General features: G+C 63.5%; 107 protein-coding genes and 2 tRNA genes (2 of these 109 cut by a window edge). 49 read left to right on the top strand and 60 right to left on the bottom strand.

The features are described from left to right. Both lipA and ASS64_RS02145 read left to right on the top strand, forming a co-directional pair. Nucleotides 1-321, top strand: partial view of a lipoyl synthase gene (gene lipA, locus ASS64_RS02150; RefSeq protein ID WP_067690310.1) — the 3' end only. 621 nt of this gene lie to the left of the window's left edge; only the last 321 of its 942 coding nucleotides appear in the window; the start codon falls outside the window, past its left edge; its stop codon occupies nt 319-321. Continuing rightward, on the top strand, nt 321-776 hold the full coding sequence (locus tag ASS64_RS02145; protein ID WP_067689106.1) for a type II toxin-antitoxin system RatA family toxin: 456 nt from the start codon (nt 321-323) through the stop codon (nt 774-776). The genes lipA and ASS64_RS02145 overlap by 1 nt, the downstream gene beginning before the upstream one ends. On the opposite strand, the gene ASS64_RS02140 is transcribed toward ASS64_RS02145, so the two are convergent. Next, complete coding sequence (locus ASS64_RS02140; protein WP_067689103.1) at nt 773-1276, bottom strand: CinA family protein; 504 nt, start codon at nt 1274-1276, stop codon at nt 773-775. The genes ASS64_RS02145 and ASS64_RS02140 overlap by 4 nt on opposite strands. A gap of 8 nt (nt 1277-1284) precedes the next feature. Further along, entirely contained in the window at nt 1285-2427 is a 1143-nt protein-coding gene (locus ASS64_RS02135) for a bifunctional 2-C-methyl-D-erythritol 4-phosphate cytidylyltransferase/2-C-methyl-D-erythritol 2,4-cyclodiphosphate synthase (protein WP_067689093.1), read from the bottom strand. Between the two features lie 82 nt (nt 2428-2509). Here ASS64_RS02135 and dusB point away from each other — a divergent pair, with 82 nt between their 5' ends. The 7 genes from dusB to hflX all read left to right on the top strand — a co-directional run bounded on the left by dusB (nt 2510) and on the right by hflX (nt 11737). After that, nucleotides 2510-3529 (top strand): tRNA dihydrouridine synthase DusB, encoded by a 1020-nt coding sequence (gene dusB, locus ASS64_RS02130; RefSeq protein WP_067690307.1) that lies wholly within the window; start codon nt 2510-2512, stop codon nt 3527-3529. Beyond that, the gene (locus ASS64_RS02125) at nt 3526-4584 is read left to right on the top strand and encodes a nitrogen regulation protein NR(II) (RefSeq protein WP_067689090.1); all 1059 of its coding nucleotides are present in this window, start codon (nt 3526-3528) and stop codon (nt 4582-4584) included. The genes dusB and ASS64_RS02125 overlap by 4 nt, the downstream gene beginning before the upstream one ends. Before the next feature lie 9 nt (nt 4585-4593). After that, on the top strand, nt 4594-6006 hold the full coding sequence (gene ntrC, locus ASS64_RS02120) for a nitrogen regulation protein NR(I) (protein WP_067689087.1): 1413 nt from the start codon (nt 4594-4596) through the stop codon (nt 6004-6006). 84 nt (nt 6007-6090) lie between these two features. Then, nucleotides 6091-8322, top strand: coding sequence for an ATP-binding protein (locus ASS64_RS02115; RefSeq protein WP_067689085.1), 2232 nt, complete (start codon nt 6091-6093; stop codon nt 8320-8322). A gap of 6 nt (nt 8323-8328) precedes the next feature. Beyond that, nucleotides 8329-9714 carry a sigma-54 dependent transcriptional regulator gene (locus ASS64_RS02110; RefSeq protein ID WP_067689082.1) on the top strand — a complete coding sequence of 462 codons (1386 nt, stop codon included), beginning with the start codon at nt 8329-8331 and terminating at the stop codon, nt 9712-9714. 167 nt (nt 9715-9881) lie between these two features. Continuing rightward, on the top strand, nt 9882-10421 hold the full coding sequence (gene hfq / locus ASS64_RS02105; protein WP_067689079.1) for an RNA chaperone Hfq: 540 nt from the start codon (nt 9882-9884) through the stop codon (nt 10419-10421). 17 nt (nt 10422-10438) lie between these two features. Further along, the gene (gene hflX, locus ASS64_RS02100) at nt 10439-11737 is read left to right on the top strand and encodes a GTPase HflX (protein ID WP_067689072.1); all 1299 of its coding nucleotides are present in this window, start codon (nt 10439-10441) and stop codon (nt 11735-11737) included. Here the strand turns inward: hflX and mazG are convergent. Then, entirely contained in the window at nt 11734-12498 is a 765-nt protein-coding gene (gene mazG, locus ASS64_RS02095) for a nucleoside triphosphate pyrophosphohydrolase (protein ID WP_067689067.1), read from the bottom strand. The genes hflX and mazG overlap by 4 nt on opposite strands. Nucleotides 12499-12810: 312 nt before the next feature. Here mazG and ASS64_RS02090 point away from each other — a divergent pair, with 312 nt between their 5' ends. Next, nucleotides 12811-14493 (top strand): BCCT family transporter, encoded by a 1683-nt coding sequence (locus tag ASS64_RS02090; protein ID WP_067689065.1) that lies wholly within the window; start codon nt 12811-12813, stop codon nt 14491-14493. A 70-nt stretch (nt 14494-14563) separates the two neighbouring features. On the opposite strand, the gene ASS64_RS16585 is transcribed toward ASS64_RS02090, so the two are convergent. Genes ASS64_RS16585 through ASS64_RS02050 form a run of 9 tightly spaced genes read right to left on the bottom strand, consistent with a single transcriptional unit; the run spans nt 14564 to nt 22601 of the window. Continuing rightward, nucleotides 14564-14731 (bottom strand): hypothetical protein, encoded by a 168-nt coding sequence (locus ASS64_RS16585; protein WP_157075049.1) that lies wholly within the window; start codon nt 14729-14731, stop codon nt 14564-14566. Then, nucleotides 14728-15495, bottom strand: a complete 768-nt coding sequence (locus tag ASS64_RS02085) for an MBL fold metallo-hydrolase (RefSeq protein WP_067689063.1) — start codon at nt 15493-15495, stop codon at nt 14728-14730. The genes ASS64_RS16585 and ASS64_RS02085 overlap by 4 nt, the downstream gene beginning before the upstream one ends. Continuing rightward, nucleotides 15492-16268 carry a TatD family hydrolase gene (locus ASS64_RS02080; RefSeq protein WP_067689061.1) on the bottom strand — a complete coding sequence of 259 codons (777 nt, stop codon included), beginning with the start codon at nt 16266-16268 and terminating at the stop codon, nt 15492-15494. The genes ASS64_RS02085 and ASS64_RS02080 overlap by 4 nt, the downstream gene beginning before the upstream one ends. After that, nucleotides 16268-17827, bottom strand: a complete 1560-nt coding sequence (metG, locus tag ASS64_RS02075) for a methionine--tRNA ligase (protein ID WP_067689059.1) — start codon at nt 17825-17827, stop codon at nt 16268-16270. The genes ASS64_RS02080 and metG overlap by 1 nt, the downstream gene beginning before the upstream one ends. Then, entirely contained in the window at nt 17820-18770 is a 951-nt protein-coding gene (locus ASS64_RS02070; protein WP_067689057.1) for a DNA polymerase III subunit delta', read from the bottom strand. Before ASS64_RS02070 ends, metG begins: the two co-directional genes overlap by 8 nt. Next, nucleotides 18770-19408 (bottom strand): dTMP kinase, encoded by a 639-nt coding sequence (gene tmk / locus ASS64_RS02065; RefSeq protein ID WP_067689048.1) that lies wholly within the window; start codon nt 19406-19408, stop codon nt 18770-18772. Before tmk ends, ASS64_RS02070 begins: the two co-directional genes overlap by 1 nt. Further along, the gene (locus ASS64_RS02060; protein ID WP_369815334.1) at nt 19405-20553 is read right to left on the bottom strand and encodes a D-alanyl-D-alanine carboxypeptidase family protein; all 1149 of its coding nucleotides are present in this window, start codon (nt 20551-20553) and stop codon (nt 19405-19407) included. Before ASS64_RS02060 ends, tmk begins: the two co-directional genes overlap by 4 nt. 46 nt (nt 20554-20599) lie before the next feature. Beyond that, nucleotides 20600-21595 (bottom strand): SPOR domain-containing protein, encoded by a 996-nt coding sequence (locus ASS64_RS02055; RefSeq protein ID WP_083508115.1) that lies wholly within the window; start codon nt 21593-21595, stop codon nt 20600-20602. Continuing rightward, on the bottom strand, nt 21579-22601 hold the full coding sequence (locus tag ASS64_RS02050) for a lytic transglycosylase domain-containing protein (RefSeq protein ID WP_067689034.1): 1023 nt from the start codon (nt 22599-22601) through the stop codon (nt 21579-21581). The genes ASS64_RS02055 and ASS64_RS02050 overlap by 17 nt, the downstream gene beginning before the upstream one ends. 125 nt (nt 22602-22726) lie before the next feature. On the opposite strand from ASS64_RS02050, the gene ASS64_RS02045 reads away from it, so the two are divergent. Next, nucleotides 22727-22816, top strand: a tRNA-Ser gene (locus ASS64_RS02045). A gap of 1 nt (nt 22817) precedes the next feature. On the opposite strand, the gene ASS64_RS02040 is transcribed toward ASS64_RS02045, so the two are convergent. The 6 genes from ASS64_RS02040 to ASS64_RS02015 all read right to left on the bottom strand — a co-directional run bounded on the left by ASS64_RS02040 (nt 22818) and on the right by ASS64_RS02015 (nt 28688). Next, complete coding sequence (locus tag ASS64_RS02040) at nt 22818-23003, bottom strand: hypothetical protein (RefSeq protein WP_067689031.1); 186 nt, start codon at nt 23001-23003, stop codon at nt 22818-22820. Nucleotides 23004-23051: 48 nt separating this feature from the next. Then, complete coding sequence (locus tag ASS64_RS02035; RefSeq protein ID WP_067689023.1) at nt 23052-24911, bottom strand: cation:proton antiporter; 1860 nt, start codon at nt 24909-24911, stop codon at nt 23052-23054. Between the two features lie 33 nt (nt 24912-24944). Continuing rightward, entirely contained in the window at nt 24945-26360 is a 1416-nt protein-coding gene (lpdA, locus tag ASS64_RS02030) for a dihydrolipoyl dehydrogenase (protein WP_067689021.1), read from the bottom strand. Nucleotides 26361-26531: 171 nt separating this feature from the next. Continuing rightward, nucleotides 26532-26909, bottom strand: coding sequence for an acyl-CoA thioesterase (locus ASS64_RS02025; RefSeq protein ID WP_067689018.1), 378 nt, complete (start codon nt 26907-26909; stop codon nt 26532-26534). After that, nucleotides 26902-27258: an endonuclease domain-containing protein gene (locus ASS64_RS02020; protein ID WP_255356011.1), complete on the bottom strand. Its 357-nt coding sequence runs from the start codon at nt 27256-27258 to the stop codon at nt 26902-26904. The genes ASS64_RS02025 and ASS64_RS02020 overlap by 8 nt, the downstream gene beginning before the upstream one ends. Nucleotides 27259-27380: 122 nt before the next feature. After that, a complete protein-coding gene (locus ASS64_RS02015; RefSeq protein WP_067689010.1) occupies nt 27381-28688 on the bottom strand; it encodes a pyruvate dehydrogenase complex dihydrolipoamide acetyltransferase in 1308 nt (435 codons plus the stop codon). A gap of 132 nt (nt 28689-28820) precedes the next feature. Here ASS64_RS02015 and ASS64_RS02010 point away from each other — a divergent pair, with 132 nt between their 5' ends. Beyond that, a complete protein-coding gene (locus ASS64_RS02010) occupies nt 28821-29273 on the top strand; it encodes a universal stress protein (RefSeq protein ID WP_067689007.1) in 453 nt (150 codons plus the stop codon). A 4-nt stretch (nt 29274-29277) separates the two neighbouring features. On the opposite strand, the gene ASS64_RS02005 is transcribed toward ASS64_RS02010, so the two are convergent. From ASS64_RS02005 to radA, 9 genes are all read right to left on the bottom strand, one after another. After that, entirely contained in the window at nt 29278-29799 is a 522-nt protein-coding gene (locus ASS64_RS02005) for a peroxiredoxin-like family protein (RefSeq protein WP_067689004.1), read from the bottom strand. Nucleotides 29800-29846: 47 nt separating this feature from the next. After that, nucleotides 29847-32165 (bottom strand): ribonuclease R, encoded by a 2319-nt coding sequence (rnr, locus tag ASS64_RS02000; protein WP_067688999.1) that lies wholly within the window; start codon nt 32163-32165, stop codon nt 29847-29849. Between the two features lie 146 nt (nt 32166-32311). After that, nucleotides 32312-33853: a proline--tRNA ligase gene (gene proS / locus ASS64_RS01995; RefSeq protein ID WP_067688996.1), complete on the bottom strand. Its 1542-nt coding sequence runs from the start codon at nt 33851-33853 to the stop codon at nt 32312-32314. Nucleotides 33854-33985: 132 nt separating this feature from the next. Continuing rightward, nucleotides 33986-34540 (bottom strand): polyhydroxyalkanoate synthesis repressor PhaR, encoded by a 555-nt coding sequence (gene phaR, locus ASS64_RS01990; protein WP_067688993.1) that lies wholly within the window; start codon nt 34538-34540, stop codon nt 33986-33988. Between the two features lie 75 nt (nt 34541-34615). Next, complete coding sequence (gene alr / locus ASS64_RS01985; protein ID WP_067688990.1) at nt 34616-35650, bottom strand: alanine racemase; 1035 nt, start codon at nt 35648-35650, stop codon at nt 34616-34618. 7 nt (nt 35651-35657) lie between these two features. Next, nucleotides 35658-37304 (bottom strand): MFS transporter, encoded by a 1647-nt coding sequence (locus ASS64_RS01980; RefSeq protein ID WP_067688984.1) that lies wholly within the window; start codon nt 37302-37304, stop codon nt 35658-35660. Nucleotides 37305-37349: 45 nt separating this feature from the next. Next, nucleotides 37350-37784 (bottom strand): iron-sulfur cluster assembly scaffold protein, encoded by a 435-nt coding sequence (locus ASS64_RS01975; RefSeq protein WP_083508114.1) that lies wholly within the window; start codon nt 37782-37784, stop codon nt 37350-37352. Further along, nucleotides 37784-38305 carry a CvpA family protein gene (locus ASS64_RS01970; RefSeq protein ID WP_067688973.1) on the bottom strand — a complete coding sequence of 174 codons (522 nt, stop codon included), beginning with the start codon at nt 38303-38305 and terminating at the stop codon, nt 37784-37786. Before ASS64_RS01970 ends, ASS64_RS01975 begins: the two co-directional genes overlap by 1 nt. A gap of 21 nt (nt 38306-38326) precedes the next feature. Continuing rightward, the gene (gene radA, locus ASS64_RS01965) at nt 38327-39694 is read right to left on the bottom strand and encodes a DNA repair protein RadA (RefSeq protein ID WP_067688970.1); all 1368 of its coding nucleotides are present in this window, start codon (nt 39692-39694) and stop codon (nt 38327-38329) included. A gap of 72 nt (nt 39695-39766) precedes the next feature. Here radA and ASS64_RS01960 point away from each other — a divergent pair, with 72 nt between their 5' ends. Further along, nucleotides 39767-42082 (top strand): patatin-like protein, encoded by a 2316-nt coding sequence (locus tag ASS64_RS01960; protein WP_067688968.1) that lies wholly within the window; start codon nt 39767-39769, stop codon nt 42080-42082. On the opposite strand, the gene ASS64_RS01955 is transcribed toward ASS64_RS01960, so the two are convergent. The 3 genes from ASS64_RS01955 to dnaK form a co-directional block, all read right to left on the bottom strand. Then, nucleotides 42079-42702, bottom strand: coding sequence for a DUF6445 family protein (locus ASS64_RS01955; RefSeq protein ID WP_067690304.1), 624 nt, complete (start codon nt 42700-42702; stop codon nt 42079-42081). The genes ASS64_RS01960 and ASS64_RS01955 overlap by 4 nt on opposite strands. Before the next feature lie 38 nt (nt 42703-42740). Then, the gene (gene dnaJ, locus ASS64_RS01950) at nt 42741-43859 is read right to left on the bottom strand and encodes a molecular chaperone DnaJ (protein ID WP_067688966.1); all 1119 of its coding nucleotides are present in this window, start codon (nt 43857-43859) and stop codon (nt 42741-42743) included. Between the two features lie 68 nt (nt 43860-43927). Then, nucleotides 43928-45859 (bottom strand): molecular chaperone DnaK, encoded by a 1932-nt coding sequence (dnaK, locus tag ASS64_RS01945; RefSeq protein ID WP_067688964.1) that lies wholly within the window; start codon nt 45857-45859, stop codon nt 43928-43930. A 177-nt stretch (nt 45860-46036) separates the two neighbouring features. Between dnaK and ASS64_RS01940 the strand changes: the two genes are divergently transcribed. The 3 genes from ASS64_RS01940 (at nt 46037) to ASS64_RS01930 (ending at nt 48333) form a co-directional block, all read left to right on the top strand. Next, nucleotides 46037-46516, top strand: a complete 480-nt coding sequence (locus ASS64_RS01940) for a copper chaperone PCu(A)C (RefSeq protein WP_067688961.1) — start codon at nt 46037-46039, stop codon at nt 46514-46516. Between the two features lie 80 nt (nt 46517-46596). Beyond that, nucleotides 46597-47052 (top strand): vgr related protein, encoded by a 456-nt coding sequence (locus ASS64_RS01935; RefSeq protein WP_067688958.1) that lies wholly within the window; start codon nt 46597-46599, stop codon nt 47050-47052. Between the two features lie 114 nt (nt 47053-47166). Further along, nucleotides 47167-48333, top strand: a complete 1167-nt coding sequence (locus ASS64_RS01930; RefSeq protein ID WP_067688955.1) for an indoleamine 2,3-dioxygenase — start codon at nt 47167-47169, stop codon at nt 48331-48333. Nucleotides 48334-48385: 52 nt separating this feature from the next. Here the strand turns inward: ASS64_RS01930 and ASS64_RS01925 are convergent, their stop codons facing one another. From ASS64_RS01925 to hrcA, 5 genes are all read right to left on the bottom strand, one after another. Further along, nucleotides 48386-48676 carry a glycine zipper domain-containing protein gene (locus tag ASS64_RS01925; protein ID WP_067688952.1) on the bottom strand — a complete coding sequence of 97 codons (291 nt, stop codon included), beginning with the start codon at nt 48674-48676 and terminating at the stop codon, nt 48386-48388. Between the two features lie 67 nt (nt 48677-48743). Then, nucleotides 48744-49970, bottom strand: coding sequence for a threonine synthase (locus ASS64_RS01920; protein WP_067688950.1), 1227 nt, complete (start codon nt 49968-49970; stop codon nt 48744-48746). Continuing rightward, complete coding sequence (locus ASS64_RS01915; RefSeq protein ID WP_067688947.1) at nt 49970-51721, bottom strand: DUF885 family protein; 1752 nt, start codon at nt 51719-51721, stop codon at nt 49970-49972. The genes ASS64_RS01920 and ASS64_RS01915 overlap by 1 nt, the downstream gene beginning before the upstream one ends. Nucleotides 51722-51744: 23 nt before the next feature. Continuing rightward, nucleotides 51745-52338, bottom strand: coding sequence for a nucleotide exchange factor GrpE (gene grpE / locus ASS64_RS01910; protein ID WP_083508113.1), 594 nt, complete (start codon nt 52336-52338; stop codon nt 51745-51747). A gap of 12 nt (nt 52339-52350) precedes the next feature. After that, nucleotides 52351-53394 (bottom strand): heat-inducible transcriptional repressor HrcA, encoded by a 1044-nt coding sequence (gene hrcA / locus ASS64_RS01905; RefSeq protein WP_067688944.1) that lies wholly within the window; start codon nt 53392-53394, stop codon nt 52351-52353. Between the two features lie 85 nt (nt 53395-53479). Here hrcA and rph point away from each other — a divergent pair, with 85 nt between their 5' ends. Both rph and rdgB read left to right on the top strand, forming a co-directional pair. Further along, complete coding sequence (gene rph / locus ASS64_RS01900; RefSeq protein ID WP_067688941.1) at nt 53480-54196, top strand: ribonuclease PH; 717 nt, start codon at nt 53480-53482, stop codon at nt 54194-54196. Next, on the top strand, nt 54193-54819 hold the full coding sequence (gene rdgB / locus ASS64_RS01895) for an RdgB/HAM1 family non-canonical purine NTP pyrophosphatase (RefSeq protein WP_067688938.1): 627 nt from the start codon (nt 54193-54195) through the stop codon (nt 54817-54819). The genes rph and rdgB overlap by 4 nt, the downstream gene beginning before the upstream one ends. A 3-nt stretch (nt 54820-54822) precedes the next feature. Here rdgB and ASS64_RS01890 read toward each other — a convergent pair whose 3' ends face one another. Then, complete coding sequence (locus tag ASS64_RS01890; RefSeq protein WP_067688936.1) at nt 54823-55419, bottom strand: CAP domain-containing protein; 597 nt, start codon at nt 55417-55419, stop codon at nt 54823-54825. 47 nt (nt 55420-55466) lie between these two features. On the opposite strand from ASS64_RS01890, the gene hemW reads away from it, so the two are divergent. Both hemW and ASS64_RS01880 read left to right on the top strand, forming a co-directional pair. Further along, nucleotides 55467-56621, top strand: coding sequence for a radical SAM family heme chaperone HemW (gene hemW / locus ASS64_RS01885; RefSeq protein WP_067688934.1), 1155 nt, complete (start codon nt 55467-55469; stop codon nt 56619-56621). Continuing rightward, entirely contained in the window at nt 56618-57514 is an 897-nt protein-coding gene (locus ASS64_RS01880) for a tyrosine recombinase XerC (RefSeq protein WP_067688931.1), read from the top strand. Before hemW ends, ASS64_RS01880 begins: the two co-directional genes overlap by 4 nt. Here the strand turns inward: ASS64_RS01880 and ASS64_RS01875 are convergent. Genes ASS64_RS01875 through rsmI form a run of 4 tightly spaced genes read right to left on the bottom strand, consistent with a single transcriptional unit; the run spans nt 57511 to nt 60342 of the window. Beyond that, nucleotides 57511-58104: a DedA family protein gene (locus ASS64_RS01875; protein ID WP_067688929.1), complete on the bottom strand. Its 594-nt coding sequence runs from the start codon at nt 58102-58104 to the stop codon at nt 57511-57513. The genes ASS64_RS01880 and ASS64_RS01875 overlap by 4 nt on opposite strands. Nucleotides 58105-58123: 19 nt before the next feature. Next, the gene (gshB, locus tag ASS64_RS01870) at nt 58124-59092 is read right to left on the bottom strand and encodes a glutathione synthase (protein WP_067688926.1); all 969 of its coding nucleotides are present in this window, start codon (nt 59090-59092) and stop codon (nt 58124-58126) included. Nucleotides 59093-59125: 33 nt separating this feature from the next. After that, nucleotides 59126-59476 carry a YraN family protein gene (locus ASS64_RS01865; protein ID WP_067688923.1) on the bottom strand — a complete coding sequence of 117 codons (351 nt, stop codon included), beginning with the start codon at nt 59474-59476 and terminating at the stop codon, nt 59126-59128. Continuing rightward, nucleotides 59473-60342 (bottom strand): 16S rRNA (cytidine(1402)-2'-O)-methyltransferase, encoded by an 870-nt coding sequence (rsmI, locus tag ASS64_RS01860; protein WP_067688919.1) that lies wholly within the window; start codon nt 60340-60342, stop codon nt 59473-59475. Before rsmI ends, ASS64_RS01865 begins: the two co-directional genes overlap by 4 nt. A gap of 19 nt (nt 60343-60361) precedes the next feature. Here rsmI and ASS64_RS01855 point away from each other — a divergent pair, with 19 nt between their 5' ends. Next, complete coding sequence (locus tag ASS64_RS01855; RefSeq protein ID WP_067688915.1) at nt 60362-61519, top strand: penicillin-binding protein activator; 1158 nt, start codon at nt 60362-60364, stop codon at nt 61517-61519. 63 nt (nt 61520-61582) lie between these two features. After that, entirely contained in the window at nt 61583-63559 is a 1977-nt protein-coding gene (gene parE, locus ASS64_RS01850) for a DNA topoisomerase IV subunit B (RefSeq protein ID WP_067688912.1), read from the top strand. 41 nt (nt 63560-63600) lie between these two features. On the opposite strand, the gene ASS64_RS01845 is transcribed toward parE, so the two are convergent. Together ASS64_RS01845 and ASS64_RS01840 are read right to left on the bottom strand one after the other, a co-directional pair. Then, nucleotides 63601-64497, bottom strand: a complete 897-nt coding sequence (locus tag ASS64_RS01845) for a hypothetical protein (protein ID WP_157075048.1) — start codon at nt 64495-64497, stop codon at nt 63601-63603. A 158-nt stretch (nt 64498-64655) separates the two neighbouring features. Continuing rightward, nucleotides 64656-65885, bottom strand: a complete 1230-nt coding sequence (locus tag ASS64_RS01840; protein ID WP_067688905.1) for a bifunctional alpha/beta hydrolase/OsmC family protein — start codon at nt 65883-65885, stop codon at nt 64656-64658. Nucleotides 65886-65987: 102 nt separating this feature from the next. Between ASS64_RS01840 and ASS64_RS01835 the strand changes: the two genes are divergently transcribed. After that, the gene (locus tag ASS64_RS01835; RefSeq protein WP_067688902.1) at nt 65988-66854 is read left to right on the top strand and encodes a MoxR family ATPase; all 867 of its coding nucleotides are present in this window, start codon (nt 65988-65990) and stop codon (nt 66852-66854) included. A 76-nt stretch (nt 66855-66930) separates the two neighbouring features. Here ASS64_RS01835 and ASS64_RS01830 read toward each other — a convergent pair whose 3' ends face one another. Then, on the bottom strand, nt 66931-68328 hold the full coding sequence (locus tag ASS64_RS01830) for a methyl-accepting chemotaxis protein (RefSeq protein ID WP_067688899.1): 1398 nt from the start codon (nt 68326-68328) through the stop codon (nt 66931-66933). Between the two features lie 126 nt (nt 68329-68454). Here ASS64_RS01830 and ASS64_RS01825 point away from each other — a divergent pair, with 126 nt between their 5' ends. Both ASS64_RS01825 and ASS64_RS01820 read left to right on the top strand, forming a co-directional pair. Further along, nucleotides 68455-69639 carry a VWA domain-containing protein gene (locus ASS64_RS01825; RefSeq protein WP_067688896.1) on the top strand — a complete coding sequence of 395 codons (1185 nt, stop codon included), beginning with the start codon at nt 68455-68457 and terminating at the stop codon, nt 69637-69639. Nucleotide 69640: 1 nt separating this feature from the next. Continuing rightward, complete coding sequence (locus tag ASS64_RS01820; RefSeq protein ID WP_067688893.1) at nt 69641-70474, top strand: DUF817 domain-containing protein; 834 nt, start codon at nt 69641-69643, stop codon at nt 70472-70474. Here ASS64_RS01820 and ASS64_RS01815 read toward each other — a convergent pair. The 3 genes from ASS64_RS01815 to ASS64_RS01805 all read right to left on the bottom strand — a co-directional run bounded on the left by ASS64_RS01815 (nt 70471) and on the right by ASS64_RS01805 (nt 73655). Next, nucleotides 70471-71757: an MFS transporter gene (locus ASS64_RS01815; RefSeq protein ID WP_067688890.1), complete on the bottom strand. Its 1287-nt coding sequence runs from the start codon at nt 71755-71757 to the stop codon at nt 70471-70473. The two genes, ASS64_RS01820 and ASS64_RS01815, sit on opposite strands and share 4 nt — an antisense overlap. A gap of 156 nt (nt 71758-71913) precedes the next feature. Then, entirely contained in the window at nt 71914-73116 is a 1203-nt protein-coding gene (locus ASS64_RS01810) for an exo-beta-N-acetylmuramidase NamZ domain-containing protein (RefSeq protein WP_067688887.1), read from the bottom strand. Further along, nucleotides 73113-73655 carry a DOMON-like domain-containing protein gene (locus ASS64_RS01805; protein WP_067688884.1) on the bottom strand — a complete coding sequence of 181 codons (543 nt, stop codon included), beginning with the start codon at nt 73653-73655 and terminating at the stop codon, nt 73113-73115. The genes ASS64_RS01810 and ASS64_RS01805 overlap by 4 nt, the downstream gene beginning before the upstream one ends. Before the next feature lie 32 nt (nt 73656-73687). Between ASS64_RS01805 and tyrS the strand changes: the two genes are divergently transcribed. The 5 genes from tyrS (at nt 73688) to ASS64_RS01780 (ending at nt 78363) form a co-directional block, all read left to right on the top strand. Continuing rightward, nucleotides 73688-74917, top strand: coding sequence for a tyrosine--tRNA ligase (tyrS, locus tag ASS64_RS01800; protein ID WP_067688881.1), 1230 nt, complete (start codon nt 73688-73690; stop codon nt 74915-74917). A gap of 113 nt (nt 74918-75030) precedes the next feature. Further along, complete coding sequence (locus ASS64_RS01795) at nt 75031-75369, top strand: PilZ domain-containing protein (protein ID WP_067688878.1); 339 nt, start codon at nt 75031-75033, stop codon at nt 75367-75369. A gap of 75 nt (nt 75370-75444) precedes the next feature. After that, on the top strand, nt 75445-76737 hold the full coding sequence (locus ASS64_RS01790) for an MFS transporter (protein ID WP_067688875.1): 1293 nt from the start codon (nt 75445-75447) through the stop codon (nt 76735-76737). A 13-nt stretch (nt 76738-76750) separates the two neighbouring features. After that, nucleotides 76751-77668, top strand: coding sequence for a cysteine synthase A (gene cysK / locus ASS64_RS01785; protein ID WP_067688872.1), 918 nt, complete (start codon nt 76751-76753; stop codon nt 77666-77668). Then, on the top strand, nt 77668-78363 hold the full coding sequence (locus ASS64_RS01780; RefSeq protein WP_067688869.1) for a dienelactone hydrolase family protein: 696 nt from the start codon (nt 77668-77670) through the stop codon (nt 78361-78363). The genes cysK and ASS64_RS01780 overlap by 1 nt, the downstream gene beginning before the upstream one ends. 57 nt (nt 78364-78420) lie before the next feature. Here ASS64_RS01780 and ASS64_RS01775 read toward each other — a convergent pair whose 3' ends face one another. The 4 genes from ASS64_RS01775 to ASS64_RS01760 form a co-directional block, all read right to left on the bottom strand. Further along, on the bottom strand, nt 78421-80226 hold the full coding sequence (locus tag ASS64_RS01775) for an acyl-CoA dehydrogenase C-terminal domain-containing protein (RefSeq protein ID WP_067688866.1): 1806 nt from the start codon (nt 80224-80226) through the stop codon (nt 78421-78423). Between the two features lie 51 nt (nt 80227-80277). Continuing rightward, the gene (locus tag ASS64_RS01770; RefSeq protein ID WP_067688863.1) at nt 80278-80736 is read right to left on the bottom strand and encodes a MerR family DNA-binding transcriptional regulator; all 459 of its coding nucleotides are present in this window, start codon (nt 80734-80736) and stop codon (nt 80278-80280) included. A gap of 32 nt (nt 80737-80768) precedes the next feature. Continuing rightward, complete coding sequence (hisI, locus tag ASS64_RS01765; RefSeq protein ID WP_067690298.1) at nt 80769-81110, bottom strand: phosphoribosyl-AMP cyclohydrolase; 342 nt, start codon at nt 81108-81110, stop codon at nt 80769-80771. Between the two features lie 387 nt (nt 81111-81497). Further along, a complete protein-coding gene (locus tag ASS64_RS01760; protein ID WP_067688860.1) occupies nt 81498-82250 on the bottom strand; it encodes a ComF family protein in 753 nt (250 codons plus the stop codon). 55 nt (nt 82251-82305) lie between these two features. Between ASS64_RS01760 and ASS64_RS01755 the strand changes: the two genes are divergently transcribed. Beyond that, on the top strand, nt 82306-83064 hold the full coding sequence (locus ASS64_RS01755) for a methyltransferase (protein WP_067688857.1): 759 nt from the start codon (nt 82306-82308) through the stop codon (nt 83062-83064). A gap of 41 nt (nt 83065-83105) precedes the next feature. Here ASS64_RS01755 and ppdK read toward each other — a convergent pair whose 3' ends face one another. The 3 genes from ppdK to ASS64_RS01740 form a co-directional block, all read right to left on the bottom strand. Further along, on the bottom strand, nt 83106-85772 hold the full coding sequence (gene ppdK / locus ASS64_RS01750; protein WP_067688855.1) for a pyruvate, phosphate dikinase: 2667 nt from the start codon (nt 85770-85772) through the stop codon (nt 83106-83108). Between the two features lie 59 nt (nt 85773-85831). Next, nucleotides 85832-88366 (bottom strand): glycine--tRNA ligase subunit beta, encoded by a 2535-nt coding sequence (locus ASS64_RS01745; protein ID WP_067688852.1) that lies wholly within the window; start codon nt 88364-88366, stop codon nt 85832-85834. Nucleotides 88367-88477: 111 nt separating this feature from the next. Beyond that, nucleotides 88478-89389 (bottom strand): glycine--tRNA ligase subunit alpha, encoded by a 912-nt coding sequence (locus ASS64_RS01740; RefSeq protein WP_067688849.1) that lies wholly within the window; start codon nt 89387-89389, stop codon nt 88478-88480. Nucleotides 89390-89528: 139 nt separating this feature from the next. Here ASS64_RS01740 and ASS64_RS01735 point away from each other — a divergent pair, with 139 nt between their 5' ends. The 4 genes from ASS64_RS01735 (at nt 89529) to pth (ending at nt 92894) form a co-directional block, all read left to right on the top strand. Beyond that, nucleotides 89529-90458 carry a TraB/GumN family protein gene (locus ASS64_RS01735; protein ID WP_067690296.1) on the top strand — a complete coding sequence of 310 codons (930 nt, stop codon included), beginning with the start codon at nt 89529-89531 and terminating at the stop codon, nt 90456-90458. 67 nt (nt 90459-90525) lie between these two features. After that, nucleotides 90526-91413 (top strand): TraB/GumN family protein, encoded by an 888-nt coding sequence (locus ASS64_RS01730; RefSeq protein ID WP_198147614.1) that lies wholly within the window; start codon nt 90526-90528, stop codon nt 91411-91413. Between the two features lie 133 nt (nt 91414-91546). Beyond that, on the top strand, nt 91547-92239 hold the full coding sequence (locus tag ASS64_RS01725) for a 50S ribosomal protein L25/general stress protein Ctc (RefSeq protein ID WP_067688843.1): 693 nt from the start codon (nt 91547-91549) through the stop codon (nt 92237-92239). A gap of 85 nt (nt 92240-92324) precedes the next feature. Next, complete coding sequence (pth, locus tag ASS64_RS01720; protein ID WP_067688840.1) at nt 92325-92894, top strand: aminoacyl-tRNA hydrolase; 570 nt, start codon at nt 92325-92327, stop codon at nt 92892-92894. Here the strand turns inward: pth and ASS64_RS01715 are convergent. Next, the gene (locus ASS64_RS01715) at nt 92891-93922 is read right to left on the bottom strand and encodes a magnesium transporter (RefSeq protein WP_067688837.1); all 1032 of its coding nucleotides are present in this window, start codon (nt 93920-93922) and stop codon (nt 92891-92893) included. The genes pth and ASS64_RS01715 overlap by 4 nt on opposite strands. Before the next feature lie 150 nt (nt 93923-94072). Here ASS64_RS01715 and ASS64_RS01710 point away from each other — a divergent pair, with 150 nt between their 5' ends. The 6 genes from ASS64_RS01710 (at nt 94073) to ASS64_RS01685 (ending at nt 99625) form a co-directional block, all read left to right on the top strand. Then, nucleotides 94073-95068, top strand: a complete 996-nt coding sequence (locus ASS64_RS01710; protein WP_067688834.1) for an SDR family oxidoreductase — start codon at nt 94073-94075, stop codon at nt 95066-95068. Between the two features lie 64 nt (nt 95069-95132). Beyond that, entirely contained in the window at nt 95133-96233 is a 1101-nt protein-coding gene (ychF, locus tag ASS64_RS01705) for a redox-regulated ATPase YchF (RefSeq protein WP_067688831.1), read from the top strand. Between the two features lie 10 nt (nt 96234-96243). Beyond that, complete coding sequence (locus ASS64_RS01700; RefSeq protein WP_067688828.1) at nt 96244-97512, top strand: ectonucleotide pyrophosphatase/phosphodiesterase; 1269 nt, start codon at nt 96244-96246, stop codon at nt 97510-97512. Between the two features lie 63 nt (nt 97513-97575). Next, a complete protein-coding gene (locus tag ASS64_RS01695; RefSeq protein WP_067688825.1) occupies nt 97576-98373 on the top strand; it encodes a DUF1206 domain-containing protein in 798 nt (265 codons plus the stop codon). A 36-nt stretch (nt 98374-98409) separates the two neighbouring features. Then, nucleotides 98410-99150 carry a MauE/DoxX family redox-associated membrane protein gene (locus ASS64_RS01690; protein ID WP_067688822.1) on the top strand — a complete coding sequence of 247 codons (741 nt, stop codon included), beginning with the start codon at nt 98410-98412 and terminating at the stop codon, nt 99148-99150. A gap of 16 nt (nt 99151-99166) precedes the next feature. Further along, entirely contained in the window at nt 99167-99625 is a 459-nt protein-coding gene (locus ASS64_RS01685) for a MaoC family dehydratase (RefSeq protein WP_067688820.1), read from the top strand. 1 nt (nt 99626) lies between these two features. On the opposite strand, the gene ASS64_RS01680 is transcribed toward ASS64_RS01685, so the two are convergent. Beyond that, nucleotides 99627-100112 (bottom strand): hypothetical protein, encoded by a 486-nt coding sequence (locus ASS64_RS01680; protein ID WP_067688816.1) that lies wholly within the window; start codon nt 100110-100112, stop codon nt 99627-99629. Nucleotides 100113-100393: 281 nt separating this feature from the next. After that, complete coding sequence (locus ASS64_RS01675) at nt 100394-101272, bottom strand: SDR family NAD(P)-dependent oxidoreductase (protein WP_067688813.1); 879 nt, start codon at nt 101270-101272, stop codon at nt 100394-100396. Nucleotides 101273-101329: 57 nt separating this feature from the next. Between ASS64_RS01675 and ASS64_RS01670 the strand changes: the two genes are divergently transcribed. Continuing rightward, a complete protein-coding gene (locus ASS64_RS01670; protein WP_067688810.1) occupies nt 101330-101932 on the top strand; it encodes a TetR/AcrR family transcriptional regulator in 603 nt (200 codons plus the stop codon). Nucleotides 101933-102075: 143 nt separating this feature from the next. On the opposite strand, the gene mutL is transcribed toward ASS64_RS01670, so the two are convergent. Continuing rightward, nucleotides 102076-103878: a DNA mismatch repair endonuclease MutL gene (gene mutL / locus ASS64_RS01665; protein WP_067688807.1), complete on the bottom strand. Its 1803-nt coding sequence runs from the start codon at nt 103876-103878 to the stop codon at nt 102076-102078. Nucleotides 103879-104073: 195 nt separating this feature from the next. Here mutL and ASS64_RS01660 point away from each other — a divergent pair, with 195 nt between their 5' ends. The 5 genes from ASS64_RS01660 to rodA are packed head-to-tail and all read left to right on the top strand — an operon-like array spanning nt 104074 to nt 109768. After that, nucleotides 104074-105117, top strand: a complete 1044-nt coding sequence (locus ASS64_RS01660) for a rod shape-determining protein (RefSeq protein ID WP_067688804.1) — start codon at nt 104074-104076, stop codon at nt 105115-105117. Nucleotides 105118-105130: 13 nt separating this feature from the next. Continuing rightward, nucleotides 105131-106021 (top strand): rod shape-determining protein MreC, encoded by an 891-nt coding sequence (gene mreC, locus ASS64_RS01655; protein ID WP_067688801.1) that lies wholly within the window; start codon nt 105131-105133, stop codon nt 106019-106021. Beyond that, nucleotides 106021-106572 carry a rod shape-determining protein MreD gene (locus tag ASS64_RS01650; RefSeq protein WP_067688798.1) on the top strand — a complete coding sequence of 184 codons (552 nt, stop codon included), beginning with the start codon at nt 106021-106023 and terminating at the stop codon, nt 106570-106572. The genes mreC and ASS64_RS01650 overlap by 1 nt, the downstream gene beginning before the upstream one ends. Next, on the top strand, nt 106572-108653 hold the full coding sequence (gene mrdA / locus ASS64_RS01645) for a penicillin-binding protein 2 (RefSeq protein WP_067690293.1): 2082 nt from the start codon (nt 106572-106574) through the stop codon (nt 108651-108653). The genes ASS64_RS01650 and mrdA overlap by 1 nt, the downstream gene beginning before the upstream one ends. Before the next feature lie 41 nt (nt 108654-108694). Further along, the gene (rodA, locus tag ASS64_RS01640; protein ID WP_067688795.1) at nt 108695-109768 is read left to right on the top strand and encodes a rod shape-determining protein RodA; all 1074 of its coding nucleotides are present in this window, start codon (nt 108695-108697) and stop codon (nt 109766-109768) included. On the opposite strand, the gene ASS64_RS01635 is transcribed toward rodA, so the two are convergent. After that, on the bottom strand, nt 109765-110445 hold the full coding sequence (locus ASS64_RS01635) for a LuxR family transcriptional regulator (protein WP_067688792.1): 681 nt from the start codon (nt 110443-110445) through the stop codon (nt 109765-109767). The genes rodA and ASS64_RS01635 overlap by 4 nt on opposite strands. A 164-nt stretch (nt 110446-110609) precedes the next feature. On the opposite strand from ASS64_RS01635, the gene ASS64_RS01630 reads away from it, so the two are divergent. Both ASS64_RS01630 and ASS64_RS01625 read left to right on the top strand, forming a co-directional pair. Then, nucleotides 110610-110930: a hypothetical protein gene (locus ASS64_RS01630; RefSeq protein WP_067688789.1), complete on the top strand. Its 321-nt coding sequence runs from the start codon at nt 110610-110612 to the stop codon at nt 110928-110930. Nucleotides 110931-111029: 99 nt separating this feature from the next. Further along, nucleotides 111030-111105 (top strand) — tRNA-Lys (locus ASS64_RS01625). 55 nt (nt 111106-111160) lie between these two features. On the opposite strand, the gene ASS64_RS01620 is transcribed toward ASS64_RS01625, so the two are convergent. Next, nucleotides 111161-112135: a DNA adenine methylase gene (locus tag ASS64_RS01620; RefSeq protein ID WP_083508109.1), complete on the bottom strand. Its 975-nt coding sequence runs from the start codon at nt 112133-112135 to the stop codon at nt 111161-111163. After that, nucleotides 112132-112273: the final stretch of a hypothetical protein gene (locus tag ASS64_RS01615; RefSeq protein ID WP_067688786.1), read on the bottom strand. The gene runs 1265 nt beyond the window's last position; the window shows 142 of its 1407 coding nt (coding positions 1266-1407); its start codon lies off the right edge, out of view; its stop codon occupies nt 112132-112134. Before ASS64_RS01615 ends, ASS64_RS01620 begins: the two co-directional genes overlap by 4 nt.

The raw sequence follows: 112273 nt of genomic DNA, 5'->3' as shown, positions 1-112273 counted from the left end.
CCGCTAATCTTCACCAAGTCGGGCATCATGCTCGGCCTTGGGGAAGGCCGGCTCGAAGTGCATCAGGTAATGGACGACATGCGCAGCGCCGACATCGATTTCATCACCATGGGCCAGTATCTCCAGCCGACCCCCAGGCATGCCAAGGTCGAGGAATTTGTCACGCCGAAACAGTTCGCCGCCTATGGGTCGATCGCCCGGGCCAAGGGGTTCCTGCAGGTCGCTTCGAGCCCGCTGACGCGTTCGAGCTACCATGCCGGCGACGACTTCGCCGAAATGCGTGCCGCCCGAGAAGCGAAGCTGGCCAAGCAAGGCGCCTGATGCCGGGAATTCGCGAGAAGCGCCGCCTACCCTATAGCCAGGAGCAGATGTTCGACCTGGTTGCCGATGTTGGCAACTATTCAAAATTCCTTCCCTGGGTGATCGCCACGCGGGTCAAAACCGATAGCGAGACGGAAATGATCGCCGACATGCTGGTGGGCTTCAAGGCGATTCGCGAGAAATTCACCTCGCGCGTTCTCAAGAACCGTCCCGAGCATATCGAGGTGATCTATGTCGACGGGCCGCTTAAGGACCTCGACAACAACTGGACCTTTTCTCCGACCGAAGACGGCGGATGCGAAGTCGATTTCTGCGTCGACTTCACCTTCCGCAATGCGGTGTTCGAAGCGCTGGCGGGGCAATATTTCGACCGCGCCTTCCGCAAGATGGTCCAGGCCTTCGAGGACCGCGCGGACGAGCTTTACGGGCGCGAGAACGCGGCTGCCAACCTCTAGGGCAGCAATAGCTCCAGCGCGCAAATCGTCGCCTTGCGGCGAATGTCGGCGCGCGTAGTCGGGTCGAAGAGTTTGAGTTCACCCTCCGGTTCGCCGTCTTCACCCCGCACCACGCGCGCAAAGACAACCGTTCCGACAGGCTTGAGGTCGGTTCCTCCTCCCGGGCCGGCTACCCCGCTGATCGCTACTGCGACATCGGCGTTGCTCTTTTCGAGGGCGCCCTTCGCCATGGCCCAGGCGCAGGCAATCGATACCGCGCCGAAGGTTTCGATGATCTCCAGCGAAACATCGAGGCATTCCATTTTGGATTCGTTCGAATAGGTCACGAAGCCGCGGTCCAGCACCGCAGAAGACCCTGCAATCTCGGTCAGTGCGGCGGCTACCAGACCGCCGGTGCAGCTTTCGGCCAGCACGAACTTGCGCCCGGCGGCGGTGTTCTCTTCGACCACGCGTTTCGCCAGCGCATCGATATCTTCGGGGAGGAGGGCTTCGAGGGGCATGGTGTTCCTCAATTGCTCAGGACGGTAGCGATCGCCTGCGCCGCGATCCCCTCGCCGCGCCCGGTGAAACCAAGGCGCTCGGTAGTGGTGGCCTTTACCGATATCGCGCCGATGTCAACGGCGAGCAGTTCGGCGATACGCTTGCGCATGGCGTCGCGGTGCGGGCCGATCTTCGGTGCCTCGCAAATGATCGTGAGGTCGATATTGCCGACACGATAGCCAGCGTCGCGGACCAGACTGGCGGCGTGGCGCACGAACCGGTCGCTGCTCGCACCCTTCCATTGCGGTTCGCTGGGCGGGAAATGGCTGCCGATGTCACCATCGGCAATCGAACCGAGAAGGGCATCGACGATGGCGTGGAGCGCAACATCCGCATCGCTGTGCCCGGCTAGGCCGCGATCGTGTTCGATACGCACGCCGCCCAACCACAGCTCCTCTCCTTCGGTCAGCCGGTGGACATCGAAGCCCGTTCCGGTCCGCACGGCGGGCAATTCGGTCATGAAATCCTCCGCATATGTCAGTTTGGCGAGGCGTTCGTCGCCGGGGACATGCACGACAGCGCCACCCGCCGCGCGCAGCACCTGCGCATCGTCGCCCGCGTCGGCGTCGCCCTGCCAGGCGGCGTGGGCGGCGAAAATGTCGTCAAACCGGAACGCCTGCGGTGTTTGGACCCGGCGCAGGCTCTCGCGTTCGGCAGAGCCCGTCATCACGCCGTCGGTGTCGATCGACAGGCTGTCGACGACCGGCAGGACGGGTATGGCTCCGGAATGATCGGAAAGAGCGGCAAGCAGACGCGCGATCACCTCACGCGGCAGGTCCGGCCGGGCGGCATCGTGAATGAGGACCCGCTCTGCCATCCCAACGGCTTCGAGCGCGCGGGCCACGGATTGCTGCCTGGTCGTTCCACCGATCACGAGATCATAGCCGTCGAGGCCCGCCAAGGCTTGCTGGGCGGCCTCTTCACTGTTTTCGGGAATGGCGACGACCAGTGGGCTGGCGCCCGCCGCCAGCAGGGTTTCGACCGAATGCCGCACGACCGGTTTCCCGCGCCATGGCGCGAACTGCTTGGGCAGCGGCTGCCCGGCGCGCAGGCCTTGGCCGGCAGCGACCACGATGGCGGCGAAGGAGGGGAGGGGACTCGTGTCCTGCATACGAAAGCTGCGCGCTAGCCGCTTGCCGTTTTCGCTGCAACGCACTATGTGCCTGCCCAATATTTAGGCAATGAAACCCGGCATGACCACGCATCCCCTTCCTCCGGCGCCGCCGAAGCCGATCCTCGTCGGCGACGTGTCGATCGACACGCCGGTCGTGCTCGCGCCCATGACGGGTGTGACCGACCTGCCGTTCCGCAAGCTCGTGCGCCGCTACGGCTCGGGGCTCAACGTCACCGAGATGATTGCCAGCGAGGCCGCTATCCGCGAAACGCGGCAGAGCATCCAGAAGGCGGCGTGGGATGCGACCGAAGAACCGGTCTCGATGCAGCTCGTCGGCTGCGATCCCGCAAGCATGGCCGAGGCGGCCAAGCTGCAGGAAGGCAATGGCGCCGCGATCATCGACATCAATTTCGGCTGCCCGGTCCGCAAAGTCGTCGGCCAGCTCGCCGGTTCCGCGCTGATGCGCGAGGTGCCGCTGGCGACCAAACTCATGGAAGCGACCGTCAAATCAGTCGACGTGCCCGTCACGGTCAAGATGCGTATGGGCTGGGACCATGCCGATCTCAATGCCCCCGAACTCGCGCGAATTGCCGAGGACCTCGGGGTCAAGATGATCACGGTCCACGGCCGCACGCGCAACCAGATGTACAAGGGGCATGCCGACTGGGCCTTCATCCGCAAGGTCAAGGAAGCGGTATCGATACCGGTCATTGCCAACGGCGATATCTGCACGATCGACGATGCCGCAAAGGCGCTCGATCAATCCGGTGCCGACGGCATCATGATCGGCCGCGGCGCCTATGGAAAACCGTGGCTCTTGGGTCAGGTCATGCATTGGTGGCGCACGGGCGAAGTGCTCGAAAGCCCGAGCTTCGACGAGCAATACGAGACGCTGGTCGAGCATTACACAATGATGCTCGACCATTATGGCGAGGGAGTGGGAGCCAAGATCGCGCGCAAGCATCTGGGCTGGTACACCAAGGGAATGCACGGTTCCGCCGAGTTCCGAAACTTTGTCAATTTCATCGACGATCCTGCCAAGGTTCTTGAGGAAATCGAACGCTTCTACGAACCGTTCCTCCGGCGCCGGGCCGCGTGAGCACGCCTGTCGGCGCACCCGACGCGCGTGCCCAGATCGCCGCGCTGATCTTCGCCGTCCTGCTGCTCGACGAGGACGACCGGATCGTCGAAGCGAACCACGCGGCGGAAGAAATGCTAGGCCGCAGCGCGCGCAAGTTGTGCGAAAAGCGGATCTGGGACGTGGTGGGGATTTCCGACCAGCGTCTGAGCGACAAGCTTTCGACCTCCGACTCGCAAGTCATAGCGCGCGGTGTCACGATAGCGACGTCGATCGGAGACCGCCGGGTGAACATCAGCAGTTCGCCGATGCACGGGGCTGCGGGATGGCGGGTCGTCACGCTCTCCGATGCCGGCCAGCAGGACAATGACGAGGACGAGACCGAGCGGGTCGAGCTCCGCGCGCCTGCCGTCCTGGCGCACGAAATCAAGAACCCCCTATCCGCCATTCGTGGGGCCAGCCAGCTACTGACCCGCCGGGCGGCCGGCAAGGACAAGCCGCTCGCACGGATGATTTCGGCCGAAGTGGACCGCATCGCAGGGCTGATCGATCGCATGCAGCAGCTGGGAGCAAAGCCGGTCGAGATCACCGGCCCCTGCAACCTCCACCAAGCGATCCGCAACGCCATGGCCACTGTGAGGGCAGGGCGCAGCGAGCCCTGCGAGCTGGTCGAGGAGTTCGACCCCTCGCTCCCGCCCGTGGCCGCCGACCAGGGTGCGCTCGAGCAGGTACTCATCAACCTGATCGCCAATGCTTGCGATGCGAGCAAGGATCGGGACCAGCCCGTCATCGTTCGAACTCGCTTCGTCAGCGGTCTGGTGTTCAACACCATCCGCCTGGGAAAGGCGACGCGCCTGCCTATAGAAATCACTGTTACCGATAGCGGTCCGGGGATCGATCCGGCGTTGCGCGACCATGTCTTCGAACCCTTCGTTTCGAGCAAGCCGCACGGCCAGGGTCTGGGCCTCGCCCTCGTCCGCAAGCTCTTGCGCGACATGGGTGGTCGCATCTCGCACGAGCGCGACGATCGTGCGGAGCTAACGCATTTCCGCATTAACCTGCCGGTCGTGGGTTAGGGGATAACGATGACGCACTCAGTTCTGCTGGTCGAGGACGACAAGGGCATTGCCACGGTCATTACCGAGGCCCTGCGCGAGGAAGGCTTCGACGTAACGACTTGCGAAAGCCTCGCCAAACGCGACGCCTTGCTCGCCGAACACCAATTCGACGTCATTCTCACCGATGTTATGCTCGAGGATGGTGACGGACTTGCCTCGATCCATACCGTCCGCGCTCTCGCGCCCGATGTCCCGGTAATCGTCCTGTCCGCGCAGAACACACTCGATACGGCGGTCCGCGCCAGCGACAGCGATGCCTTCGAATACTTCCCCAAGCCGTTCGATCTCGATGAATTGACACAGGCGGTTGCGCAGGCGGTCGCCAGCCGACCTGCCCCGGAGAATGTGGGCGAGGGTGAGGACAGCGCCTTGCCCCTGATCGGGCGGAGCCCGGCGATGCAGGGCGTATTCCGCATGATCACCCGTGTGCTGCGCAACGACCTTACGGTGTTGATTACCGGGGAAAGCGGCACCGGCAAGGAACTCGTCGCCGAAGCGATCCACGAGCTCGGCGCACGCAAGACCGGTCCGTTCGTCGCAGTCAATATGGCGGCCATCCCGCACGACTTGCTCGAAAGCGAATTGTTCGGACACGAGCGCGGTGCCTTCACCGGCGCTATCGGCCAGCAGATTGGCAAGTTCGAACAGGCCAATGGCGGGACACTGTTTCTGGACGAGATCGGCGACATGCCGGCCGAGGCGCAAACTCGGCTTCTGCGCGCTCTGCAATCGGGCACCATCCGCCGGGTCGGCGGGCGACAGGAAATCGGGGTCGACGTCCGCATCGTCGCAGCAACCAATCGCGACCTTGCACCGATGATTGCGGATGGCCGGTTCCGCGAAGACCTCTATTATCGCCTCAATGTGGTGCCGATCCACCTGCCTCCCCTGCGCGAGCGCCGCGAGGATATCGCCGCGCTGGTGCGGCATTTCCTCGGCCAGGCGTCGGATGAGGGCTTGCCTGCCCGGGTGGCGAGTGCCGATGCCATTGCAGCGCTCACCGCGCGCGAATGGCGGGGAAATGTGCGGGAATTGCGCAATGCTGTGTTCCGTCTCGCATTGATGGCACGCGAAGACACGATCGACAAAGGCGCGGTCGACGATATCCTTCCGCCTACCAAACCCCGCGACGAAGGGGACGACAGGGTCGGCCTCGAATCAGCCGTGGAAGCGTGGATCGAGAGCGCCCGCCCGGCCGATGGCGCATTGTATCACGCCGCACTGGCAGCCTTCGAAAAGCCGCTCTTCGAACTCGCTCTCGAACGCACCGAGGGCAATCAGCTGCGTGCAGCGCGGCTTCTGGGCATAAATCGCAACACGCTGCGCAAGAGGCTCTCGGAACTGGACATCGCGCCGGAAGCATTCGCGCGTAGGCGTTAGTCGCAGCACTGCGGCTGGTGCGGACCTCCGTTTGTCGATTTTGTACTTGCAAATGTGCAACAGGGCAGTTGTAAGCGCGCCACGATGGCGACGAGCGTAGCAGGAACGAGGCGGCAGACGCCGCGCTGGTGGCGCAGGTTCGTCGTGACGGCACGGCGGCAGAACATCTTCGCCTATATCGAAGCGCTGGCCGCCGTCGCCTTCCTCGTGATGGTGGCGAGCACCTGGGCTACCTTCACCAACGCCCCACCCAACGGCGCTCTGCTGCCTTCGCGACAAGTCGCGGGCCTGCTCATCGGCACGCTCGTCCCGGCGATGGCACTGCTCGTCCTCGCAGGTCGCCGCATAGCATTACGCCGCGCTGCGGGGAGCACGGCGCGGCTGCATGTCAGGCTGGTGTTTTTCTTCTCGATGATCGCGGCCGTGCCGACGCTCTTGGTGGCGGGATTCGCGGCTTTCCTGTTCCAGTCCGGCGTCGATTTCTGGTTCTCCGACGATTCGCGAGGGCTGATGGAGAATGCAAATCAGCTTGCCGAGGGCTATTACGAGGAGAACCAGCTCGATCTGGCCAACGAGACCATATCGATGGCGATGGACATGCGCGCGATTCTCGGTCGGGTACAAGTGACCGATCCGAATTTCGCGCTCGTCTACCAGTACCAGGCCGAACCGCGCGATGTCATCGAGAGCGCCATCCTGCAGGCAATGCCCGACGCGACGATGCGCACCGCTGTCGTTTATGGCCTCAACGAGGAGAGCGACCCCCGAGCCTTCGCGCAGGATTCGCTGGCGCAGCTTTCGGGCGGGGCGCAAGTAGCGGTACGTGGCAGTCCCGAGCGGATCGAGGCGGTCGCGCCGATCGACCGCGAGGCCGGGATATACCTCTACACCGCGCGCAATGCCGAGGCGGGCACCTTTCGCAGCTGGCAATCGGCGCGTTCTATCTCGACCGCCTATGATGAATTGACCAAGCGCGCTCGCGCGCTGCAGCTACGCTTCAATCTCGCGCTATTCTTCGTATCGCTGGCCCTGGTCGGACTGGCTGTATGGTTCGCGCTGCGGTTTGCCGACCGTCAGGTGGAACCCCTGACAGACCTCGTCGCAGCCGCAGACAAGGTGGGCGCGGGTAACTTTGCGCTACGGGTCGAGGGGCGCACTGGTGCGGATGAAATCGGCCTGCTCAACCGGGCCTTCAACCGGATGACCGCACAGCTCGAAAAGCAGACCGATGCGCTTCTGTCCGCGAATACGGAGCTAGAGGAGCGCCGCAGCTTCATCGAAGCGGTGCTGGAATCGGTCAGTGCGGGCGTGATCTCGGTCGACAGCGATCTCAACATCCTTTTGATGAACGCCCCGGCGCAATCCATGCTCGGCCAGGACACGGGTGTGAGAAGCCCGCCGGGAACGCTCGACGAATTGGCGCCTCAGATCGGTGCCATGGTGAAGGCGGGGCTGACGCAGGGAGTCGTATCGCATAACCGTAACGGCGAATTGCTGACACTTGCGGTGAAGATCGGCCGCGAAAGTGACGGGCACGTGATCACTTTCGAGGATATCACGCGCCAGTTGCTCGACCAGCGACAGGCCGCCTGGTCCGATGTCGCGCGGCGTATCGCACACGAAATCAAGAACCCGCTGACTCCGATCCAGCTCGCCACAGAACGTCTCAAGCGCCGCTATCGCAAGCAGATCGAAAGCGATGGCGAACTGTTCGACGAATTGACGAGCACGATCGTGCGACAGGTTGGCGATCTGCGTAAAATGGTGGACGAGTTTTCCAGCTTCGCACGGCTTCCGAAGCCAAGCTTTCGGCCCGAGGATGCGCTCGACCTGGTGCGCCAGTCGCTGTTCCTCCAAGAGGTTGCACATCCGGAAATCGACTACCGGCTCATCGCGCCCGATGGCGGCCCCATTCGCATCCAATGCGACCGGCATCAACTCGGCCAGGCACTAACCAATACATTGAAAAACGCCTACGAGGCGATCGAAACTAAGGCGCAGTCCGCGGATGTTGACTATCGCGGGAAGATTCTGGTCGAGGTCCAATCCGACGATGAGGCACTGGCCGTATCGGTCCAGGACAACGGAATCGGCTTGCCACAGGACCGAGAAAACATCCTCGATCCCTATGTCACCACGCGCGAGAAGGGCACGGGACTGGGCCTCGCGATCGTCAACAAGATCGTCGAGGAACATGGCGGCGAAATGACATTCACCTCGGTCGATACCGGGGGCACGCGCGTGACGATGCGGTTTGCGCGCGACCCGCTCGCCAGCGTTGGCGATGCGCAGGCAAGTATGAGAAGAGAAGGATAGGGACGCATGGCGCTGGATATTCTGATCGTCGACGACGAACGTGACATCCGCGAACTGGTCGCCGGAGTGCTGAGCGACGAAGGCTATGAATGCCGCACCGCCGGTGACAGTACGTCGGCCCTCGATGCGGTCGACGAAAAGCGGCCGAGCCTCGTCTTGCTCGACGTCTGGTTGCACGGCAGCCCGATGGACGGGCTGGAGGTGCTCGACGCGATCAAGGTACGCGAACCGGACCTGCCGGTGATCATATTTTCCGGTCATGGCAATATCGATACCGCGGTCAGCGCAGTCAGCCGCGGCGCTGTCGACTTCATCGAGAAGCCGTTCGAAGCCGAGCGCTTGCTCCACCTCGTGGAACGCGCGACGGAGACCGAGCGCCTGCGCCGCGAGAACACGCGTCTGCGCGAAAACCTTGTTCAGGGAGACGAGTTCACGGGGAATTCCGCGGTCATCAACGCGGTTAGGGCGACGCTCAAGAGGGTTGCCGGCACTGGCAGTCGGGTTCTCGTAACCGGCCCGGCGGGGGCCGGTAAGGAAGTCGCCGCGCGCCTGCTGCACAGCTGGAGCCATCGGGCGGATAAGGCCTTCGTGATCGTGAATTCTGCCCGCATCACGCCCGAACGTTTCGAAGAGGAGCTGTTCGGAGAAGAAGCCGAAGGAAAGCTGGTTCGGCCGGGCCTGCTTGAGACGGCGGATGGGGGCACCCTTTTTCTCGATGAAGTGGCGGACATGCCGCTTTCCACCCAGGCGCGCATCCTGCGGGTGTTGACCGAACAGAGCTTCGTCCGTGTTGGCGGCACGCGTCAGATCGGCGTCGATGTTCGGGTCGTTTCGTCCACGTCGCGCGACCTTGCGACGGAGATGGAGGAAAAGCGCTTTCGCGAGGATCTCTTCTATCGCCTCAACGTGGTCCCGGTGGAGGTTCCATCACTCGCCGAGCGACGCGACGATATACCCTCGCTCGCCGACAGCTTTTTCGCCCGCTATGCGACCGAGCAGGGTTTGCGTCCGCCCACGATCAGCGAGGAGGCGATGGCGGCGCTTCAAGCCTATGACTGGCCGGGTAATGTGCGCCAACTGCGCAATGTGGTCGAACGCACCATCATCCTGACGCCGCGCGAAAACCTCGAGCAGATCGAGGTCGACATGCTGCCCGAAGAGGTGCTGGGCGGGAAGGCCGGAGGAAACGGCGGTGTCGGAGCGATGATGGGCGCCCCGCTACGCGAAGCGCGCGAGAATTTCGAGCGCGAGTATCTTACCGTGCAGATCCGCAGGTTCTCCGGAAACATTTCCAAAACCGCGAATTTCATCGGCATGGAACGATCGGCGCTGCATCGCAAACTCAAGCTGCTCGGCATGGTCGAACGCAAAGGTGCCGATCGCAAGAACTGATGCGCACGGCCCAAGTTGCGCGTTCTCTGACACAATCAGGAATACGTTGCGCCATTTGAGATTATCTTCCACGATACCTATGTTCCTACCGATTGGCGAACACACTCGGGCGTGGTGGGCGCCCAGATTGCGGTCTTTCGAAAGGCCGCCAAGAAACGGGAAAAGACATGTCCGGCGATCGAACACTCTCGGCACGACCGCGTTCAAAACCGCCCGAAAGCGGGCAGGGTAACCGTCCTCCGAACCTGCAGGACGCGTTTCTGAATTTGTTGCGCAAGAACAAGGCCCCGGTGACGATGTTTCTCGTCAAGGGCGTCAAGCTGCAGGGCATCGTAACCTGGTTCGACAATTTCTCGATCCTGCTGCGCCGCGACGGCCAGTCGCAACTGGTCTACAAGCACGCGATCAGCACCATCATGCCCGCGCAGCCGATCGATACCAGCCAGTTCGTCAGCCAGGGCTCGGGTGCCAAGCAGCGCCTGCTGCAGGACGTTTTCCTCAGTCGCGTACGGCAGGCCGAAGCACAGGTGACGATGTTTCTCGTCAACGGCGTGATGCTGCAGGGCAAAATCGCTGCTTACGACCTGTTCTGCATGCTCCTGGAACGCGACGGCTATGTGCAACTGGCCTATAAGCACGCCGTATCGACGGTCCAGCCAGCCACTCCGGTCGATCTGACCGAGGATTGGGAAGAGGACGACAGCTGAGTTTCGACGATGATTTGATGGGCGAGGTCTCCCGCGGGGCGCGGGCCCTCGTGGTGTGTCCGGATATCCGTGGCATGGCCTACGACCTCGATGCCCAGTCGCGCCTCGCGGAAGCGGAGGGACTTGCTCTCGCGATCGGGATAGTGATCGCCGAAAGCTTCGTCCTGCCGGTGCGTGACGTGCGTCCCAATCTCCTGTTCGGCGCCGGGCAGGTCGACAATATCCGGACCTCCTGCGAGCAGAACGAGGCCGAACTGGTCGTCGTCGATGGGGCACTCAGCCCGATTCAGCAACGCAATCTCGAGGAAAAACTCGGGCGCAAGGTGATCGACCGAACCGGGCTGATCCTGGAAATCTTCGGCGAACGCGCTGCCACCGCGGAAGGGCGCCTGCAGGTCGAACTGGCGCATCTCGATTACCAGCAAAGCCGCCTGGTGCGCAGTTGGACCCACCTCGAACGCCAACGCGGCGGTTTCGGCTTCCTCGGCGGGCCGGGCGAAACGCAGATCGAAGCCGACCGGCGAATGATCCGCCAGCGCATGGGCCGCCTGCGCAAGGAATTGGAGCAGGTCCGCAAGACGCGTGGCCTGCACCGCGAGCGGCGTGAGCGTGCGCCGTGGCCGGTAGTCGCGCTGGTCGGCTATACCAATGCGGGCAAATCGACGCTGTTCAATCGCCTGACAGGGGCAGGCGTGATGGCGGAGGATCTGCTTTTCGCCACTCTCGACCCGACGATGCGCGCGATTGCCTTGCCGGGGGTCGAGAAGGCGATCCTCTCGGATACGGTCGGGTTCATTTCAGACCTGCCCACACAGCTCGTCGCGGCCTTTCGCGCGACATTGGAGGAAGTGACGTCGGCGGATGTCATCTGTCACGTGCGCGACATTTCGAACCCTTCAACTGCTGCGCAGAAGGCGCAAGTGCTGCAGGTCCTGCGCGACCTCGACGTCGTCGGGGGGGAGGGGGAGGATGCCTCGATACCGATCCTCGAAGTCTGGAACAAATGGGACCGCCTAACCCCCGAAGCCGCAGACGATCTGGCTGCGCAGGTAGAGGCCGATGAGCATATCGTCGCCACATCTGCCGTAACGGGCGAGGGCCTCGACCTCCTGCTCGAACGGCTTGGGGAAATGCTGACCCGCAATGCCTCGCTTCAAACCTTCGAGGTTCCGGCCAGCGACGGTCGCAGGATCGCTTGGCTGCATGCCCATGGGGAAGTGATCGAGGATGTCGCGGACGATGAGGGCGGCGCTGTGCGGCGTATTACGGTGCGGCTCAATCCCAAGGAGCTGGGCCAGTTCGAGGCGATCGGCTAGCCTATCTCGCGCTTGGCGCGCTGCCAGTATTCTTCCTGCGAATCCAGATCGAGACGAGAGAAATCCTCTTGCTCACTTGCAGCTATCTTCTCCATCTCCCTGAAGCGCCTTTCGAATTTTGCATTGGAGGCGCGCAAAGCCTGTTCGGGATCGACGCCGTAACGGCGCACAATGTTGACCGCGGCGAATAGGACGTCGCCGGCCTCCATCAGGCGATCTTCGTCCGTCTTCGCCTGGTCGAGTTCTTCGATTTCTTCCTGAAGCTTCGCGATTGGTCCTTCGACATCGGGCCATTCGAAACCGACGCGTGCCGCTCGTTTTTGGAGTTTGTGCGAGCGAAGCAGCGCCGGGAGCGCCTTGGCCACGCCATCCATGGAGCTCGTCGCGCCGGAAGCCGCGCGCTCGGCCGCCTTGAGGTCTTCCCAGCGCCGATCTTCCATAACGCCGCCTTCGTCGCCGAAGATATGCGGATGGCGAGCAACCATCTTGTCCGAAATGTCCCGAGCGACGTCCTCGTAACGAAAAGCTCCGCTTTCTTCGGCCATCCGGGCGTGGAAGACGACCTGGAAGAGCAAATCGCCCAATTCGCCGCGCAGTTCGTCCATGTCGGCGCGCTCGATGGCGTCGGCGACTTCGTAGGCTTCCTCGATCGTGTAAGGCGCGATTGTCGCGAAGCTCTGGGCGGTATCCCATTCGCATCCCGTTTCCGGGTCGCGCAGCCGCGCCATGATCTTCAGCAGTCTGTCGGTCTGGTCGGACATCGGGCCAATCTAGCCAGTGGGGCAGGAGCGCGATAGAGCACGCGCGACACCATCCCCATCCTGACTACTGCGACGATAACATATATTATGTTAAATGCACGATGTCGGGAAACGTTGGCTGGGGCGAACGATAGAACGTCGCAGGATGCCGGCTGATTGGCGTCAGCCCCATAAAATTTCAGCCGTGAACCGCGTCATTTGCATTGCCAATCTCGCTTTCTATGCTGACTAGCTATCGCAAAACTCGCGCCGCCATGCGAATTGCGACAGCGCCAAAGACGGCACCCACAATCCAAGAGGAAATTCTGACCGATGACAGCCCGAAGCGACACTCCGGTTGCGCCACCCCTGGTCGAGCTTCCGATCGAAACGCATGACCGCGGTTTCTACGATGGCTTCAGTCGGGCGGTTACGATCCCTTCCAAGGTGATCGTTTCGCTGCTGATTATGTGGGCGATATTTTTCCCGGTCAGTGCAAGCGAGACTCTGACCGCCGCCAATTCGAACATCATCGCCTCCTTCGCGGGCTGGTACGTCTATCTCGTCGCTTTCCTCATGTTCACCTGTTTCATGCTGGCCCTTGTTCCCCAGTCTGGTAACCTGCCCATCGGCAATCCGGGCGAGAAGCCGGAGTTCGGGCGTTTTTCCTGGTTCGCGATGCTGTTCGGAGCCGGCATAGGTATTGGATTGCTAACCTATTCGACCGGCGAACCGCTGGCGCATTTCACGGACAATCCAGAGATCATCCGCGGCTCGATCGAGACGCGATCGGCCGAGGCGGTACGCTCTGCCTATACCTTCACATTCCTGCACTGGGGGTTCGCCGCTTGGGCAACCTACGCGCTGGTCGGCCTGGCGATTGGCTATGTCGCCTATCGTCGCAACCTGCCGCTCACGGTTCGCTCGGCGCTTGCACCGCTGTTCGGGCTGCATCTGTCGGGCAGATGGGGTCACCTGATCGATATCGTCGCGGTCGTCGCGACCATTCTCGGAGTGGCCGTAACCATGGGTCTCGGCGTAGAGCAATTCGTGGCCGGCCTCTCTCGCCTCGGGCTTGGCGACTGGCTGCTCGAGCCCGACGGTTCATCTTCGGCCATGGCGATCATCGTGGCCCTGGTAATCCTCATCGGTGCCTCGACCCTCAGCGCTCTGTCGGGCGTGGGCCGAGGAATCAAATGGCTGTCGAACCTCAATATGGGCCTGTCATTCGCGCTCTTGGCCCTGTTCGTCATCGCAGGTTCGGGCTTCTTCGGCCTCCGGCTGCTGGGTGTAGGCCTGTGGGATTATTTGCGCACGCTCGTGCCGAATTCGCTCACATTGTTCGAGCCCGGCGGCGCATTCGGCGCTGCACTGGTGCAATGGCAGCTCGACTGGACGGTCTTTTATTGGGCGTGGTGGATCGCTTTTGCACCCTTTGTCGGGATGTTCATCGCGCGCATCTCGCGTGGCCGGACGATCCGTGAATATGTTCTGGGCGTGATCCTAGTACCCTCGCTCATGTGTTTCGTGTGGATGACCATCGTCGGCGGTACCGCGATCGATCTCGAACTCAGCGGAGCCGCGCAAGGCAGAATCGTCGATACCGTCATTTCCGACCAGCTCTACGCCACGCTTGCCGTGCTACTCGATCCTGCGATCGCCGCGATCGTTTCGGGCCTCGTCGTTGTCCTGCTGATGACCTACCTCATCACTTCGACCGACAGCGCAATCCTGATCGTCAACACGATCAACGGGGCGGGAGATACCGAAGGCGCTCGCCGCTTTCACATCCTATTCTGGGGCGCAGCGCTGGCCTTCATCGTGGGGAGCATGCTGATCCTGGGCGGGATCGAGGCGATCCGCATCACCATGATCATCGGAGCATTGCCGTTCAGTTTCGTCGTGGCCCTGATGGGCGTCTCGATCTTGAAGGCGGTTGCGTTCGACATTCGCCGCAAGCGTCATGGCGTTCCCACTACTGCGGATGGCTGCGCGGATATGGAAGTCCAGAAATAGCGGAATTCTCGGCGTATTCTCTACGCCAGTGCTCCATCGCCACGCGACCCAATCGATGCCCAAAGTGCGATTAGCGCACCATATCGATGAACAGGATCACGATTGCGAAGATCCCTGCCCACGCGCCCGCCATGAAGAAGCCTTTCTTCCATCCCACATTGTGCGAACGAAAGCCCGACGCGATGAAGATCAGGAAGCCGACCAGCGAGACCAGGGAAACGATCTGATATTCGTTCATGCCACCATCTCCAGTCCGTCATACCCGACCGTGACGTGATCGGGGACCTCGGCGCATAGGCTGCGATAGTCCATGCTTTTGTCCATATGCGTTAGCACCGTCCTGCGAACCTTGGCCTTGCGCGCCAGCTCAAGGGCCATGTCGAGATTGGCATGCGTGGGATGCGGTCGCCTGCGAAGGCAGTCCACAACGAGGATGTCGGCGCGTTCGAAGCAGCGGACCATGGCGGGCGTTATCTCGCTGAAGTCGGTAGCGTATACAATCGACTTGCCATCCGCTTCGAAGCGGAAACCGGTGCTGGTGACCGGCCCGTGCGGCATCTCGACATGGTCGAAGGAGAAACCCGCAACCAATTGAACACTCGTGATATCCTTGAGCCCGATCACTGTAGGATAGCCGAACTGACCCTCGAAGACGTAGTCGAAACGCCGGCGCAGCCGCTCGCAGGTGACCTTGCTGGCAAATCCGGGCAATGGGTTGCTGCGATCGTAGCGCATCACGCGCAGATCATCGATGCCGTGGCAATGATCCGCATGGTCGTGCGTCCAGAAGACCGCGTCGACTTTTGCGATTCCATTGGCCAACAATTGAGCGCGCAGATCGGTCGAGGTGTCGACCAGTATCTTCTGGCCCGTGTCGTTCTCGACAATGATCGACACACGCGAGCGGCGGTTGCGCGGTTCGCGGGGATCGCATTCGCCCCAGTCATTGCCGATCCGCGGCACCCCGGTCGAGGTGCCCGAGCCGAGCATCAGCAGCTTCATGCGGACGCCTTATTGAACAGCGTGTAGAAGTTTCGTGTGGTGTAGCCTGCCAATTCGTCGAGGCTTTCGGACCGCAGATCGGCGAGGAACTGCGCCGTGTCACGCACGTAACCTGGCTCACACGTCTTGCCGCGATGCGGGACGGGGGCGAGGAACGGGCTGTCGGTTTCGACCAGCAGCCGGCCTTGGGGAATGCCCTTGGCGAAATGCTGCAAGTCCTTCGCGTTCTTGAAGGTGACGATGCCCGAGATAGAAACCGATAGGCCGAGGTCGAGCACACGCTCGCCGAACTCGGCCGAGGCGGTGAAACAGTGGATCAGCGCGGGGAAGGCCCCCTTCCCCAATTCATCCTCCAAGATTGCCAGCGTGTCCTCTTCCGCATCGCGCGTGTGGATGATCACTGGTAGCTGAACCTCACGCGCCACATCGATGTGGAGGCGGAAAAGCCTCTGCTGCGCCTCGCGGTCCGAATGGTCGTAAAAATAGTCGAGACCGGTTTCGCCGATACCGACGACCTTGTTATCGCGGGTCGCCTCGAGCAATTCTTCGCGGGTCAGGTCGAGATGCTGGTCCGCATGGTGCGGGTGGATCCCGACGCTGGCGAAGACATCGGGCTTGGCCTGCGCCGTGCCGACGACCTGACCCCACTCCGCTCGCTTGGTCGAGATATTGAGGAAAGCCTGAACACCCGCGTCCCGTGCGCGATCGAGCACACCGGCTTGGTCATCGACCAGACCTTCGTATTCGAGGTGGCAATGGCTGTCGACCAGCATCAGGCCGGCTCCTCGGCCAGTAACTCGAGACGCGGGAATACCGGGGTGGGTTTGGCGATCGCGTGCCCGGCGGAGACAAGAGCGTGGAACCACCCGGCATCGGCGAGATCGGCATAGCTGCGACGATGTGCATCGACACCGAGTTGGTCGAGTACCGCAGCGGCCTTTTCCGGCACCACGGGCTGGATCGCGATGGCGAGGTCGCGAATGGCGATGAACAGCGTCTGCAGCACGGCCTTCATGCGTTCCGGATCGGTTTTCTTGAGCGCCCAGGGCGCCTGCTCGTCGACATAGGCATTGCAGGCATAAACGGCCTTGAGCCAGGCATCGATCCCGACAGAAAAGGCGAGCCGATCGAATTGGCGCGGCAAGGTTTCGGCGCACGCTTCGCCTACCTTGGCGAGCAGCGCCTTGTCGTCACCCTCCGGCTCGAAGGTCTCGAGCTTGCCGTCCATGTTCTTGGCGATCATCGAAAGCGTGCGTTGCGCGAGGTTTCCGAAGCTGTTGGCCAGCTCGGCATTCACCTTGTTTACAAGCGCTTCCGCAGAATAGCTTCCATCTTGTCCGAAGGTAACCTCGGCCATCAGGAAATAGCGCAACGCATCGACGCCGAATTTGTCGGCCAGTTCCATCGGATCGGTCACATTGCCGGCCGATTTCGATTCCTTGACTCCGCGGTTGAGCAGGAAGCCGTGTCCGAAGACCTTTTTCGGCAAGGGCAGGTCCGCACTCATCAGGAATGCGGGCCAGTAGATCGTGTGGAAGCGGACGATGTCTTTGCCGATCAGGTGGAGATCGGCGGGCCAGAATTTGTCCCACAACTCGCCGCCATCGGGGTAGCCTACGCCGGTGATGTAGTTGGTCAGCGCATCGACCCAGACGTACATTACGTGGTCGTCGCTATTGGGCACCTTCACGCCCCAGTCGAAACTTGTGCGGCTGACGGAGAGGTCCTGCAGGCCGCGCTCGACAAAGGCGATCATCTCGTTGCGGCGGCTTGCCGGTTCGAGGAAGCCCGGTGTGTTGAGCAATTCGAGCAGCGGTTCGGCATATTTCGAAAGGCGGAAGAACCATGTTTCTTCCTCGGTCCATTCGACCGGCGTGCCCTGGGGCGAGAGTTTTTCGCCCCCCTCCCCTTCGACGAGTTCTTTCTCGTCATAATAGGCTTCGTCCCGGACCGAGTACCAGCCTTCGTAGCGGTCGAGATAGAGGTCGCCTTTCGCCTCCATCGCCTGCCAGATGGCCTGGCTGGCGCGATGGTGGTCGGCATCGGTAGTACGGATGAACCGATCGTAGGAGATGTTCAAAACATCGAACAGCTCCCTGAAATGGCCGGACATTTCATCCGCCAGCTCACGCGGGGTCTTGCCCAGTTCGCGCGCCTTCTGGGCCATTTTCAAACCATGCTCGTCGGTGCCGGTCTGGAAACGCACTTCACGTCCACGCAGGCGCTGGAAGCGTGCGATTACGTCGGCCGCGATCGTCTCATAGGCATGGCCGATATGCGGCTTGCCATTTGGATAATGGATCGCGGTGGTAAGGTAATAGGGTTCAGCCATCGGCCCGCTCGCTAGCCGCAGCCGCCTTCGCGAGCAAGGTACCGATTTCCATCGCGAGCAGTCCGGCATCGAAATTATAGGTCGGCTGCTCGCCCGTGAGCCGGACGAGCTCACCATGCGTGTCGATAATCGGCCCTGGGTCGGCCATCGCGCCGTCGAGACGTTGAGCGACCACCGAACGCGCGAGTTCGAGTACCGCGCGGATGCGATCGCGATCGGGCCGCGCGCCGATCAGTCCGGCAAGCGTGCCGCGCAACCGAAAATCCGCGTCGCCGCGCTCGAGGATATCGCGCATCGCCTGCGCGACCTTGCCCAGCTCCATGTCGACGAATTGCAGTGCGGCGCCCGGCGATCCGGCAGCTGCGGCAATCGCGGCCGCGCGGGTTGGATCGTCGGCCTGGGGCGAAAGGTCGCGCAGCAGCCGGTCCATCTCGGAATCGGGAACGGTCGGGAACCGCAGCACGCGGCAGCGCGAACGGATCGTCGGCAGGAGCCGTGCGGGACTGTGCGCGACCAGCAGGAAATAGGTCCCGACCGGCGGTTCCTCGAGGCTCTTGAGCAGGGCATTGGCCGCGTTGCGTTCGAGGTCGTCTGCCGGATCGATGATGATCGCGCGCCGCTCTCCCATTGTCGGACGCGTGCCGAGGCGGGACTGCATCGCGCGGATTTGCGCGATGCGGATGCTGCGCGCCAGCTCGAAGGGTTTGCCGTCGGCGCGCTTACGCTCTTCCTTGTCGTCCTTGGGCGCATAGGTGAGCGTGTGGATATCGGGATGGTGCGCCCCCTCCCCATCCGCCGCGCCCACGAGTTCGCGTGCCGCGGCGAGCGCGAAGCTGCCCTTGCCCACGCCGCGCCGCCCGGCGAGCAGCCATGCATGGTGCATCCGCTCGCCGGCCATCGCCTTGCGCCATTCACGCCAGGCTTCATCGTGCCCGAGCAGCATCACCCGGTCCCCGCCAGGCGGTAGCCAACCGTTTCGAGAACCCGTTGGTGCACCTCTTCGACCGAGCCGCTGCCATCGACAACCGCGAACTGATCCGGTTCCGCACGCGCAAAGTCGAGGAAAGCCGCATTGACCGCGGCATGATAGTCGGCTGTCCGCCCGCCGATGGCATCGCTGGTGGCGCCATCCCGCGCGGCGAGGCGGTCGGCGACATCGGCGGTCGGCACGTCGATCACGATGGTAAGGTCGGGCAGCAGACCGGCGCTTCCGAATTCATGCAGTGCTCTTACCGCGTCATCGCCGAGACCGCCCGCAACGCCCTGGTAGGCGCGGCTCGAATCGAGGAAACGGTCGCAAATCACCCAGGTCCCGCGATCGAGCGCCGGACGGATCTTGCGCGCCACGTGGTCGGCGCGCGCTGCGGCGAAGAGCAATGCCTCTGCCTCCAATGTCCATCCCTCGCCCGGCGGTGCCAAGAGAAGCTCGCGGATTGCCTCGGCACCCGGCGTGCCGCCCGGCTCGCGCGTCTGTTCGACCGTCAGGCCGCGCTGGCGCAGGTGTTCGGCAAGCAGGCGGGCCTGTGTCGATTTGCCCATGCCCTCGCCGCCCTCGAACGCGATGAAACGACCGCGGCTCACGTAATCCAACTCCGGAAAGCGTTGAACACGCGCTGGAGCATCGTCGCATCGAGCACTTCCTCGCTTGCCACCAGCGGTACGCGGTGTTCGGGCATCCCGGCGATCGCGACGACCAGCTCGGCCACCTGCTCACCCTGGGCGATGGGCGCCCGCAAGGGGCCTTCGTACCGCAGCGAAAGGGCGACCTCGGGATTGGTCCCTTTGGGTATGGAAATCCGCACGCCGCTCGGCGCCTCGAGCCCCACCTCGGGAGCGCCGCCGCCCTGCACGCGGGCGCTCGCGATCCGTGCCTCGGGGGCGAAGAGGGTCTTGCCCTCGAACTCCTGGAAACCCCATTCGATCAAGGATCGCGAGGCACGCGCGCGTTCGCGACTTCCGGGGCTTCCGGCAACAACCATGATCAGTCGCCTGCCGTCGCGTTGCGCCGATCCCAGGAAACCGAAGCCAGCCTGGTTGGTGTAACCGGTCTTGATGCCGTCGGCGCCGCGCACCACGCCCGAAATCGGATCGTGGTTGCGCTGCGCGATTCCGTTGTATTTCAGTTCGCTGGCGCCGACGAAATGGCGATATTTTGACGGATGACGCGTCACCATGGCCTGAGCCAGAGTGCCCAGGTCGCGCGCGGTCACGAAGGTCCTGCCCTCGTCCATCCAGCCATTGGGATTGCCGAAATGGCTGTTCGCCATCCCGATTTCACTGGCCTTCGCATTCATTGCCGCGACCCAGTCCTCGACCGATCCGGCCGCCCCTTCGGCTAGGACGATTGCGCCGTCATTGGCCGATACTGTCGTTACACCGTGTATCAGGTCATCCACCGTGACCCGCGCATCGGCAGGGAGGAACATGGTCGATCCCTTGCGGCTCCATTGCCGGAAGGTTTCCGGCCTGATGCCGTAGACCTGTTCGGGAAAAATCCTCCCCTCCTCCATCCATTCGAAAGCGAGGAATGTCGTCATCACCTTGGTGATCGAGGCGGGCATGAAACGCCGGTCGATATCGCGTTCGAACAGGACTTGTCCGCTCGATGCATCGAGCAGGTAGGCGATCGGTGCATCGTTTTCGTTCGGAACCGCTGGTGCAGGCGGTTTCTGGGCACCCACCGGCGCCGCGAGCATTGCCGTTGCGAGGGCAGCCAACGATTTCACGCAGTAACGCAAGTGTGCTCCCGTGCCGGGCGAGAGCCGCGGCGTATCAGTCGATAAATCGGATCAGGGCGTCGCTATAACCGCGCTCGCGGAGCTTGGCGAGCGCCTGCTCGGCCTGTCCACGGGTTGCGAATGGTCCGACTCTCACCAGCGCAAGACTGCCGCTGATTTCGACATAGCCCTGAACTTCGCGGGCCAGGCGATCGGCATTCCCACGTATGGCGAAGGCTCCAAGCTGGACGGCAAACCGGCCGTCCGGGTCGGTCGGAACCATCACGGGTGCACGCGCCGGACCGCCATCGACCGCCATCGGCAATTGCGGGCGTAAGACCTCAGGCGCGGGGGCGACAGGTTGCTCGTTCACATCGTCTGGTGCGGCAGCAGTCACGGCGGCCTCCTCGTCGGAATCGAGCGTGGCGATGGTGCCGGGCGTTGGCACGACCCCGCTGACCTGTGTCTGGCGTGGATCGCCCAGCGGAGCCGAACCGCGTGCGGGGAGGCGCCGTTTGAGGACTTCGAGCAGGCCCGTAGGCGTATCCATGCGCAACGGCGCCTCTCGCCCCGCGCGCAGGTCTGCCCGGTGTTCCTCGGGCGGATTGACCCGGCGCATTCGGATGGGGGCGCCCTCGCGCACGCCAAGCTGAGTCAGCGCCGCGCTCGACAGGGCCAGCAGCCGGTCGTTGGTCATCGGACCGCGCCGTTCGAGCCGCACGAGGATGGTCCGCCCCGTATCGAGCGCGGTAACCTCGACATAGCTCGGCAAGGGGAGCGTGCGATGCGCGCCGGTCACGCCCATCGCTCCGGGGTCGTCTCCCGTCACGTAGCCGACCTGGTCGTAATTGAGCGTATCGACCGGCGTGTAGGTCACGCCATCGATGGTAAACGGATCGCCGAGGACGATCGGGTAATCCGCTGCCGGACCGTTCTCGATCGAGCGTGTCGCCGGTGCCGGCGCCGTCTGCGCAGTGCTCGCGCATGCGCCGAGACCGATCGCGCCAAGCCCCGTCAATGCAGCGAAAACGATCCTATTCGGCAATCTCATCGGCCAGCAGCCCCACACTCATCGCGTAATAATTCGAGCAGTTGTATTCGAGGATGACCCGATAATTCGAGGTTAACAACCACGCCGCTGTCCCCGGCCCATCGGGCTGGAAGAGAGTCACCAACACATCGTCGTCGATCGCGCGCTGGGGCTGCACGCCCAGATCGCGCCATTCGCGCACGGTCTTGTAGACGCTGTGGCGCCCGTGGACGCGCGAACAGACCGGCGCGACCAGCCGGGTTCGATAGGCCGAGACGTCGAAGCCGGAGGGGACATAGGCACCCACACCCCACGGCTGCCCGGACCGCCAACCCGAGTCGCGAAAATAGTTGGCGATCGATGCCAGGGCGTCGGCCCCGTTGTTCATGATATCGGCGCGGCCATCGCCATTGCCATCGGCTGCGAGGCGCAGATAGACGGAGGGAAGGAATTGCGGATTGCCAAAGGCGCCCGCCCAGCTGCCTTTCAACTCGCTTCTGGAATAGCCTTTGTCGGCAACCTTCATCAGCGCCACCCATTCGCCCGCGAACAGATCGCGCCGCCGCCCCTCCCAGGCCAGCGTGGCCAGCGCCTGAGACAGGTCGAACCCGCCCTTCACCGCGCCATAGGCGGTCTCGTGCCCCCAGATCGCGACGAGGATTTCGCTCGGCACGCCATATTCGCGCTCGATCGCGCGAAGGGTGCGCGACCAGCTTGCATGCGCATCGCGCCCTCCCCGAATACGCGCCGCATCTACATGCCGCGCGATATAGGGGGCAAGCGCGGGATAGCCCGCGCGCGTCGGGGCTCCGGGCTGGCCGCGGTCGAGTTCGATCACGCGATAATTCGGCTCGAGCCCGGCGGTCATGCGCTGCAACGTGGTCTCGCTGACGCCCTCGGCGCGTGCCCGGGCAATGAGCAACTGGAGATAGGCATCGAAACTCAGGCTGCCCTGCGCCTGTGCCGGCATTGCGGGGAGAGAGAGGGCGAGCGCCCCGAGGGCGGCGAGCAAGCGGCGTGAAATCATACGGCGATTGTCGCAGAGCGAAGCTTAACGGCAAGTGTCATTTACCGAATACCAAGAACCTCTTGTCGATGTTCCCGCTAGGGCGTGACAATCTTCGCCGATGTGACTAGCGAGGGCGCGCTCGCGGACAGGTGGCAGAGCGGTTGAATGCACCGGTCTTGAAAACCGGCAAGGGTGCAAGCCCTTCGTGGGTTCGAATCCCACCCTGTCCGCCAGCTATTCCTTCTCTTCCCCGGATTTGCGAATCAGCGACTGCGCCTGACGGTCCTTCTTCGGATAGTCCGCGGGATCGACCGCCGACTGGTTCTTCAGCGCCCGGTGATCCTTGATGATCGCGCTGTCGCCGGATTCTGCGGCGGCGTCCTTGTCGTCCTGCTGCCGGGCCCTGTTGGGGTTCGTCATTGGTATCTCCTTTCAGCCCCAACGCCCGAGCCGGCAAGCGGTTGCGCATCAGCGGCCGCGCTGCGCGATCTCGTCCATTGCATCGCGCAGCTTGGGGTCCCACTCGGCCTTCAATTCCCTGATCTTGGCGAGCAGTTCCTCGTTCTCATAGGGCGGGATGTCGAGCCGATAGGCATCGGCGACTTCGCGCATCGATGTGCGGTCCATCTCCTCGAAGGCGTCGGCCATTGCGATCGCCGCCTGCCGGTCGTGCCCCAATGCCTCGTAGACCGAACGGCCCATGCGCAAGGCGCTGTCGTAGGTCTCGCGGATGATGTCGCGGCAGCCCATCGCCCACAGGTGGTAGACGTGGTCGCGATCCTTGGCGCGGGCGACGACGTGGAGCTTGGGGAAGTTGTCGCAAGCATAGCGCACGAGCTTGTCGATCTGCTCGCGCTCGTCGAGCGCGACGACGAGGATCCGCGCACGCTCGATCCCGGCGCTCGCAAGCAGGTCGGGCCGCGTTGCATCGCCGTAATAGGTGGTGATGCCGAACTTCTTGAGGTTTTCCAGATGCTGGCTGTTGTAGTCGATCACGGTCGCGCGGTGCCCTGCAGCGTCGAGCATGCGATCGACGATCCCGCCGACCCGCCCACGCCCGGCGATGATGATCGGGTTCTCCTCGTCGATCGGGTCGGGCTCGTCGGGTGCCTGGCCGGTGCAGTAGGCATGCGCGATCAGCTTGTCGTATAGGATGAACAACAGCGGGGTGACGAGCATGGTCAGCGCCACGACCAGCAGCAACTGGTCGGCAAAGGCCTGGTCGAACACGGCATTGGCGACGCCGAAGGCGATCAGCACGAAGGCGAATTCGCCGGCCTGCGGCAGGCTCAGGCAGAACAGCCACAGTGCCTGGCGGCGCAGGCCGTAGAGCCAGCCGACGACCAGCAGCACCGCCATCTTGGCCGCGATGGTCACTGCCGCCCAGAAGACCACCGATTGCCAGATCGTGCTCGCCAGTACGAAGTCGATCCCCGCGCCCACGGTGATGAAGAACAGCCCGAGCAGCAGGCCCTTGAACGGGTTGATGTCGCTTTCGAGTTCGTGGCGGTATTCGCTGGTTGCGAGCACCACGCCCGCCACGAAGGCGCCGAGCGCGGGCGATAGCCCCACGAGCGACATCAGCAGCGCGATCCCGATCACCACCAACAGCGCCGCGGCGGTGAACAGCTCGCGCAAATTCACCTTGGCGATATAGCGAAACAGCGGACGGATTGCGTAGATGCCGATGGCGATCACTGCGGCCACCGCGCCGATCCGCGTCACGCCGGCCAGCCATCCCGGCATATGCGCGGTGAGGTCGATACCGCCATGCGCGCCGCCCCCGCCATGCGCCGCAGCAGCGCCGGCAAGCTCCGGCACGGCAAGCAGCGGCAGCAGCGCGAGGATCGGGATGACCGCCACATCCTGCACCAGCAGCACCGAGAAGCTGGCTTCTCCGCCCTCGGTCCTCAGCAGCCCTTTCTCGGTGAGCGTTTGGACGATGATCGCGGTCGAGCTGAGCGCCAGCACCATCCCGATCGCCAGCGCGGTCTGCCAGGGCTGGCTGTCGATCAGCGCAATCCCGGTGATGATCAGCGTGGTCAGCAGCACCTGTCCGCCGCCCAGCCCGGCCAGCTTGCCGCGCATCGCCCATAACCGCCTGGGTTCCATCTCGAGACCGATGATGAACAGCATCATCACCACGCCGAACTCGGCGAAGACCTGCAGCGCCTCGACATCGACATCGAACCGCGCAAGCAGCGGGCTGATCGCCATGCCTGCCAGCAGGTAGCCGAGCACCGAACCGAGCCCGAACCGGCTCGCCAGCGGCACCGCCAGCACGCCGGCGACGAGGATCATGAAGGCGAGGATCAGGAAGCTCGTCACTCTTGTCGCACCCTCCCCCTAGACCTCGCCTCGTCAAATATGCAGCGCGCGCCCGTAGCTCGCAAGCACGCTTTCGTGCATCGATTCGCTGATCGTCGGGTGCGGGAAGATGGATTGCATCAGCTCCGCCTCGGTCGTCTCCAGCGTCTTGCCGACGACGAAGCCCTGGATCATCTCGGTCACTTCCGCGCCCACCATATGCGCGCCGAGCAGTTCGCCGGTCTTCGCATCGAACACGGTCTTGCACAGGCCTTCCGCCTCGCCCAGCGCGATGGCCTTGCCATTGCCGATGAAGGGGAAACTGCCCGCCTTGACCTCGTAGCCCGCTTCCTTCGCCTTGGCTTCGGTCATGCCGACGCTGGCGATCTGCGGGTGGCAATAGGTGCATCCGGGGATGTTGTTGCGGTCGAGCGGGTGCGGGTGAACGTCCTTGTTGCCCAGCTCCTGCGCGATGGCTTCGGCGCAGGTGACGCCCTCGTGGCTGGCCTTGTGCGCCAGCCAGGGGCCGGGCGTGCAATCGCCGATGGCCCACAACCCCTTCGACTTGGTGCGGCCGTAATCGTCGATCTGGATGAAGCCGCGATCCATCTCGGCCAGCTTGTCGAGCCCGATGTTCTCGGTGTTGGGCACGATGCCGATGGCCACGATGCAGTGCGTGAACTCGGTTTCGCTAGTCTTGCCGTCCTTGTTCTTGATCTTGGCCTTCACGCCCTTGTCGGAAACCTTGAGGTCCTCGACCCCGGCGCCGGTCATGATCGACATGCCCTGCTTGGTCAGGCTCTTCTCGAGGAAGGCGGAGACGTCCTTGTCTTCCACCGGCACGATCCGGTCGAGCATTTCGACCACGGTCGCCTCGCAGCCCATGTCGTTGTAGAAGCTGGCGAACTCGATCCCGATCGCGCCCGATCCGATCACCAGCAGCTTCTTGGGCATTTCGGGCGGGGTCATGGCGTGACGATAGGTCCACACGCGCTTGCCGTCGGCAGGGGCAAACGGCAGGTCGCGCGCGCGTGCGCCGGTGGCGACGATCACGTGCTTGGCGCTGAGCTTCTCTTCGCCCTTCTCGCCCTTCACGGTGAGGCTGGTGGGGCCGGTCAACGTGCCCTCGCCCATATGCACCGCGATCTTGTTCTTCTTCATCAGCCCGGTGACGCCGCGATTCAGCTGCTTGGCCACCCCGCGGCTGCGCTTCACCACGGCTTCGAGGTCGGCCTCGATCTTGCCCGCAATCTTGAGGCCATAGTCGCTCGCATGCTGCGCGTAGTGCAGGATCTCGGCCGAGCGCAGCAGCGCCTTGGTCGGGATGCAGCCCCAGTTGAGGCAGATGCCGCCGAGCAGCTCGCGCTCGACGATGGCGGTCTTCAGGCCCAGCTGCGCGCAGCGGATCGCCGCAACGTAGCCGCCGGGTCCGGAGCCGAGAACGATGACGTCGTATTGAGTATCAGCCATTCAGATTAAGCCTTTCAAGCCTGAATGATGTTACACCTGTTACACGGTCCAAGCGCAAAAAAGCCTCGGGTCACAGATGCGGAATCTGGGGTTCGATGGGTGCAGGGTTCAAGGCGCGGCCGACGGATCATGCAGACACCCTGGCACGATCGGCGCACTGTAGGACAGCGATCATGCCCACCGCTCCGAAATCGCTCGCGGACGGTCGTTCTCGTCGAGCAGGACGAATTTGAACGTGCCCTCCGCCACCTTGGTCTCGGCCTCGCCATTGCGCTCGCGGGCGATGGCCTCGACGGTGATGGTGAGCGAGGTGTTGCCCGTCGCGGCGATCTCACAATAGACCGAGAGTTCGTCGCCCACCTGCATCGCGCCGGGGAAGGCGAAATCGGTTGCCGAGACGACCACCGCCTTGCCCTGCCCTTCGCGGCTCGCGAGCGAGCCCGCGCCGAGCGCCATCTGGCTCATCAGCCACCCGCCGAACACCCCGCCATAGGGGTTGAGGTCGGTCGGCATGGCCGTGACGCGGATCTGGGGGGCGCGGTCAGGCATTGGATCTTACCGCTTCCAGAATCGCAGCAGCGACCGCGTCGCTATCCTGCAATATGTCATTGTTCCAAAACCGAAGGATTCGAAATCCTTGCGAGGTGAGCCAGGCATCGCGGGCCTTGTCCGCGTCGCTATCGATGTGGTGTGAGCCATCCGCTTCGACGATCAGCCGCGCCTTGAAGCAGACGAAATCCACAATGTAATCGCCCAGCTGCTCTTGCCGCTTGAATTTCGCACCAGCCATTCGACCTCCACGGAGGATCGACCATAGACGACGTTCGGCTTCGGTCGGCTCGCGGCGCATTCGTTTTGCCAATGGCAGGAGATTGCGCTTTCCCCCTCTCCTTCCCACCGCTGCGCGGCGGGCCCCTTCCTCTCCCGCAAGGGGAGAGGAGGGAGGTGCCTGATTCCTCTCCGCTTGTCGGAGAGGATACGCAGACTTGCGAGCATGCTCGCTAGTCGGAGTTGGAGAGGTCAAACCACCAGCCCCATCGGGTTTTCGACCAGCTGCTGGAAAGCTTCCATCAATTGCGCGCCGTCGGCGCCGTCGATGGCGCGGTGATCGAAGCTGCCCGTTGCGCTCATCACGGTGGCGACGCCCAGCGCGCCGTCGATCACATGCGCACGCTGCTCGCCTGCGCCGACCGCGAGGATCATCGCCTGCGGCGGGTTGATCACCGCGTCGAATTGCTTGGTGCCGAACATGCCGAGGTTGGAGAGCGAGGCGGTACCGCCCTGGAATTCATGCGGCTGCAGCTTCCCGTCGCGCGCCTTGCCCGCCAGTTCCTTCATCTCGGTGCTGATCTGCGCGAGGCCCTTCCTGCCCGCATCGCGGATGATCGGGGTGATGAGGCCCGAGGGCGCGGCCACCGCGACCGAAATGTCCTCGCGGGCATACTGGAACAGCTCGTCGCCCTGGAAGCTGACATTGCAGGCGGGGACGCGCTGGAGCGCGCGGGCCAGCGCCTTGATGAGCAGATCGTTGACCGACAGCTTAACGCCGTCCGCCTCCAACGAGGCGTTCAATTGCTTGCGCAGGTCGAGCAGCGCATCGAGCCGCACGTCCACGGTAAGGTAGATGTGCGGGATGGTCTGCTTGGCTTCTGTAAGGCGCTTCGCGATGACCTTGCGGACATTGTTGAGCTTGGTCGCTTCGTAAGGCGCGTCGAGATCGCTTTGGACCCGATCCCCTGCGGAGGCAGGGGCCTCGGTCGGTTTCGCCTGGCTGCTGGAGGCCCCAGCCTTCGCTGGGGTTCCGGCGCCCTCGACATCCGCCTTGACGATGCGGCCGTTGGGACCGCTGCCCTCGATCGAGGACAGGTCGATACCCTTCTGCTCGGCAATGCGTTTGGCCAGTGGCGAGGCGATGATGCGGTCGCCCGAGGGTTTGGGAGCCGTCTCTTTCCGAGCCCCTGCGGAGGCAGGGGCCTCCTTCGGTTGCGCGTCATCGTTTGAGGCCCCAGCCTCCGCTGGGGACCGGTCGGCATCGGATTGCGCATCCTTGGAAGGCGCCGCCGCGGCCGCCTCCTCCAGATCCTCACCCTCTTCGGCGAGCATGGCGATGACTGTGCCGACCTTCACGCCCTCGGTGCCTTCCTCGACCTGGATTGCGGCGATCGTGCCTTCGTCCACGGCTTCGAATTCCATCGTCGCCTTGTCGGTCTCGATCTCGGCCATGATGTCGCCGGCTTCGACCGTGTCGCCCGGCTTCACCAGCCATTTGGCGAGCGTGCCCTCCTCCATGGTGGGCGACAGGGCGGGCATCTTGATCGGCGTGGGCATGGTTGTGACGTTACGTCCTCGCTGGGGAGTGAGTTCGAAGGCACCTCTGGCGAAAAGGTCGGTGCGCCGCAAGGTCCTTGCGCAGAATACGAATTACCGGATAGGTCGCGCGCAAGGGAGCCGGGGAGCACTATGCGTACATACCTTGTCGTGATGGACGAGACCGAGGAGGCGAGGATCGCGCTGCGTTTCGCCTCGCTGCGCGCGCAGAAGACCGGCGGATCGGTACATATCCTCGCGCTGGTGCCGCAGCAGACCTTCAACGCGTTCGGCGGCGTGCAGGCGACGATCGAACAGGAAGCGCGGGAACGCGCCGAGGTCATGGCCAATAGCGCGGCGGGGAATATCTTCGGCGAAATGGGCAAGATGCCCACCATCGCGGTGCGCCCCGGTCCGCCCGCCGACGTGATCCGCAAATATATCGAGGAACACGGAAATATCGCCGCGCTGGTGCTGGCGACGAGCGCCGAGGGCGGCTCGGGCCCGCTGGTGACGCATTTCGCGGGCCATGCCGGGCATCTGCCCTGCCCGCTCTACCTCGTCCCCGGCGGTCTCAGCCGCGAACAGATCGACGCGCTCGCCTGACCGCTCAGCTCAGCGTTCCGCGCGTCGGATAGTCGTTTTCCAGCGTGAAGGTCAGACCGCTGAGCAAGTCGTCGAGATCGGGGCGCGTGAAGGGCGCGTTCTGGACCACCGCGAAATGCAGCGTGCCATCGGGTTTGACCAGGAACAGGCCCGGCTCTGAGAAGACGTCGGGTTCCTCGCTACCCTCGCGCTTTTCACTGATGTAAAGGCCCCATTCGCGGGCCGCCTCCTCGCTCAGCGAATGCGCGATTGGCAGGTCACCAGTGTCCCATTCCTCGTGGCTGACGGCGGCGCGCTCGGGGCTGTCCATCGACACGGCGAAAACGTTGATGCCCTTCTCGGTAAATTTGTCGAGCTTGCTGCCGAGTTCGTTCAAATATTTCTTGCAGATCGGGCAGTGCTTGCCGCGATAGAACACCAGCATGGTGAAGGCGTCGGGCGCCTGCTTGGACAGTTCGAAACGCGCATCGATGGTGAGCGGCAGGTCGAGATCGGGGACGGGCTGGCCGGGAACGAGTTGGGGCATGGTATCTCCTTTGTCCCTCCAATGACCAGCCAGCCCGGTGCGTTCCGTTACTTCTTCTTGCGGCCCTGATGGCGGATGTTACCCGGTCGGCCGCGCCTGCCTTGCGCATGCGCCTGACGCGGGGCGCCGGTGCCTTTCTTGGGGCCACGCTTCTGATGCGTGCGCTTCTTCGCGCGAACGCGATTGCCGCGCGGTTCGATGCCCGAACCATCGCTGTCGGGCACTTCGAATTTCAGGGCACCGGTCAGCGCATTGGCCTCGGCCAGCTTCAGTTTCAGCCGGTCGCCCACGGCATATTCGGTCCCGCTGCTTTCGCCGATCAGCTTCTGCGCTTTCTCGTCGTAGCTGAAATATTCGCGGCCCAGCGTGCTGACCGGGACCAGCCCGTCGCCGCCCAGCTTCTCGATCGTGGCGAAAAAGCCGAAGCCCTGAACGCCGGTGATGCGCGTATCGAACGTCTCGCCCACGCGGCCCGAGAGCCATGCCGCGACATAGCGATCGATCGTGTCGCGTTCCGCCTCCATCGCGCGGCGTTCGGTCTGGCTGATCGCATCGGTGATCTGGTGCAGCGCGGTCCTGTCGCGGTCGGACAGGCCCGAGGTATCGGGCAGGTCCAGCTTGGGCTTGGGCTGCTCCAATTTGTAGGCATCGACTAGTGCGCGGTGGACCAGCAGATCGGCATAGCGGCGGATCGGCGAGGTGAAGTGAGCGTAGCTGCCGAGCGAGAGGCCGAAGTGCCCCGCGTTCTGCGGCCCGTAAAAAGCCTGCGTCTGGCTCCGCAGCACCGCTTCCATGATAAGCGCCTTTTCGGCCGGGTCTGCGATGTCCTTGAGCATGCGGTTGAACAGCCCCGGCGTGATCACCTGCCCCAGCGCGAACTTCTTGCCCTGCGTGGCGAGATACTCGCGGAAGGCGAGCAGCTTTTCGCGGCTTGGCTGTTCGTGCACACGGTAGACGACGGGCGCGGCCTTGGCCTCGAGCGCCTTCGCCGCGGCGACATTGGCGGCGATCATGAAATCCTCGACCACGCGGTGCGCATCGAGCCGTTCGCGTACGGCGATCTCCTCGATCACACCCTCGTCGTTGAGCCGGACCTGCCGTTCGGGCAGTTCGAGATCGAGCGGATCGCGCGCCTGCCGCGCCTTGAACAGCAGCTTCCACGCACCCCACAAGTTTTGGAGGTATTCGGGCGCGTCGCCGGCATCGATGGCGGCCTGCGCATCCTCATAGGCGATGTTCTTTGCGAGCCGCACGATCGCGCGAGTGAAGCGCCAGTCGCTGACCTTGCCGTCCTTGTCGATATGGATGTGGCAGGCCATCGCCGCGCGGTCGACGTCCTGCTTGAGGCTGCAGACGTCGGCGCTCAGCACTTCGGGCAGCATCGGCACGACGCGATCGGGGAAATAGACCGAATTGCCGCGCTTCCTCGCCTCGCGGTCGAGCGCGCCACCGGGGCGGACGTAATAGCTGACGTCGGCGATGGCGATGATCGCGCAGTAGCCGCCCTTGCCGTCGGGCTCGGCCCAGATCGCATCGTCATGGTCGCGGGCATCGGCGGGGTCGATCGCAACGATGGGTATGTCGCGCAGGTCCTCGCGATGGTCGGGCGAAAGCGGCAGGTCGACCGCACGCTCCGCCTCGGCGATAGTTTCCTGCGAGAAGATGTGCGGGATGCCGTGCTTGGCGATGGCGATCAGGCTGAAGGCCTTGGGCGCAAGCGGGTCGCCGATGACCTCGACGACCTTGACCTTGGAGCGGGCGGATTTGCCCATGCGCTCGGCCAGCACCAGCTCGCCTTCCTTGGCCTCGCCCACATCGCCGATGGGCGCACTGTCGCGCACGCGCTTGTCGACGGGGGCGAGCCAGTAATTGCCGCTGCCATCCTTTTCGACGACGCCCATCAGACCTTCGGTGCGCGCGGGCAGCTTTTTCATCGGCGTCGCGCGCCACCCGCGCTCGGTTTCTTCATTGCGCGCAAGAATCCGGTCGCCACGCTTGAGCGCAGCCATCTTCTTGCTTTCCTTCACCATCAGGCGCGGCGGCTTTTCCTTGTTGTCCGGAGCCCAGTTCTCGGGCTCGGCGACAGGTTCGCCATCTTCGATCGCAACGATCTTGAGGACGGTCACCTTGGGCACGCCGCCCATCCGGTGATAGGCAGTGCGTTTGCCGTCGATCAGGCCTTCTTCGGCCATGTCCTTGAGGCGCTTTTTCAGCGCAATCTTTTCCTGCCCCTTCAGCCCGAATGCCTTGGCGATCTCGCGCTTGCCGGCAGGTGTGTCGGAGGTCTGGATGAATTCGAGAATTTGTTCTTTGCTCGGCAGTCCCTTGGGCCGCCGATGTTTGTTCTTTTTTGTCATGCGCGCCATATGGGGATGGGCAGGCGACATGTCACCTCTTCCGCCTCACTGCGTCAGCCTCCCCATTCGTGTCGAGCGAAGTCGAGACACTCTGGCACAGCGCAGCAGTATCTCGCCTACACGCTCCGCGCTCCGCTCGATACGAACGGTCGGTGTCAGTAGGCCTTGGCCAGCAGGATGCGCTCGACCGCCGCATCGCCGGTGAAGATGCAAGTGCCGTCGGCCGGTGCGGTGTCCATCGGCACGTTGCGGATGGTGAGCTTGTGTTCCTTCAGGCGCTCGACGACCTTGTCAAGCGCGTCTCCCGTGGGCTTCGACCACTGGACCTCGACCCAGCCCGGATAGCGCGAGGCGGCGAAATGTGTCTCGACCTCGGCGAAATCGGTGACGCCGCGGGTGATGTTCGCATCGCGGCGTTCGGCGGCCTGCGTCAGCAGGGCGTTCTGCATGTCGGCAAGGATATCGGGGATGGTCTGCCCGGCAACCTCGCGCGTGGGGTTCTGGAAGGCGGGCTTGCCGGTTTCCGCGTTCCATAGCTGATCGCGGCGCAGCAGGCTAACGACGCCGTTCTCCATGTCGCGGCCGCCGACCTCGACAATAACCGGCGCACCCTTGCGCACATAGTCCCAGCGCTTCTGCGCGGCCTTGCCGGGGCGCGTGTCGAGCAGCACGCGCAGCGGCTCGCCGAGCACGTTCTGGCTCGCCAGCGTCGCGCGCAGCGCCTCGCAATAGTCGATCAGGGCTTTGTCCTCGGGCTTGTCGCGCAGCATCGGCAGGATCACGACCTGCTGCGGTGCGATCTTAGGGGGTAAGCGCAGGCCGTCGTCGTCCCCATGGGTCATGATAACGCCGCCGACCATCCGGGTGGAGACGCCCCAGCTCGTCGTATGGGCAAGACTTTCGCTGCCTTCGCGGTTCTGAAACTTGATCCCGCTCGCCTGCGCGAAATTGGTGCCGAGATAGTGGCTGGTGCCGGCCTGCAGCGCCTTTCCGTCCTGCATCATGGCTTCGATCGACCAGGTTTCGAGAGCGCCGGGAAAACGCTCGTTCTCGGGCTTCTCGCCGGGAATGACGGCCAGCGCCAGATCCTCGTCCGCAAAGGCGCGATAGACCTCGAGCATGGTGAGCGTGTGCTCCTTCGCCTCGGCCTCGTCGGCGTGGGCGGTGTGGCCTTCCTGCCAGAGAAACTCGCTGGTGCGCAGGAACATGCGCGTGCGCATTTCCCAGCGCACGACATTGGCCCACTGGTTGAGTTTCAAGGGAAGGTCGCGCCAGGACTGGATCCAGCGAGCCATCGCATCGCCGATGATGGTCTCGGAAGTCGGGCGGACGACCAGCGGTTCCTCCAGCTTGGCTTCCGGATCGGGTATCAGCCCACCATCCTTATCCGCGATAAGGCGATGATGCGTGACGACCGCCATTTCCTTGGCGAAACCTTCGACGTGTTTCGCTTCACGCTCGAAGTTCGATAGCGGAATGAAGATCGGGAAATAGGCGTTCTCGTGACCTGTCGCCTTGATCCGGTCGTCCAGCAAACGCTGCATGCGCTCCCATATGCCGAATCCCCACGGCCGAATGACCATGCAGCCGCGCACCCCCGATTCCTCGGCCATCTCGGCAGCGCTGATGACTTCCTGGTACCATGCGGCGAAATCTTCTTCGCGGCGTGCATTCAAGGCATGGCGGATCTGGGCCACGGTGCGGTCTCACTTCAAAGTTGAATTCGCATCGCCCCTAGCCGCTCGTGTCGAGCGAAGTCGAGACACCAATTTGCTCTGCCAGCCAGTCTCTCGACTACGCCGGAGACGAACCGAGCTGGCAGGCTTGGCCTACTTGCTCATCTCGTCGAGCTTCTTCTGCATTTCCGCCATTTGCTTGCGCATCTGCGCCAGCTCGTCCGACTGGTCCGCGCCACGATCTTTCCGGGGCGTGGCGCGATTGCCCGGAATGAACGCTTCGGCCGCGTTCTGCATCATCTTGAAGTTGGCCTCCGCCATCTTGGCGAGCGGATTGCTTTCGATCCCCTTGGCGAAGGCCGCCTGGAGCTGCTCGCGGTTCTTGCGCAAGTTCGCCATGCTCGCTTCGAGATAGCTCGGCATCATCGCCTGCATCGAATTGCCGTACATGCTGATCAGATCGCGCAGGAAGCTGACCGGCAGCATTTGCGTGCCGTGGCTTTCCTCCTCGACGATGATCTGCGTCAGGATGGTATGCGTGATATCGTCGCCCGTCTTGGCATCGAGCACATGGAAATCGACATTTTCGCGGACCATTTTCGCCAGATCGTCCAGCGTGATGTAGCTGCTGGTATCCGTGTTGTAGAGCCGCCGGTTGGCGTATTTCTTGATGATGATCGGTTCGCCTTCGGCGGTCCGCTTGGCCATGTGCGCCTGCTCCCAATTGTGCGTTGCGACGAGGCTTAGCACGTGCACAAACTGCGGCGCAACATGACGCAAAGGTCAACCGAAGCGATTGCCCAGCAAGGTCAGCAGTTCGTATTGCGAAACAGCGGTTTGCTGCGCAGCATCGGGAAGGTGATAGGGCAGTTCGACCCAGTCGCCTTCGGTGAGCTCGGGCGCCTCTGAAAGATCGAGGACGATCATGTCCATAGACACCTTGCCGAGGATCGGAAGGCGGCGATCGCCCGCGATGAAATGCGCACCGCCCCAACTGCGCAGGATGCCGTCGGCATAGCCGAGCGAGACGACACCCACCCGCATCCGCTGCCTTGCAGTGAAGGTGGCATTGTACCCGACCGTCTCCCCCGCATCGATCTCGCGGGTCTGGATCAGCGCGGCTTGTGGGTGGACCACCTGCCCGATCTTGTCTTCCAGCTCCGCGCGCTGGATCCCGCCGTATAGCGACAAGCCCGGCCGGGTGAGGTCGAAACCATAGTCGCTACCCAGCGCAATGCCCGCGCTGTTCGCGAGGCTGGCCTCCTCATGTGACACTATCGGAAGGCAGGCCCGGAATGCGTTCAGCTGGCGCGCGTTCATTGCGCTGTCCTCGTCGGCACAGGCAAGGTGGCTCATCACCACGTCGACATCGAGCGCCTGAATCGCGGGATCGCTCGCTTCTGCAGGGGCAATGCCAAGCCGGTTGATGCCCGTGTCGATCATCAAATGGCAGGGTCCGCCCCCGCCCTCGTTCCAGAGTTTCGCCTGCCGCAGGCTGTCGATGACGGGACGCACACCCGTAGCGCGCGCATAGCCGACCTCATCCGCAGTGAGGGGCCCGTGAAGCACCGCAATCCGATCCGCCGGGACATGCGCGAGGACAGCGGGCACCTCGCTCCAATGCGCGACGAAGAAATCACGACAACCCGCGTCGCGCAGGACCGGCACGCACCGGTCCCCGCCCAGACCATAGCAATCGGCCTTTACAGCCGCCCCCGCGCGAGCCTTTCCGGACAGCGTGTGGAGTGCGCGCCAGTTGCTGGCCAACGCGCCGCTGTCGATACGCAGCCGCAGGGTCGGCGGCGGGAGGTCGGTCATCGGAAGCTCACGGAAGGACCGGCGATGCGGGCGGATCCTGCCCGCTATCCTTGAAATCGCGCGGCGGACCATCGGGGAGGCCCCACCAGGCGACTATCAGGCCGAAACCGACGACGGCGATGGTGTACCAGAGCCCTGAATAGGCATTGCCGGTCATCGCCACGATATAGCCGGCGATCAGCGGCAGGAAGCCGCCGAGATACCCCGCTCCGATGTGGTAGGGGATCGACATCGAACTGTAGCGGATCTTGGCCGGGAACATCTCCGACAGTAGCGCCGCAACAGAACCATAGGTCAGCGCGGACAACACGCCGAGTACCAGCAGCAGACCGATGATCCCGAGGATGCTCGTCAAAGGCGGTGTCTGGCGCGCGAAGTCGTAGCCATTGGTCTTGAGCCAGGCCTGGATGATCGCCCGGCGCGTTTCGTCGGGCAGGTCTTCGTAGCTGTAGCTTTCGCTGCCGATCGTGACTTCGGCGGCATCCGCCTCGCCGATCGAATAGGGTACGCCCAGCGCGGTCAAATCCTGCAGCGCGCGGCCGCAGGGACTGGCCTGGACCTCGGCGAAGGGATCGTACTCGCAAGCGGCACCGCTGACGGTGACAGGCGCAGCGCGCGCGCTTTGCTCCAGCCCCGGATTGGCGAGCGATCCGATGCCCCAGAAGATCGGAAACAGCAGCGCGAGCGAGGCGATCGCACCGATGATGATCGGCTTCTTGCGCCCGACCCTGTCGGACCACTTGCCGACGACGATGTAGAAGCTCATCGAGATCGTGCCCGCGATCAGCAGCATCCATTCGACCACACTCTCATCCACGCGCATCGGTCCGCGCAGGAAGGACAGGCCCGAAAAGAACGCGGTGTACCAGATCGTCGTCAGGATTCCGGTGATCCCGAACAGCGCGACGAAAATGCGCTTGGGATTGCCCGGATAGGTCAGGCTCTCCTTGAACGGATTGGCGCTGGTTTCGCCCGCGGCCTTCATTGCCTGGAAGACCGGGCTTTCGGACAGTTTGAGGCGCATCCACAGCGAGATGAACAGCAGGATAATCGACAGCAGAAAGGGAATGCGCCAGCCCCAGTCGAGGAAATCCTGTTCGGGGATCAGTGCGCGGCAGGCGATCACCACCGCGATCGACAGCACGAACCCGCCGACCACGCTCGCCTGGATGAAGCTGGTGTAGAATCCGCGCTTTTCGGGCGGTGCATGCTCGGCGACATAGATCGCCGCGCCGCCATATTCGCCGCCCAGCGCCAGCCCCTGCAGGATGCGCAGGCAGATGACGATGATCGGTGCGGCGAGACCGATGCTCGCCGCGCTGGGGATCAGGCCGACACCCGCCGTGGCGATCCCCATCAGCGTGACGGTAACGAGGAAGGTGTATTTCCGCCCCAGCCTGTCACCGAGGAAACCGAACAGGATCGCACCCAGCGGACGGAAGCCGAAACCGACCGCGAAGCCGGCCCATACCAGCAGGATCTCGAGCGTTTCGTTGTCGCTCGGGAAGAAGGCCGCGCCGATCAGCCCGGCCAGCGTGCCGTAGATGAAGAAATCGTACCATTCGAAGACCGTCCCCGCGCTGCTCGCGGCGATGACGAGACGGATTTCCTTTTCGGTCGGCTCCCTCTGCAATGTGGCGGCACCCTCGGCCATGTCGCGCTCCCTCCCTCGCGATTGTTTTCGTTGTGGGAAGCGGGTCTAGCGGGGGGCGGAGGGCTTGGAAAGCGCGTCCAGCGCGGCTCTCCACGGCAGGAGGATCGCCTCGTGCCGTCCACGATGGGGCCGGGCGGGTTCGAGCAATTCGAGGCGCGGGAGAATCGTGCTTGGCATGTCGCCTTCGAGCCAGCTGGCGAGCGCGGAGACCATCTCGCTCACTGCAGCCGCATCCATCCCCTGTGCCTCGCGCGCGAAGATGGCTCCCGAGGCCTGGCCGACGGCGCAGGCAGTGACCTTGAGGCCGACCTCGGCCAGATAGTCGTCATGCGCAGAAGAGAGTTCGATCACGCTGCCACAGCTGCGCGATCGGGCATTGCCCTGCGCAATCGCCTCGCGATCGAGCGGATGATCGGCCAGCTCCACGGCTAGCGCCAGCAATTCGGGCGAATAGAGGACGGGTGCGCGCGTGGCCGCCATCATTCTTCGCCAGCGGCCTGTTCGCGCAGCCGCGCCCGCCGCTCGGCCAGCACCTCGACCAACGCCCGCGAGCTTGCATCGACCAGTTCGTAACTCCGCGCGGTGGTGATCCAGCTCGGCCGCCCCTTGTAGCTCCACACGCTGTCGTAGCCGAGCACCAGCAGCGAGAAGGCGATGACTACGATCACCGTGCCCTTCAAGGCCCCGAAACCGAAGCCGAGAACCCGGTCTACCGGACCCAGCACCGACCCGCGCGATACGCTGCCGACATTATTGGCGATGACCTTCATCGCGGCATAGGGGATGAGCAGCAGAAGCGCGAAGGCCAACAGCGAGGTGGTGATATCCTCGCCCAGATGATCCTGCAGCGCCAGCGTAAGCGGCGTGTGCAGGAAGCGGATGGCGAAACCGGCCAGCACCCAGGCGGCGAGCGACAGCACTTCCTGCATGAATCCGCGCATGAAGCCGCCCGCCGCGGCAATGCCGACGATCAGCAGGACCAAATAGTCGAAACCCGTCATTACCCTTCCTTGGGCCGGGACTTATGAATTCCCGATTATCCGGTCAACGAGATTGGCCAGTTGTCCCAATCCGTCAAAGGTCAGCTTGGACGAGCCGCCCTTCACGTCCGACGGCCCGAAACCGCGATCGAAGCCGAGCTTGGCCGCTTCACGCAACCGCAGTCCGCCATGCGCGACGGGCCTGATCTCTCCGGCGAGCGAGACCTCGCCCAGCCATACGCTGCGCGGCGGCAGCGGTTTGTCGGCCATTGCACTGACCAGCGCCGCAGCCACGGCAAGATCGGCTGCCGGATCGGATAGTCGGTACCCGCCCGCTACGTTGAGATAGACTTCCGCAGAGGAAAAATTCAGCCCGCAGCGCGATTCCAGAACCGCCAGCAACATGGCGAGGCGACCGTTGTCCCAACCCACGACCGCGCGGCGCGGCGTCGCCCCCGATTGCAGCCGCACGATCAGGGCCTGGATCTCGACCAGCACCGGGCGTGTACCCTCGATAGCGGGGAAGACGGCGCTGCCCGCCATCGGCTCGTCACGGCCCGAGAGGAACAGCATCGAAGGATTGTCGACCTCTTCCAGCCCCTCCCCCGCCATGGCGAAGACGCCGATCTCGTCGACCGCGCCGAATCGGTTCTTGAGCGCGCGCAGGATACGGTACTGGTGGCTGCGCTCGCCCTCGAAGCTCATCACCACATCGACCATATGTTCGAGCACGCGCGGGCCGGCAATGTTGCCGTCCTTTGTGACGTGACCGACCAGCACCAGCGCAACGCCGTTTTCCTTGGCGTAGCGGATCAGTTCGAAGGCGCAGCCGCGCACCTGGCTGACCGTGCCGGGCGCACCCTCGATCGTGTCCGAGTGCATGGTCTGGATCGAGTCGATAACCAGCAGCTTGGGCGCATCCATCGTGCCGAGCGTGGTGAGGATATCGCGCACGCCGGTGGCCGCCGCCAGCTTGACCGGAGCATCCGACAATCCGAGCCGCGCCGCACGCATGCGCACCTGTCCCGATGCTTCTTCGCCGCTGACATAGATGACTCCATGCCCCTCACGCGCAATCTTTGCAGCGGCCTGCAGCAAAAGCGTGGATTTGCCGATGCCAGGATCGCCGCCCAGCAGGATCGCCGATCCGGGCACCAGCCCACCGCCCAGCGCGCGGTCGAATTCGGCAAGGCCGGTGGGCTGGCGTGTGGGTAAGGCACCCGGCTTGTCGAGCTCGACGAATTGGACCGCCCTGCCCCCGCTCGACAGATCGTGCTTCATCGAAAACACGGTGGCGGGCGCATCTTCGACCAGCGTGTTCCATTCCGCGCAATCGGCGCATTGCCCCTGCCAGCGATGCGACACACTGCCACAGGCTTGGCAGACATAGCGTTTCTTGGGCTTGGCCATGGCCCACCGCTAAACGGAACATTTACAGAACGCAATTGCCTAAAGCGATTTATCCCTTCATGACGGTGAACGATGCGCCAGAAGGAATTGAGGATCGCACTGGTCTGCTACGGCGGGGTAAGCCTGGCGGTCTATATGCATGGCGTCACGCGCGAGCTTTGGCAACTCGCCCGGGCGAGCAGGGACTTCCATACCGGAGCCACTCCGCGTCTCGGTGTCGACGCCGTCTATCGCGCCCTGCTCGAGACGGTCGCCGAGGAGAGGGACCTTCGTTTGCGCGTGCTGCCCGACATCATGAGCGGCGCTAGCGCGGGTGGGATCAACACCGTATTTCTCGCACAGGCAATCTATTCCGGACAATCGCTCGAGCCGCTGACCAACCTGTGGCTGGAAGTGGCGGATGTCGACGAGCTGGTCGATCCCGCCGCACGGCTGAAATGGCGCTTCTCGAAAATCTGGGCGCAGCCGTTTGCGACCTGGCTGCTCAGCCGTCCCGGCACCGATCTGGCCGACGAGGTCGCTCCCGAGACGCAGGCGGAGGTCGAGCGCAAGGTTTCGCATCTGATCCGCGGGCGCTGGTTCGAACCGCCGTTTTCGGGACTCGGCTTTTCACGACTGCTCGAACGCGCCTTCTCGGCGATGGCCGACAGCGAAATCGAGGACCCCTTGCTGCCGCCGGGCCATCCGCTCGATCTCTATGTGACCGCGACCGATTTTCATGGGTATCTGGAGCTGCTGCGACTGCACAGCCCGCCGGTGGTCGAGGATACCGAGCACCGCATGCCGATCACCTTCCGCGCGCGGACACCGCAGAAGGGCGGAACCGACCTGGCGAACCCGCTCGAACTCGTTTTCGCTGCCCGCTCGACGGCGAGCTTTCCGGGTGCCTTCCCGCCGCTGCGGATAGGGGAAATCGACCGGCTTTCCGATCTGACCGAACGCGCCTGGTCCGGTCGCGAAGATTTTCTCGAGCGCATCATGCCGGTCCATGTTGCGCGGGAAACGCTTGATAACGTATCGCTTATCGACGGGTCGGTGCTGGTCAACAAGCCGTTTGCCGGGGCCATATCGGCCTTGCAGGGAAGACCGGCGCAGCGCGAGGTCGACCGGCGCTTCATCTATGTCGATCCCCGGCCCGACCGGACTACCGGGAGCGGCAAGGAGAGAAGCGAGCCCGTCGGCTTCTTCTCGGCCATCTTCGGCTCGCTTTCGACACTTCCGCGCGAACAGCCCATCCGCGACAATCTCGAACAGCTGGAAGAACAAAGCCGCGAGGCCGAGCGGCTCAGCCGCATGGTGTCGGCGCTGCGGCCGGAAGTCGACGGTGCGGTTGAAAAACTGTTCGGACGCACGCTGTTCCTCGACCGGCCGACACCGCCCAGGCTCAAGAACTGGCGGCAAAAGGCGCAGCAGGCGGCTGCGGAACGGGCCGGCTATGCCTTCCATGCCTATGCCCAGGCGAAATTTGCGGGAATAGTCTCTCGGCTCGCGCGCCTGACGCTGACTGCCGCTCCCAAGCTGGGTTTCGACGAGCCGTCGCCGATCGAGGCGGTACTCCGCGAAGAGCTCGTGCGGCGCGGTCTCGATACGCTTGCCGCCCCCGCCGGCGGCGCATCTCCCAAGGCGATCGCCTTCTTCCGCGAACACGATATCGGCTTTCGCATCCGCCGATTGAGGCTGCTCGCGCGCCGGCTTGCGCGCGATTGGGAAATCGATCCCGAGATTCCCGACGATGCGCTCGAGACGGGCCGCGATGCGGTCTATCGCATTCTCGCCCTCTATTTCGAGAAGGAAGGAACCGCTCCGCTGGGCGCGGCCTTCGAGCCCCTGGCGGAAGGCGTCATGCGCGATCCCGGCACGCTGCTCGACATGATCGAGGCGAAGCGGCTGTTGCCCGACCTCGACGACCGTGCCGAGGAACTGCTTGCCGCCGCGCTCGAGCAGATGCCCAAGAACCTGCGTCGGCGGATGCTGCTGACCTATCTCGGTTTCCCCTATTACGACGTCGCCACCCTGCCCCTGCTGCGCAACGAAGGCCTGACCGAATTCGATCCGGTCAAGGTCGACCGCATCAGCCCCGACGATGCGCGCAGCATTCGCGAAGGGGGGACCGCAGCGACGCTGCGAGGCATCGAATTCTATAATTTCGGCGCCTTTTTCAGCCGCGCCTATCGCGAGAACGATTATTTGTGGGGTCGATTGCATGGAGCTGAGCGGATGGTCGATCTGATCTGTTCGACACTCGTCAAACCCTTCGACGACAACACCTGCCGTCACTTCAAGCGCGAGGCCTTCCACGCAATCCTCGACGAGGAGCAGGCGGCGGGCCGGTGTTCTCAGCGGCTCATCGATGCCATCCGCGCGGAAGTGGTCGAACGGCTGCCCTAGCCTCTCGTGCGGGCGAAGAAGAGCAGCATGACCAGGCGCGCGCTTTCGGCATCGGTGCCGAAACCCGGCGCGGCATTGTGGAATTGCCAGGGCGAGAACAGCACCAACCGGTTGAAGCGCATCGGAACGCGCATCACGCGTTCCCATCTCGATGGCTGGGTCGTGTCCTTGTTGACCACGTCGCCGACGAGCTCGTCGAGACCGTCATATCCGGTAGCAGCCAGTTCGGCGCCATTCGCAGGGACGCGCTCCAGCCCGGTGCGCTTGTGGCGGTAGAAATCGGTCCCGCCCGCCCCCGGCTTGACGCAGTCCTCGGGTCGCGAGAGATAGAGAATGCCGGAATAGAAGGCAGGGTCGATATGAACTCCGCTGCGCCCCTTGTCCGATTTCAGCGTGATGCGGCAGTGACCATGCTCGGTCCCCTTCGCGCCCGTCAGTTCGACGCCGACATGACGTGAGACCGAGGCGTTGATCCCTTCCACCGGAAGCGCGCTCGTAGAATCGCGACCCGGGTAGTTACCGCCGCTACCCGGCCGGGCATATTCCAGCGCCAGCGCGGCGCGGCGCGCCGCCCAGGGGTCGGTGAGAAAATCGTCGATAATCGTCAGCGAGGGCAGCATGGGACGCGCTTTATCGCCGGCTCCACGCAGCTTGGCAATCACCCGCCGAAGGCGTCCTTCAACTTGTTGAAAAAGCCGCGGCTTTCGGGACACTCGTCCCCCGTCTCGAGTTCGCGAAACTGTTCGAGCAAGGCGCGCTGCTCCTTGCTGAGCCTCGTCGGCGTTTCGACCGCGATCTCGACCACGAGATCACCGCGACCACGCCCCTGCAATACCGGCATGCCCGCGCCACGCTGGCGCAGCTGCTTGCCCGACTGGATGCCGGCCGGAATCTCGATCGTCACGTACTCGCCATCGAGGTTGGGAATGTCGATCGACCCGCCGAGTGCAGCGGCGGTGAAACTGATCGGGACCCGAGTGGCAAGCGTAGTACCCTCGCGTTCGAAAATGTCGTGCGGCTTGACGTGGATGAAGATGTAGAGATCGCCCGGAGGCGCACCGCGCGGGCCCGCCTCGCCCTTGCCCGACAGGCGGATGCGCGTGCCGGTATCGACGCCGGGAGGAATCTCCACCTCGAGCGCCTGCGCCTTGTCGATCCGTCCTTCCCCGCGACAGTCGCGGCAGGGCGACGTGATTACTTCGCCGCTGCCGTGGCAATTGGGGCATGGCCGTTCGACCACGAAGAACCCTTGCTTGGCACGGACCTGGCCCTGGCCATGACACAGGTTGCAAGTGCGTGCACGGGTTCCGGGCGTTGCCCCAGACCCGTGGCAGGTGTCGCAATTCTGCGAGACTTCGATCTCGATTTCGGTCGACTTGCCGTGGAAGGCCTCCTCGAGGTCGATCTGCATGTCGTAGCGAAGATCGGCGCCGCGTCGCGGACGGGCGCGGCCGCCGCCACCGAAGGCGCTGCCGAAGATGGTCTCGAAAATATCGCCGATATCGCCGAAGTCCGCGCCCGGGTGGCCGCCACCGCCGCCGCCGTTCTGGAAGGCGGCGTGGCCGTAGCGATCGTAGGCCGCGCGCTTTTGCGGATCCTTCAGCACTTCATAGGCGGCACTGACCGCCTTGAACGTGCTTTCGCTCTCGTTGCAGCCGGGATTGCGGTCGGGATGGTGCTTCATCGCCAGCTTGCGGTAGGCGGACTTGATCGTCGCGCCATCGGCATCGCGGCTAACCCCGAGCAGTTCGTAAAGGTCTGTTTCGGTCGTCGACATGGCTTTCCAATGGCTAATCGCCACCGGTGCAGAGCAGCACCGATGGCGATTGGCTTCTCATCAGGCGATCAGTTCTTCGCGTCTTCGTCGACTTCGGAGAATTCGGCGTCGACCACCTCTTCTTCAGCGCCGCCCTCCGCGCCTGCGTCACCGCCTTCCGGAGCGTCCGAGGCAGCCTTCGCCTGCTCCTGCTCGTAGATCGACTGGCCCATCTTCATGGCCGACTGCGACAGATCCTGCGCCTTGGCGTTGATGTCGGCAGCGTCGTCGCCCTCGAGCGCGGTCTTGAGCGCGGTGACCTTTTCCTCGACTTCGCTCTTCAGCGAAGCGTCGATCTTGTCGCCATGCTCTTCGAGCTGCTTCTCGGTCGCGTGCACCAGGCTGTCGGCCTGGTTGCGGGCTTCGGCGCTTTCGCGGCGCTTCTTGTCCTCGTCTGCGAACTTTTCGGCGTCCTGGACCATCTGCTCGATGTCGTCGTCGGACAGACCGCCCGAGGCCTGGATGCGGATCTGCTGTTCCTTGCCCGTGCCCTTGTCCTTGGCCGAGACGTTGACGATGCCGTTGGCGTCGATGTCGAAGGTGACTTCGATCTGCGGCACACCGCGCGGCGCGGCGGGGATACCGACCAGGTCGAACTGGCCGAGCATCTTGTTGTCCTGCGCCATCTCGCGCTCGCCCTGGAAGACGCGGATGGTCACCGCATTCTGGTTGTCTTCCGCGGTCGAGTAGGTCTGCGTCTTCTTGGTCGGGATCGTCGTGTTGCGGTCGATCATCTTGGTCATGATGCCGCCCAGCGTTTCGATACCCAGCGAAAGCGGGGTCACGTCGAGCAGCAGCACGTCCTTGACGTCGCCCTGAAGGACGCCGGCCTGGATCGCCGCACCCATGGCGACGACTTCATCGGGGTTGACGCCGGTGTGCGGCTTCGAGCCGAAGAATTCCTCAACCGTCTCGCGCACCTTGGGCATGCGGGTCATGCCGCCGACGAGGATGACCTCGTCGATCTCGTCCTTCGAGACGCCGGCATCGGCCAGCGCCTTCTTGCACGGATCGAGCGTGCGCTTGATCAGATCGCCGACGAGCTGTTCGAGCTTCGAACGGCTGAGGGTTTCGACGAGGTGCAGCGGAGTCGAGCTGCCGCCTTCCATGCGCGCGGTGATGAAGGGCAGGTTGACTTCTGTCGAGGCCGAGCTCGACAGCTCGATCTTGGCCTTTTCGGCTGCTTCCTTGAGGCGCTGCAGGGCGAGCTTGTCGGTCCGGAGATCCATGTTCTCCTTCTTCTTGAACTCGTCCGCGAGATATTCGACGATCGCGCTGTCGAAGTCTTCGCCGCCCAGGAAGGTGTCGCCATTGGTCGACTTCACTTCGAAGACGCCGTCACCGATTTCGAGGATCGAGACGTCGAACGTGCCGCCGCCAAGGTCGTAGACGGCGATGGTCTTGCCGTCTTCCTTGTCCATGCCGTAGGCGAGCGCCGCGGCGGTCGGCTCGTTGATGATGCGCAGCACTTCGAGACCCGCGATCTGGCCGGCGTCTTTGGTCGCCTGGCGCTGCGCGTCGTTGAAATATGCGGGAACGGTGATCACCGCCTGCGTGACGGTTTCACCGAGATAGCTTTCGGCCGTTTCCTTCATCTTCTGCAGGATGAAGGCGGAAACCTGGCTGGGCGAATATTCCTCGCCGCCGGCTTCGACCCATGCGTCGCCATTCTTGCCCTTGACGATGTCGTAGGGGACGAGCTCCATGTCCTTCTTGGTCAGCGGATCGTCGAACCGGCGACCGATAAGGCGCTTGATCGCGAACAGCGTGTTGTCCGGGTTTGTGACCGCCTGACGCTTGGCGGGCTGGCCGATCAGGCGCTCGCCATCCTTGGTGAAGGCGACGATCGAAGGCGTCGTGCGCGCGCCTTCCGAATTCTCGACGACCTTGGGCTTGCCGCCGTCCATCACGGCAACGCAGGAGTTGGTGGTGCCGAGGTCGATACCGATAACTTTGCTCATGGTTTCCCCATCTCTTTCAAGTCGTTGGACACCGCATCTTTGGTTCCCCGATCATGGCGGAACCGGTCGGCGGCTCTATCCGGTGGTGTGTTACCCGGGCGATATAGGTGCGGTTTTTCTTGGCACAAGGGAGAGGCGGCGCTAGTTTTTCAGGACCACGCAGAGGGGAACAAATCCATGAAATTTACCCGTTTCGCGCCTTTGGCGCTTGCATTTACGACGGTCGCCTTGGCTGGCTGCTCGGGTGAAGCGGAAGAAGCAGCCGCGCCCGCAGCCGAGGATGTGACGCTGGAAGTTAGCAATGCCCGGCTGATGTTGCCCGCGGTTTCCGGTCGGCCCGGCGCGATCTATTTCGATGTCGAGAACACCGGCGAAAAGAACTACGCCATCCGCCGCGCCGATGTCGAAGGCGCGAGCAATGCCGAACTCCATGGCTCGATGGAGATGGACGGCCAGATGATGATGGACAGCGTGGGCCAGATTCTGGTGAACGCAGGCGAGAGCGAGAGTCTCGAGCCCGGCGGTTTTCACGTGATGGTCTTCGATCTCGATCCGGCGCTGGAAGCGGGCGGCTCGACCGAGATGACTCTGACTGTCGTGGGCGGGAAGACCAAGACATTCCCGGTGGAAATCCGGGCCGCGGGTGACGAACGCTGAGCGCTGCGCGCGACACCGGCGGGGACGATCCCCGCGACGACAGTGTCGCGCAAACCTGCCCGGTAGGCGGCGAACGGCCGTTGACACCCGGAGAGATTGCGCTTGCGCGTACCGTATTCGGGGATGCGATCGACTATACCAAAGTCACGATCCGGCGGCGGAAGTGGTTTCCCTTCCAGCCACGCCGGATCACCATGGCTCCGCGCGGCCATGTGCATTTCCATCCTGACGGTGACGCCTATTGCGAGGATTTCTCCAAAGCCGACGTTTTGCGGCAAGGCCTGCTGGTCCACGAATTGGTGCACGTCTGGCAAGTTCAGACGAAAGGGGACTGGTACCTGCTAACGCACCGGATGCCCTGGGCACGGTATGCCTATTCGCTTAAACCGGGTTGGCCGCTCGAACGATACGGAATCGAGCAGCAGGCCGAAATCGTCAAGCATGCCTTCTGGCTCCGCAACGGCGTAAGGCTGGCCGGGGTCTCCGACCCGTCCGCATACGATGTGCTCGTCCGTTTCCCTGGCGCTGGCTCCTGACGTTACGGCATCGCATTTTTCCACCTTCGTAAACTTGAGCGAACAAGTTTCATTGGATACGATTGCATGCATTGACCGGGCGGCCCAACCCGCGCCCGGCGATGAGTCATCACAATGGAGCTTTCCGATTATGGTTTGAGCCGCGAGCGCGGCTATCTTTCGCATTACGAGATCGACGAGATCACGCTTCCGGCCCCCTTCGCTTCGGTCACCGAAGCGGCAGGTCGGCTTTCCGAGCTGCTGACGTCGGGCCGCGCGCGCCAACTGCTCGGCAGACTGCCCGAGCCCGACATTGGCGATTGGGCCCGCAATGCCCCCGAAGAAGAAGTCCGCACGGCAATGGTGCACTATTCCTTCCTCGTGCAGGCCTATGTCTGGGGCGAGCCGGAACCGCCTCCATCCCTGCCGGCCAATCTCGCCCGCCCGATCTGCGCGCTGGCGGATCGCCTGGGACAGGCCCCGCTGCTGCCCTACTCCGCCTATGTGCTCGACAATTGGTGCCGGCTCGACAAATCGGCACCGATCACGCTCGACAACATCGCCATGTTCCAGAACTTCCTCGGCGGGATCGACGAGAACTGGTTCGTCCTCGTCCATGTGGCGATCGAGGCGGAAGCCGGTGTCCTGCTCGACAATGCCGCGAGGCTGGTCACTGTCGCCAGCGAAGGCATGGAGAGCGAAGCCATCCGCCTGCTGCGGGAAATGGATCGGGCGTGGGAGCGCATCTACGCCAATTTCGCGAGAATGCCCGAGCGCTGCGATCCCTATATCTATTTCCACCGCGTTCGGCCCTACATCCATGGCTGGGCGAACAATCCTGCGCTTGCGGGCGGTGGTCTGGTCTACGAAGGCGTCGAGCGCTTCGGAGGCAAGCCACAAGCCTTCCGTGGCCAGACCGGCAGCCAGTCATCGATCGTCCCGGCGATGGATGCCCTGTTCCAGGTCGGTCACAGCGAGGATCCGCTCAAGAGCTTCCTCGACGAGCTGCATCATTACCGCCCTGTCGAGCACCGGCGTTTCATCGAGGACTTGGCGAGACAATCGACGCTGCGGGATTTCGTCGGCAAGAGCGGTAACGAAAAGCTCGAGGAAGCCTTCAACGCCTGTGTCGAACAGTCAGCGCGGTTCCGCACCCGGCACCTCGAATATGCGGCAAGCTATATCAACAAGCAGGCCGGCTCGATCGAGGGCAACAATCCCGATGTCGGTACGGGCGGCACCCCGTTCATGAAATATCTCAAGAAGCACCGCGACGAAAACCGCGCGCAAGTCGTTTCGTGAGAGTAGCAGGGCCGTCCTCGCGGGCGGCCCTTACCCACGCCCGAGCTATTGCCTACCAATAACGCGCGTAGCGATCGTCATAGCGGCAGTCGTCGTCGACATAGCGCCCGTCGCCGTAGTAGCCGTCGCAATCGTCGTCTTTGTCGGTGGCGTACCCGATGACACCGCCGATGGCCGCGCCCGCCAGCGCATAGGTCTTGATGTCGTCACCAAGGATTGCGGCCAGGCCAGCTCCGGCTGCTGCACCGGCCGCGGTTCCTTCGACGGCGTAGTTCTGCGCGCAGCCACCCAGTGTGAGAGTCGATAGGGCGAGTGCCGGGGCGAGAAAGACCTTGCTGTTCATGGATTGTCTCCGTTTGCGTCCCTGTTGGGAACGGTACGGGCCAGCCAGGGCGTTGGTTCCGCTTTGCCTAAAGCGTCCGGAGCGCAGGTAGCGCATCCTTGTCGATCGACTGCGACCGATCCTCCATGGGATATTTGAGCCCGGTTGCGCAGTTGAACAGCACCGCTTCGTCATCGGCGGCGACCCATCCTTCGGCAAGCGCCTTGCGATAGGCGGCAAGCGTCGCCCCACCTTCGGGACACAGCAGCAGGCCGTCTTGCATGGCGCTGTCCGAGGTCGCGCGGATGATCTCGTCTTCATCGACCGCAACCGCCTTGCCGCCACTTTCCCGCACCGCGCGAATGATGAGGAAATCGCCCACCGCCTTGGGCACGCGAATACCCGCTGCGACCGTGTGTGCATCTTCCCAGCGTTCGGCATGCTCCTCGCCCTGTTCGAAGGCGCGCACGATCGGGGCGCAGCCGCTCGCCTGCACCGCGAACATCTTCGGCCGCGCGGATCCGATCCAGCCCAGTTGCTCCAGTTCGTCGAAAGCTTTCCACATGCTGATCAGACCCGTGCCACCACCGGTCGGATAGAAGATCGCCTTGGGCAGCCGCCAGCCGAGCTGCGCGGCCAGTTCGAGGCCCATCGTCTTCTTGCCCTCGATCCGATAGGGTTCTTTGAGCGTCGAGAAATCGAACCACAGCCCCTCGGCCGCGCCCTGCCCCACGATCGCGCCGCATTCGTCGATCAGGCCGTTGACGCGATAGACGCGCGCGCCCTGCGCCGCGATTTCGCGGACGTTTATCTCGGGGGTGTCGGAGGGGCACAGCACGACCGTCTCGATACCCGCACGGGTCGCATAGGCGGCCAGTGCCGCGCCCGCATTGCCATTGGTGGGCATGGCGATGCGGGTGACGCCCAATTCCTTGGCCATGGCCACCGCCATCACCAACCCGCGCGCCTTGAAGCTGCCCGTGGGTAGGCGTCCCTCGTCCTTCACGAGCACTTTCGATCCGCCCGACTTCGGAATCGGAACCAGAGGGGTCTCGATCTCGCCCAGGCTGACGATGCTGTCGGTATGGCGGACTGGCAGAAGCTCACGCCAGCGCCACAGGTCCGTAGGCCGCGCCTCCAGAGTCGCCTTGGATAGCGCCCTTCCGGCCGCTTCCAGATCGTAGCGGACCAGCAAGGGGCGCCCCGCGTCGGACAGGCCATGCAGCCTGTCGGCCTCGTAACGCTTGCCTGTGATCGAGCATTCGAGATGGGAGACGAAGGTTTCCCTTTCGCCTTCAAGGTTCGAGGTCAGCATCAGTCGTAGCTCACTCCGGGAAGACCCTGTCCGCCATCGGCGATGAAAGCATCGATCCGGGCTTCGAGCGCCGGAAGCGGGACCGAGCCGAGCGAGAGCACGACATCGTGGAACTTGCGGATGTCGAAATCCTCGCCCAGAGCCTCTTCGGCCTTTGCCCGCACGCGGCGCATGGTCATCTCGCCGAGCTTGTAGGCCAGAGCCTGGCCGGGCCAGCTGATATAGCGGTCGATCTCGGTCCCGACCTCGCGCTCGGACAGCGCGGTATGGCGCGACAGGTAATCGACCGCCTGCTCGCGGGTCCAGCCATAGTGGTGGATACCGGTATCGATCACCAGCCGTGCCGCACGCCACATTTCGTAGGAAAGCTGGCCGAACCGTTCGTAGGGAGTGCGGTAGATGCCCATCTCGTTGCCGAGATATTCGACATAGAGGCCCCAGCCCTCGCCGAAACCGGAGAAATAGGTCTGGCGCCGGAAGCGCGGGGCGTCCTCGCGTTCGAGTGCGATTGCTGCCTGGAACGAGTGCCCCGGCGCGCATTCGTGCATCGTCAGTGCGGGGATGTTGTAAACGGGGCGCGAGGGCAGGTCGTGCGTATTGATCTGGCAGTATTCGAGCCCGCCCCTGCCCGCGGTGTAGAAGGGGGCGATCGCAGGATCGACCGGACGCAGGCCATGGCGATAGCGGGGCAGGAAACCGAAGTATTCGCCCAATTTGTCGTCCACGCGCTTGGCTGCATAGGCCGCGACACCCATCAGCTCGTCGGGCGTGTCGGCCACGAATTGCGGATCGGTGCGCAGGAAGGCGATGAATTCTTCCAGCGTGCCTTCGTATCCGGCCTCCTGCTTGGCCTTTTCCATCTCGGCGGTGATCCGCGCGACCTCAGCTAGGCCGATTGCGTGTATCTCCTCGGCGGTGAGGTCGAGCGTGGTGTATTGGCGGATCTCCTGCGCGTAATAGGCCGCGCCATCGGGAAATTTGCTCGCCCCCAGCGTGGTGCGCGTGTTGGGCAGGTATTCGTCGCGGAAGAACGCCAGCCATGCGGCATAGGCCGGCGTGACCCGGTCGCCTATCGCAGCCCGCGCCGCATCGCGCAGGCGCTCGCGTTCACCCTCGGGGATGCTGCGGGGCATGTCGGCGAAGGGGCGCCAGAAGGGGCTGTCCTCGGGATCGTCGACGACATAGGAGGCAATCGATACGTCGCGCCCTTCGAGGGTGACGCGCGGCACCGAGAAACCGCGCTCGAGACCGGCCCGCGCATTGGCCGTCTGCTCGGCGAAATAGCGCGGAATGTCGCGCATCCGGCCGATGTAGTTCTCGTAATCCTCGACGGTCGAAAACCCGCTGCGACCCGCTAGGTAGGACCAGAAATTGCTGTCGCTGTCGAAGGGCATCTCCCATTCGGCAAAGCGGGCATCGCCGATCTCGGCCTCGAGCAGCGTGCGCAGAACCAACGCATTGGTGCGTGTCTCGCCGCTCAATGTGGCGGGGTCCATCGCCGCGAGCTGGTCGTGAAAGCGCTGGTATTGCGCCGCACGCGCCCGCTGGGCCTCCGGCGTCACCGACGCCAGGCTGTCGCCTTGCCGCACACCGCCTGCGTCAGTCTCGGTCAGGCCGTATTGCTCGAGCCGGTAGTCGTAATAGGCATCGGCCAGCGCGGCGAGCCAATCCTCGGCGCTGTCCTGCGCAAACAGCGGCGAGGCGAAAGTGGAGGCGGCGAGGACCGCCGCTCCGAAAATGGCAGTCCTCATCGTCTCTCCCCTATCCGGTCGGGTCAGTCCGGCTTCTTCGCCACGCCGACCATGGCCGGGCGCAGCAGACGATCCTTGATCATGTAGCCGGCCTGCATTTCCTGCACGATGGTACCGGGTTCGGCCTCGTCGGTGGGCACTTCCATCATCGCCTGGTGCTGGTTCGGGTCGAGCGGCATGCCCTTGGCGGCGATCCGCGTGATTCCGTTATTGTTGAAGACCTTCTCCATCTCGCGCTGGGTCGCCTCGATCCCGGCGATGAAGTTCTTGGCCTTCTCGTGCTCGCGCAGTTCCGCGGGCACGTGTTCGAGCGCGCGCGACAGATTGTCGGCCACGCTCAGAATGTCGCGGGCGAAGCTGGTCGCCCCATAATTGCGCGCATCCTGTACGTCCTTTTCGAGACGGCGGCGCACATTCTGGGTTTCAGCGCGGGCATAAAGCACGTCCTGCATCGCGGTTTCGAGATCGCCGCGCAGCTTGGCGAGCGCTTCCTCGAGCCCGTTGTCCTCCTCGGTCTCACCGTCGTCGCGCAGGTGCTCGGGAACGCCCTCCATCTCGCGCGCCACTTCTTCGTCGACCGCCTTTTCACGCGGTTCGTTCTTGTTCTCGTCGTTCACTGGAAAACCCTGCTAGCCAATTCTCTTGCCCAAGGATCGGGCGGTGAAATCCACCATGGGGACGACCCGCGCGTAATTCAACCGAGTCGGCCCGATGACTCCCAGCACGCCGACGACCTTGCCCTCGCGGTCGCGATAGGGCGACGCGATCACGGATGAGCCCGAAAGCGAGAACAGCCGATTCTCGCTGCCGATGAAAATTCGCATTGCATCGGCCCGGCGCGCGCGTTCGAGCAGGCTGGCGACCGATTGCTTGCTTTCCAGATCGTCGAGCAGTGAGCGGACGCGCTCGATATCGTCCAGCGCCGCCTCGTCGAGCAGATTTGCCTGTCCGCGTACGATCAGCACCGGTCGGTTGCTGGCATCCTCACTCCATGTCGCAAGACCCCGCTGCACCAGATCGCGGCTCGCCTCGTCGAGCGCCGATTTTCCGCTGCTGATTTCCTTTTCCACCACATTGGCGGCCTCGGCGAGCGTGCGACCGGACGTCCGCGCAGTCAGGTAATTGCTGGCCTGTTCTAGCGAGGTGCCGAGCGCTTCCGCAGGGAGCGCGAGAATCCTGTTCTCGATATGCCCATCCTCGCCCACCAGCACGGCGAGCACGCGATTGGCATCGAGCGGGGTCAGCGACACCTGGGCCAGTTTCGGCTCGCGTGCCGGCACCATGACCATGCCCGCAGCACCCGAAAGGTCAGAGAGAAGTGCGCTGGTCTCTTCCAGCGCGCGCTCGATCGGGCCGGGTTCGGCCAGGCGCTGCTCTATGGCGGCGCGTTCCTCGCGGGTGGGCTCCCCCACCTGCATCATCGCATCCACGAACAGGCGCAGGCCCGTCTCGGTCGGCATTCGCCCTGCGCTGGTATGCGGTGCTGCCAGCAATCCGCGTTGCTCAAGCTCGGCGAGGACAGAGCGGATAGAGGCGGGTGAGAGGTTTACCCCGCTCTCGCCCGCGAGTGCCTTCGACCCCATCGGCGCACCGCTATCGAGATATCCCTCGACCACGAGACGAAAGATCTCTCGCGCACGGTCTGACAAGTCGGTTAGCGGCAGGGAATTCATGCGTTCTATCTAGCCACTCCCCTTGCAGCCTCAAGACCCATGCGCCACACGCACGCCTGAGATTCGACTGCAATGGAGAAGCTGAATGCGACCTTCCGGCCGTGCGCCCGACGAAATGCGCGCCATCACTATCGAGACCGGCTACACCAAACATGCCGAGGGCAGCTGCCTGATCAGCTTCGGCGAAACGCGCGTGCTGTGCACCGCGAGCGTCGAAGAACGGATTCCGCCATGGCTGCGCGGCAAGGGCGAAGGCTGGGTTACCGGGGAATACTCCATGCTCCCGCGCGCCACGCACACCCGCGGCCAGCGCGAAGCAGCCAAGGGCAAACAGAGCGGACGCACGCAGGAAATCCAGCGCCTTATCGGCCGTAGCTTGCGCGCCGTAGTCGACCACAAGAAGCTGGGCGAGCGGCAGATCACGCTCGATTGCGATGTGATCCAGGCCGACGGCGGCACACGCACTGCGTCGATCTCGGGCGCCTGGGTCGCGCTTCGCCTCGCGGTCGACGAATTGATGAAGTCCGGGGCGATCACCCAAGACCCGATCAGCGCGAAGGTCGCCGCCATTTCCTGCGGCATCTACCAGGGCACGCCGGTGCTCGACCTCGACTACCCCGAAGACAGCGGCGCCGATGCCGATGCCAATTTCGTGCTGATCGAAGGGGGCAAGATCGCCGAGGCGCAAGCGACCGCCGAAGGTGCGCCCTATGACGAGGAAGCCTTCCTGCGGCTCCTTCGCCTGGCGCAGATGGGCTGCGCACAGGTGTTCAAGGCTCAGGACGAGGCGACGCGCAAATGACACGGCGCATCGGTTCGGGCTCGCTGGTGATCGCCACGCATAACGAAGGCAAGCTGAAAGAGATTTCCGCGCTGCTCGAACCGCATGGTGTGACATGCATTTCGGCCGGATCGCTGGGCCTGCCCGAACCGGCCGAGACGGGCACCACCTTCGTCCAGAACGCGCTGCTCAAGGCGCGCGCGGCGGCGGAATCGTCGGGCCTGGTTGCCCTGGCGGACGACAGCGGGATGTCGGTCGATGCGCTCGACGGTCGGCCCGGCGTCTACACTGCCGACTGGGCCGAGCGGCAATGGTTCGAAGGCGAACCGGGCCGCGACTGGTTCATGGCGATGGGCAAGGTCGAGGGTATGCTCCAGGCACAGGGCGCCGATGTCGACCGCTCATGCGCCTTCCACTGTGTCCTCGCCCTCGTCTGGCCCGATGGCGAGCAGGCAGTCTACGAGGGCACCGCGCCCGGCACGCTGACCTGGCCACCGCGCGGCACGATGGGGTTCGGATACGATCCGGTATTCGTACCGAAGGGACGCAAGCTGACCTTCGCAGAGCTCGATCCTGCAGAAAAACACGCCATCAGCCACCGCGCCGACGCCTTCGCCAAGCTGGTCGCCGAACAATTCGGCTGAAACTCAGTAGGCTTTCTGGCCCCAGACATTGCCGGCCGGCCAGTAACGGCACACGAGCACGTCATTGCCGCGCGCCGTGACCACTGCACAACCGACTTCCTTGGTCTCGCGCCAGACGATCTGCGTATAATGGCCGACATCCGCCCAGTTCCCGGTCTTGGAGATATTGGGGAAGTGGGCGTGGCGGTAATACTGCTTTTCCGCGATGAACATCCCGACCATGGTTTCGACCGGCCAATGTCCGGCAGTGCCCATCCAGAGGTTCTCTCCGGTCCGGTTGCGGGTCTTCTGGCTTGCATGTTGAAGCATGCCCTTGCGCGAGAGATGCTGCGCCCATTCGCGCGCCTCCCGTTCGAGATGAACGTTCCATTTGAGGGGCTTGAGGCGAAGCGCCTCGCGTTCTTCATTGTGCGTCCGCAGGATCCGCGCGGCCAGATGCAGGTCGGAGGTTCCGCGCTGGTCGATCGACCGCGTCGCGGGAAAGGCGTCGAACGAGGATGCCGTCGACGACGATCCGCTTGCGGCCACACCGCTCCCCGTGGCACATAGCAGCGCGACGACGCCGACGAGCGGCGCGATCCATTTTCTCGACCCGTCCATGACGCCCGAGATTCCGTTCCGACGATTAAGAATAGCTGAAGACATCCTTGGCCCGCGCTCTCTACATCCACTGGCCCTTCTGTATTGCAAAATGTCCTTATTGCGACTTCAACAGCCATGTCCGGGAATCTGCGGATATGGCGGCGTGGAAAGCCGCCCTGATTGCGGACATGCGCCACGAATTTGCCGAGGCCGGATCGCAGGGATCGCTGGCCAGCATTTTCTTCGGTGGCGGAACGCCCTCGCTTATGCCGCCGACGCTGGTTGCGACCCTTCTGGCCGAGGCAGAGCGCCTGTGGGGTTTCGATCCGGCAATCGAAATCACACTCGAGGCCAATCCCAGCAGTGTCGAAGCGGCCAATTTTGCCGACCTCGCTGCGGCGGGCGTCAATCGCGTTTCGCTCGGGGTGCAGAGTCTGCGCGACGATGCCCTCAAGTTCCTCGGCCGCTTGCATGGCGTCGACGAGGCGCTGGGCGCGGTCGAGCTTGCACAGCGCCATTTCGGACGGGTTTCGATCGATCTGATCTATGCCCGCCCCGGTCAGACCGAAGCACAATGGCGAACCGAACTCGGCGAAGCGCTGGCGCTCGGTACCGACCATATGTCGCTCTACCAATTGACCATCGAGCCGGCGACGCGCTTCGCCACCGATGTGCGGCGGGGCATTTTCGAGCCGCTCGACGACGACAACGCAGCCGATCTATTCGCCCTCACGCGACAAATGACCGCCGCAGCGGGCCTGCCTGCCTACGAGATCAGCAACCACGCGCGCCCCGGGCAGGAAAGCCGGCACAATCTCACCTACTGGCGCTATCACGACTATATCGGCATCGGCCCCGGAGCGCATGGACGGCGGCGCGACGTCGCGACGGTACGGCATCGCAAGCCGGAGAACTTTCTCTCCGCAGTGAGGGCGCAGGGCCACGGGATCGGCGAAGCGCGCAGGCTCGATCGCGGCGAGCAGGCCAGCGAAGCATTGCTCATGGGGCTGAGACTTGCCGAGGGTATCGATCTCGCGGCACTCGCCCGCCGGTTCGACGGCACCCCATCCGCGCTCGTCGATGAAGCCAAGCTGGCGCTCTATCGCGACCTCGGTCTCGTTTGGATGGATCGGGAGCGGATCGGTGTCACGCCGCAAGGCATGCCCTTACTCGACGCGCTCCTGGGCGAGGTGGTCCGCACCGACCTCGTGACGTCATGAGTAAGGCCGACCTGCTCGGGGCTTGGCACGATCACCTGGCGCTCGGCCTGCGCCGCTCGCCGCATACGGTCCGGGCTTATTGCAGAGCTGCGGAGCGGCTGCTTTCCCGTCTCGACATGGCCTCATGGCATGAGGTCGCCGACATCACTGCCGCGCGCTTGCGCACTCATCTCGCCTCACGCCGCGCGGACGGCTTGTCCAATGCTTCGGCTGCGCGCGAGCTTTCCGCGCTCAAAGGATTCATCGCGTTCGCGCGCGCGCAGGCGGGCCACGCCGTTTCCGATCCGCCACGCGTGCGGGGACCGCGGATCAAGAAGGGGTTGCCTCGCCCCGTCACGCCCGACGATGCGCTCGGACTGGCCGACACGGTGGAGGCGCTGGCCCGAGAAGACTGGATCGGCGCGCGTGACCGTGCCGTCCTCATGCTCCTCTACGGTGCTGGCATGCGCATCGCAGAGGCGCTTTCACTCACGGGCGCCGCGCTTCCCTTGGGTGAACGGCTGACCGTGACCGGCAAGGGGGGCAAGCAGAGGGTCGTGCCGCTGCTGCCGATCGTGCGCGATGCGGTGGCCGACTACGCCGCCCGCTGTCCCTGGCCGCTGGCGAAGGACCAACCGCTGTTCCGCGGCGCGAAAGGTGGGCCGCTGTCGCAGGGCATGGTCCAGAAGGCGACCGCCGGCGCGCGCAAGGCGCTGGGCCTTCCCGACAGTGCCACGCCGCACGCACTGCGCCACAGTTTCGCGACCCATTTGCTCGGGTCGGGAGCGGACTTGCGCAGCCTGCAGGAATTGCTCGGCCATGCCAGCCTCGGGTCCACGCAAATCTATACGCAGGTCGATGCGGCAAGCCTGCTCGATGCCTATCGCAGCGCGCACCCGCGCGAGAAGGATTAATCCCGGTTCCGCGGTTTCCAGGTTGCGACCCGCCAGAGATAGCCGCCTATCGCCACGACGAAGATCGCGAGGACTAGCCAGCCCAGCAGTTCCTGCGAACGTGCCAGCCTGCGACCAAGCTCGACCATCAAGAGGTTCCAGACGAAAGCGCCCGCGAAGGTGTAAACCAGGAAGCGCGTCGTTCCCATGTGCAGCAGTCCCGCGGGTATGGAGATCAGTGTGCGCAGCACCGGGGTAAAGCGCATAGCGAAGACCACCCACGGCCCGTGCCGGCGGAAGAAGGCCTGCGCGCGCTCGACATCGTGCCAATCCATTGTCAGCCATCGCCCGTGCCTTGCGACGAAAGGCTCGAGACGGGTTCGCCCCCATCGGTCGCAAATCCAGTACCACCAATAATTTCCGAGCGTGGTGCCCGCGCTGCCGACCACAAGCAGCGGCCAATAATCCATCGTTCCGCGTGCAACGGCGACCCCACCCAGCCCCATGATGATCTCGGACGGAAGTGGCGGGAAAATATTCTCCAGCGCCATCAACACGAAAATGCCGAACAAGCCGCCGAGTTCGATGGTGCGGATGATGAATTCGGTCATTGATCAAGCGGTCGCGGGGTCACATCGCCGCGTGGCGTCGCTCGATCGCGTCCCAGATCAGGCCCGCGGTATCGGTGCCGTTGAATCTGTCGATCGCCACGATGCCGGTGGGCGAGGTGACGTTGATTTCGGTCAGCCACTTGCCGCCGATCACGTCGATTCCGACAAACACAAGCCCACGGCGTTTGAGTTCGGGGCCCATGGCGGAGCAGATTTCCTCTTCGCGCTCGGTCAGCGTTGTCGCCTCGGCATGGCCGCCCTGCGCGAGGTTCGAACGAAACTCACCCTCGCCGGGGAAGCGATTGATGGCCCCTGCGAATTCGCCATCGACGAGCACGATCCGCTTATCGCCCTCGCTCACTTCGGGGAGGAAAGGCTGGACCATGTGCGGTTCGGGCCAAGTCTGGTCGAAGACCTCCGAAAGCGCGGAAAGATTGGTGCCGCGTTCGTCCAGGCGGAAGATCGCCCGACCGCCATTGCCGTGCAGCGGCTTGACCACCACCGAGCCGTGCTTCTTCTGGAAGTCGCGCAGATCGTCGAGATGCCGCGCGACCAGCGTAGATGGCATGTATTGCGCATAGTCGAGCACGAACATCTTCTCGGGCGCGTTTACGACCTCGCGCGGATCGTTGACCACCAGCGTGGTGCCCTTGAGCCGGTCGAGCAGCAAGGCGCTGCTGATATAACCCAGGTGAAACGGCGGATCCTGTCGCATCAGCACGACATCGATATCGCGCGCGAGATCGATCCGCCGACGTTCACCCGCGCTGTAGTGGTCGCCCTCCACTCGCTGCACGGTAACCGGGGCGGCGTGCGCGGTTATCCGGCCGCTCGGCGTTCCGTCGCTTTCGTAGGCGAGGCTGGCGACATCATAGTGCCAGAGCTCGTGCCCGCGCGCCTGCGCGGCCAGCATCAGCGCGAACGAGCTGTCGCCCGCGATTTTGATGCTCTCGAGCGGGTCCATCTGGACGGCGACGCGTAGCGGCATTCTAGTCTCCGATCATCCCGGCCCGCCTCACGATCAGGGCTGCCAAGCATTGGCGATGTGGCGAGGGAAACTGCCCGGCGCAAGCAGGATCACGTCGATGCGGATATCCTCGCCGTTCTCTGCATAGCGATGGGCGACCGCCTCGACTGCTCCGGCGACGCGCGACAAGCGGTATTCATCGATCGCATGGTCGAGATCGGCGCGCTTGCGGCGCCACTTGACCTCGATGAAAGCGACAATGGCGCCCCGTTTGGCGACGAGATCGATCTCGCCCGCCGGTGTCTTCACGCGGCGATCGAGGATTTGCCAGCCCTTGGTCCTGAGCCAGATCGCCGCGCGGGTTTCGCCTTCACGGCCGCTCTTCTCGGCCAGCTGGCGTTTCATGCCGAGCGCAGTTCCATGGCCCGGGCATAGAGGGTCTTGCGATCAACGCCCGTCGCCTTGGCGACCTGCGCCGCGGCCTGCGAGGCCTTCATCGTGCGCAGCGCATCGATCAGCATGGCATCGGCATCCTCCTCGCTGGCAACCCGCTCGGGAGGCGGGCCGACCAACAACACGATTTCACCCTTGGGCGGATGTGCCTCGAAATAGGCGATCAGCCCCGCAGGGAGGCCGCGGCGCAATTCCTCGTGCAGCTTGGTCAACTCGCGCGCCACCGCGACTTCGCGATCCGGCAGGACCTCGCCGATCGTGGTGAGCGATTTGATCAGCCGGGGCGCGGTTTCGTAGAATACCAGCGTGCTATCGATGGCCGACAGTTCCTCGAGCATTTCGCGGCGAGCCTTCTCCTTGCTCGGCAGGAAGCCTGCGAAAAGGAACCGATCGTTGGGCAGGCCCGACAGCGCAAGACCGGCAACGGCCGCACATGCACCCGGAAGAACCGTGACCGGGATGCCCTCCGCACGGCAATCATTGACCAGGCGATAGCCCGGATCGGACACCATCGGCGTTCCAGCATCGCTGACCAGCGCTACCGCGCGATCGCGCGTGGATTCGACCAGACGCGAGCGGTCGCGATGCTCGCTGTGGTCGTCGTAACGCCACATGGGCTTCGAAATCCCCAGGTGCTTCAGTAGCTTGCCGGTCACCCGCGTGTCCTCGCAGGCGATCCCGTCGCAGCGCTTCAGCACGTCGATCGCCCGCAGCGTGATATCGCCGAGGTTGCCGATCGGGGTGGCGACGATATAGAGCCCCGGAGCAAGTGAATTTTCGGGTTGGGTCGCATCGGTCACCCTTCCCCCATGAACCATCAATGAGGGACGCGGCAAGATGAAGCGCTGGACTTTCGACCGTCGGGCAATCGTAACGGTGGGGCTGGCCGCCCTGCTCGGCGCCTGTTCGGTCATCCCCAAGGGCGCCGAGCGTCCGGCCCCGGTTGTGACGACACCGACGCCCGAACCGACCGAGAGCCTGCCGACCGACCAGACCCGCCACCGTATCGCGTTGCTGGTACCGATGTCTGGCCGCAACGGTCCGGTCGGCCAGTCGATCGCCAATGCGACGACCATGGCACTGCTCGACACCAATGCGAGCAATCTGCGGATCACCACCTACGACACCGCAAAGGGTCCCGAGGCCGCCGCGCGCCAAGCGATTGCCGAAGGCAACAAGCTGATCCTTGGCCCGCTGCTGGGGTCGAACATCCCCTCGGTGACCAATACCGCGCGGGCGGCCGACGTGCCCGTGATCTCCTTCTCCAACGATACCGGTGCTGCGGGGCCCGATGTGTTCATCATGGGACACATCCCCGAGCAGTCGATCATGCGCACCGTCCAGTACGCGCGCGCACGCGGCTCGCAGAACTTCGCGATCATCTCGCCCGATGGCGAGTATGGCGCGCGCGCCGAGGACGCGATGCGCCGCGCAGTTTCGGCCTATGGTGGCACCGTTGTCTGGACCGAACGCTATGCGCGCGGAAATACGTCGGTGGTCAGCGCCGCCGAACGGCTCAGGGCGCATGGCGGCTACGATACCGTGCTCGTCGCAGATGGCCCGCGACTAGCTGCGCAGGCGGCCGGGGTTTTGTCGCCCGGCGGCGGCGGGACGATCCAGCTCCTCGGCACCGAGCTGTGGAGCGGCGAAGGTTCTGTCACACGGGCCTCGGCGCTCGACGGCGCGCTGTTCTCGGCCGTTTCCGATGATCGCTACAAGCGCTTCGTCGACAGCTACGAGGCGCGGTTCGGCGGGCAGCCCTATCGGATCGCCACGCTGGGCTACGATGCCGTCCTGCTGACGCTGCGTGTCGCCCGCGACTGGCGTGTAGGCCGCGATTTTCCCGACGGCGCCCTGCGTAGCGAAGACGGCTTTCTTGGCCTCGACGGCGCCTTCCGCTTCCGTCGAAATGGCTTGGTCGAGCGCGCCTTCGAAGTGCGCGAGGTGCGTAATGGAGCAGTCGTGGTGGTGGAGAATGCACCTACCCGCTTCTGAGCAGAGCGGATAACGTCGCCAGCCAGCTTGCGAGGCCGGGTGGGCGCGATATAGCCTGTCCCCATGTCCGACGATCTGTTCGAAAACACGCCCACATCCAGCGGCGACTATGACGCTTCCTCGATCGAGGTTCTCGAAGGCCTCGAACCGGTGCGCCGCCGCCCCGGCATGTATATCGGCGGGACCGACGATCGCGCCCTCCACCATCTCGCTGCCGAAGTTCTCGACAATGCGATGGACGAGGCGGTTGCGGGCCACGCGACGCGGATCGAGATGCGGCTGGAGGAAAGCAACCGAGTCGTGATTGCCGACAACGGTCGCGGCATCCCGGTCGACGAGCATCCGAAATATCCCGGCAAGTCTACGCTCGAAGTGATCCTGTCGACGCTCCATTCGGGCGGCAAGTTCTCGGGCAAGGCCTATGCCACCAGCGGTGGTTTGCACGGTGTGGGTGTCTCGGTGGTCAATGCCCTGTCCAGCGACACGCGGGTCGAAGTCGCGCGCGACAAGCAGCTCCACGCACAGAGCTTTTCCAAAGGGCAGACGCTGGGCCCCATCGAACAACTCGGCCCGACGCCCAACCGCCGCGGCACAACCGTCAGCTTCGTGCCGGACACCGAAATCTTCGGCGACCGCAAGTTCAATCCCAAGCGCCTGTTCAAGCTCGCACGCTCGAAAGCCTATCTGTTTGCAGGGGTCGAAATCCGCTGGAAATGCGCCGAGAGCCTCGCCAGCGAAGAAGTCCCGGCCGATGCGGTGTTCAAATTCCCCGGCGGCCTCGCCGATCACCTTGCCGAACAGATCGGCGCGCGCGAATGCGTTACCGCGCAGCCCTTCACCGGCAATCAGGACTTCCCGGACGAAGCAGGCCGCGTCGAATGGGCGATCGCCTGGCCACTCTATTCGGACGGTTCGACGAGCTGGTACTGCAACACCGTGCCGACCCCCGACGGCGGCACGCACGAGCAGGGCCTGCGCGCGGCACTGACCAAGGGCCTGCGCGCATTCGGCGAACTGACTGGGATAAAGAAGGCGAAGGACCTTACCGCCGACGACGTGATGACCGGTGCGGAAGTCATGCTCAGTGTTTTCATCCGCGATCCGCAATTCCAGAGCCAGACCAAGGACCGCCTCACCTCGCCCGAGGCCGCGCGCCTGGTCGAGAACGCGGTACGCGACCATTTCGACCATTTCCTCGCCGACAATATGGACCGCGGCAAGGCGCTGCTCGGCCAGGTGATGGAGCGGATGGACGAGCGCCTGCGACGGAAGCAGGAACGCGAAATCAAGCGCAAGACCGCGACCAATGCCAAGAAGCTGCGCCTGCCCGGCAAGCTTACCGACTGTTCGGGCGAAGGCGATGGCGAGACCGAACTCTTCATCGTCGAAGGCGACAGCGCAGGCGGCAGCGCCAAGCAGGCGCGCGATCGCAAGACACAGGCGATCCTGCCGATCCGCGGCAAGATCCTCAACGTCGCCAGCGCATCCGCCGACAAGATCCGCGCGAACAGCGAAATCGCCGACCTCACGCTGGCGATGGGCTGCGGCACACGCAAGGATTGCGACCCGGAAAACCTGCGCTACGACCGCATCATCATCATGACCGATGCCGATGTCGATGGCGCGCATATCGCGACGCTGCTGATGACCTTCTTCTTCCAGGAAATGCCCGAGGTCGTGCGCGGCGGGCATCTCTACCTCGCCCAGCCCCCGCTCTATCGCCTCACTGCAGGAAAGGAGAGCCGCTACGCTCGCGACGACGCGCATCGCGCCGAGCTGGAGGAGACGGTATTCAAGGGCAAGAAGGTCGATGTCGGACGGTTCAAGGGCCTGGGTGAAATGAACCCCGCGCAATTGCGCGAAACGACGATGAACCCCGACACCCGCAGCCTGATCCGCATCACCCTGCCGCCCGAGTTCGAGGACCGCGCGAAAGTGAAGGAACTGGTCGACCAACTCATGGGCCGCAATCCCGAACACCGCTTCAACTTCATCCAGAACAATGCGGGCGACATGGACCGCGAGATGATCGACGCGTAGACTGGGCGACCGGTCTGCGCGCCGATATCTCTTGCGTCACGCTATGCCGTCGGTGGTGTGTGCTCGACCTTATGCTTTATCTTGAGGCCCAGCCCGACCAGGTCGAGCAGGATCATCGCGACCTTGGCCGCAGCTGCCGCGCCACCTGAAAGCGCCCCGGCTGCGATCCAAGCGATCATCTTCGCAATGGCGACGACATAATCCTTCCACGACATGTCCGCGAACATGTGGGCGAAAAACTCCGAGAATATCGTCCAGAATTCGGCCTTGTGGATCAGTTTCAGAAACTTCGCCCAGTTCTTCGCTTTGATGGCGTAAAGGATTGCTTCCCATAGTTCCTTGTTCCGCCCGGTCTGTCGCCAAGTTTTCATCGCTTCGCGCAAAGCTGCCGAACTGGCCTTCTTCGGCGGCTTCATCTTCAGGCCGATCGCGCTGGTCAGCGTGCCGATGATCTGGATGAGTACATCTACGTAGAATGCGGCTTCAGCAATGGCGCTTTCGTCTGAGATGTTTTCGCTCAAATATTCGACCTGTCCATCATTGTATACCGCCAACAAGCTATCGCCATTGCGCACCATCACCGGAGTGGCGGCCTGTACATTCGCATAGGCCAGCGCGCCGTCGCACTTCGGAATATCGCAGGCGTCGATAACGAATGCCTCGATTTCAGGCCGGATATCCTCCCAATCATGTTTGCCCAATGCCCGCCGACCCGCAGCCTGCAAGGCAGTGTCCAGTCGATCCGGAACTTCCTCCAGGACCAAATCGACAAGCTCGCGGGAGGCCCGGAATGGTGCCTCGATTTCCAGAGGGTCGATCGTCCGCAAATAGGCATCTATTCCCGCGGATCCCGAAACGATCGATTGCAGAGATTCGCGTTTAAAAAGGGTGTCCTCCCTGTGCGGTGGAACCCGGTTCAATACTTTAGCCGTAGACATTGAAATCCTCCTCGAGATCGAAAAGCGACCCGTGGGGACCCGAATTCATATAGACCAAAATACCAAAATATTTGCGGAATGACACCTGGCGTAGTTTCGCAGCGCTAAACCCTAACGATAAGCGCGCTTTTCGCCTATGAAAGAAGAGAGGGGCAAGATTAGTCCCGGTCCGCTTGGACCACAGCATGCACGTGCAGCTCGCCCTCGAGCGTGCGGTGCACCGGGCACTTGTCTGCAATCTCGATGATCCGTCGGCGCTGGTCCTCGTCCAGGTCTTCGCCGTGCAGCGCTATTTTCCGATTGAGCGCCTGCATCTGCCTGCCCTCTTCCATCGCCTCGACGTGGTCGCATTCGTCCTTGTGGTTGCGCTCGTGGATCACCTCCACCGTCACGCCTTCGAGCGGCCAGCCCTTTTTGTCGGCGTACATCTTCATCGTCATGGCGGTGCAGGTGCCGAGCGCGGCATTGAGGAGGTCGTACGGTGTCGGGCCGGTATCGTCGCCGCCATAGCTGGTCGGTTCGTCGGCGACGAAGCGATGGCTCTTCGTGTGGACCTCGGTGCCGAACTTGCCGTGGCCGGTTTTGACCACCACCCCGTCCTCGGGCATCGGCCAGTCTTCGTGCATGGGTATGTAGCGACCGGCCCATGAGGCGATCACGCTTGCGGCGAAATGCGCATCGGCATCGTTCAGGAGCAAGTGGTCTGCGCCTTCGAGGCTGACGAAACTCTTCGGATGCTTGGCCGCGCGGAAGAGAGCGCTGGCATTCTCGATTCCTACCACGTCGTCGGTGGGGGAATGGAGGAACAATAGCGGGCGCTTCAACCGCGCAACCTCTTCCAGCAGATCGGTGTTTTCCACCTTTTCGAGGAAGTCCCGGCTGAGCGCGAAATCGCGCCCTCCGATGGTCACCTCTCCCTCGCCTTCCTTACGGATTGCTTCGAGATCGCCGTCGATGCGCTGAAGGACGTGCGGAACATCGCTGGGCGCGCCGATCGTGGCGATGGCCGCCACCTTGTCGAAGCCGAGATCGTCCGCGGCGGCAAGCACGGCCGCACCGCCCAGACTGTGCCCCACTAACAGAATCGGCTGCGCGAAACGGTCGAGCAGTTCCTCCGCCGCCGCAACGAGATCGGCGACATCGGTGGCAAAGCCCGCGCGTCCGAACTCGCCCTCGCTTCCGCCCAGCCCGGTGAAGTCGAACCGCAAGCAGGCGATACCTTCCTTGGCCAAGGCCCGCGAGACGCTGACCGCGGCACGGCTCTGCTTGGTGCAGGTGAAGCAATGCGCAAACAGCGCAGCACCACGCACCAGGCCGGTAGGCAATTCGAGCGAACCTTCGAGCGTATGGCCCGCATCGGTGGCGATGGTGATCTTCTTGGTCGGCATAGGTCCTCCACATCCGTGTGCCGCGGCACACTGGTTACAACGCCCCCTTGCACGAGCGGTGCCCGGCCCCTAACGCTCGCGTAAAGTTGCAAGGGAAAACCGATGACCGATCAGACCTCCGAGCCGGCCCGTTTCGAAGGCACGAAATCCTATATCGCCACCGACGACCTCAAGGTCGCGGTCAACGCTGCGGTAACGCTGCGCCGGCCGCTGCTGGTCAAGGGCGAACCGGGAACGGGTAAGACGGTCCTTGCGCACGAGATCGCTCAGGCGATCGATGCGCCGCTGATCGAATGGAACGTCAAGTCGACCACCAAGGCGCAGCAGGGCCTTTACGAGTACGATGCAGTCGCCCGCCTGCGCGATGGCCAGTTGGGCGACGAGCGGGTCCACGACATTGCGAACTACATCAAGAAGGGCAAGCTGTGGGAGGCCTTCACCTCCGAACAGCTCCCGGTCCTGCTGATCGACGAGATCGACAAGGCCGATATCGAATTCCCCAACGACCTGTTGCAGGAACTCGACCGGATGAGCTTCGACGTTTACGAGACGCATGAGCGGATCGAGGCGAAGGAGCGCCCGATCGTGGTAATCACTTCGAACAACGAAAAAGAGTTGCCCGACGCTTTCCTTCGCCGCTGCTTTTTCCATTACATCAAATTCCCCGACACCGAGACGATGCGCGAGATCATCGAGGTTCACTTCCCCGGCATCCAGAAGAGCCTCGTCACCAAAGCGATGGAAATCTTCTACGAAATCCGCGACGTGCCGGGCCTCAAGAAGAAGCCCTCGACCAGCGAACTGCTCGACTGGCTCAAACTGCTGCTCAACGAGGACATGCCGCTCGAAGTGCTGCAGGATGCGAACCCCAACGCGGCGATTCCGCCGCTTCACGGTGCGCTCCTCAAGAACGAGCAGGACGTGATGATGTTCGAACGTCTCGCCTTCATGGCGCGCCGCCAGAGCTGATCGGCGGATCAGGCAGGAAAAAGGGGCGCGTACCGATCACGGTCCGCGCCCCTTTTGCTTGCTATTCCAACGATCGCTAGAAGCTGTAGGCCAGCTCGAAGTCGCCCCAGCGGCGGCCGTTAATGTGAAGCGGCACATAGACGTTGCGCACCACCAGATAGTTCTTCCCGTCGCCTTCCTGGCGATAGACCGCCATCGTGTAGGGATCGCTCGTCGCCTTGGCGACATGGTCGATCCCTTCGAGCAGGATCCGCCCGTTGCGGCAGTATTTGGTATCGTGCGCGAGCTCCCCGGTGGGCTTGCGCGAATGTTCGGTCACATGGGTGGGCAGGAAGCCGTTCATATCGGCCTGCGAACACATGATCACCCCGCCCCCCTCGCTGCTCACACGGTCGTTGAGCGGACGCCAGTTGGCATCGGCCCAATCGCTCAGGCTGGTCCGGTATAGTGGCGGATTGGTGCCCGGAACCTGGCGGTAATCCCGGTCGAAGAGTTGTTCCATCGTCAGGTCGCCTGCCTCGATGGCTTTCTCTGCGAGTGCGACGATTTCCTGCGCGTGGCCTTGAGCCTTCTCGACCATCGCGCTGTCCTGCGGCGAGAGACCGGCCTTTACCAGCTTGTCGAACATGTCGCTGGCTATCAGCTCCAGCTCTTCCATCCGACCGTGTGCGGTCGCCAGCTTGTTTTCGTTTTCGCTGACTGCACCGTCGAAATCGCCGAGCACGTCCTGCACCCGGTGAACGTGGTCCGAAATCGTCGAGGTATTGCGCGCGATCTGGTCCTGCTGCCCGTCAACCTCGAGCAGTAGCGCGGTGACGCTGCGCATCGTGTCCTCGATCGAGCCGACCGAGTTCTTCGCCTGGCTGCTCGCCTCGGCGCCGCTCTCGATCTTCTCGATGACCTGCCCCGCTTCGTTCCCGAGCATGTCGATCGTGCGGCCGATTTCCTCGGTCGCCTTGCGTGTCTCGCTGGCGAGCGATTTCACCTCGTTGGCAACGACTGCGAAGGTACGCCCCTGCTCGCCGGCACGCATCGCCTCGATCGTGGCGTTGAGCGCTAGGATGTTGGTCGTCTCGGCGATCTGGTCGATCTCCTGGCTCGAACGGCGGACCTGGTCCATCGCCGCGGCAAAGCCGGTGACGTGTTCGGTCAGCGTTTCGACGAGGCTGAGCAAATTGCCGATCTCGTTCAGCGAATTGCTGATCATCAGCGAGCCGTCATTGAGCCGCTCGATCGCGCGTTCGGACAGCAGGCGCGCTTCGTCGCTTGCCTCCAAGACCTTGCGCTGATCTTCGTCGAGCGCACGGACCGTACCCTGCAGTTCGACATATTCGCTGCGCAAATGACCGAAGGAATCGATAACGCCCTGCACGATGCCGGCGACGTCCGAGCAGCCCACGGTAACCTTGCCGCAGGCTTCGGGAATCTGGTCGAGGGCCGATGCGCCCCTGGCATCGATCGCGCTAAGTTCCATTGTCCAATTGACCCCTGTTTGGATTCTTATGCGACCTCCGTAGGGTAGGATGGTTAGCGGAGCGTAAAGAGAATGTCATAAATCGGGCACTGGTGCAGGGTGCAGGCACGCGCTAGACCGGCTGGCATGTTCTTCAATTTCGTCGACGAGCTGCGCGCTGCGGGCATTCCCGCGAGCTTTAAGGAACACCTCACGCTGATCGAGGCGCTGGATCGCGATGTGATCGAGCAATCGCCCGAGGCGTTCTACTACCTGTCCCGCGCCACCTTCGTGAAGGACGAAGGTCTGCTCGACCGGTTCGATCAGGTTTTCCAGAAGGTCTTCAAGGGCATATTGACCGATTACGGCCAGAACCCGGTCGACATTCCGGAAGACTGGCTGAAGGCGGTGGCCGAGAAATTCCTCTCCGAGGAAGAGATGGAAGCGATCAAGAGCCTGGGCGACTGGGACGAGATCATGGAGACGCTCAAGAAGCGGCTCGAGGAGCAGGAAAAGCGCCACCAGGGCGGCAACAAATGGATCGGCACCGGGGGCACCTCGCCCTTCGGCAATTCGGGCTACAACCCCGAAGGCGTGCGGATCGGCGGCGAGAGCAGGCACAAGCGCGCGCTCAAGGTGTGGGACAAGCGCGAGTTCAAGAATCTCGACAACACCAAGGAACTGGGCACGCGCAACATCAAGATGGCGCTGCGTCGGCTACGCCGCTTCGCGCGCGAAGGCGCGGCGGACGAGCTCGATCTCGATGCGACGATCGAGGGCACCGCCAAGCAGGGCTGGCTCGATATCCACATGCGGCCCGAGCGTCACAATGCGGTCAAGCTGCTGCTGTTCCTCGATGTCGGCGGCTCGATGGACCCGTTCATCAAGCTGTGCGAGGAGCTGTTCAGCGCGGCCACCGCCGAATTCAAGAATCTCGAATTCTTCTATTTCCACAACTGCCTTTACGAAGGCGTGTGGAAGGACAACCGCCGCCGCTGGCAGGAACGCACCAAGACCTGGGACGTGCTCCACAAATACGGCCACGACTACAAGGTGATCTTCGTCGGCGATGCGGCGATGAGCCCTTATGAGATCACCCATCCGGGCGGCAGCGTCGAGCATATGAACGAGGAAGCCGGCGCCACCTGGATGCAGCGTGTGACCAACACCTATCCCGCGACCGTCTGGCTGAACCCCGTGCCCGAGAAGCAATGGAGCTATTCGCAGTCGACCAAGGTGATGAAGCAGCTGGTCAACGACCGGATGTACCCACTGACGCTCGACGGACTCGACGACGCGATGCGCGAGTTGAGCCGCAAGGCGGGCGCCTGATTTGAGGCACAGCCGCTTCGAGGCGGTTCGCCTCCGCCTCGAACGCTTCGATCCGGGAACAGGCTGGCGGCTCTGGCTCTACGAATTCCTGCTGTTCGGTTTCAAACAGGCATGGGCCTGCCTGTTCGGCGGGTTGCTGCTCGCGCTGCTCCTGGCGACGCATTTCTTCTACCCGGACAACGCAGCACTTCACCGCTACGACTTTCTCACCCTATCGGCGTTCGCGATACAGGCAGCCATGCTGGGCTTCCGGCTCGAGACCTGGGCCGAGGCAAAGGTAATCCTGATCTTCCACGTCGTCGGCACTGTGATGGAGCTGTTCAAGACCGCTGCCGGATCGTGGATCTACCCGGAAGCCAGCGTGCTCCACATCGGTGCGGTGCCGCTATTTTCGGGCTTCATGTACGCGGCGGTCGGAAGCTACATCGCGCGCGTATGGCGGATCTTCGACTTTCGCTACACCGACTATCCTGCGCGTTGGACCACATGGGTGCTGGCCGCAGCGATCTACATCAACTTTTTCGCGCACCACTGGCTGCCCGACATTCGCCTGGTACTTTTCGCCGCGACCATCGTGTTGTTCTGGCGCACGCGCGTGCATTTCCGCAACTGGCGCGAGCATCGCTGGATGCCGCTCCTGCTCGGCTTCCTGCTGGTCGCGCTGTTCATCTGGGGGGCAGAGAACATCGGCACTTTCGCGCAGGCCTGGACCTACCCCGGACAGGAGGACGGTTGGCAGATGGTCAGCCTCGCCAAGCTGGGCAGCTGGTTCCTGCTGATGCTGATCAGCTTCGTACTGGTCGAGCTGGTCTCGCCCGTTCGCGCGCCCGACTAGCCCTTTTGGTCGAGCTCCTCGTTCAACCGGAGCGAGCAGCGCCAGAAGAAGAATGCCGGGACCAGCCCCAAGAACGCGGCGCCATAGAGCACGTAGCGCACGCTTTCTTCCCCATATTCGGGGCGCAGCACATCCGACAGCATGCCGAAGAAGAGCGGCCCAAGCCCCAGGCCGATAAGGTTCTGGAAGAACAGCAGGACTGCTGCCGCGATCGCCCTTGCCCGCAGCGGCACCAGCCCCTGCGCGGCCGAATAGGTCGGCCCATAATAGAGCGAATTGAAGAGGGTCGGCAGGAACAGCAGCGCCAGCGCGAATGCCCAGTTCTCGGCCTGGTAAGCAAAGAAGGCGAGCGGTACGGCCAGAGCCATCCCCACTGCGGGTGCGGTCAGCACATGCCTGCGGTTCTCCGCGCCGTACCGGTCGGCAATCCAGCCTCCCAGGAATGTGCCTGCGATCCCTGCGGCGCCGTTGACCACCCCGAACCAGAAGCCCACTTCACCCGGTGTAAGCCCATGCGTGCGCTGGAAGAAGATCGTCGTCCAGGTCGTCTTGCCATAGGCAAGGAATGCGGCGGCAGAACCTGCGACCAGCAACAGGACGAATGCTTTCGAACCCATGACCGATCGCACCGCCTGGCCGAGCGGCATGGTCGGCTGCGCATTCGATGCGGCCTGCGCCTCCGCCATGGTGCGGCGTGGCTCCTTGAGGACATAGGCCACGACGAAGGCCAGCAAAACACCCGGTACGCCGACGATAAAGAACGCCATGCGCCAGCCCACCAGGTCGGCCAGCACCCCGCCGATCATCATCCCGAGCAGCGTGCCGATGGGAATGCCCAAGGCATAGAAGGCGAGCGCCGAGCTGCGCTTCTTGGGTTCGACCATGTCCGCGATCAGTGAATGCGCGGGCGGCGTGCAGCCCGCTTCCCCGATCCCGACACCGATGCGTGCCAGCAGCAATTGGACGAAGTTCTGCGCCATCCCGCACAATGCGGTCATCGCCGACCAGGTCGCCAGCGCGATCGCGATAAGGCGGGGGCGATGCGTCGAGGGCCGGTCCGAAAAGCGGGCGATCGGCAGGCCCAATACGGTGTAGAACAAAGCGAAGGCCAAGCCCGTCATCAGCCCGATCTGCGTATCGCTCAACCCCAGCTCGAGCCGGATCGGCTCGGCGAGGATATTGACGATCTGTCGGTCGATGAAATTGAAGATGTAGACGACCAGCAGGATCCACAGGGTGACCCTGACCGACCCGCCGGCCTGGCGCGCTGCCGCAGTTGCCATGAAAATTCTCTCCCGAAGCGCGGGTATGCCCGTCGCTGGATCGCAAGCTCCATTGCTCCGGTGGCTTCGTCAAGCCCATTCGTCGAAAATCGAAGAATGGGTCGGTTTTCCGGTCGAGTCGTTTTGGCCGCGCAGAGTCCCCTGCGCGGTCGGCGATCAGCTGTAGATCAGGTGCGGCGCGATGGTTTCGCGCCACGCGGCCTCGTCGGCAGCCGCGAGTTCGTCGAGATCGTTGGGCACGGCGGTCTTGTCCTCGACCCATTCGCGCAGTGCCGGGCCGCCGTTGATGACATCGATCGCAAGCCGGTCGAACTCGTACTCATAGGGAAAATCGCGCCAGATCGGATAATCGGGATACAGGCTGCGAATCGCCTTGAAGGCCAGCGCCTGCAGCCGCCAGGGCTGGAAGGCGTGATGGTCGTAGAACTTGCCCTCGGCATGCACCATCAGCCCGTTGCACAGCGTTCCGGCGTGCTTGTGAAAGGTCGGCTCGAACCAGCATTCGCGCAGTGCGCAGCCGCGCAACCACACGGGCGCGAGGCGCTCCATCTCGGCGAGCACCGCCTTGGCATCGATATCGGGCGCGCCGAACAGCACTTCCAGCGGACGGGTGGTTCCCCTTCCCTCGCTCAGCGTCGTTCCCTCGAGCATGACCGTACCGGCATAGGCGCGCGCCATGTTGAGGGTTGCGGCGTTGGGGCTGGGATTGATCCAGACGCGCCCATCGGGCCACCCGTATCCCGGGGCCTTCCCCGGCTTCCAGCCCTCCATCTCGATCACCTGCAAGTCGACATCGAGCTTGAAATGTTCCACGAACCAGCCCGCCATTTCCCCCATGGTAAGGCCATGGCGCATGACCATCGGGCCCGCGCCGACAAAGCTTTCCTGTCCCGGCACGAGCAACGTGCCTTCGACCGGTCCGCCCGCGGGATTGGGGCGATCGAGCACCCATACGCTCTTGCCCGTCTTCGCGGCCTCTTCGAGCAGGTACAGCAGCGTTGTGACGAAGGTATAGATGCGACAGCCGAGATCCTGCAGGTCGAACAGGAACACGTCTGCGCTCGACATCATCTGTCCCGTCGGGCAGCGTACTTCGCCGTAAAGGCTAAAGACGGGGATGCCATACTGCGGATCGGTCTCGTCCGCGGTTTCGACCATGTTGTCCTGCTTGTCGCCCTTGAGCCCGTGCTGCGGACCGAAGGCGGAAGACACGCTGACACCGCGATCGATCAGCGCATCGAGCGAATGGTCGAGATTGGCGGTGACCGAGGCGGGGTGAGCTATCAGGGCTACGCGCTTGCCCTCGAGCGGCTTGCGCAGTTCCTCTTCGGTGATGAGACGATCGATACCGAATTTCATGCGCCGCTGGGTGCCGCAAGCCGCGCGGTGAAGCAAGCCGGATCATGGAAATCGGGCTGCTCCCCCCCATGCGCCAGTGCCCAGTAGCTCTTGTGCCCTCCGATTTCCTCGATCACGCAGGTCGGTGCCATCGCGCAACCCTCTTGTGGGAGGCCAACTGTCGGAACAGCGGCATCGAAGATGGCGAAGCTGCTGCCCAGACGCATGGTGCAACCCGGCTCGCGCGGCATCGGCCGTTCGGTCATGCCTTCGCGGCGGGCCGTGAAGTCATAGGCGTTCCAGCGTTCGGAAGGCGACAGGTTGAACTCACAATAGGCCTGTCCGCCGTCCGGCTGCAGGAACAGCTCGAAGCAGGTGGTTTGCCATAGATCGTCCGCCCTCCCCTTGCCCGCGAAAGGAGGCACGACGAGCCTGCCCGATCCCTCGATCCGCCAGCGCAGGCGCAGCCAGTTGTCGTCGCGCCCGATCACGCGGGATTCCACCTTCGCAACCGCCAGCGGTGGATGGGCGGAATGAGGGTGCAATCGATACGTTTCCATGCTGCCCCTTACCTGCTAGCGGGCGCTTCGTCATGAGCAACTACTCTTCCGATCTCCTGCGCCTGCTCGACGAGCGCGGCTATATCCACCAGGTCACCGATCCTGAAGGCCTCGATGCCCTCGCCGGCAAGCAGATCGTGCCCGGCTATATCGGCTTCGATGCCACCGCGCCTTCGCTGCATGTCGGCAGCCTGGTGCAGATCATGATGCTGCGGCGCCTGCAACAGGCGGGTCACAAACCGATCGTGGTGATGGGTGGAGGGACCACCAAGGTCGGCGATCCCAGCGGCAAGGACGAAAGCCGCAAGATGCTCACCAATGAGGATATCGAGGACAACATCGCGGGCATCCGCAAGGTGTTCGAACGCCTGCTGACTTTCGGCGACGGCCCCACCGACGCGGTGATGGTCAACAATGACGAGTGGCTCAGCCAGCTCGGCTATATCGACCTGCTGCGCGACGTCGGACCGCACTTCACGATCAACCGCATGCTGACCTTCGATTCGGTCAAGCTGCGACTCGAGCGCGAACAGCCACTGACCTTCCTCGAATTCAACTACATGATCCTGCAGGCCTACGATTTCCGCGAGCTGGCGCAGCGCTACGGGTGCCGGTTGCAGATGGGCGGCAGCGACCAGTGGGGCAATATCGTCAACGGGATGGAGCTCGGTCGCCGGATGGACGGGACGGAGCTGTTCGGCCTGACCACCCCGCTCCTGACGACCGCCGACGGCGCCAAGATGGGCAAGACTGCGGCGGGCGCCGTCTGGCTCAATGAAGAGCAATTGCCCAGCTACAATTTCTGGCAATATTGGCGCAATGTCGACGACCGCGACGTCGGGCGCTTCCTGCGCCTGTTCACGGATCTGCCGCTCGACGAAATCGCACGGCTCGAGACGCTCGAAGGGTCGGAAATCAACCTGGCCAAGACTGTCCTTGCCAATGAGGTAACCAAGCTCGTTCGAGGTGAGGAGGCAGCCAGGCTGGCCGAGCGAACGGCTGCAGAGACCTTCGCCGGTGGCGGTGCGGGCGCCGACCTTCCCTCGCTCGAAGTGGGCGATGACGGCATGCGTATCGGCGCGGTACTGACAGCGCTCGGATTCACCGCCTCCAACGGCGAAGCCAAGCGTAAACTGGCCGAAGGCGCGGTGAAGCTCGACGGGATGGTGGTGACCGATCCGGGGTTCCTCGTGAATGTCGATCGGAACGACGAAGCCAAACTCAGCCTGGGCAAGAAGAAGCATGCGATCATTCGGTGCTAACTCTCGACGAATTGCGCCTTTTTCGCTGCCGATCCGATGTTGCGGTTTACCAATTGGCAGCCTTTTGCACGCATAAGGGTGTCTGATCGTTTCACCGCAAAGGGCCCCCCGGCATGAGTTCAGGTGCACAACTGAGCGTTACCGACCAGCGGCGCATGGCGCGCCATCCGGTCGACCACCCGGTTATCGCCGAACATTTCGGCAAGGGCGACGTGCGCCTGCATATTGCGAATATTTCCGCCAACGGCTTCATGATCGACAATGCCGAGGACATCGGCCGCGGCGAGCGCGTGATCGTCCGTCTACCGGTCATCGGCCGCATCGAAGCCTATTGCATCTGGACGCGCGACAACCGCGCCGGCTTCCAGTTCGAACGTATCATCCGGGTCGACGATTTCCTCGCCATGATCGATACGCTGCAGCCCAATCCGCGCCTGCGCAAGCTGCGTTAGGCACGCAACACCTTCTACTGGAACGACAAGCAGGCCCGTCTTCACAACCGAAGGCGGGCCTGCCATGCGTCCGGGGTGAGCGAAACGACTGCGCCTTCCCCTGACACGTCGCCCCTTCGGATCGCGAATTTCCGCGCCTATTGGCTGAGCCGGCTGTCGATGACGCTGGCGCAATACGCGATGATGCTGATCATCGGGTGGCAGACCTATAATATCGCGCGCGACGGCGGGATGGATGTTGCCGCCGCTTCCGGCCAGTTGGCGCTGATCGGCCTGCTGCAATTCGTCCCGCTGTTCCTGCTCACACCGTTTTCGGGCTGGGCGGCAGACCATTTCGACCGGCGCGATTTGGCGCGTCTCACCATTCTGGCGCAACTCGGCTGCGCCGGAGTGCTCGCATGGCTCACTTGGAGTGGCAGCCTGACCCTTATCGCGCTGTTCGGCGTCGCGGTCGTCCTCGGCATCGTGCGTGCGTTCAACGGTCCCGCCCTGTCCGCACTGGCGCCCAATCTGGTACCCAAGGCGATCCTGCCCAATGCCATCGCGCTGTCGAGTATCGCCTGGCAGGTCGGCATGATCGTGGGCCCGGCGATCGGCGGCTACACCTACGCCATCCTGCCCGCCCTGCCCTATATCGCCGCCAGCGTGCTGTTCGCGGTCTCGCTAACTGCGCTGTCCTTCATCGGCAAGGTCCCGCAGCCCCCGCGCGAAGCGAACAAGCGGCCGATCCACCAGATGGTCGAGGGGTTGCGCTATGTCGTGCGGAACAAGATGGTGCTGGGCGCAATCACGCTGGACCTCTTCGCGGTTTTTCTCGCCGGCGCGACCGCGCTGTTTCCGGTCTATGCACGCGACATCCTCGAAGTTGGCGAGACCGGCCTGGCGCAGCTCGCAATGGCACCGGCCGTGGGTGCCGCGCTCACGGCCCTGTGGTTCAGCTTTCGCCCGCTCAGAACCAATGTCGGGCCCAAGATGCTGTGGGCGGTGGCGATCTTCGGCCTGGCCACTGTGATCTTTGGCCTGTCGGAATCGATGCCGCTCAGCCTCGCCATGCTGTTCATCGTCGGCGCGGCGGACATGTTCAGCGTCTATATCCGCCAGTCGCTGATCCAGCTCCACACGCCCGACGACAAGCGCGGGCGCGTATCCTCGGTCAGCCTACTGACCATCAGCGCCTCGAACGAATTCGGCGACTTCTTCTCCGGCAGCCTCGCGTTTCTTGTTGGCCCGGTGCTGGCGGTGGTCGGCGGCGGCGTAGGTGCGATCGTTACCGTCGCCCTCTGGGCGCGCATTTTTCCGGTTCTGCGGACAACGCGGACCTTTGACCCTCCGCAAGAATTGCTAGACACTCCCCCTAAGAGAAATTGAAGGAGCAGATGCCATGAAAGCCGACTCCGTCCTCGCCACGATTGGCGGCACCCCGCATATCCGCCTGTCGCGCCTGTTCCCCGACCATGAGGTCTGGGTGAAGAGCGAGCGCGCCAATCCGGGCGGTTCGATCAAGGATCGCATCGGCCTCGCCATGATCGAGGATGCCGAGAAGGCGGGCAAGCTCAAGGAAGGCGGAACGATCATCGAGCCGACCAGCGGCAATACGGGCATCGGACTGGCGATGACCGCCGCGGTCAAGGGCTACAAGCTGGTGCTGGTCATGCCCGAAAGCATGAGCATCGAGCGCCGCCGCCTGATGCTCGCCTATGGCGCGACGTTCGACCTCACGCCCAAGGAAAAGGGAATGAAGGGCGCGATCGAGCGCGCGCAGGAACTCGTCGAGACGACCGAAGGCGCCTGGATGCCCAGCCAGTTCGACAATGAAAGCAACTGGAAGGTGCATGCCCGCACCACCGCCAAGGAAATCCTCGACGATTTCGCCGATTCGCCGATCGATGCACTGATCACCGGCGTGGGCACGGGCGGCCACCTGACGGGCTGCGCGGAAGTGCTGAAGGAGCACTGGCCCGAAATGAAGGCCTGGGGTGTCGAGCCGACGCTCTCCCCGGTCATCAACGGCGGCCAGCCCGGCCCGCACCCGATCCAGGGCATCGGCGCAGGCTTCATTCCCGGCAATCTGCACACAGACGCGATCGAAGGCGCGCTCCAGGTCGACGCCGCGGACGCCAAGGAAATGGCACGTGAATGCGCGGTCAAGGAAGGCCTGCTGGTGGGCATCTCGAGCGGTGCGACGCTCGCCGCGATCAAGGCCAAGCTGGCCGACCTGCCCGCCGGTTCGCGCGTGCTCGGCTTCAATTACGATACGGGCGAACGGTATCTGTCGGTGCCGGATTTCCTGCCCGAGTGATGGAGTTCGAGAAGGTCGGATACCGCGATGGCGCGGTCGAACTGACGGCGCTTCACGCGCGGCCCCAAGCGAAGCCGCGCGGCGCGGTCGCGATTTATCCGACCTTCATGAACTCGACGCCCGGCGTGGAAACGAAAGCCATGCAACTCGTCGAGGCGGGTTATGCGGTGCTGATAGCGGATTTCTACGGCCCCGATGCCCCGTCGGACTTCGACGAGGCGTTCGAGGCCATGCGCAAGCTGCGCAGCGATCCGCACGCGATGCGGCATAGGCTGCGCGCGGCGCTCGACCTGCTTCGAACGCTCGAGCCGGACGTACCTCAGCTGGCGATCGGCTTCTGTCTCGGTGGCATGGCCGTGTTGGAAATGGCGCGCGACGGGCAGGACCTCGCAGCGGTTGCCAGCTTTCATGGCCTGTTCGAAACCGCACTGCCTGCAGACAAGCCGATCAAACCGCGCATCCTCGTTTGCCATGGCGATGCCGATGCCATGGTTCCGCGCGAACAGGTGGCGGCGTTCTGGGAGGAAATGGACGGCGTCCAGGCCGACTGGCATTTCCACAGCTATGCGGGCATCGAACACGGCTTCACCAATCCGCGTATGCTCGACGGCTCACCCAACCCTGCCTATGACGCCAGCGCCGACCGACAGAGTTGGGCGGCGATGCACAGCCTGTTCGACGAGGTCCTCGGCTGAAACGAAAAAGGCCCGGACGTCTCCGCCCGGGCCCTTTCATCGATATGCGCCCGTGGTTCAGGCCGCCGTGGCGAAAGCGTCCTCGCCCAGCGCCATCATGCTGTCCGCCCCGCTTTCGAGCTTGCGGCGCAGCGCGCCAGCATCGGGCAGGAAACGGTCCATGTAATAACGGGCGGTCGAAAGCTTGGCTTCGTAGAACGCCGTGTCTTCTGTGCCCCCGGCCAGCGCCGCCTGCGCGACCTTGGCCATTCGCAGCCACATCCAGCCCAGCGTCACAATGCCCATGATGTGCATGTAGTGATGCGCGCCAGCGCCGAGATGGTTGGGGTTTTGCATCGCATTGTTCATGAACCACATGGTCGCGGCCTGCTGCTGACCGAGCGCCTTTTCGAGCTGTTCGGCCATGGCGCCGAGATCCGCATCGCCCTTGGCGGCTTCGATGTCTTCGCCGACGGCCTTGAAGAAAGCCTGGATCGCAGCGCCGCCCTTGCTGGCGAGCTTGCGACCGCAAAGGTCCATCGCCTGCACGCCATTGGTGCCTTCGTAGATCTGGGCGATGCGCGCGTCGCGCACGAACTGGCTCATGCCCCATTCCTCGATGTAGCCGTGGCCACCGAAGACCTGCTGCATATTGGTGGCGACTTCATAGCCCTTGTCGGTGCCGTAACCCTTGATGACCGGGGTCAGCAGGCCAATCATCTGGTCGGCTTCGGCACGTTCTTCCTCGGTCTGCGCCTTGTGGCTCAGATCGACCTGCAGGGCGCCCCACAGGCACAGGGCGCGCATGCCTTCGGTGAAGGCCTTGGCGTCCATCAGCATGCGGCGCACGTCGGGGTGCACGAAGATCGGATCGGCCGGTGCCTCCGGCTCGGCCGGGCCGGTGAGCGCGCGACCCTGGCGCCGGTCGAGCGCATAGGCGACCGCATTCTGGTAGGCGGCCTCGGCCTGGCTGAGCCCCTGGATGCCGACGCCGAGACGCGCTGCATTCATCATGATGAACATGGCGGCGAGACCCTTGTTCTCCTCGCCGACCATCCATCCCTTGGCGCCGTCGTAATTGAGGACGCAGGTCGAGTTGGCGTGGATGCCCATCTTGTGTTCGATCGAGCCGCACATCACCCCGTTGCGCTCGCCCACCGAGCCGTCCTCGTTCACCAGGAACTTCGGCACGACGAAGAGCGAAATGCCCTTGGTGCTGTCGGGCGCACCCGGCGTCTTGGCGAGCACGAGGTGGATGATGTTGTCGCTCATGTCATGCTCGCCGGCGGAGATGAAGATCTTCGTGCCGGTGATCGAATAGCTGCCGTCGGCCTGCGGTTCGGCCTTGGTCCGGATCATGCCGAGATCGGTGCCGCAATGCGGCTCGGTCAGGTTCATGGTGCCGGTCCATTCGCCCGAGACCATTTTCGGCAGGTAGGTTTCCTTCTGTTCCTGGCTGCCCTTGGCGATCAGCGCCGCGATCGCGCCATTGGTGAGGCCCGGATACATGCCGAATGCCTGATTGGCGCCGGAAATGTATTCTTCCATCACGAAGCCGAGGACGTGCGGCATGCCCTGCCCGCCGAATTCCTCCGGATGCGCCAGCGTGCCCCAGCCCGCTTCGCGGAACTTGTCGAAAGCGTCCTTGAAGCCCTTGGGCGTGGTCACCGAACCGTCGTCGTGGCGGGTGCAGCCTTCCTGATCGCCCGACTGGTTGAGCGGGGCAAGCACCTCGGCGCAGAACTTGCCGCCTTCATTGACGACCGCATCGGTCACGTCGGGGCTGACCGCCTCGAAGCCCGGGAGATTGCCGTAGCTGGCAAGGTCGAGCATCTCATTGATGACGAAGCGGGTATCGCGGGTCGGCGCGGAGTAGATGGGCATCTGCGTGTCCTTGGGTTGGGGGTCGGTAGGGGTTCTCGCCGGGAAGGCTGATTAGTCGAGGTCGAGCGTTTCGATATGTTCGATGAATTCGGTGAGTTCGTTGATCGAGCTGTCGATATCGTCACGCTGTTCTTTCAGCTTGGCGACATGCGCCTTGCATTTCTCGATCGTGACGCGGCGCTGTTCGACGCGGCCGTCGCCCAGATCGTAGAGATCGATCATTTCGCGGATTTCGGTCAGCGAGAAGCCGACGTTCTTGGCGCGCATGATCCAGGCCAGACGTGCACGGTCGCGCTTCGAATAAATGCGGGTCAGGCCGATGCGCGAGGGCGCGATCAGCCCCTCGTCTTCGTAGAAGCGCAGTGCGCGCGCGGTGCAGCCGAATTCACTGGTGAGGTCGGAAATCGAATACTGCTCGCGACCGAGTTCGTCCGGCCGTTCGATATGGGCGCCGGCATGGCGACGATCGCCATTCGCGGCGGCTTGATCCTTCGAGAGCGGCTGTGTCATGCCACTCCAATAACCCAACGTTTACGTAAGCGTCAAGTATTGACGGGTTGGAGAACGTCGCCGTCAATGACGCGATAGAAGCAGCTCGTCGCTCCGGTATGGCAAGTGGGCCCGGCGGGACGGCATGACAGCACGAGCGCATCCTGGTCGCAATCGACTCGGATTTGCTCCACTGCCAGCACATCGCCCGAGGTCTCGCCCTTCTTCCACAGTTTGCCGCGGGAGCGCGAGTGGAAATGGGCAAAGCCGGTCTTGCGCGTCGCGGCGATGGCTTCGGCATCCATGAAGCCCACCATCAGCACCTCGCGGGTTTCGTGATGCACGACGACGGCGCTCAACAGGCCCTTGTCGTCGAACTTGGGCATGAAGATCATTCCCGCCTCGCGCTCGGTCTTCTCGTCCACACTTCCGCCTTTCGAACTCGGATCGATGGGCCACGCTTGTTGCAAGATAACCACAAAGTCGACCCAAAATCCGGCAATCCTGCAAATGCTTGTTTGAACAATGCGGCATTTGAGGAACAAATGCATCTGCAGGCAAGTGAGGCCTGCCCACCGGAGCAGCGGTGCCAGCAGAGCGCCAGGTTCAGGGGGTCAACGGATCCGCTGCCGCGAAGAGGGTTTACGCGGCGCATCCGGAACGATGAGGGATGGACCGAGGGTGCATGCTGGGGGGCTGCACCCGTGCCGCAAGGCCGGTCCGGTAATATTCGTCACGTGGCGCCCGGGATCGCAAGGTCCCGGGCGTTTCACATGGGCCGGTCAGTGGCCCAGCGCCTCGTCCAGCACCCGGGCGAAGCAGGCGATCGTCACGCTCCGCGCGCCGTCTCTTTTAAGCGCCTTCACGCAGGCAGTACTGGTGGAGCCACTGGTCAGGACATCGTCGACCAGCAGGACATCGCGCCCTCGTATCGCCGCGGTGCGTTTCGCATGAACCCTGATCGAGCCCGCCAGCACCTTCGCCCGCGCCTTCTTGCCCAGGCCGCCCAGTGTCGGCGTCGGCTTCGTGCGGACCAGCCCGTCGACACACATGCATCCGTGCCCCATCCTGGCTAGCTGTCCGCCCAGCAAGGCCGCCTGGTTGTAGCCGCGCTGCCACAACCGGCGAGGGTGCAGCGGTACGGGGACGATCACCCGGTCCGCATTCGGTTCGGGTAGCCGCGCCGCGATCAGCCGCGCCAGCATCGGCGCGAGCGCGATCCGGCGGCCGTGTTTGAAGGCGAGCACCAGCTTGCGCGAAACGTCGGTATAGAGCGTGCCCGCCGCAATCCCGTCATGCAGCGGCGGATCGGCGAGGCAGGGCGCACAGATGGCGGCCTCGTCCGGACCGCGATCCCCAAAGGGCCGCTGGCAGGCGGCGCAGCTCGGTTCGGACGGGATCGCCAGATCCTCCCAGCACACCGCGCACAAACCGCCCTGCTCGGCGATCGCACCGCCGCAGGCCGGACAGCGGGGCGGATAGACGAAGTCGAGCACCGGCGCGATGCTTGCGGCAAGGAGGCGGCTTGTCGACACATTCGCATGCTGCCGCGCTTGCGCGAGGCTGGCAAGCGCGGCAGGGCGTGGCGCGATGGCAAGCCAGGCCCCTCCCCGGATATTCTCGCGCCGCCGCCGGATCGCCGGTCTACGCCGCGCCCGCGTCAGGCAGGCCAAGCGCGATGCCGCGCGCTATGTTCTCGACGACATGGTCGAGGACGTGCTCGACCGGCTCGAGTTCATTCGCCTTTCGCCGCAGCGCGTCCTCGTCATCGGCGACTGGACCGGTACGCTCGCGCTGTCGTTGCGCGGGGGCGGGTCGCTCGTCGACGAACACGACGTTGCGACGCTCGACGAAGAGCACCCGATCGAGGCGGAGCCCTACGACCTCATCGTCAGCCTGTGTTCGCTCGACCGGGTCAACGACCTTCCTGGTGCGCTGCTGCACCTGCGCAACGCATTGGCGCAAGGCGGCCTGATGATTGCCAGCATCGTCGGCGCGGGAAGCCTCGCCAACCTGCGCCGCGCGATGCTTGCCGCCGAGCCCGACCGGCCGGCGGCGCGGATGCATCCGCTGGTCGACAACCAGGCCGCCTCCGCCCTGATGCAGCGCGCGCTGTACAAGCGGCAGGTGGTCGACAGCCGCACGCTGACCGTGTCCTTCGGATCGCTCGACCGGCTTGTGTCGGACCTGCGGGACCAGGCTCTCGGCAGCGCGCTCGCCAGCGCGCCACCGGCGCTGGGCAGGCCAGCCAAAGTGCGCGCCGAAGAGGCGTTTCTCGACGCCGCGAACGAGCGCGGCCGTGTCCTCGAAAGTTTCGAGATACTGACCTTAACCGGCTGGAAAGACTGAGTCCTCGTACATCGACCTGCGCCCCCCGTCTTCGCAGGGGATCAGTCTTTCAGGCTTGCCTGGGCCGCTGCCAGCCGCGCGATCGGCACGCGGTAGGGCGAGGCGCTGACGTAATCGAGACCGGTCTTTTCGCAAAAGGCGATGCTGGCCGGATCGCCGCCATGTTCGCCGCAGATGCCGAGCTTGAGCCCGTCGCGCGTCGCCCTGCCCCGCTCGGCCGCAAGCTCGACCAGCTGGCCGACGCCATCGACATCGAGGCTGACGAAGGGGTCGCGCGCGAAGATGCCCTTGTCGACATAGGTCGTCAGGAACCGCCCGGCATCGTCGCGGCTGACGCCGAGCGTGGTCTGCGTCAGATCGTTGGTCCCGAAGCTGAAGAACTCGCCCACTTCGGCGATCTCACTGGCCATCAGCGCTGCGCGCGGCAGTTCGATCATCGTACCGACGAGGTAGTCGACCGAGGACCCTGAGGCCTCGAAGACCTCCTGCGCCACACGGTCCACCACGTCCTTGAGCAGCGCGAGCTCGCGCCGGGTCGCCACAAGCGGGATCATGATCTCGGGCACCGGCGCTTCGCCGCTATCCTTTGCCACCTGGCAGGCGGCCTCGAAGATTGCGCGCGCCTGCATCTCGTAGATCTCGGGATAGGTGATCCCGAGACGGCAGCCGCGATGGCCCAGCATGGGGTTGAACTCATGCAGCTCGCCAGCACGGCGGCGCAGCTTGTCCACATCGACGCCGGTCGCGTCGGACAGCTCCTCGAACTCGGCATCGCCATGCGGCAGGAATTCGTGGAGCGGCGGGTCGAGCAGACGGATCGTGCAGGGCAGGCCTGCCATCACCTCGAAAATGGTCACGAAGTCGCTGCGCTGCTCGGGCAGCAGCTTGTCGAGCGCGGCGCGGCGGCCCTTTTCGCTGTCCGCGAGGATCATCTCGCGCACCGCGCTGATGCGGTTCGCGTCGAAGAACATGTGCTCGGTGCGGCACAAGCCGATACCCTCGGCGCCGAACTGGCGTGCCATGCGGCATTCGGCCTCGGTTTCGGCATTGGTGCGGACCTTCATCCGGCGATGCTTGTCCGCCCATTCCATGAGCGTGCCGAAGTCGCCTGCAAGCTCGGGTTCGATGGTCGCCACCTCGCCCGCCATCACCTGGCCATTGGCACCGTCGATTGTGATGACGTCGCCTTCCAACAGATCGCGATTGCCGATGCGAAGGCTGCGCCCGGCGCGGTCGATCGACACGGCAGATGCACCCGAAACGCAAGGTCGGCCCATCCCGCGCGCGACCACGGCAGCGTGGCTGGTCATGCCGCCGCGGGCGGTGAGGATGCCGGTGGCGGCGTGCATGCCGTGAATGTCCTCGGGGCTGGTTTCGACCCGCACCAGGATCACCTTCTCGCCGCGCCCGGCCCAGGTCTCCGCCGTGTCGGCATCGAGCACGATCCGGCCGCTGGCGGCGCCCGGCGAGGCGGGCAGGCCGGTGGTCAGTACATCGCGCGGCGCATCGGGATCGAGCGTGGGGTGGAGCAGCTGGTCCAGCGCCATGGGATCGACGCGCAGGATCGCGGTTTTTTCGTCGATCAGCCCCTCGCCCACCATGTCGACCGCCAGCTTGAGCGCGGCCTTGGCGGTGCGCTTGCCGTTGCGCGTCTGGAGCAACCAGAGCTTGCCCTGCTGCACGGTGAACTCGATGTCCTGCATGTCGGTGTAATGCCGCTCGAGCAGGTCGAACAGGCGCGCCAGCTCGGCGAAGGCCTCGGGCATGGCCTCCTCCATGCTCGGCTTGTCGGCTCCCGCAGCTTCGCGTGCCGCCTTCGTCAGATATTGCGGCGTGCGGATGCCCGCGACGACATCCTCGCCCTGCGCATTGACCAGCCATTCGCCGTAATAGGCCTTCTCGCCGGTCGAGGGATCGCGAGTGAAAGCCACGCCGGTGGCGCTGGTGTCGCCCATATTGCCGAACACCATCGCCTGCACGTTCACCGCGGTGCCCATGTCGTGCGGAATGTCGTTCAGGCGGCGGTAGATCTTGGCCCGCTCGGTATCCCAGCTGTCGAACACCGCGCCGATCGCGCCCCACAGCTGTTCGACCGGATCCTGCGGAAACGGCGTGCCCAACTCTTCCTCGACGATCGACTTGTACTGACCGACCAGCGTCTTCCACTCCTCGGCGGAAAGCTCGGTATCGGCGTAATAGCCATTGTCTTCCTTGGCGATTTCGAGCGCTTCTTCGAACAGGCCGTGATCGACGCCGAGCACCACGTCGCCATACATCTGGATGAAGCGGCGGTAGCTGTCCCAGGCGAAGCGTTCGTCGCCGCTGGTCTTCGCCAGGCCCTCCACGGTCTCGTCGTTAAGGCCGAGGTTGAGCACGGTATCCATCATGCCCGGCATCGAGATCGCGGCGCCCGAGCGGACCGAGACGAGCAGCGGATCCGCCGCATCGCCGAAGCCCTTGCCGACCGTTGTCTCGACATGGTTCAGCGCTTCGGCGACATCGCCGCGCAGCTTATCGGAGAAGTCGCTGCCGCCCGCGAGATACTTGAGGCATTCCTCGGTCGCGATGGTGAAGCCGGGAGGGACCGGCAGGCCGATGCTCGCCATTTCGGCGAGGTTTGCGCCCTTGCCGCCGGTAACGGTCTTGTCCTTCTGTCGTGCATTCGAATGCGGAGCATCGCCGCCGAAGGTGAAGACCGTTTCGTTCATGTTAGTCCCTGTTAAGCTGAGACATGGACCGCGTGTTACACGGTCCAATAGAGAAAAACCTATCCCTCGATCCGAGAGAAATCGGCGACTTTGTGCACTGCAGCACGAAAGGCTGCAAGCAGGTCGAGGCGATGTGCCCGCTTGTTTTCTTCTTCCGCATTTACCGTCACTTCGTCGAAGAAGCGGTCGATCGGTGCGCGCAGCGCGGCGAGCGCCGCCATTGCGCCCGAGAAGTCTTCCGCCTCAATGGCTCGCGCGGCCGCCGGTTCCGAAGTTGCCAGAGCATCCATCAGCGCCTTTTCGGCCGGTTCGGGCGTGTAGGAAAGCGCTTTGGCATGGCGCTCGGCCATCTTGGCGTCGATCACCGCCTTCATGTCGGGATCGTCGACCAGCGCCAGCGGATCTTCCTCGCCCGTGCGCGCGATCTCGCCCTCGACGCCGTGCCAGTCTTCCTTCTTGAGGATGTTGGCCGCGCGCTTGTAGCCGGCGAGCAGGTTGGCGCCGTCTTCGGTGTCCATGAAGGACTGGAGCGCCTTTACGCGAGCGAGCAGGCGGACAAGATCGTCCTCGCCGCCGAGCGCGAAGACCGCGTCGATGAGATCATGGCGAACTCCGGCCTCTCGTTGTTGGACCTTAAGGCGATCGGCGAAGAAGTCGAGTACCCCCCGATCGCTGTCATCTTCCCAATCTACACTAGGATATTGATATGCCTTCAGGATTGTTGGCGATACAAGGACAAGTGTGTCACCATAATATAGCTTCGGCTGTTCAGCAGTGTGATCGACCCAGAAGTTACGGTCTTCGGTATCCTGCAATCCAAAGTGCTCATGCCACTCGAAGTCAGCAATCAGGGCTGAGAGCATGTGTTCGCTAATCGCGACGGTTGTTGCCTTTCCGAGCGCCATTCGCAGACTGTTTGTTTGGAGTAACCTCAAAATTCCCAGAGCGGCTCTGCGAAGTGCGAAGGGATCTTTCGAGCCGGTCGGCTTTTCATCAATGAGGAAGAACCCAACCAAGGTATCCAGCTTGTCTGCCAAACTCACCGCCACCGTCACCGGCGCGGTCGGCACATCGTCGCCCTGCCCGACCGGCTTGTAGTGATCGCGGATCGCGTCGGCGACTTCGTCGGGCAGTCCCTCGGCGCGGGCGTAATAGCCGCCCATCAGGCCCTGCAGTTCGGGAAACTCGCCGACCATCTCGGTGACGAGGTCGGCCTTGCACAATTCGGCGGCCTGTTGCGCCCAGTCCGCCAACTGCTCCTTCGTCACCCCGGCCCCTGAGCCGGGGTCGTGCTTTTCTTCTGCAGCGCCGGAAGAAGCACCACCCCGGATCAAGTCCGGGGTGACGATATCGGATTCCACCAGCCAGCGAGCCAATTTCGCCACGCGCTCGACCTTGTCGGCGACGGTGCCCAGCTTCTCGTGGAAGGTGATCCGCTCCAGCCCCTTGGCGTGCTCGGCGAGGGTTTTCTTGCGGTCGACGTCCCAGAAGAAGCGCGCATCGGCGAGGCGCGCGGCGAGGACCTTGCGATTGCCGTCGACCACGCGCGCACCGCCGTCTTCCGCTTCGATATTGGCGGTGCAGATGAAGGCGTTGGCGAGTCTGGTCTCCCCGGCACGGGGAGGGGGACCATCCGCAGGATGGTGGTGGGGCAGGTTCGGCTGCTCGGACCCGTCGCGATCGGCGGAAGGTGCCCCTCCACCACTTCGTGGTCCCCCTCCCCCGTCGGGGGAGGATGTGCACACGAAATACTTCTGGTTCACGCGCGCGGTGAGCTGGATCGTTTCGGGCGGGACTTCGAGGAAGTCCTCCTCGAACCGGCCGAGCAGCGGGACCGGCCATTCGGTGAGGCCGGCGTTCTCGACAACCAGCCCCTCATCCTCGACCAGCGTGAGGCCGGCTTCGGAAGCGACCTTTGCGGCGCCGGAGCGGATCAGGTCCTGCCGTTCCTCGTGGTCGACGATGACGTGGCCTGCGCGCAGCTTGATCGCGTAGTCGTCGGCATTGCCGATGGTGATGTCGCCCGAGTGGTGGAAGCGGTGGCCCAGCGTGACCGCGCCCGAGGTGACACCATGCACTTCGCATTCGATGACGTCGTCGCCCAGCAGCGCGACGATGCCCGAGAGCGGGCGCACCCAGCGCAAGGATTCGGTGCTGACCGAGGCGGCACCCCAACGCATCGACTTGGGCCAGCTGAAATCGCGAACGATCGCGGGGATCGCTTGGGCGAGCAGGTCTCTCGTTGCACGGCCAGGGATGTTCTTGACGACGAAATAAGTCGCCCTGCCCTTGACGTCGCGGGTTTCCAGATCGCCGCGTTCGACACCGGCCTTGCGGCAGAACCCGTCGATCGCCTGATCCGGCGCACCGACCGGCGGCCCCTTCAATTCCTCACTCACAGCCTCGGTGGCTTCGGGAAGCCCGCGGGCGATCAACGCAAGGCGGCGCGGGGTCGACCAGACGGTGATTGCACCGGTTTCGACACCGGCGGCGTCCATTTCGCGACGGAACAGTTTCTCTAGTTCCTTGCGCGCGCCGGCCTGCATGCGGGCGGGGATTTCTTCGCTGCGCAGTTCAAGGAGGAAATCAGACATCTGTGCCCCCCATGCTCCGTTCGTCTCGAGCGAAGTCGAGAGACCGCATCTGTGCGCCAGGCCAACGTGTCTCGACTGCGCTCGACACGAACGGATGTGTGGTCGTCGGGCTCATTTCGACCACTCCGGATATCTCTCGGCCCACGCGGGCGCTTCCTTTTCCATATGCGCTTCGCACGATCCGCGAGCGAGGTCGCGGACGCGGCCCATATAGCTGGCGCGTTCCTGCACGCTGATCACGCCGCGCGCCTGCAGCAGGTTGAAGATGTGGCTCGCCTCGACCGCCTGCTCATAGGCCGCGATGGGCACGTCGTTGGCGAGCGCGTTCTTGCACTCGGCCTCGGCCTTGTTGAACAGGTCGAACAGCGCATCGGTCTCGGCGACTTCGAAGTTCCACTTCGACATCTGCTTTTCGTTCTCGAGGAAGACGTCGCCATACGACACACCCTTCCCGTTGAAATCGAGATCGTAGACGTTGTCGACGCCCTGGATGTACATGGCGAGCCGTTCGAGGCCGTATGTCAGCTCGCCCGCGACGGGCTTGCAGTCGAAGCCGCCCATCTGCTGGAAATAGGTGAACTGGGTGACTTCCATCCCGTCGCACCAGACTTCCCAGCCAAGCCCCCATGCGCCCAAAGTCGGGCTTTCCCAGTCGTCCTCCACGAAGCGGATATCGTGCTTCAGCGGATCGATGCCGATCACCTCGAGGCTCTTGAGGTAGAGCTCCTGGATGTCCGGCGGGCTCGGCTTGAGGATCACCTGGTACTGGTAATAGTGCTGCAGCCGGTTGGGGTTCTCGCCATAGCGGCCGTCTGTCGGTCGGCGGCAGGGCTGGACGAAGGCCGCGTTCCACGGCTCCGGCCCCAGCGCGCGCAGCGTGGTCGCGGTATGGAAGGTCCCCGCGCCCATGCGCATGTCGTAGGGCTGGAGGATGAGGCAGCCGTTCGCGCTCCAGAAATCGTGCAGCGCGAGGATCATGTCCTGGAAGGAGTGCGCGGGGTCTCTTTGGGGATTGCGGTCCATGGCGCGCGGCAATGGCGCAAGCGCGAAACAGGGTCAATGCCGCAGCGCAGCAACGGGCGCGGCGCGCGTTTGTGCAACTCCTTTGCCAGCGGGGTGCCCGCTCGCTATCGCAGGACAAATCTACAAGGAATCGCAGCGCATGATCCGTTTCTCCAACCGCCCGGCCCTCGCCTGCCTTGCCACGCTGGCACTGTCGCTGCAGGGCTGTGCGACCTATCCCGATGCCGAAGTCGCGACCGCGCCCGCTACCGCCGAGGCCCAGGCGCCTGTCGGTCCGGGCCTGTGGAAGGTCGCGGACGAGGATACCACGATCTACCTCTTCGGCACGGTCCACGCGCTGCCGGAAAACGTCGAATGGTACGAGGGCCCGATCGAGACAGCGCTCGCCGCCTCGCAGGAATTGGTTACGGAAATTCCCGGCAATGCGGCCAAGGATCCGGCCTCGCAGCAAATGGTCATGGCGAAGGCATTGCTTCCGGCAGACGGGTCTTTGCGCGAGATGCTGACCGAACCCGACCAGACCAGCTACGAAATGGCGTTGACCAGGCTCGGCATGCCGCCCGCCTCCTTCGACCGCTTCGAACCGTGGTTCGCGGGCATGACTCTCGCCGTGGTCCCGCTCTTGCAGGCAGGATATGCCGCGGAAAGCGGAGTCGAAGTGAAGCTCGAACAGCTGGCCCCGCCCGATGCGAAGCGCGCGGCGCTCGAAACGCTCGAGCAACAGATCGAGCTGTTCGACACGCTGCCCGTGGAATCGCAGATCGCCTTCCTCATGGTTTCGGCGGACAATATCGATCGGGTGGTGCCGATGATGGACCGTATGGTCGCCGAATGGCTGGAAGGCGATGCCGATGGCCTCGCGGCACTGATGAACGAAGGGCTGACCGATCCCGTTCTCGCCGATGCCCTGCTCTACAGGCGCAATGCCAGCTGGGCCGAATGGATCGACACTCGGCTCGACACCCCGGGCACCGTATTCATCGCCGTCGGTGCCGGTCATCTCGCGGGCCGGGACAGCGTGCAGGATTATCTCGCCGGACGCGGCTTGACCGTGTCGCGCGTTCAGTAATCGTCCCATCATCGGGCAAGAGCGATTGCAGACTTGCGCAACCCGCCGAACCATGCAGGTAGGCGGCATGTCCTTGCGCTTCATTCCCTCGCTCTGCGCAGCGCTCCTTCTGCTGCTGGCCGCCTGCTCGCAGGAGCCCGACACCGCCAAAGCCGAAGGTCCCTATCCCGCGCTGTGGGAAATCGCCAACAGCACGGGCTCGGTCGAGGGCTGGATGTTCGGAACGATTCACGCGCTGCCCGACGACACGCGGTGGCGCTCTCCCCAGCTCGACACCGTTCTGGGCCAGGCCGACATGCTGGTCGTCGAGGTCGCCGATCTCGAAGACGGCGCGGCATTGTCGGCAATGTTCGAGGAAATGGCCTTCGATCGGCCCGCGGGCCCGATCGTCGACCGGATCGATCCCGACCTGCAGGGCGAATTCGAGGAACTGCTGGTCAGGGCGAATGTCCGGCGTACCTATTTCGATCCGATGGAAAGCTGGGCCGCCGCCCTGGCACTGGCGCAGGTCGCGCAATCGGGTAAGGCGGAAAATGGCGCCGACCGCGCGTTGCTCGCGGCTTTCGACGAGCGTGAAGTGGTCGAGCTGGAAGGCGCGCGCGGCCAGCTCGCCATCTTCGACAGCCTGCCCGAAACCGAGCAGCGAGACCTGCTCAACGCCGTGCTCGGTGAATCGCGGGAGTACCAGGGCGAAATCGGAAGGCTGGCGAAGGCCTGGCTGGAAGGCGATACGGAGCGCCTCACACGGCTCACCCGGCGCGGCATCCTGGCCGATCCCGAACTCGCGCAGGTGCTGCTGCGCGATCGCAACGCCGATTGGGCCGCACAGATCGAAAACCTGCTGTCGGCGAGCGACAAGCCCCTGATTGCCGTGGGGGCAGGTCATCTGCTCGGCGATTCGGGCCTGCCCACGCTTCTCGAAGCGCGCGGGTTCACCGTGCGCAGGATCGAATAGGCCGGTTCCGGCAAGCCTTCATGCTTGCTTTTCCCGCGCGGCCTGCTAAGCGCGCGGCCTTCGGCACCATGGTCATCCCTGGAGGCGTGGTGGACCGGAACCGTAACCAAATGCATTTCGAAAGGTAAGCGACATGAGCGATGCTCTGACCCTGCCGGCCGAGACGCGCGAACGGGCTGGCAAGGGAGCCTCCCGTGCACTGCGTCGCGAAGGCCGCATCCCCGCCGTGATCTATGGCGGCAAGGAAGAACCCACGATGATCCACGTGGAAGAAAAGGAGCTGGTCAAGCAGCTCATGACCGGTCACTTCATGAACTCGATCGTCGAGATCGAGCTGGGTGGCAAGAAGGTCAAGACGCTTCCCAAGGACGTGTCGCTTCACCCGGTCACCGACCGCCCCGAGCATGCCGACTTCTTCCGCCTCGCCAAGGGCGGCAAGATCGAAGTCTCGGTCCCTGTCGTCTTCCTCAATGAAGAAGACAGCCCGGGCCTCAAGAAGGGCGGCGTTCTCAACGTGGTTCGCCACGAGCTCGAGTTGGTCTGCGACAACGACAAGATTCCCGGCGAAATCGAAATCGACGTCACCGGCAAGGAAGTCGGCGATTCGATCCACATCAGCGAAGTGACCCTGCCCGCGGGCAGCGAGAGCGCGATCACCGATCGCGACTTCACCATCGCCACGCTGGTCGCTCCTTCCGCGCTCAAGAAGGCCGAAGGCGACACCACGCAGGAAGGCGAGGAAGAAGTCGATGCCGACGACGTCCCGGCCACCGAACAGGGTGCCGACGAGGACGCCGAACAGGAACAGGAAGACAAGAGCGAATAATCGCTTTTGCCTGTTGCAACGCAAGCGCCGGTCCCCCGCGGGGCCGGCGTTTTGCTTTTGCGGGCGGCAAAGCTAAGGGGCGCGCATGCAGATTTGGACAGGCCTCGGAAACCCCGGACCGAAATACGCGCTCCACCGGCACAATGTCGGCTTCATGGCGGTCGATGTCATCGCCGAGGTCTTCGGCTTCGGCCCGGTTCAGAAGAAGTTCTCCGGCTGGGTGCAGGAGGGACGGATCGGCCCGCAGAGGATTCTCCTGCTCAAGCCCGCAACTTTCATGAACGAAAGCGGCCGCGCTGTGGGCGAGGCATTGCGGTTCTACAAACTCGAAACCGATGCGCTCACCGTCTTCCACGACGAACTCGACCTCGCGCCCTTCAAGGTCAAGGTGCGCAGGGGCGGCGGCCTTGCGGGCCACAACGGACTGCGCTCGATCAACCAGCATCTCGGCCCCGATTTCCGCCGCGTTCGTATCGGCATCGGCCATCCCGGATCGAAGGAACGGGTGCATGGCCACGTGCTTGGCAATTACGCCAAGGCAGAGATGGACGACCTCGCGCACATGCTCGCAGGTATCTCCGCCGAGGCGGAGTGGTTGGCGAAGGGTGACGATGCCCGCTTCATGAGCGAACTGGCTCTGAGATTGCAGAACTAAAGCAGAAGCGTCGCCAGCCCCAGGAAGACACCCATGCTGGCGACATCGCTCATAGTCGTGAGGAAGATGCTCGATGCCGTCGCGGGATCGGCACCGACCTTCTTGAGCGTCAACGGAATGAGCGCCCCTGCAATCCCGCTGATGGTGCATGCCAAGACCATCGCAATCAGCACCACGATGCCGAACCAGATCGGGTCAGCCTCTCCCTGGATCAACGCATAGGCATACATGCCCGCCCCGGCAGTAAAGCCCACGAGCAAGCCATTGGCGAACCCGAGCATGCCTTCCTTGCGGATCAAATGCCCTGCGCTGTCGGCCTTGACCTCCCCCAGCGTCATCCCGCGAAGCGCAACCGCCAGCGCCTGACATCCCGTATTGCCCGTCTGCCCCGCCATTACGGGAAGAAACACGGCGAGAATGACGAGGCGGCTGAGCGTGTCTTCGAACATGCCCACCACCGCCGCGGCCACGAAGGCGGTGAGCAAGTTTACCTGCAGCCACGGGTGGCGCAGCTTGAGGCTTGTCGACAGGGGCGTGAACAACCGCTCTTCCTTCTCGACACCGACCATCTCGCCGGCCTGCGCCGACAGCTCGATCGCGCGATTGGCGAAAAGCTCGGGGCCCCGGACCAGGCCAACCAGTCGATAATCGTCGTCGACGATCGGATAGACCGGAAAATGCTTGTGCAGTGCCGCCTTAAGCGCATCGCCCAGTGACATGTCGCGCCGCAGGGCGAAAGGTTCGGCAATCATGATGTCCTCGAGCCTAGTCTCGGGTGTTGCGAGCAGCATTTCGCGCATGACCACCAGGCCAAGCAGGTGATTTTCGGAATCGACGATATAGAGATAGGTAATGAAAGCGCTGCGAACCTGCTGACGCAGCATCTCGGTCGCCTCGGCTACGGTCGCCGTCGGGGCGAATATGCCCACGGCCGGCTGCATCAGGCTGGCGACCGTATCGGCCTTGCCACCCTTGGCATCCGGTTCGTCCGCAAAGCCCTCCGGCTCGCTCAGGACAATGGTCGACATATCTAAGGACCCCCGTTGGCGATTCGTGCGCGACCCGGCCCCTTGTGTTGTGTGCGCGAACCTAGAGTAAAGTGCTGCAGGAGCAACAGACTTCATTCGCTGGCAAATTTCGCGACCGGAAGGCATGATGCGCTCGACAGGAGACCAGACATGCCCGAATTGACACGTCGCACACTGCTCGCCGGTGCCGCCGCCACCGGTGTTCTAGCCTCGACCGCTTCGCTGGCGCAGGACGATTTGGTCGGGGGCGCGCCCGACCTGCGTGGCAAGGCGATACTGATTACCGGATGCTCGTCCGGTTTCGGACGGCTGATGGCGGAAGACTTCGCGCGCAAGGGGGCCAAGGTCTTCGCCACGATGCGCAACCTGCCCCGCCCCGAGGCCGATGAATTGCGCTCGCTGGCCGAGGCCGAGAGCCTCGATCTGCACGTCATAGAAATCGATGTCACCGACGATGCCCAGGTCGCGGCGGGTGTTGCCGAGGCGGAGCGGATCGCCGGCGGCGCGCTCGACGTGCTGGTCAACAATGCGGGCATATCGACCGCCGGGCCGATCGAGATCCAGGACATGGCGGCAACGCACTTGCTGTTTGATACCAATGTCTATGGCCCGCACCGCCTTGCCCGCGCAGCGCTTCCGGCCATGCGTCGGCGCCGGTCCGGCCAGATATTCAACGTCAGCTCGCAACTCGGGCGAGTGATGGTGCCCGGATACGGCCAGTATTCGCCCACCAAATTCGCGCTCGAAGCGATGAGCGAGCAGATGGCCTATGAACTCGTCCCGCATGGTATCGACGTCACGATCATCGAGCCGGGCGGTTATCCCACGAAGATCTGGGAAAACGCCAACCGCCTGACGATGGCATTGCTGGATCGCGCGGACGAGAGGCACCTGGCGGGATATCCCGCGATGATCGAGCAGCTCCGGCAACGCGGCGGCGGCGGCGGATCGACCGATCCAATGGACGTGCCCAACGCGATCGCCGCGATCATCGGCATGCCGCCCGGTACCAGGCCGTTGCGCAAGCCCGTCCATCCGGGACCCAAGCCGCAAATCCCGATCAACGAGGTCAGCGCCAAGGTCCAGGTCGGCTGGCTCGGCGAATCGCCTTTCGGCCCGATGATCAAGGCGGTGCACAACGTCTGACCCACTGGCAATTCGTGTGAGGCGCGGCTAAGGCGCGCGCCATACACATTTTCCGGAGTTTCTGATGGGTTTCCGCTGCGGGATCGTCGGCCTGCCGAATGTCGGCAAGTCCACCCTTTTCAATGCATTGACCGAGACGCAGGCCGCACAGGCCGCCAACTATCCGTTCTGCACGATCGAGCCCAATGTCGGCCAGGTCGCCGTGCCGGACGACCGTCTCGACCGGATCGCGGCGATCGCCAAGTCGGCCAAGGTGATCCCGACGCAGCTCGCCTTCGTGGATATCGCGGGACTGGTGAAGGGCGCGAGCCAGGGCGAAGGCCTGGGCAACCAGTTCCTCGGCAATATCCGCGAAGTCGATGCGATCGTCCACGTGTTGCGCTGCTTCGAGGACGACGACATCCAGCATGTCTCGAACAAGGTCGACCCGCTGGCCGATGCCGAGGTGGTCGAGACCGAACTGCTGCTCGCCGATCTCGAAAGCCTCGAAAAGCGCGTACCCGCAGCAGCCAAACGCGCCACCGGGGGCGACAAGGAAGCCAAGCTTATGGCCTCGGTGCTCGGCCAGGCGCTCGACTTGCTCAAGGACGGCAAGCCCGCCCGCCTGACCGAACCCAAGGACGAGGAAGAAGCGCGTATCTTCCGCCAGGCGCAGCTGCTCACCGCGAAACCCGTGCTCTATGTCTGCAACGTCGCCGAAGAAGACGCGGCAAGCGGCAATGCGCTGTCCGAACAGGTCTTCGCCAAGGCCGCCGCCGAAGGCGCCGAAGCCGTCGTCGTTTCGGCGGCGATCGAGGCCGAACTGGTCGCCATGCCACCGGAAGATCGCGGCGAATTCCTCGCCGAACTGGGCCTCGAGGAAAGCGGCCTCAGCCGCGTGATCAAGGCCGGCTACAAGCTGCTCGGCCTGCAGACCTTCTTCACCGCGGGCCCCAAGGAATCGCGCGCCTGGACCTTCCCCGCCGGGGCCAAGGCTCCGCAGGCGGCGGGCGAGATTCATACCGATTTCGAGCGCGGGTTTATTCGTGCTGAAACAATTGCCTTCGATGACTACGTCGCTCTCGGCGGCGAAAGCGGCGCGCGCGAAGCGGGCAAGCTGCGGCAGGAGGGCAAGGAATATCTCGTGCAGGACGGCGACGTGATGCTGTTCAAGTTCAACGTCTGAGGACACGCAAATGAAGCGGATCGCGGCAGCGCTGGCCCTTGGCTTTGCGAGCATCGTCGGAGGCTGCGCAACCTATCCCGATGCGCCGGTGGCCAGCGCACCGGTCGAGCAGCGGGAACCGGTCACCATCCTCGTCTCGATCGACGGGTTTCACCCCGATTATCTCGACCGCGGGCTGACCCCGACCCTGTCGCGGCTCGCGGCGGAGGGGGCGATCGCGTCGATGCGCCCTTCCTTCCCGACCAAGACCTTTCCCAACCACTGGACGCTGGTCACGGGCCTGGTGCCCGACCATCACGGTATCATCGCCAACCGGATGGAGGACGAGGACCGGCCCGAAGAGACTTTCACCATGGCGACGGTCGATCCCTATTGGTGGAGCGAAGCCAAGCCGGTCTGGGTCGAGGCGGAGGAAGCGGGCATCCGCAGCGCGGCGATGTTCTGGCCCGGCTCGGCGGTTCCGTGGGGCGGGACGGCGGTTCGCTTCGGGCCCGTCACCGACGGCATCATGCCAAGCGACTGGCAGGCCTTCAGCATGCAGGTCTCGAACACGCAGCGCGTCAATTCGGTGCTAGACTGGTTACGCCGCCCCGCGGAAATCCGCCCGGAATTCGTGACACTCTACTTCGACACAATCGACACCGCCGGACACGATGACGGCCCGGTCGGTGAAGAGATCGACGCCGCCTTGCACGATATCGACGGCCACATCGCCCATCTCGTCTCCGGTCTCGGCACATTGGACCAACCGGCCAATCTGGTGATCGTCTCGGACCACGGGATGGCAGCGACCAGCTCCGAGAGGATGATCGTACTCGCCGATGTCGTGGACCCCTCGCTCTATCGCCTTGTCGAACGCGGGGCTTACGCGACCTTCGAAGCGACCGAAGGCAATACCGCCGCGCTCGAAGCGGCGCTGCTGCGCGACCATCCCAACATGGAATGCTGGCGCAAGGGCGAAATGCCCGCGCGCTTCCAATATGGCACGCATGAGCGGATACCTCCCTATTTCTGTCTCCCGGACACGGGCTGGACGATTACGTCCAGCGCTTCGGATGCGACATGGAGTGGCGGGAATCACGGTTATGACCACTTCGCGCCCGAGATGGCCGCATTGTTCATCGCCCAAGGCCCGGCCTTTCAGAGCGGCGTGATCCTCGACGGTTTCCAGAACACCGCGGTCGCGCCGTTGCTGCGCCATCTCCTGGGATTGCCGCAGGCAACCCGAGCAGACGGCGAGTTGGCCGATGTCGCAGGAGCGCTCGCCCAGCAAAATTAAGTGCTTGCCGGAACGAGCGCGCGCGCATCCCGTTGCCTTGGAAAGCTCAACGGGGAGAGATACGTGGTCGATAAATCGGAAAAATTCAGCGCCCTGGTGCGCGTCGGCTATTTCAGCCGCGCCATTCTCTATTCGGTACTCGGCCTCATCGCGCTCACCAGCGCCGGCCGGATCAGCGAAGGAACGAATGGCATCTTCCAGGCCATCCAGGATTTCCCGCTCGGCACTGGGATCCTCTGGCTCATGGTCGTCGGGCTGTTCGCCTATGCGCTGTTCCGGTTTGCTTCGACCTTCTTCGATATCGAGAATCATGGCAGCGACAAAACCGGCTGGGCCAAGCGCATCGGCCACGCCGGCAGCGCGATCGGTCACCTTGCCCTTGCCTATTCGGCATTCAACTTCGCCACGTCCGGAAGCGATAGCGGGGGCGGCGCGCAGGAGGCCGCTTCGGGTGTCCTTTCGATGGAGTTCGGCGGCGCGATCCTCGGATTGCTCGGTGTTGCCTTCTTCATCACCGCTTTCTTCCAGGCCAAAAAGGGATTGAGCGGCAGTTTCATGAACCGGATCAGCGCGCAGGCTCCCTCGCAGACCCGCCTGATCGGGGGCATCGGCTATGTCGCCCGCGCGGTGGTTTTCCTGGTCATCGGTTGGTCGCTCTTCCAGACCGGATTCATGGCCGGCGGATCCGAACAGGTGAAGACGCTCGGCGATGCGGTCGCGAGCCTTGCGGGTGAGGGTGTGATCTTCACTCTCGTGGCGATCGGCCTGCTCGCCTTCGGCCTCTTCAGCCTCGTGCTGGCGCGCTATCGGATCATTCCCGACATGGGCTCGCATGGGAAGGTACCCGCGTTTCGTTCCTAGGTTGATATATACCCCCCTAGGGTATATTCGACCGCTATGAAGAAGACTGCAGAACTCTACCGCATGGTGATGGACAAACACGTCTGTCCCTATGGAACGAAATCCAAGTGGCTCCTCGAGCGGGAGGGTTTCGCAGTCGAAGACCGTCACCTGTCCACGCGCGAACAGACCAACGCGTTCAAAGCGGAGCATGGTGTCGAGACAACCCCTCAGACATTTATCGATGGGGCCCGCATCGGCGGCTATACGGAACTCCGCAAGCACCTGGGTTACGACAAGGGAAGCGAGGACGAGACCAGCTATACTCCCGTCCTAGCTGTCTTTGCGGTGGGTGCCGCACTGGCTGTGGCGCTGAGTTTCTTCAGCTACGGATCCCCCTTCACCATCCGCACCGCCGAATGGTTCGTCGCCTTCTCGATGGCCATGCTGGCCATGCTCAAGCTCCAGGATGTCGAGCAATTCTCGACCATGTTCGTCGGATACGATTTGCTGGGCCAGCGCTGGGTGCCCTACGCCTATGCCTATCCATTCCTCGAAGCGACCGCCGCGATCCTGATGGCCGGACGCCTGCTTCCTTGGCTGTCGATCCCGATCGCGCTGACCATCGGCACCATCGGTGCCGTCAGCGTGTTCTACGCGGTCTACATCCAGAAGCGCAGCATCAAATGCGCCTGCGTCGGCGGATCGGGCAATGTACCGCTGGGTTTCGTCTCGCTGACGGAAAACCTGGCCATGATCGGCATGGGCATTTGGATGTTGCTTCGCCCGTCATTGTGATCCATTGCATTTTGAAATGCAGTTCTACGAAGATATCGAGATCGGAAAAAGGCGGAGCTTCGGCCGCTACGAAGTCACGCGCGAAGAGGTGATCGAATTCGCGTCGAAATACGACCCGCAGCCTTTCCATCTCGACGACGAAGCGGCGGCACAGACGCATTTCGGTCGATTGTCTGCGAGCGGGTGGCACACCTGCTCGATGACCATGGCGATGATGGTCGAGAACATGGCGAAGGAGAAATCCGCCGGCCTCGGCTCGCCGGGTGTCGACAACCTTCGCTGGAAGAAACCGGTCTATCCGGGCGACACGTTGCGCTGCGAAACCGAGATCTTCGAGAAGCGCCGCAGCGCCTCACGGCCCGAAATGGGCATCTTCAAGACCAGGATCAGGACCTTCAACCAGCATGACGAGATCGTGCTGGAGATGCAGTCGAACGGACTGATCCGTACACGCGATCCGCAGGGCACCGACTAAGCTAGGCCCCGCACTGGGCGATGCCGCTCTTGCGATACACGACCTGTTCGTTCGCATCGCGGATCGTCAACGTCGCCGGGAAATCGCTGACTTCCTCGCCTGCCTGCTCGCCCTCGGCTTCGTCTAGATCGATCGTCATCGAATAGCTCGTGCCGTCATATTCGCGCCTCGCGAGGTAGGGTAATTCCACGCTGCCTTTATCCGCCGCTAACGTAACCAGCTCACCGCCGCGCAGGAAATATCCGGTCTCGGCCATTGCCAGCGCGACTGCCGACAGCCCACCGCCCTCCGGCGCGAAGCTGCAGCCAGGACCGTAGAGATCGTGCTGTTCGATTTCGCGGTAGCGAATGGCGTCGAGCTCGAGTTGCTCCGGAGCCGGGGTCTGGTTCGCCTCGACCTCGGCGACCGCTGCAGCGCGCTCCTCGTCGGTCGGTTCGGCCGAGCATGACGCCAGGGCCACGGAGAGGGGCAGGATTATGGCGCGCATCAATATCTCCCTTACTGTTCGTCAACGGATTTCCTCGACCGTTCCGCCCACGGCGCGGCCTCATTGGTTTTCCGGCCTCTCTCCCATATTCGCGGAACTGAGACCGTACCAGTCTTGGTCTCGTTCACTGAACCTTGGATCTGTGACCGCAGTGCAGTTTCTCGGCACGGCAGATCGAGCCAGATCCGGCTGGAATGCCCACCATTCGCTCCGAAGTGCGAACGAAATGGCCTTTCGCGATCGGTATGACGTCGGCGTGTCCCGCACGGGTGGGCGGTCGCCTAGATCAGACCGACCAGCTGTGCACTGTCTTCCCAGAGTGCGCGGGTTGCCGCCTCATCGCTCGCCAATTCGGATGGATCAGGCCACGTCAGCCGACCCTTGCGCAGGGCGCAATAAACGCGGTCGTCCGGGGCCCTTGCGGCCGTGGCCAGTTCGCTAAGCCCGCGGCCCGCATGCGCCAAGGTGTTCATACTCTTCGCGAAGGGAACGAACAGCGGCAGCAGCGGCCAGACCAGCGTCCGCACGATCCAGGGCTGGCTGCGAACGAGCCCGGTGCCCGGCGTGAGACCGGGATCATAAGCGAATACGGACCAGTTTCCGGCGCGTGCCTCATTCGTGGCGGCGAGGTAACGTGCCGTCATCAGATTGCACAGCTTCGACGCGGAGTATGCACGCATCCCGCCGACGGCAGCGACTCGGTCGCCCTCTGGGTCGCGATCAGGATGCGCCAGCAGTTCGGCATCTGCGTGACGTGGTGGCGGAACACCCGTTTTTTCGCGCGGATCGTGCGTGCCGCTCGATGTGATAACGATGTGGGCGCCGGAGCCGAGCCTTGGCATGACGAGGCGTAGCAGCAGGTAATGCGCCAGGTGGTTGGTTGCGAAGGTCGTTTCAAAGCCATCGACGGTGCGGGTGGCGGCGGTCGCTCGCTGTCCACCTGCATTCAGAACCAGATGTGTGATGGGCTCGTCCGGAATGGCCTCACAGAAAGATCGCACGGAGGCGAGGCTGGCAAGATCCAGCGGTTTTCCCTCCCACTGTGGAGGCAAGGACGCGTCGCCACGCACGCCCATGATTTTTCGACCCGGCAGCGAGGAAATTCGCTGCGCCGCGACGCGGCCCAGCCCCCGCGTGCCACCTGTCATCACAACAGCCATGACCAATCCTTACGCAGTAAAGTTTACGCTGCATAGTTGAGGTGCTAGGAGGTGTCAATGCAAGCCCGAGACGACCAACGCTATCATCACGGAGATCTCCGCAGCGCGCTCCTCACCGCCGCGCTCGACAGGCTCGAAGCGGACGGTCCGTCCGCGCTGTCGCTTCGAGCCCTGGCGCGTGCGGTCGGCGTCAGCCCAATGGCGCCCTATCATCATTTCAAGGATCGAAAGGCGCTGCTGGCCGCCGTCGCAACTGCGGGTTTCGAGCGCTTGCAGCAGCATAAGCTGGAGAACGAAGCCGCCCACCGGAACGCCCGCGAAGCGTTGCCGGCGGGCGCCGCGAATTATGTTCGCTTCATCCTTGGCAACCCCAATCTCTACCGGCTCATGCAGAGCTCCGAATTCGCGGAACGTGACACATATCCCGAGCTCCACAGAGCAGCCGCCGCACCGGCAGGAACCCTGAGAAAGCTTATCGCTCGAGCTTTCGAAGAGCACGGAGTGCAAGGGCGGTCGATAGAGGATTGTGCAAGAATGGTTTGGGGTCTTGCCCATGGCATCGGCACGCTTGCCCTCGACGGGCAGATCAGCCGGGACGCCGCGCCCGAATTGGCCCAGTCGGGAACCGCGGCAATGGTCGAAGGCTGGCTAAACCGATAGTGTTTAGTGTGCAGCGACGTCCGCTTGCGCACCGTCCCGCTCCACTGGCGAACGTCCACAACCGGCGTCGTGATCGGAACCTTCTGGTGACTGTCTAAATCACGCGAAGGCCGCCCCTTCTTTAGAGTTGCGAGACCACTCTCTTAGTGTCGCCCAAACAACTTCTCGACGTCCTCAAGGGCTAGCTTCACCCATGTCGGCCGGCCATGGTTGCACTGCCCCGACCGCGGCGTGCGCTCCATTTCGCGCAGCAGTGCGTTCATCTCGTCGACACGCAGCACCCGCCCGGCCCTCACCGAACCGTGACAGGCCATGGTGGCGAGCACGAGGTCGAGCTTCTCGCCCAGCAGCAGCGCCTCGCCATTGAGCGCAAGATCGTCGCCGATGTCGCGCAGCAGCTTTTCGGGATCGGTCCGCGCGATCGCGTGCGGCAGGCTGCGCACCAGCATGGCGGAGGGTCCGAACCGCTCGATCGCCAGGCCGTGCTCGGCGAGTTTCGGCGCCGCTTCCTCGAGCCGGTCGCAGCTGGTCTCGTCGAGCTCGACCACCTCGGGGATCAGCAGCGCCTGGCTGCGCGCGACCGCTTCCTCCGCGCCTGCTGCCTTGAGGCGTTCGAGCACAAGCCGTTCGTGCGCCGCATGCTGATCGACCAGCACCAGCCCGTCCTTCGCCTCGGCCACTATATAGGTGTTGGCGACCTGACCGCGCGCGATGCCGAGCGGATAGTCCCGCGCTTCCTCGGCAACGGGCGCTGCTTCCTCGGCGCGGCCTCGCGGCTCGGCCATGACATCGGCATCGGCACCCGGCCACGCTGCGCTCGGCTCGGAAACCCGCTGCTGCGGGGCCGACCAGTCGCGCCCCTCGAAGATCGAGCGCAGTGCGGGCGATGCTTCCTCGCGCACGGGCTCCTGCTGCCAGCGGCTCATGGCGCCCGCATCGGGCGTCTGCGCGCTGCGCTTGTCGCCGGTCGCCAGTGCCTGCCGCAGTCCCGAGACGATGAAGCCGCGCACACCCTGCGCATCGCGAAAGCGGACCTCGGTCTTGGCGGGGTGGACGTTCACGTCGACATCCTCGCAGGGCAGTTCGAGGAACAGCGCCAGCACAGCATGGCGATCGCGAGCGAGCATGTCGGCATAGGCGCCGCGCACGGCACCGGTGAGCAGCCGGTCCTTTACCGGGCGACCGTTGACGAAGAGGTACTGGTGATCGGCCACGCCGCGATTGTAGGTCGGCAGGCCGGCGATCCCGGTCAGCCGCATCGCCCCGCGCTCCATATCGATGGCTACGCCATTTTCCTTGAGTTCGCGCGCGATCAGCTGGGCAATGCGGTTGGCCAGCCCTTCCCCGCCCTGCAGCCCGAAAATCCGCCGCTCGCCATGGTCGAGCGTAATCGCGACGTCCGGCCGCGCCATCGCGAGGCGCAGGACCACATCCTTGCAGGCGGCATATTCGCTGCGCGGCGTGCGCAGGAACTTGCGGCGTGCCGGGATTTTGGCGAACAGGTTCTCGACCCGCACCCGCGTTCCGGGCGGCAGCGCTGCGGGACCCTCCGCCATCGTTTCGCCGTGATCGACCACGCGTTTCCAGCCCTGCTCGGCATGATGCGGGCGGCTTTCGAGCGTGAAGCGTGCGACGCTCGAAATGCTCGGCAGCGCCTCCCCCCGAAAGCCCAGCGTGGCGACCTGCTCGATCGCTTCGTCGGGCAGCTTGGACGTCGCGTGGCGTTCGAGCGCCAGCGCCATGTCGTCGGGCGTCATGCCACAACCGTCGTCGGTCACCTCAAGGCTGTTGAGGCCGCCCTCGACAAGCTTCACCGCGATCCGCGTCGCGCCCGCATCGATGGCATTCTCGACCAGTTCCTTGAGCGCAGAAGAGGGCCGCTCGACCACCTCGCCGGCGGCGATGCGATTGACCAAATTCTCGGGCAGGCGGCGGATTTGCGGCATGGTCTCGCCATTCTAGCGACGAAGCGCCGGGAATCCGAGATGGCGTGTTCAGCTATCCCCCGCAGTAACGGCGGAAATTTTTGGCATTCCATGCGTAATCTCGCTAAGGCTCCGCGACCATTTCCCCACGGATAGGTGCGAGCGGGCCGCATCCCTCTCGCCGGATCACGCGACAACACGGAAAATCGAACAACAATGGGCTTCTGGAACAATCTCTTCAAATTCGGCGTGCAGAACATGGCGATCGACCTGGGGACCGCCAATACGCTGGTTTACGTGCAGGATCAGGGCATCGTCCTGAACGAGCCGAGCGTGGTCGCGCTCGAAACGATCAACGGCATGAAGCGCGTCAAGGCCGTGGGCGACGATGCGAAGATGATGATGGGCAAGACCCCCGATTCCATCGAAGCCATCCGCCCGCTGCGCGACGGCGTGATCGCCGATCTCGACGTGGCCGAAGAGATGATCAAGCACTTCATCCGCAAGGTGAACGGCCGCAAGAGCCTGATGCGCTATCCCGAGATCACCATCTGCGTGCCCTCCGGGTCGACCAGCGTCGAACGCCGCGCGATCCGCGATGCCGCTTCGAACGCGGGCGCCAGCCAGGTCTACCTGATCCTCGAGCCCATGGCTGCCGCGATCGGCGCCGACATGCCGGTGACCGAACCGGTCGGTTCGATGGTCGTCGACATCGGCGGCGGCACCACCGAGGTCGCCGTGCTCTCGTTGCGCGGCCTGGCTTACACCACCTCGGTCCGCACCGGCGGCGACAAGATGGACGAAGCGATCGTGTCCTATGTCCGACGACATCACAATCTGCTGATCGGCGACAGCACCGCCGAACGGATCAAGAAGGACTTCGGCGTCGCCCGCCCGCCCGAAGACGGCGTGGGTGAAAGCATCACGATCAAGGGCCGCGACCTCGTCAACGGCGTGCCCAAGGAAATCACGATCAACCAGGGCCATATTGCCGAGGCACTTTCCGAACCGATCGGTGCTATCGTCGAAGGCGTGCGTATCGCGCTCGAAAACACCGCCCCCGAACTGGCGGCCGACATCGTCGACCAGGGCATCGTGCTCACGGGCGGCGGCGCGCTGATAGGCGGGCTGGACGAATATCTACGCGAAGAGACCGGCCTGCCGGTCACCATCGCCGAAGATCCGCTGTCCTGCGTGGCAGTGGGCACAGGGCGCGCAATGGAGGACCCGATCTATCGCGGCGTCCTGATGACAGCATAGGAAGGCATAGGGGATGGCGCCGACAGGCTCACGGCGCTCGGGGTATTCTCGCAGGGCGCAATACAACCTCTTCACCGGTTACGTGATCGCGGGCGTGGGCGCGCTGATTGGCGCGATCCTGCTCGCACTGTCGTTCTTCCAGCCCCAATTCTTCGGGGGGCTGCGCGGTGTGGCCCAGGATGGGGTTTCGCCCGCGACCGAAACGGCCGCTACCGTGCGCACGGGTTCGAAAGGGTTCTGGGACACGGTGAGCGGTTATTACCGCGCCGGCTCGAAGAATGCCGAACTCAAGCGCGAGATGGAGATCGCGCGTATCCGCCTAGCCGAAGCAGAGGCGGTGAAGCAGGAGAATGTGCGCCTGAAGGGCTTGCTCGACCTGCAGGATGAGGAGCGCGAACCTGTGGCCGTGGCCCGTTTGGTGGGCTCTTCGGCTTCGAGCACCCGGCGTTTCGCCTATCTAGGCGCAGGCTCGAACGACGGCGTTACCATCGGCATGCCGGTGCGCTCGCCGCGCGGAGTGGTGGGCCGGATCCTCGAAGTCGGCAGCGAAAGCTCGCGCGTGCTGCTATTGACCGATTCCGAGAGCGTCCTGCCCGTCCGTCGGGCCGGTGACGAAGTCGTCGCTTTCGCCGAAGGACGCGGCGACGGTCTCCTGCGCATCAAGCTGATCAATCTGGGGATCAATCCCCTCGCCCCCGGGGATGTGTTCGTTACCAGTGGCGCGGGTGGATACTACCCACCGGGTATCGCAGTGGCGATCCTGACCGAAACTACCGACGATGGCGGCCTGGCGCGGATCGTCAGCGACCCTGCGGCGACCGATTACGTCAGCGTCGAGCCCATATTCGAACCCGAAGCGGCGCTCGGCGCGGCCACGCCGATCGAACGCGAGCTGTCCGAGTGATGGAACGCAACGACCCGCGTTCGCGCAGCGATGCCTACGGAAGCAGGATCAATCGTTCGCATTCTCCACTGCTTGCCAATTTCGTACCCTGGGCGTCGATCGTCCTGGCATCGATACTGCCGATCTTTCCCGTCGCGACCGCGTTACCGATCGTCCCCCCGCTCGGCCTGCTGATGCTGCTGGCCTGGCGGCTGGTCCGTCCGGGCTTGCTGCCGGTCTGGGCCGGAATGCCGCTGGGTCTGTTCGACGACCTCTACAACGGCCAACCTTTCGGTTTTGCGATTCTTACCTGGTCGATGATCATGCTTGCCGTCGAACTGATCGACACCCGTCTGCCATGGCGCACCTTCTGGCAGGACTGGTTCAGCGCGGGTATACTGATTTTCGGCTATCTGGGTGCAGGCTGGCTGCTTTCGGGTGGCCAACCGACCGTCCACTCGCTGATCGCCCTGGTTCCGCAACTCGTGCTTACCATCCTCCTTTTCCCAATTGCAGCGCGGCTTGTCGCCACGCTCGATCGGTTCCGGCTGACCCGGTGGAGGGCCGTCTGATGCGGCTGCGCAAACGGGCGCGTCCGCGCGAAGTCGTTACCCAGTCGACACTCGAAAACGCATTCGATCGCCGCACCTTCGTCATTGGAACGGCGATGGGCGGACTTGGTGTGCTGCTGGCCGCCCGCATGGGCTATATCGCCATCGCCGAGAACGAGAAGTACGAGCTAGAGAGCGAGAGCAACCGCGTAAACCTGTCGCTGATCCCGCCCCGTCGGGGGTGGATCCTCGACCGTAATGGCGCCCCGCTGGCGTCGAACCGGGCCGATTTCCGCGTCGACATCATTCCCGAACGCACCCCCGATACCGACGCGACGATCGATGCGCTGACCAGCATCCTCGATCTCGACGAGAACCAGGCGGCGGACATCCGCAAGCGGGTCGAAGACGGTCCAGGCTACCAGCCCGTCGAAATCGCCTCGGGCATCAGCTACGACGATTTCGCGGCTGTAAGCGTGCGCTTGCCCGACCTGCCCGGAGTCATCCCGCAGAGGGGTTATTCGCGCTTCTACCCGACCGGTCCTACGGTGGGCCATCTCCTCGGCTACGTCGGCACCGCCAACGCCGAGGAATATGACGAACAGGACCGCAACCCCCTGCTCGTCACGCCGGGATACAAGATCGGCAAGGATGCGCTCGAAAAGCAGTTCGAACAGGAATTGCGCGGCGTCCCCGGTGCACGTCGCGTCGAGGTTACCGCATCGGGCCGTATCGTTCGCGAACTCGAAACGCGCGAGGATGTGCAGGGTGATCCGGTACGCCTGACGATCGATGGTCCGCTGCAGGACTATGCTGCGAGGCGCATCGGGCTGGAGAGCGGCTCGGTGGTCGTCATGGATTGCGACACCGGCGATCTGTTGTGCATGGCTTCCATGCCCAGTTTCGACCCCAACAGCTTTTCGCAAGGCATCGGCCGCGTCGAATACGCCATGCTGCGCGACGACGAACGCGTTCCGCTGCGCAACAAGGTGCTCAAGGGCCTCTACCCGCCCGGTTCGACCATCAAGCCGATGCATTGCATGGCCTTTCTCGACGCCGGCGTTAAGCCGGAGGAATCGATCATCTGCGGCGGTGGGCGACGCGTGGGCAATCGCTTCTTCAACTGCTGGAGCAACCACGGCCGCGTCGATATGGCGAAGGCCATCTACCAAAGCTGCGACAGCTATTTCTATCATTTCGCCCAGCAGGTCGGGTTCGAGAAGGTGGCACAATGGGCGCACAAGATGGGCCTCGGCGAAGAATTCGATCTGCCGGTGGCCAGCCAATTCTATGGTACGGTGCCCGAACCCGATTGGAAGATGCGTAAGTTCGGCCGCGAATGGCAGAATTACGACACCGTCAATTCGTCGATCGGTCAGGGCTATTACCTCGCCAGCCCGCTCCAGCTCGCAGTGATGAGCGCCCGCCTGGCAACGGGCAATCGCGTGTTGCCGCGTCTGCGCCGAGGCAGCGACAGTATCCGGTTCGAAAGTTTCGGGTTCAGCCCGGACGAGATCGGTTATGTCCGCCAGGCGATGAGCGACACGGTCAACGGGCCCGGTACCGCAGGCCGTGCGCGCCTGCCGATCGAAGACGTCCTTATGGCGGGCAAAACGGGTACGGCCCAGGTCGTTTCGCTCAGCAAATCGGACGGCAAGACCGGGCCGTGGAAGTTCCGCGATCACGGCCTGTTCGTGTTCTTCGCCCCCTTCGATAATCCCAAATATGCCGGTGCCGTCGTGATCGAACATGGCGGCGGTTCGGGTGCCGCCTACCCGATCGCTCGGGACGTGATGACCTTCATGTTCGATCCGGCGAAAGGGATGGAAGCGTTGCGCGCTCTCGAACAGCAGTGGGGCGGCACGGCCAAGGAGCGGCTCAACGCCAAATATCGCAACTACGCGGCAGCCGAGGGCCAGGTCATCCCGCCGGCACCAGCCCGCGACGAGGATATCTTCGATCAGGTCGAGGCCGAAGCCCGGCTTGCTGCACGCCAGACCGAAAACCTTGCCGAGCAGGCGAGCCCGTCGCGCGTCGACAATCGCACGGCCGCTGAGGTCTCTCGTGGCTCCGACGCGGCCAACCGGGACGACTTGCAGTGACCGGTATCGTCCCTGCCCCCGTTGCGCGGCAGCCCTGGCAGATGCTCTTTCCGCTGTTCGTCCTGATCGGCTTCGGCGCGCTGGTCCTGTTTTCGGCGGCCGCCGGAAGCTGGGATCCTTACGCTTCATCGCATGTGATCCGGTTCGGCGTTTTCCTTGCCATGGCCTTCGTGCTCAGCCGCTTTTCGCGCGAGCTGGCGATGTTCTTCGCCTTTCCGATCTATATCGTCGTGCTGCTGATGCTGGTGGCCGTGGAGGCGATCGGCTTCGTCGGCGGCGGCAGTCAGCGCTGGCTGGACCTCGGCTTCATGCAGCTGCAACCCTCGGAATTGATGAAGCCGGCGGTGGTGCTGATGCTGGCCCGTTTCTACGCCACGCTCCCGATCGGAATGATCCCGACGTGGCGGGCCTTGATCCCGGCAGGCGCGCTGATCATGACACCTGTCGCGCTGGTCCTGCTCCAGCCGGATCTCGGTACCTCGCTCGCCATCGTGTTCGGCGGGGCGATGGTCATGTTCGCGGCCGGTCTGCCAATGCGCTGGTTCCTGGGTGCCGCCGTCGCCGCGGCGGTGCTGGCCCCATTGGCATTCTTCTTCGGTCTGCAGCCTTACCAGCAGCAGCGCGTCTTCACATTCCTCGACCCGGAGAGCGATCCTCTGGGCGACGGCTATCACATCACCCAGTCCAAGATCGCGATCGGTTCGGGCGGCTTTTCGGGCAAGGGCTTCAACGAAGGCTCGCAAAGCCATTTGCACTACCTGCCCGAACCGCACACCGACTTCATCTTCGCCACCATGGCCGAGGAATGGGGCTTCGTCGGCGGTCTCGTGGTGATCGGCGCCTTCGCAATGATATTCCGATGGGGGCTGTCGGTCGCGCGCGCCAGCAGCGATCGCTTCGCCAAGCTGGTTGCGCTGGGCATGACCGCGACGATTTTCTTCTACGTCGCCATCAATCTGATGATGGTCATGGGGCTCGCGCCCGTGGTCGGCATCCCCCTGCCCTTCATGAGCCATGGCGGCAGTTCGATGTTAACCAACATGATCTGCATCGGCTCGCTGATGATGGTCCACCGCTGGAACCGGAAGGCTCCGCGCACCGGATTGCTTCGCTAGAGTTCGACGAGGCCCAGCTTTAGCGCGCGAACAGTCGCGGTGACGCGATCGTTGGTCTGCAGCTTGTCGTAGATCCGGCGCGTATAGGTTCGCACGGTTTCGGGCGAAATCTCGAGGATCGTCGCAATATCGTTCGAGGATTTGCCCCGCCCCATCCATTCGAGGACCTCGCGCTCGCGCTCCGACAGGACGACCGAAGGCTTGCCTTCGTCGATGACCTTGCAAATCTGCAGATGGGCAGCGAGCAGCAGGGATTGCACCTGCTGCAGCCGGCCCATCGCAAAATGGTCCGGGTCCTGCCCGAACCGCACCAGGGCAAAGGCGTCGCGATTACGCGGTCCGAAGAGCGCGAAGGCCACCCAATTGTCGACACCCAATTCGTCCAACCGCTCGAAATAAGCCTCCGCTTCCCGGTCTCCCTGCGCCAGCTTGCGGGCCCCCGTCCATGTCAGGATCGGACCGTGTTCGAACGTCAGCTGGGGCACGGGATCGCGGCGCCTGTAATCCGCGCCGATGTAGAGCTTCTGGTATTCCAGAGGATATTCGCGGGCCCAGATGAAAGCCTTTTTGGACGTCTGCGATTCGAACGCCGGGGTGAAATGATAGCTGAACCAGCTAGCGCCCTCGTCCTTGCAGCTCGCGTATACGTATTCGAGAATCGCCTCGCAATCGTCCATTCTCGCGATATGTGCCGCAAATGCCTGCATCGGTCGATCAGCTTTCGGGCCTGTCCCCTTACTGAGGGACTGGAACCTATCATTTGTTTGGCTAAAGGCCCACCAGAATGAACGCCAACGCTCGGTGGGGGGCAATCGTTGGCTCGTTAGAAACGCACATTACCATGACCCCCGAGAATCACCGGCGACGGGCCGGCGACGATATCGATTGCGACTGCGACAACCTCGCCGGGAAGGTCGGAGACGACACCTGCGACAAGGTATTGGTCGAAGTCTGCCGAGCCAACAAGCTCGGTGTGACGATTACCATCTGGGATCTGCCACAGGTCACAGGGCTGCCGCTGCACGAAGCTTTTGCAGCCGTCCGCGCGCTGGAATTCGGTCGAATCCTGTCGATCGGCGACGATCCGGCCAACCCCTTCGGCGCGACACTGCATATCCAGGACGCTGCAATGATGCGGCTGGACAAGCTTCGCGCAGCCTGAGTTGGCGATTAGGGCTTTTCATCGCAAAAAAGCCCGCTATATGGGCGCCTCCCGAGTCGGGAACGCCTCTTCCCAAGAGGCCGCGGCACGCCGCAGTGTGGACGCATAGCTCAGTTGGTAGAGCAGCTGACTCTTAATCAGCGGGTCCTAGGTTCGAACCCTAGTGCGTCCACCATTTTTTCAGTTACTTAGGGCCGCGAAAGCGAGCCACCGTCTTAAAAAGACGGTGGCTAAGACGGTGACACACTATTGCGCGCCGCAAGCTCGGCCTTCGTAGGCGGTGGCGCGATTAGCGCCCCTCCACGGCTAGATCGATGCAATTCGACCATAGAGCCCTCCACATCTGGCACCTGCAACCTGTCGCTAAAGAACATGGCCTCCCGCCCACGCAGAACGTTCCGCGCGCTGTAGCCAATCGTATATTGGAGCGCTTGCAAGCCGTTATACATCGCTTGGATGGGGGAGACGTCATCGTAGGAGACGATCCAGTGGGCGTTAGTTAGAGAGCGGACCGCCTGTGATACAGCCTCGTGATCCTCATTTGAATAGTAATCGTAATAGAGCTGGCTGCCCTTCTCGTAATATGGAGGATCGAGATATACGAGCGTCTTGGCGGGCCACTTCGGACTGTAGGTTTCGAGAAAATCGATTGCATCTAGGTTGGTCAACTCAATTCGTCGTCGCGCGGCGGCTATGCGCTCTATTCGCTGTATGAGATCAGCCTTGTTGTAGCGTGCGTCGATCTTCCACTTACCGGTCTGATCGCGCCCGCCAATTACGCCGCCATTGAGTATCCCGGAGCGATGCGTGCGGTTCAGGAAGAACATCGCGAAACCAAGCTCAAGGTCGCTTGCGTTGTCCTGCGCAGCGAGCACCGCCTTGAGGCGATCCCGATCCTCAACAGTGACGGGGGTGTCCGCGATGAGGGCGGCCAACTCATCAGTCTCATTAAGCACGCTGTGCCAGAACGCATACACCGGGCGGCTCACATCGTTGATGGCGACCCGTCGCACTATGCCGGTCAACAGCAACTCCCAGGCGACCGCCGCGCCGCCCGCGTAGGGCTCAACGTAGAGGCCATCTGAAATATCGTTCGATTTGATGAGTGAGGATACGAAGCGCGCGAGCTTCCCCTTGCCGCCCGGATAGCGCAGCGGGGAGTATCGTCCTGACGGCGGTATTCGCCCTTTGATGCGCTTGCTCATGGTGCACCATAGACCGCTACGAAAAGCGGCTCAGCGGTATCCCACGCATTCCGCAGCACGTCGGCGGCAGGCACATCATACTTGTCATGGTGGTAGTCGTTCAGGGCCTGAATTGATGCTGGATCAGTCTTGCCTGTC

This window comes from Erythrobacter sp. AP23 (assembly GCF_001542855.1).
Classification (GTDB): Bacteria; Pseudomonadota; Alphaproteobacteria; order Sphingomonadales; family Sphingomonadaceae; genus Qipengyuania.
The sequence above is the reverse complement of the archived record's forward strand: the minus strand, read 5'-3'. Positions and strand labels throughout refer to the sequence as shown.

Bases quoted from the DNA above. Each gene is read 5' to 3' on its own strand.
- ASS64_RS02145 (WP_067689106.1), top strand. From the start codon at position 321: ATGCCGGGAATTCGCGAGAAGCGCCGCCTACCCTATAGCCAGGAGCAG.
- ASS64_RS02140 (WP_067689103.1), bottom strand. From the start codon at position 1,276: ATGCCCCTCGAAGCCCTCCTCCCCGAAGATATCGATGCGCTGGCGAAA.
- ASS64_RS02135 (WP_067689093.1), bottom strand. From the start codon at position 2,427: ATGCAGGACACGAGTCCCCTCCCCTCCTTCGCCGCCATCGTGGTCGCT.
- dusB (WP_067690307.1), top strand. From the start codon at position 2,510: ATGACCACGCATCCCCTTCCTCCGGCGCCGCCGAAGCCGATCCTCGTC.
- ntrC (WP_067689087.1), top strand. From the start codon at position 4,594: ATGACGCACTCAGTTCTGCTGGTCGAGGACGACAAGGGCATTGCCACG.
- ASS64_RS02115 (WP_067689085.1), top strand. From the start codon at position 6,091: ATGGCGACGAGCGTAGCAGGAACGAGGCGGCAGACGCCGCGCTGGTGG.
- ASS64_RS02110 (WP_067689082.1), top strand. From the start codon at position 8,329: ATGGCGCTGGATATTCTGATCGTCGACGACGAACGTGACATCCGCGAA.
- hfq (WP_067689079.1), top strand. From the start codon at position 9,882: ATGTCCGGCGATCGAACACTCTCGGCACGACCGCGTTCAAAACCGCCC.
- hflX (WP_067689072.1), top strand. From the start codon at position 10,439: ATGGGCGAGGTCTCCCGCGGGGCGCGGGCCCTCGTGGTGTGTCCGGAT.
- mazG (WP_067689067.1), bottom strand. From the start codon at position 12,498: ATGTCCGACCAGACCGACAGACTGCTGAAGATCATGGCGCGGCTGCGC.
- ASS64_RS02090 (WP_067689065.1), top strand. From the start codon at position 12,811: ATGACAGCCCGAAGCGACACTCCGGTTGCGCCACCCCTGGTCGAGCTT.
- ASS64_RS16585 (WP_157075049.1), bottom strand. From the start codon at position 14,731: ATGAACGAATATCAGATCGTTTCCCTGGTCTCGCTGGTCGGCTTCCTG.
- ASS64_RS02085 (WP_067689063.1), bottom strand. From the start codon at position 15,495: ATGAAGCTGCTGATGCTCGGCTCGGGCACCTCGACCGGGGTGCCGCGG.
- ASS64_RS02080 (WP_067689061.1), bottom strand. From the start codon at position 16,268: ATGCTGGTCGACAGCCATTGCCACCTCGAATACGAAGGTCTGGTCGAT.
- metG (WP_067689059.1), bottom strand. From the start codon at position 17,827: ATGGCTGAACCCTATTACCTTACCACCGCGATCCATTATCCAAATGGC.
- ASS64_RS02070 (WP_067689057.1), bottom strand. From the start codon at position 18,770: ATGCTGCTCGGGCACGATGAAGCCTGGCGTGAATGGCGCAAGGCGATG.
- ASS64_RS02055 (WP_083508115.1), bottom strand. From the start codon at position 21,595: ATGAGATTGCCGAATAGGATCGTTTTCGCTGCATTGACGGGGCTTGGC.
- ASS64_RS02050 (WP_067689034.1), bottom strand. From the start codon at position 22,601: ATGATTTCACGCCGCTTGCTCGCCGCCCTCGGGGCGCTCGCCCTCTCT.
- ASS64_RS02040 (WP_067689031.1), bottom strand. From the start codon at position 23,003: ATGACGAACCCCAACAGGGCCCGGCAGCAGGACGACAAGGACGCCGCC.
- lpdA (WP_067689021.1), bottom strand. From the start codon at position 26,360: ATGGCTGATACTCAATACGACGTCATCGTTCTCGGCTCCGGACCCGGC.
- ASS64_RS02025 (WP_067689018.1), bottom strand. From the start codon at position 26,909: ATGCCTGACCGCGCCCCCCAGATCCGCGTCACGGCCATGCCGACCGAC.
- ASS64_RS02015 (WP_067689010.1), bottom strand. From the start codon at position 28,688: ATGCCCACGCCGATCAAGATGCCCGCCCTGTCGCCCACCATGGAGGAG.
- ASS64_RS02010 (WP_067689007.1), top strand. From the start codon at position 28,821: ATGCGTACATACCTTGTCGTGATGGACGAGACCGAGGAGGCGAGGATC.
- ASS64_RS02005 (WP_067689004.1), bottom strand. From the start codon at position 29,799: ATGCCCCAACTCGTTCCCGGCCAGCCCGTCCCCGATCTCGACCTGCCG.
- rnr (WP_067688999.1), bottom strand. From the start codon at position 32,165: ATGGCGCGCATGACAAAAAAGAACAAACATCGGCGGCCCAAGGGACTG.
- phaR (WP_067688993.1), bottom strand. From the start codon at position 34,540: ATGGCCAAGCGGACCGCCGAAGGCGAACCGATCATCATCAAGAAATAC.
- alr (WP_067688990.1), bottom strand. From the start codon at position 35,650: ATGACCGACCTCCCGCCGCCGACCCTGCGGCTGCGTATCGACAGCGGC.
- ASS64_RS01980 (WP_067688984.1), bottom strand. From the start codon at position 37,304: ATGGCCGAGGGTGCCGCCACATTGCAGAGGGAGCCGACCGAAAAGGAA.
- ASS64_RS01975 (WP_083508114.1), bottom strand. From the start codon at position 37,784: ATGGCGGCCACGCGCGCACCCGTCCTCTATTCGCCCGAATTGCTGGCG.
- ASS64_RS01970 (WP_067688973.1), bottom strand. From the start codon at position 38,305: ATGACGGGTTTCGACTATTTGGTCCTGCTGATCGTCGGCATTGCCGCG.
- radA (WP_067688970.1), bottom strand. From the start codon at position 39,694: ATGGCCAAGCCCAAGAAACGCTATGTCTGCCAAGCCTGTGGCAGTGTG.
- ASS64_RS01960 (WP_067688968.1), top strand. From the start codon at position 39,767: ATGCGCCAGAAGGAATTGAGGATCGCACTGGTCTGCTACGGCGGGGTA.
- ASS64_RS01955 (WP_067690304.1), bottom strand. From the start codon at position 42,702: ATGCTGCCCTCGCTGACGATTATCGACGATTTTCTCACCGACCCCTGG.
- dnaJ (WP_067688966.1), bottom strand. From the start codon at position 43,859: ATGTCGACGACCGAAACAGACCTTTACGAACTGCTCGGGGTTAGCCGC.
- dnaK (WP_067688964.1), bottom strand. From the start codon at position 45,859: ATGAGCAAAGTTATCGGTATCGACCTCGGCACCACCAACTCCTGCGTT.
- ASS64_RS01940 (WP_067688961.1), top strand. From the start codon at position 46,037: ATGAAATTTACCCGTTTCGCGCCTTTGGCGCTTGCATTTACGACGGTC.
- ASS64_RS01930 (WP_067688955.1), top strand. From the start codon at position 47,167: ATGGAGCTTTCCGATTATGGTTTGAGCCGCGAGCGCGGCTATCTTTCG.
- ASS64_RS01925 (WP_067688952.1), bottom strand. From the start codon at position 48,676: ATGAACAGCAAGGTCTTTCTCGCCCCGGCACTCGCCCTATCGACTCTC.
- ASS64_RS01920 (WP_067688950.1), bottom strand. From the start codon at position 49,970: ATGCTGACCTCGAACCTTGAAGGCGAAAGGGAAACCTTCGTCTCCCAT.
- ASS64_RS01915 (WP_067688947.1), bottom strand. From the start codon at position 51,721: ATGAGGACTGCCATTTTCGGAGCGGCGGTCCTCGCCGCCTCCACTTTC.
- hrcA (WP_067688944.1), bottom strand. From the start codon at position 53,394: ATGAATTCCCTGCCGCTAACCGACTTGTCAGACCGTGCGCGAGAGATC.
- rph (WP_067688941.1), top strand. From the start codon at position 53,480: ATGCGACCTTCCGGCCGTGCGCCCGACGAAATGCGCGCCATCACTATC.
- rdgB (WP_067688938.1), top strand. From the start codon at position 54,193: ATGACACGGCGCATCGGTTCGGGCTCGCTGGTGATCGCCACGCATAAC.
- ASS64_RS01890 (WP_067688936.1), bottom strand. From the start codon at position 55,419: ATGGACGGGTCGAGAAAATGGATCGCGCCGCTCGTCGGCGTCGTCGCG.
- ASS64_RS01880 (WP_067688931.1), top strand. From the start codon at position 56,618: ATGAGTAAGGCCGACCTGCTCGGGGCTTGGCACGATCACCTGGCGCTC.
- ASS64_RS01875 (WP_067688929.1), bottom strand. From the start codon at position 58,104: ATGACCGAATTCATCATCCGCACCATCGAACTCGGCGGCTTGTTCGGC.
- gshB (WP_067688926.1), bottom strand. From the start codon at position 59,092: ATGCCGCTACGCGTCGCCGTCCAGATGGACCCGCTCGAGAGCATCAAA.
- ASS64_RS01865 (WP_067688923.1), bottom strand. From the start codon at position 59,476: ATGAAACGCCAGCTGGCCGAGAAGAGCGGCCGTGAAGGCGAAACCCGC.
- rsmI (WP_067688919.1), bottom strand. From the start codon at position 60,342: ATGGTTCATGGGGGAAGGGTGACCGATGCGACCCAACCCGAAAATTCA.
- ASS64_RS01855 (WP_067688915.1), top strand. From the start codon at position 60,362: ATGAAGCGCTGGACTTTCGACCGTCGGGCAATCGTAACGGTGGGGCTG.
- parE (WP_067688912.1), top strand. From the start codon at position 61,583: ATGTCCGACGATCTGTTCGAAAACACGCCCACATCCAGCGGCGACTAT.
- ASS64_RS01845 (WP_157075048.1), bottom strand. From the start codon at position 64,497: ATGTCTACGGCTAAAGTATTGAACCGGGTTCCACCGCACAGGGAGGAC.
- ASS64_RS01840 (WP_067688905.1), bottom strand. From the start codon at position 65,885: ATGCCGACCAAGAAGATCACCATCGCCACCGATGCGGGCCATACGCTC.
- ASS64_RS01835 (WP_067688902.1), top strand. From the start codon at position 65,988: ATGACCGATCAGACCTCCGAGCCGGCCCGTTTCGAAGGCACGAAATCC.
- ASS64_RS01830 (WP_067688899.1), bottom strand. From the start codon at position 68,328: ATGGAACTTAGCGCGATCGATGCCAGGGGCGCATCGGCCCTCGACCAG.
- ASS64_RS01825 (WP_067688896.1), top strand. From the start codon at position 68,455: ATGTTCTTCAATTTCGTCGACGAGCTGCGCGCTGCGGGCATTCCCGCG.
- ASS64_RS01815 (WP_067688890.1), bottom strand. From the start codon at position 71,757: ATGGCAACTGCGGCAGCGCGCCAGGCCGGCGGGTCGGTCAGGGTCACC.
- ASS64_RS01810 (WP_067688887.1), bottom strand. From the start codon at position 73,116: ATGAAATTCGGTATCGATCGTCTCATCACCGAAGAGGAACTGCGCAAG.
- ASS64_RS01805 (WP_067688884.1), bottom strand. From the start codon at position 73,655: ATGGAAACGTATCGATTGCACCCTCATTCCGCCCATCCACCGCTGGCG.
- tyrS (WP_067688881.1), top strand. From the start codon at position 73,688: ATGAGCAACTACTCTTCCGATCTCCTGCGCCTGCTCGACGAGCGCGGC.
- ASS64_RS01795 (WP_067688878.1), top strand. From the start codon at position 75,031: ATGAGTTCAGGTGCACAACTGAGCGTTACCGACCAGCGGCGCATGGCG.
- cysK (WP_067688872.1), top strand. From the start codon at position 76,751: ATGAAAGCCGACTCCGTCCTCGCCACGATTGGCGGCACCCCGCATATC.
- ASS64_RS01780 (WP_067688869.1), top strand. From the start codon at position 77,668: ATGGAGTTCGAGAAGGTCGGATACCGCGATGGCGCGGTCGAACTGACG.
- ASS64_RS01775 (WP_067688866.1), bottom strand. From the start codon at position 80,226: ATGCCCATCTACTCCGCGCCGACCCGCGATACCCGCTTCGTCATCAAT.
- ASS64_RS01770 (WP_067688863.1), bottom strand. From the start codon at position 80,736: ATGACACAGCCGCTCTCGAAGGATCAAGCCGCCGCGAATGGCGATCGT.
- hisI (WP_067690298.1), bottom strand. From the start codon at position 81,110: ATGATCTTCATGCCCAAGTTCGACGACAAGGGCCTGTTGAGCGCCGTC.
- ASS64_RS01755 (WP_067688857.1), top strand. From the start codon at position 82,306: ATGGCAAGCCAGGCCCCTCCCCGGATATTCTCGCGCCGCCGCCGGATC.
- ppdK (WP_067688855.1), bottom strand. From the start codon at position 85,772: ATGAACGAAACGGTCTTCACCTTCGGCGGCGATGCTCCGCATTCGAAT.
- ASS64_RS01745 (WP_067688852.1), bottom strand. From the start codon at position 88,366: ATGTCTGATTTCCTCCTTGAACTGCGCAGCGAAGAAATCCCCGCCCGC.
- ASS64_RS01740 (WP_067688849.1), bottom strand. From the start codon at position 89,389: ATGGACCGCAATCCCCAAAGAGACCCCGCGCACTCCTTCCAGGACATG.
- ASS64_RS01735 (WP_067690296.1), top strand. From the start codon at position 89,529: ATGATCCGTTTCTCCAACCGCCCGGCCCTCGCCTGCCTTGCCACGCTG.
- ASS64_RS01730 (WP_198147614.1), top strand. From the start codon at position 90,526: ATGTCCTTGCGCTTCATTCCCTCGCTCTGCGCAGCGCTCCTTCTGCTG.
- ASS64_RS01725 (WP_067688843.1), top strand. From the start codon at position 91,547: ATGAGCGATGCTCTGACCCTGCCGGCCGAGACGCGCGAACGGGCTGGC.
- pth (WP_067688840.1), top strand. From the start codon at position 92,325: ATGCAGATTTGGACAGGCCTCGGAAACCCCGGACCGAAATACGCGCTC.
- ASS64_RS01715 (WP_067688837.1), bottom strand. From the start codon at position 93,922: ATGTCGACCATTGTCCTGAGCGAGCCGGAGGGCTTTGCGGACGAACCG.
- ASS64_RS01710 (WP_067688834.1), top strand. From the start codon at position 94,073: ATGCCCGAATTGACACGTCGCACACTGCTCGCCGGTGCCGCCGCCACC.
- ychF (WP_067688831.1), top strand. From the start codon at position 95,133: ATGGGTTTCCGCTGCGGGATCGTCGGCCTGCCGAATGTCGGCAAGTCC.
- ASS64_RS01700 (WP_067688828.1), top strand. From the start codon at position 96,244: ATGAAGCGGATCGCGGCAGCGCTGGCCCTTGGCTTTGCGAGCATCGTC.
- ASS64_RS01690 (WP_067688822.1), top strand. From the start codon at position 98,410: ATGAAGAAGACTGCAGAACTCTACCGCATGGTGATGGACAAACACGTC.
- ASS64_RS01685 (WP_067688820.1), top strand. From the start codon at position 99,167: ATGCAGTTCTACGAAGATATCGAGATCGGAAAAAGGCGGAGCTTCGGC.
- ASS64_RS01680 (WP_067688816.1), bottom strand. From the start codon at position 100,112: ATGCGCGCCATAATCCTGCCCCTCTCCGTGGCCCTGGCGTCATGCTCG.
- ASS64_RS01675 (WP_067688813.1), bottom strand. From the start codon at position 101,272: ATGGCTGTTGTGATGACAGGTGGCACGCGGGGGCTGGGCCGCGTCGCG.
- ASS64_RS01670 (WP_067688810.1), top strand. From the start codon at position 101,330: ATGCAAGCCCGAGACGACCAACGCTATCATCACGGAGATCTCCGCAGC.
- mutL (WP_067688807.1), bottom strand. From the start codon at position 103,878: ATGCCGCAAATCCGCCGCCTGCCCGAGAATTTGGTCAATCGCATCGCC.
- ASS64_RS01660 (WP_067688804.1), top strand. From the start codon at position 104,074: ATGGGCTTCTGGAACAATCTCTTCAAATTCGGCGTGCAGAACATGGCG.
- mreC (WP_067688801.1), top strand. From the start codon at position 105,131: ATGGCGCCGACAGGCTCACGGCGCTCGGGGTATTCTCGCAGGGCGCAA.
- ASS64_RS01650 (WP_067688798.1), top strand. From the start codon at position 106,021: ATGGAACGCAACGACCCGCGTTCGCGCAGCGATGCCTACGGAAGCAGG.
- mrdA (WP_067690293.1), top strand. From the start codon at position 106,572: ATGCGGCTGCGCAAACGGGCGCGTCCGCGCGAAGTCGTTACCCAGTCG.
- rodA (WP_067688795.1), top strand. From the start codon at position 108,695: ATGCTCTTTCCGCTGTTCGTCCTGATCGGCTTCGGCGCGCTGGTCCTG.
- ASS64_RS01635 (WP_067688792.1), bottom strand. From the start codon at position 110,445: ATGGACGATTGCGAGGCGATTCTCGAATACGTATACGCGAGCTGCAAG.
- ASS64_RS01630 (WP_067688789.1), top strand. From the start codon at position 110,610: ATGACCCCCGAGAATCACCGGCGACGGGCCGGCGACGATATCGATTGC.
- ASS64_RS01620 (WP_083508109.1), bottom strand. From the start codon at position 112,135: ATGAGCAAGCGCATCAAAGGGCGAATACCGCCGTCAGGACGATACTCC.